The organism is Streptomyces sp. ATCC 21386 (assembly GCF_018728545.1).
In the GTDB taxonomy this organism is placed as follows: domain Bacteria; phylum Actinomycetota; class Actinomycetes; order Streptomycetales; family Streptomycetaceae; genus Streptomyces.
On record NZ_JAAVVL010000001.1, the window covers coordinates 7,899,236 to 8,014,578 of the forward strand.

General features: G+C 71.1%; 90 protein-coding genes and 2 tRNA genes (2 of these 92 running past the window's edge). 31 read left to right on the forward strand and 61 right to left on the reverse strand.

What is annotated here, in order from left to right; genetic code table 11:
- On the forward strand, positions 1–714 hold the 3' portion of the coding sequence (locus tag GWK25_RS33880; RefSeq protein WP_215455361.1) for a dihydrodipicolinate synthase family protein. It extends 222 nt beyond the left edge of the window; 714 of the gene's 936 nt are visible here — the last part of the coding sequence; the start codon falls outside the window, past its left edge; the stop codon is at positions 712–714.
- Between the two features lie 127 nt (positions 715–841).
- Here GWK25_RS33880 and GWK25_RS33885 read toward each other — a convergent pair whose 3' ends face one another.
- Both GWK25_RS33885 and leuA read right to left on the reverse strand, forming a co-directional pair.
- On the reverse strand, positions 842–1,573 hold the full coding sequence (locus GWK25_RS33885; RefSeq protein ID WP_374200658.1) for a TerB family tellurite resistance protein: 732 nt from the start codon (positions 1,571–1,573) through the stop codon (positions 842–844).
- A gap of 210 nt (positions 1,574–1,783) precedes the next feature.
- Positions 1,784–3,514 carry a 2-isopropylmalate synthase gene (gene leuA, locus GWK25_RS33890; RefSeq protein WP_215455362.1) on the reverse strand — a complete coding sequence of 577 codons (1,731 nt, stop codon included), beginning with the start codon at positions 3,512–3,514 and terminating at the stop codon, positions 1,784–1,786.
- 410 nt (positions 3,515–3,924) lie between these two features.
- Between leuA and GWK25_RS33895 the strand changes: the two genes are divergently transcribed.
- The 5 genes from GWK25_RS33895 (at position 3,925) to GWK25_RS33915 (ending at position 10,200) form a co-directional block, all read left to right on the forward strand.
- Complete coding sequence (locus tag GWK25_RS33895) at positions 3,925–4,995, forward strand: M4 family metallopeptidase (RefSeq protein ID WP_215455363.1); 1,071 nt, start codon at positions 3,925–3,927, stop codon at positions 4,993–4,995.
- 58 nt (positions 4,996–5,053) lie between these two features.
- The gene (locus GWK25_RS33900) at positions 5,054–5,320 is read left to right on the forward strand and encodes a protealysin inhibitor emfourin (protein ID WP_215455364.1); all 267 of its coding nucleotides are present in this window, start codon (positions 5,054–5,056) and stop codon (positions 5,318–5,320) included.
- Positions 5,321–5,408: 88 nt separating this feature from the next.
- A complete protein-coding gene (locus tag GWK25_RS33905; RefSeq protein WP_215455365.1) occupies positions 5,409–6,743 on the forward strand; it encodes a GH1 family beta-glucosidase in 1,335 nt (444 codons plus the stop codon).
- Positions 6,740–7,993 carry an MFS transporter gene (locus tag GWK25_RS33910; RefSeq protein ID WP_215455366.1) on the forward strand — a complete coding sequence of 418 codons (1,254 nt, stop codon included), beginning with the start codon at positions 6,740–6,742 and terminating at the stop codon, positions 7,991–7,993. The genes GWK25_RS33905 and GWK25_RS33910 overlap by 4 nt, the downstream gene beginning before the upstream one ends.
- Before the next feature lie 269 nt (positions 7,994–8,262).
- Complete coding sequence (locus tag GWK25_RS33915; RefSeq protein ID WP_215457795.1) at positions 8,263–10,200, forward strand: protein-arginine deiminase domain-containing protein; 1,938 nt, start codon at positions 8,263–8,265, stop codon at positions 10,198–10,200.
- Positions 10,201–10,269: 69 nt separating this feature from the next.
- On the opposite strand, the gene GWK25_RS33920 is transcribed toward GWK25_RS33915, so the two are convergent.
- Complete coding sequence (locus tag GWK25_RS33920) at positions 10,270–10,506, reverse strand: hypothetical protein (RefSeq protein WP_215455367.1); 237 nt, start codon at positions 10,504–10,506, stop codon at positions 10,270–10,272.
- 61 nt (positions 10,507–10,567) lie between these two features.
- Complete coding sequence (gene era / locus GWK25_RS33925; RefSeq protein ID WP_177261760.1) at positions 10,568–11,530, reverse strand: GTPase Era; 963 nt, start codon at positions 11,528–11,530, stop codon at positions 10,568–10,570.
- 142 nt (positions 11,531–11,672) lie between these two features.
- On the opposite strand from era, the gene GWK25_RS33930 reads away from it, so the two are divergent.
- Positions 11,673–12,986, forward strand: a complete 1,314-nt coding sequence (locus GWK25_RS33930) for an ammonium transporter (protein ID WP_215455368.1) — start codon at positions 11,673–11,675, stop codon at positions 12,984–12,986.
- Complete coding sequence (locus GWK25_RS33935) at positions 12,983–13,321, forward strand: P-II family nitrogen regulator (RefSeq protein ID WP_215455369.1); 339 nt, start codon at positions 12,983–12,985, stop codon at positions 13,319–13,321. The genes GWK25_RS33930 and GWK25_RS33935 overlap by 4 nt, the downstream gene beginning before the upstream one ends.
- A gap of 75 nt (positions 13,322–13,396) precedes the next feature.
- On the opposite strand, the gene GWK25_RS33940 is transcribed toward GWK25_RS33935, so the two are convergent.
- A complete protein-coding gene (locus GWK25_RS33940) occupies positions 13,397–13,873 on the reverse strand; it encodes a hypothetical protein (RefSeq protein WP_215455370.1) in 477 nt (158 codons plus the stop codon).
- A gap of 428 nt (positions 13,874–14,301) precedes the next feature.
- Between GWK25_RS33940 and GWK25_RS33945 the strand changes: the two genes are divergently transcribed.
- Positions 14,302–15,876, forward strand: a complete 1,575-nt coding sequence (locus tag GWK25_RS33945) for an oxidoreductase (protein ID WP_215455371.1) — start codon at positions 14,302–14,304, stop codon at positions 15,874–15,876.
- 69 nt (positions 15,877–15,945) lie between these two features.
- Here the strand turns inward: GWK25_RS33945 and GWK25_RS33950 are convergent, their stop codons facing one another.
- Genes GWK25_RS33950 through GWK25_RS33970 form a run of 5 tightly spaced genes read right to left on the reverse strand, consistent with a single transcriptional unit; the run spans position 15,946 to position 19,564 of the window.
- Positions 15,946–16,305 carry a cytidine deaminase gene (locus tag GWK25_RS33950; protein WP_215455372.1) on the reverse strand — a complete coding sequence of 120 codons (360 nt, stop codon included), beginning with the start codon at positions 16,303–16,305 and terminating at the stop codon, positions 15,946–15,948.
- Positions 16,306–16,321: 16 nt separating this feature from the next.
- Entirely contained in the window at positions 16,322–16,681 is a 360-nt protein-coding gene (locus GWK25_RS33955; RefSeq protein WP_215455373.1) for an MmcQ/YjbR family DNA-binding protein, read from the reverse strand.
- Complete coding sequence (locus tag GWK25_RS33960) at positions 16,678–17,985, reverse strand: hemolysin family protein (RefSeq protein ID WP_215455374.1); 1,308 nt, start codon at positions 17,983–17,985, stop codon at positions 16,678–16,680. Before GWK25_RS33960 ends, GWK25_RS33955 begins: the two co-directional genes overlap by 4 nt.
- Positions 17,982–18,479: an rRNA maturation RNase YbeY gene (gene ybeY, locus GWK25_RS33965; protein WP_184894224.1), complete on the reverse strand. Its 498-nt coding sequence runs from the start codon at positions 18,477–18,479 to the stop codon at positions 17,982–17,984. Before ybeY ends, GWK25_RS33960 begins: the two co-directional genes overlap by 4 nt.
- A gap of 14 nt (positions 18,480–18,493) precedes the next feature.
- Positions 18,494–19,564, reverse strand: coding sequence for a PhoH family protein (locus tag GWK25_RS33970; RefSeq protein ID WP_215455375.1), 1,071 nt, complete (start codon positions 19,562–19,564; stop codon positions 18,494–18,496).
- 407 nt (positions 19,565–19,971) lie between these two features.
- Here GWK25_RS33970 and GWK25_RS33975 point away from each other — a divergent pair, with 407 nt between their 5' ends.
- From GWK25_RS33975 to GWK25_RS33985, 3 genes are all read left to right on the forward strand, one after another.
- The gene (locus GWK25_RS33975) at positions 19,972–21,273 is read left to right on the forward strand and encodes a glucarate dehydratase family protein (RefSeq protein WP_215455376.1); all 1,302 of its coding nucleotides are present in this window, start codon (positions 19,972–19,974) and stop codon (positions 21,271–21,273) included.
- Positions 21,274–21,458: 185 nt separating this feature from the next.
- Complete coding sequence (locus GWK25_RS33980) at positions 21,459–22,568, forward strand: PfkB family carbohydrate kinase (RefSeq protein ID WP_215455377.1); 1,110 nt, start codon at positions 21,459–21,461, stop codon at positions 22,566–22,568.
- A 454-nt stretch (positions 22,569–23,022) separates the two neighbouring features.
- Positions 23,023–24,216: an MFS transporter gene (locus GWK25_RS33985; RefSeq protein ID WP_215455378.1), complete on the forward strand. Its 1,194-nt coding sequence runs from the start codon at positions 23,023–23,025 to the stop codon at positions 24,214–24,216.
- A gap of 34 nt (positions 24,217–24,250) precedes the next feature.
- Here the strand turns inward: GWK25_RS33985 and GWK25_RS33990 are convergent, their stop codons facing one another.
- From GWK25_RS33990 to hrcA, 11 genes are all read right to left on the reverse strand, one after another.
- Positions 24,251–25,243 carry an adenosine deaminase gene (locus tag GWK25_RS33990; protein ID WP_215455379.1) on the reverse strand — a complete coding sequence of 331 codons (993 nt, stop codon included), beginning with the start codon at positions 25,241–25,243 and terminating at the stop codon, positions 24,251–24,253.
- Between the two features lie 20 nt (positions 25,244–25,263).
- On the reverse strand, positions 25,264–26,172 hold the full coding sequence (locus GWK25_RS33995) for a ribonuclease Z (RefSeq protein ID WP_215455380.1): 909 nt from the start codon (positions 26,170–26,172) through the stop codon (positions 25,264–25,266).
- A 6-nt stretch (positions 26,173–26,178) separates the two neighbouring features.
- Positions 26,179–26,532 carry an HIT domain-containing protein gene (locus GWK25_RS34000; RefSeq protein WP_215455381.1) on the reverse strand — a complete coding sequence of 118 codons (354 nt, stop codon included), beginning with the start codon at positions 26,530–26,532 and terminating at the stop codon, positions 26,179–26,181.
- 330 nt (positions 26,533–26,862) lie between these two features.
- Positions 26,863–30,108, reverse strand: a complete 3,246-nt coding sequence (locus tag GWK25_RS34005; RefSeq protein ID WP_215455382.1) for a S41 family peptidase — start codon at positions 30,106–30,108, stop codon at positions 26,863–26,865.
- A 130-nt stretch (positions 30,109–30,238) separates the two neighbouring features.
- Positions 30,239–31,885, reverse strand: a complete 1,647-nt coding sequence (locus GWK25_RS34010; RefSeq protein ID WP_215448706.1) for an IS1182 family transposase — start codon at positions 31,883–31,885, stop codon at positions 30,239–30,241.
- 110 nt (positions 31,886–31,995) lie between these two features.
- A complete protein-coding gene (locus tag GWK25_RS34015) occupies positions 31,996–32,556 on the reverse strand; it encodes a hypothetical protein (protein WP_251829156.1) in 561 nt (186 codons plus the stop codon).
- 84 nt (positions 32,557–32,640) lie between these two features.
- Positions 32,641–33,033: a VOC family protein gene (locus tag GWK25_RS34020; RefSeq protein ID WP_215455383.1), complete on the reverse strand. Its 393-nt coding sequence runs from the start codon at positions 33,031–33,033 to the stop codon at positions 32,641–32,643.
- Positions 33,034–33,079: 46 nt separating this feature from the next.
- A complete protein-coding gene (locus tag GWK25_RS34025; protein ID WP_215455384.1) occupies positions 33,080–33,829 on the reverse strand; it encodes a 16S rRNA (uracil(1498)-N(3))-methyltransferase in 750 nt (249 codons plus the stop codon).
- A complete protein-coding gene (locus GWK25_RS34030; RefSeq protein WP_215455385.1) occupies positions 33,826–34,956 on the reverse strand; it encodes a nitronate monooxygenase in 1,131 nt (376 codons plus the stop codon). The genes GWK25_RS34025 and GWK25_RS34030 overlap by 4 nt, the downstream gene beginning before the upstream one ends.
- Before the next feature lie 217 nt (positions 34,957–35,173).
- Entirely contained in the window at positions 35,174–36,310 is a 1,137-nt protein-coding gene (gene dnaJ / locus GWK25_RS34035) for a molecular chaperone DnaJ (protein ID WP_215455386.1), read from the reverse strand.
- The gene (gene hrcA / locus GWK25_RS34040; RefSeq protein ID WP_184894198.1) at positions 36,311–37,327 is read right to left on the reverse strand and encodes a heat-inducible transcriptional repressor HrcA; all 1,017 of its coding nucleotides are present in this window, start codon (positions 37,325–37,327) and stop codon (positions 36,311–36,313) included.
- A gap of 377 nt (positions 37,328–37,704) precedes the next feature.
- Between hrcA and GWK25_RS34045 the strand changes: the two genes are divergently transcribed.
- Complete coding sequence (locus tag GWK25_RS34045) at positions 37,705–38,436, forward strand: MBL fold metallo-hydrolase (RefSeq protein ID WP_215455387.1); 732 nt, start codon at positions 37,705–37,707, stop codon at positions 38,434–38,436.
- 42 nt (positions 38,437–38,478) lie between these two features.
- Entirely contained in the window at positions 38,479–39,294 is an 816-nt protein-coding gene (locus GWK25_RS34050) for a DUF3097 domain-containing protein (protein WP_215455388.1), read from the forward strand.
- Here the strand turns inward: GWK25_RS34050 and GWK25_RS34055 are convergent.
- The 3 genes from GWK25_RS34055 to GWK25_RS34065 form a co-directional block, all read right to left on the reverse strand.
- Positions 39,272–39,862, reverse strand: a complete 591-nt coding sequence (locus tag GWK25_RS34055) for a Uma2 family endonuclease (RefSeq protein ID WP_215455389.1) — start codon at positions 39,860–39,862, stop codon at positions 39,272–39,274. The genes GWK25_RS34050 and GWK25_RS34055 overlap by 23 nt on opposite strands.
- Positions 39,863–39,966: 104 nt before the next feature.
- Positions 39,967–41,199: a radical SAM family heme chaperone HemW gene (hemW, locus tag GWK25_RS34060; protein ID WP_215455390.1), complete on the reverse strand. Its 1,233-nt coding sequence runs from the start codon at positions 41,197–41,199 to the stop codon at positions 39,967–39,969.
- Positions 41,200–41,257: 58 nt separating this feature from the next.
- Positions 41,258–43,648 (reverse strand): ATP-binding SpoIIE family protein phosphatase, encoded by a 2,391-nt coding sequence (locus tag GWK25_RS34065; protein ID WP_215455391.1) that lies wholly within the window; start codon positions 43,646–43,648, stop codon positions 41,258–41,260.
- 104 nt (positions 43,649–43,752) lie between these two features.
- Between GWK25_RS34065 and GWK25_RS34070 the strand changes: the two genes are divergently transcribed.
- Positions 43,753–47,925, forward strand: coding sequence for a HAMP domain-containing protein (locus GWK25_RS34070; RefSeq protein ID WP_215455392.1), 4,173 nt, complete (start codon positions 43,753–43,755; stop codon positions 47,923–47,925).
- A complete protein-coding gene (locus GWK25_RS34075) occupies positions 47,922–48,539 on the forward strand; it encodes a two-component system response regulator (RefSeq protein WP_215455393.1) in 618 nt (205 codons plus the stop codon). Before GWK25_RS34070 ends, GWK25_RS34075 begins: the two co-directional genes overlap by 4 nt.
- A 55-nt stretch (positions 48,540–48,594) precedes the next feature.
- On the opposite strand, the gene GWK25_RS34080 is transcribed toward GWK25_RS34075, so the two are convergent.
- Positions 48,595–50,472: a long-chain fatty acid--CoA ligase gene (locus GWK25_RS34080; RefSeq protein ID WP_215455394.1), complete on the reverse strand. Its 1,878-nt coding sequence runs from the start codon at positions 50,470–50,472 to the stop codon at positions 48,595–48,597.
- Positions 50,473–50,772: 300 nt separating this feature from the next.
- Entirely contained in the window at positions 50,773–52,641 is a 1,869-nt protein-coding gene (gene lepA / locus GWK25_RS34085) for a translation elongation factor 4 (protein WP_215455395.1), read from the reverse strand.
- 214 nt (positions 52,642–52,855) lie between these two features.
- Between lepA and rpsT the strand changes: the two genes are divergently transcribed.
- Positions 52,856–53,122 (forward strand): 30S ribosomal protein S20, encoded by a 267-nt coding sequence (gene rpsT / locus GWK25_RS34090; protein WP_215455396.1) that lies wholly within the window; start codon positions 52,856–52,858, stop codon positions 53,120–53,122.
- Between the two features lie 401 nt (positions 53,123–53,523).
- On the opposite strand, the gene holA is transcribed toward rpsT, so the two are convergent.
- The 9 genes from holA to leuS form a co-directional block, all read right to left on the reverse strand.
- On the reverse strand, positions 53,524–54,510 hold the full coding sequence (gene holA, locus GWK25_RS34095; RefSeq protein WP_184894175.1) for a DNA polymerase III subunit delta: 987 nt from the start codon (positions 54,508–54,510) through the stop codon (positions 53,524–53,526).
- A gap of 87 nt (positions 54,511–54,597) precedes the next feature.
- The gene (locus GWK25_RS34100; protein WP_184894173.1) at positions 54,598–54,843 is read right to left on the reverse strand and encodes a hypothetical protein; all 246 of its coding nucleotides are present in this window, start codon (positions 54,841–54,843) and stop codon (positions 54,598–54,600) included.
- A 71-nt stretch (positions 54,844–54,914) separates the two neighbouring features.
- On the reverse strand, positions 54,915–55,331 hold the full coding sequence (locus tag GWK25_RS34105; protein WP_215455397.1) for a hypothetical protein: 417 nt from the start codon (positions 55,329–55,331) through the stop codon (positions 54,915–54,917).
- Positions 55,332–55,408: 77 nt separating this feature from the next.
- A complete protein-coding gene (locus GWK25_RS34110) occupies positions 55,409–56,218 on the reverse strand; it encodes an arylamine N-acetyltransferase (protein ID WP_215455398.1) in 810 nt (269 codons plus the stop codon).
- Positions 56,219–56,222: 4 nt separating this feature from the next.
- Complete coding sequence (locus tag GWK25_RS34115) at positions 56,223–58,775, reverse strand: ComEC/Rec2 family competence protein (protein ID WP_215457797.1); 2,553 nt, start codon at positions 58,773–58,775, stop codon at positions 56,223–56,225.
- 95 nt (positions 58,776–58,870) lie between these two features.
- Positions 58,871–59,920: a ComEA family DNA-binding protein gene (locus GWK25_RS34120; RefSeq protein WP_215455399.1), complete on the reverse strand. Its 1,050-nt coding sequence runs from the start codon at positions 59,918–59,920 to the stop codon at positions 58,871–58,873.
- Positions 59,921–60,182: 262 nt separating this feature from the next.
- Positions 60,183–61,028 carry a DegV family protein gene (locus GWK25_RS34125; protein ID WP_215455400.1) on the reverse strand — a complete coding sequence of 282 codons (846 nt, stop codon included), beginning with the start codon at positions 61,026–61,028 and terminating at the stop codon, positions 60,183–60,185.
- 90 nt (positions 61,029–61,118) lie between these two features.
- Positions 61,119–61,898 (reverse strand): hypothetical protein, encoded by a 780-nt coding sequence (locus tag GWK25_RS34130; protein WP_215455401.1) that lies wholly within the window; start codon positions 61,896–61,898, stop codon positions 61,119–61,121.
- A gap of 224 nt (positions 61,899–62,122) precedes the next feature.
- Positions 62,123–64,990: a leucine--tRNA ligase gene (leuS, locus tag GWK25_RS34135; RefSeq protein ID WP_215455402.1), complete on the reverse strand. Its 2,868-nt coding sequence runs from the start codon at positions 64,988–64,990 to the stop codon at positions 62,123–62,125.
- A 404-nt stretch (positions 64,991–65,394) separates the two neighbouring features.
- Here leuS and GWK25_RS34140 point away from each other — a divergent pair, with 404 nt between their 5' ends.
- Entirely contained in the window at positions 65,395–66,792 is a 1,398-nt protein-coding gene (locus GWK25_RS34140) for a cytochrome b/b6 domain-containing protein (RefSeq protein ID WP_251829158.1), read from the forward strand.
- Positions 66,789–68,405: an NADH-quinone oxidoreductase subunit NuoF family protein gene (locus GWK25_RS34145; protein WP_215455403.1), complete on the forward strand. Its 1,617-nt coding sequence runs from the start codon at positions 66,789–66,791 to the stop codon at positions 68,403–68,405. The genes GWK25_RS34140 and GWK25_RS34145 overlap by 4 nt, the downstream gene beginning before the upstream one ends.
- Positions 68,406–68,522: 117 nt before the next feature.
- Here GWK25_RS34145 and GWK25_RS34150 read toward each other — a convergent pair.
- The 9 genes from GWK25_RS34150 to GWK25_RS34190 all read right to left on the reverse strand — a co-directional run bounded on the left by GWK25_RS34150 (position 68,523) and on the right by GWK25_RS34190 (position 74,039).
- Positions 68,523–68,595, reverse strand: a tRNA-Ala gene (locus GWK25_RS34150).
- A gap of 243 nt (positions 68,596–68,838) precedes the next feature.
- A complete protein-coding gene (locus GWK25_RS34155; RefSeq protein WP_005479297.1) occupies positions 68,839–69,072 on the reverse strand; it encodes a hypothetical protein in 234 nt (77 codons plus the stop codon).
- A gap of 399 nt (positions 69,073–69,471) precedes the next feature.
- Positions 69,472–69,544, reverse strand: a tRNA-Ala gene (locus GWK25_RS34160).
- A gap of 132 nt (positions 69,545–69,676) precedes the next feature.
- The gene (locus tag GWK25_RS34165; protein ID WP_215455404.1) at positions 69,677–70,345 is read right to left on the reverse strand and encodes a histidine phosphatase family protein; all 669 of its coding nucleotides are present in this window, start codon (positions 70,343–70,345) and stop codon (positions 69,677–69,679) included.
- Positions 70,342–70,788: a ribosome silencing factor gene (rsfS, locus tag GWK25_RS34170; RefSeq protein ID WP_215455405.1), complete on the reverse strand. Its 447-nt coding sequence runs from the start codon at positions 70,786–70,788 to the stop codon at positions 70,342–70,344. The genes GWK25_RS34165 and rsfS overlap by 4 nt, the downstream gene beginning before the upstream one ends.
- Before the next feature lie 151 nt (positions 70,789–70,939).
- Complete coding sequence (locus GWK25_RS34175; protein ID WP_215455406.1) at positions 70,940–72,739, reverse strand: LCP family protein; 1,800 nt, start codon at positions 72,737–72,739, stop codon at positions 70,940–70,942.
- Positions 72,740–72,755: 16 nt separating this feature from the next.
- On the reverse strand, positions 72,756–73,466 hold the full coding sequence (gene nadD / locus GWK25_RS34180; RefSeq protein ID WP_251829159.1) for a nicotinate-nucleotide adenylyltransferase: 711 nt from the start codon (positions 73,464–73,466) through the stop codon (positions 72,756–72,758).
- Between the two features lie 58 nt (positions 73,467–73,524).
- On the reverse strand, positions 73,525–73,692 hold the full coding sequence (locus GWK25_RS34185) for a hypothetical protein (RefSeq protein WP_045557516.1): 168 nt from the start codon (positions 73,690–73,692) through the stop codon (positions 73,525–73,527).
- A gap of 176 nt (positions 73,693–73,868) precedes the next feature.
- On the reverse strand, positions 73,869–74,039 hold the full coding sequence (locus GWK25_RS34190; RefSeq protein ID WP_184894148.1) for a hypothetical protein: 171 nt from the start codon (positions 74,037–74,039) through the stop codon (positions 73,869–73,871).
- 98 nt (positions 74,040–74,137) lie between these two features.
- Here GWK25_RS34190 and GWK25_RS34195 point away from each other — a divergent pair, with 98 nt between their 5' ends.
- Positions 74,138–75,214: a M48 family metallopeptidase gene (locus tag GWK25_RS34195; RefSeq protein WP_215455407.1), complete on the forward strand. Its 1,077-nt coding sequence runs from the start codon at positions 74,138–74,140 to the stop codon at positions 75,212–75,214.
- 139 nt (positions 75,215–75,353) lie between these two features.
- Here GWK25_RS34195 and GWK25_RS34200 read toward each other — a convergent pair whose 3' ends face one another.
- The 4 genes from GWK25_RS34200 to GWK25_RS44375 form a co-directional block, all read right to left on the reverse strand.
- Entirely contained in the window at positions 75,354–76,424 is a 1,071-nt protein-coding gene (locus tag GWK25_RS34200) for a hypothetical protein (RefSeq protein WP_215455408.1), read from the reverse strand.
- A gap of 122 nt (positions 76,425–76,546) precedes the next feature.
- Complete coding sequence (locus GWK25_RS34205) at positions 76,547–77,149, reverse strand: hypothetical protein (RefSeq protein WP_215455409.1); 603 nt, start codon at positions 77,147–77,149, stop codon at positions 76,547–76,549.
- A gap of 120 nt (positions 77,150–77,269) precedes the next feature.
- Positions 77,270–78,556 (reverse strand): glutamate-5-semialdehyde dehydrogenase, encoded by a 1,287-nt coding sequence (locus tag GWK25_RS34210; protein ID WP_215455410.1) that lies wholly within the window; start codon positions 78,554–78,556, stop codon positions 77,270–77,272.
- A 331-nt stretch (positions 78,557–78,887) separates the two neighbouring features.
- Positions 78,888–79,019: a hypothetical protein gene (locus GWK25_RS44375; protein ID WP_286014568.1), complete on the reverse strand. Its 132-nt coding sequence runs from the start codon at positions 79,017–79,019 to the stop codon at positions 78,888–78,890.
- 646 nt (positions 79,020–79,665) lie between these two features.
- Here GWK25_RS44375 and GWK25_RS34215 point away from each other — a divergent pair.
- Together GWK25_RS34215 and GWK25_RS34220 are read left to right on the forward strand one after the other, a co-directional pair.
- Positions 79,666–79,839, forward strand: coding sequence for a hypothetical protein (locus GWK25_RS34215; protein WP_215455411.1), 174 nt, complete (start codon positions 79,666–79,668; stop codon positions 79,837–79,839).
- A 22-nt stretch (positions 79,840–79,861) separates the two neighbouring features.
- Positions 79,862–81,307 carry a family 43 glycosylhydrolase gene (locus tag GWK25_RS34220; RefSeq protein ID WP_215455412.1) on the forward strand — a complete coding sequence of 482 codons (1,446 nt, stop codon included), beginning with the start codon at positions 79,862–79,864 and terminating at the stop codon, positions 81,305–81,307.
- Positions 81,308–81,630: 323 nt separating this feature from the next.
- Here the strand turns inward: GWK25_RS34220 and GWK25_RS34225 are convergent, their stop codons facing one another.
- Together GWK25_RS34225 and GWK25_RS34230 are read right to left on the reverse strand one after the other, a co-directional pair.
- Positions 81,631–83,127: an alpha/beta hydrolase gene (locus tag GWK25_RS34225; RefSeq protein ID WP_215455413.1), complete on the reverse strand. Its 1,497-nt coding sequence runs from the start codon at positions 83,125–83,127 to the stop codon at positions 81,631–81,633.
- A gap of 612 nt (positions 83,128–83,739) precedes the next feature.
- Positions 83,740–85,020, reverse strand: a complete 1,281-nt coding sequence (locus tag GWK25_RS34230) for an MFS transporter (protein WP_308404382.1) — start codon at positions 85,018–85,020, stop codon at positions 83,740–83,742.
- Between the two features lie 646 nt (positions 85,021–85,666).
- Here GWK25_RS34230 and GWK25_RS34235 point away from each other — a divergent pair.
- The 5 genes from GWK25_RS34235 to GWK25_RS34255 all read left to right on the forward strand — a co-directional run bounded on the left by GWK25_RS34235 (position 85,667) and on the right by GWK25_RS34255 (position 91,471).
- Positions 85,667–87,013, forward strand: a complete 1,347-nt coding sequence (locus GWK25_RS34235) for an NAD(P)/FAD-dependent oxidoreductase (RefSeq protein WP_215455414.1) — start codon at positions 85,667–85,669, stop codon at positions 87,011–87,013.
- The gene (locus GWK25_RS34240) at positions 87,010–87,888 is read left to right on the forward strand and encodes an SDR family NAD(P)-dependent oxidoreductase (protein WP_215455415.1); all 879 of its coding nucleotides are present in this window, start codon (positions 87,010–87,012) and stop codon (positions 87,886–87,888) included. Before GWK25_RS34235 ends, GWK25_RS34240 begins: the two co-directional genes overlap by 4 nt.
- Before the next feature lie 2 nt (positions 87,889–87,890).
- Positions 87,891–89,312 (forward strand): aldehyde dehydrogenase family protein, encoded by a 1,422-nt coding sequence (locus GWK25_RS34245; RefSeq protein WP_215455416.1) that lies wholly within the window; start codon positions 87,891–87,893, stop codon positions 89,310–89,312.
- 61 nt (positions 89,313–89,373) lie between these two features.
- A complete protein-coding gene (locus GWK25_RS34250; protein WP_215455417.1) occupies positions 89,374–90,480 on the forward strand; it encodes an AraC family transcriptional regulator in 1,107 nt (368 codons plus the stop codon).
- A 127-nt stretch (positions 90,481–90,607) separates the two neighbouring features.
- On the forward strand, positions 90,608–91,471 hold the full coding sequence (locus GWK25_RS34255; RefSeq protein ID WP_215455418.1) for an LLM class flavin-dependent oxidoreductase: 864 nt from the start codon (positions 90,608–90,610) through the stop codon (positions 91,469–91,471).
- Positions 91,472–91,725: 254 nt separating this feature from the next.
- On the opposite strand, the gene GWK25_RS34260 is transcribed toward GWK25_RS34255, so the two are convergent.
- Positions 91,726–92,649: a hypothetical protein gene (locus tag GWK25_RS34260; protein ID WP_215455419.1), complete on the reverse strand. Its 924-nt coding sequence runs from the start codon at positions 92,647–92,649 to the stop codon at positions 91,726–91,728.
- 319 nt (positions 92,650–92,968) lie between these two features.
- Between GWK25_RS34260 and GWK25_RS34265 the strand changes: the two genes are divergently transcribed.
- The gene (locus GWK25_RS34265) at positions 92,969–95,881 is read left to right on the forward strand and encodes a LuxR family transcriptional regulator (protein ID WP_215455420.1); all 2,913 of its coding nucleotides are present in this window, start codon (positions 92,969–92,971) and stop codon (positions 95,879–95,881) included.
- On the opposite strand, the gene GWK25_RS34270 is transcribed toward GWK25_RS34265, so the two are convergent.
- A complete protein-coding gene (locus GWK25_RS34270) occupies positions 95,874–96,734 on the reverse strand; it encodes a hypothetical protein (RefSeq protein WP_215455421.1) in 861 nt (286 codons plus the stop codon). The genes GWK25_RS34265 and GWK25_RS34270 overlap by 8 nt on opposite strands.
- A 550-nt stretch (positions 96,735–97,284) precedes the next feature.
- Positions 97,285–97,941 carry a TetR/AcrR family transcriptional regulator gene (locus tag GWK25_RS34275; RefSeq protein ID WP_215455422.1) on the reverse strand — a complete coding sequence of 219 codons (657 nt, stop codon included), beginning with the start codon at positions 97,939–97,941 and terminating at the stop codon, positions 97,285–97,287.
- Positions 97,942–98,066: 125 nt separating this feature from the next.
- Between GWK25_RS34275 and GWK25_RS34280 the strand changes: the two genes are divergently transcribed.
- Positions 98,067–99,275: an NAD(P)/FAD-dependent oxidoreductase gene (locus GWK25_RS34280; RefSeq protein ID WP_308404383.1), complete on the forward strand. Its 1,209-nt coding sequence runs from the start codon at positions 98,067–98,069 to the stop codon at positions 99,273–99,275.
- A 124-nt stretch (positions 99,276–99,399) separates the two neighbouring features.
- Here GWK25_RS34280 and GWK25_RS34285 read toward each other — a convergent pair whose 3' ends face one another.
- From GWK25_RS34285 to GWK25_RS34300, 4 genes are all read right to left on the reverse strand, one after another.
- Positions 99,400–100,188 carry a peptidoglycan-binding protein gene (locus tag GWK25_RS34285; RefSeq protein WP_215455423.1) on the reverse strand — a complete coding sequence of 263 codons (789 nt, stop codon included), beginning with the start codon at positions 100,186–100,188 and terminating at the stop codon, positions 99,400–99,402.
- Positions 100,185–100,364, reverse strand: a complete 180-nt coding sequence (locus GWK25_RS34290; RefSeq protein ID WP_215455424.1) for a hypothetical protein — start codon at positions 100,362–100,364, stop codon at positions 100,185–100,187. The genes GWK25_RS34285 and GWK25_RS34290 overlap by 4 nt, the downstream gene beginning before the upstream one ends.
- Before the next feature lie 94 nt (positions 100,365–100,458).
- Positions 100,459–101,076: a peptidoglycan-binding protein gene (locus tag GWK25_RS34295; protein WP_251829162.1), complete on the reverse strand. Its 618-nt coding sequence runs from the start codon at positions 101,074–101,076 to the stop codon at positions 100,459–100,461.
- Positions 101,077–101,614: 538 nt separating this feature from the next.
- Positions 101,615–102,025: a hypothetical protein gene (locus GWK25_RS34300; protein ID WP_215455425.1), complete on the reverse strand. Its 411-nt coding sequence runs from the start codon at positions 102,023–102,025 to the stop codon at positions 101,615–101,617.
- Positions 102,026–102,364: 339 nt separating this feature from the next.
- On the opposite strand from GWK25_RS34300, the gene GWK25_RS34305 reads away from it, so the two are divergent.
- The gene (locus tag GWK25_RS34305; RefSeq protein WP_215455426.1) at positions 102,365–103,591 is read left to right on the forward strand and encodes an IS256 family transposase; all 1,227 of its coding nucleotides are present in this window, start codon (positions 102,365–102,367) and stop codon (positions 103,589–103,591) included.
- A gap of 168 nt (positions 103,592–103,759) precedes the next feature.
- Here the strand turns inward: GWK25_RS34305 and GWK25_RS34310 are convergent, their stop codons facing one another.
- From GWK25_RS34310 to GWK25_RS34325, 4 genes are all read right to left on the reverse strand, one after another.
- The gene (locus GWK25_RS34310; RefSeq protein WP_215455427.1) at positions 103,760–107,299 is read right to left on the reverse strand and encodes a tetratricopeptide repeat-containing serine protease family protein; all 3,540 of its coding nucleotides are present in this window, start codon (positions 107,297–107,299) and stop codon (positions 103,760–103,762) included.
- Positions 107,296–107,496 (reverse strand): hypothetical protein, encoded by a 201-nt coding sequence (locus GWK25_RS34315; RefSeq protein WP_215455428.1) that lies wholly within the window; start codon positions 107,494–107,496, stop codon positions 107,296–107,298. Before GWK25_RS34315 ends, GWK25_RS34310 begins: the two co-directional genes overlap by 4 nt.
- Before the next feature lie 187 nt (positions 107,497–107,683).
- Complete coding sequence (locus GWK25_RS34320) at positions 107,684–110,935, reverse strand: tetratricopeptide repeat protein (RefSeq protein WP_215455429.1); 3,252 nt, start codon at positions 110,933–110,935, stop codon at positions 107,684–107,686.
- Positions 110,932–111,258, reverse strand: coding sequence for a trypco2 family protein (locus GWK25_RS34325; protein WP_215455430.1), 327 nt, complete (start codon positions 111,256–111,258; stop codon positions 110,932–110,934). Before GWK25_RS34325 ends, GWK25_RS34320 begins: the two co-directional genes overlap by 4 nt.
- A gap of 154 nt (positions 111,259–111,412) precedes the next feature.
- On the opposite strand from GWK25_RS34325, the gene GWK25_RS34330 reads away from it, so the two are divergent.
- Positions 111,413–115,343: the 5' portion of a serine protease gene (locus GWK25_RS34330; RefSeq protein WP_215455431.1), read on the forward strand. The gene runs 872 nt beyond the window's last position; the window shows 3,931 of its 4,803 coding nt (coding positions 1–3,931); it begins with the start codon at positions 111,413–111,415; the stop codon falls past the right edge of the window.

A 115,343-nucleotide genomic window follows, 5' to 3' on the forward strand; every position in this document is an offset into this window, starting at 1 on the left:
CAACTCCCGGTCCTCGCGGGGGCGATCGACATGACCACACCGCGCGTCCTGGACCACGTCCGCGCCGTGACCGCCGCCGGGGCGGAGGCCGTCGTGGCGACCGCCCCGTTCTACGCGCGCACCCACCCGGCGGAGATCTCCCGCCACTACCGGCTGCTCGCCGCCGGTTCCCCCGTCCCGGTCTTCGCCTACGACATCCCGGTCGCCGTCCACTGCACGCTGCCCGCCGAGGTGGTCCTGGAGCTGGCGGCGGACGGGGTCCTCGCCGGCCTGAAGGACTCCAGCGGAGACCTGGCCGCGTTCCGCAGGGTGGTCACGGGCGCCCGCACCGATCCCGCCCGCACCGGTTTCAGCTGCCTCACCGGCTCCGAACTCCTCGTGGACTCCGCGCTCGCCCTGGGCGCCGACGGCGCGGTGCCGGGGCTGGCAAATGTCGATCCCGTCGGGTACGTCCGCCTCCACCGCCTCTTCCGGGCCGGCGACCTGGACCGGGCCCGCGCCGAGCAGGAGCGCCTGTGCGCCCTCTTCGGCATGGTCGGCGCCGGGGACCCGGCCCGCATGGGCGGCTCGTCCTCCGCCCTCGGCGCCTTCAAGGCCGCCCTGCACCTGCGCGGCGTCATCGCCTGCCCCGCCACGGCGGAACCCCAGGTCCCCCTGTCGGAGGCGGAGACCGAGCGGGTCGGCAAGTACCTGGCGGCGGCGGGCCTGCTCTGAAGAGCCCTCGGGAGCCAGGACCAGGAGCCGGGGGGTGCTCAGATCGCTCCCGGGGTCACCCTCCCCGACCGGCCCGGGCGGGTGTCCTGCTGGTACGGGGTCCCGCTGAGACGCGGCCCGGGTCCGGTCAGGACGGGGTCCGGGCCGCCGTGAGGAGGCGGGTCACGTCGTCGGCGCAGATCGTGAGCGCCGCCCCCACCGTGGCCAGCGCGTCCCGTTCCGCCGGGGTGTACGGCCCGTCCGCCAGCGCGATCCGCGCGCCCTGGAGCAGGATCGCCTCGCGCCCGGTCGGGGCGAGGTGGGGCGCCAGCGGGTCGAGGGCCTCGTGGAGCTCTATGGCCAGACCGGGGCCGCACGGTTCGCCGTGGACGCGGCCCGTGTCCGCAGCCAGGGCCTCGACCAGGGCGCCGAGTTGGTCCTCCGTGCAGTCGTCGAACCCGGCGGAGCGGACGGCGCCCGCGGCGACGGTCAGCGAGGTGCGCGAGCAGGTGCCGCCGGCCGCGAGCACGGCGAGGGCGACGGTGTGGACGGCGTCGCGGAGCATCGCGGAGAAGCGGGTGGTGGTGGGGTGGTCGAGGACGTCGAGGGTGTAGTGGTGGCGGCAGGCCGCGCATTCGACGACGGGCCCGGTCTCGCCGCGGGGCAGGACGGGGACGCCGAGGAGGGTGAAGCGGCGGCGGCCGGTGAGGCGCTGGTAGTTGCGGTCGCCTCCGCAGCAGGGGCAGAAGAACTCGCCGTCACCGACGCCCGTCCACGCGATCCGGGTCCCCAGCACACGCGAGAACCCGGTGGCACGGCTGGTCCGCCCGTCGCGGGCGAGCGCGGCGGCACGGCCGATCGGGTCCCGTCCTGGCAGCACGTCGCACCTCCGTAACTCCCCCACACACGGCCCCTCGGGCGCGGGAAGTGCCCCCTCGGCAACATTGCCGCGCTTGCGTGATGTTAGCCACATCGATGAGGCGCAGTCAGTACTCCGGACGAGGCCTTCCCGCGACCTGCACACGGTTTGGCCGGTTAACGACGGGCCCCGTCCGCCGGAATCCGGCGAACGGGACCTTCAAACCGCCGGTCAGGCTGGTCGGCGGGCCGCTCGGTTGACGGCGGAGACGACCGCCTTCAGCGAGGCACGCGTCGTGTTCGCGTCGATCCCGATGCCCCACAGGACCTTGTCCTCGATGGCGACCTCGATGTACGAGGCGGCCTGCGCGGAGGCGCCCTCGCTCATCGTGTGCTCCTGGTAGTCCAGCAGCCGCGCGTCGATGCCGATGCCCTGCAGCGCGTGGAAGAACGCCGAGATCGGGCCGTTGCCGGTGCCGACCAGGGTGGTCTCCACACCGTCGACCTCGGCCTCCACGGTCAGCGTGTCCACGCCGTCCTTGTCGGTGGTCGACTGGTTGTTGCGGACCTGGACGCGGCCCCACGGGTTGTCGGGGTTGGGCAGGTACTCGTCCTGGAAGACGGCCCAGATGTCGGCGCCGGTGACCTCGCCGCCCTCGGCGTCCGTCTTCGCCTGGATCAGCTTGGAGAACTCGATCTGCATCCGGCGCGGCAGGTCCAGCTTGTGGTCGTTCTTCAGGACGTACGCGATACCGCCCTTGCCGGACTGCGAGTTGACCCGGATGACGGCCTCGTAGGACCGGCCGACGTCCTTGGGGTCGATCGGCAGGTACGGGACGGCCCACTCGATGTCGTCGACCGTCTTGCCCTGTTCCTTCGCGGACGCCTCCATGGCGTCGAAGCCCTTCTTGATGGCGTCCTGGTGGGAGCCGGAGAAGGACGTGTAGACCAGGTCGCCCACGTAGGGGTGGCGCGGGTGGACCTCCATCTGGTTGCAGTACTCCCACGTGCGACGGATCTCGTCGATGTCGGAGAAGTCGATCTGCGGGTCGACGCCCTGCGAGAACAGGTTCATGCCCAGGGTGACCAGGTCGACGTTGCCGGTGCGCTCGCCCTGCCCGAACAGACAGCCCTCGACGCGGTCGGCGCCGGCCATCAGCGCCAGCTCGGCCGCCGCGACGGCGGTGCCGCGGTCGTTGTGCGGGTGGACGGAGATGCAGACGTGCTCGCGGCGGGAGATGTTGCGCCCCATCCACTCGAAGCGGTCCGCGTGCGTCGACGGCGTCGAACGCTCCACCGTGGCGGGCAGGTTGAGGATGATCTCGCGGCCCGGACCGGGCTGCCAGACGTCCATGACCGCCTCGCAGACCTCCAGGGCGAAGTCCAGCTCGGTGTCGGTGAAGATCTCCGGGCTGTACTGGTACCCGAACTCCGTCTCCGGGCCCAGCAGCTTCTCCGCGTACTCCATCACCAGCCGCGTACCGTCCACGGCGATCTGCTTGATGTCGTCCTTGGAGCCGCGGAAGACGACCCGGCGGAAGACGGGCGCGGTGGCGTTGTACAGATGGACGGTGGCCCGCTTGGCGCCCTTCAGGGACTCCACGGTCCGCTCGATCAGGTCCTCACGGGCCTGGGTCAGTACGGAGATGGTGACGTCGTCCGGGATGACGCCCGGCTCCTCGATGATCGACCGTACGAAGTCGAAGTCCGTCTGTCCGGACGCGGGGAAGCCGACCTCGATCTCCTTGTAGCCCATCTTGACCAGCTGGTCGAACATCCGGCGCTTGCGCTCGGGCGACATCGGGTCGATCAGGGACTGGTTGCCGTCGCGCAGGTCGGTGGAGAGCCAGCGGGGGGCGACGGTGATCCGGTTGTCGGGCCACGTGCGGTCGGGGATGTCGACCTGCTCGTACTGCCCGTACTTGTGGATCGGCATGGACGTGGGCTGCTGGCGGTTCGCCATGGTGCGTGGGCTCCTCGATGGTCCGGAAAGGACGGCCGACGACGCAACGCCAAAGCACCGCGGGGAGGGGGTCGGCCTCGACTACAGGCCCTCGCCGCGGCAGCTAAGGAGAAGCAGCCCGAAACGCATGATGCGGAGCAGCCTAGCCGAGCCGTTTCTGCCGTGCGGGGTCGTATCAGTATGCGGGACCGAGGCCGAATAGGGGGCAAAAGGTGCGCAAGCCCACATGGGGCGCGACAACGCACCCTTCCAGGGGCGCGGGGAGCTGCGCGAGAACCCCCCACCCACTGCAAGTCCGACCTCAACCCTCAGTAACACGACGGTGACGAATCGCAACCCATACAGCCACATTTCACCAATCATGGTTGCCCCCAGTGACAGTCCCCGAACGGAGTGCAATCGTGCGGGACATGACCACCAACGGGGGCCACGAGCCCGTCTTCTGCACAGTCGTCCCACCCCACGTCCTCGACAAGCTCTCCCAGGCCGAGGACCCGGTGCTCGCCGGCGCCGCGCGCAAGACCCTGGAGCGCGACGCCCTCGAACGCACCCACCGCCGCCTGACCACGGTCATCGGCGCCCCGTCCGTCACCGCGCCCGTCGGCGCCGAGGCCGGCACCCCGCACCGCACGATCCACGACGCCCGCCACGGCACGGACCTGCCCGGCAGGAAGGTGCGCGGCGAGGGGGACGTGCCCGGCAAGGACGCCACGGTCAACCGCGCGTACGCGGGCCTGGGGGCGACCTACGAACTGTTCTGGAAGTCCTTCGCCCGCGACTCCATCGACGGAGGCGGGCTGCCGCTGGACGCGACCGTGCACTACGAGCGCGACTACAACAACGCCTTCTGGAACGGCGAGCAGATGGTGTTCGGCGACGGGGACGGGGAGATCTTCCTCGACTTCACCATCCCGATCGACGTCATCGGCCACGAACTCAGCCACGGCGTCACCCAGTACACGGCGAACCTCACGTACTTCGGCCAGCCGGGCGCGCTCAACGAGTCGATGTCGGACGTCTTCGGCGCCCTCATCAAGCAGTACACGCTCGGCCAGACCGCCGCCGAGGCGGACTGGCTGATCGGCGCCGGCCTGCTGGCACCCCGCGTCACCGGGGTCGCGCTCCGGTCGATGAAGGCCCCGGGCACGGCGTACGACGACGACGTCCTCGGCAAGGACCCGCAGCCGGCGACCATGGACGACTTCGTCCGCACGGGCCGCGACAACGGCGGCGTGCACATCAACTCCGGGATCCCCAACCACGCGTTCTACCTCGTGGCCACCGCGCTCGGCGGCCACGCCTGGGAGCGGGCCGGACAGATCTGGTACGACGTCCTGACCGGCGGCGCACTGGACAAGCAGGCCCTCTTCGTCGACTTCGCCACGCTCACGGTCAAGGCGGCGAAGGACCGCTACGGACAGGGCGACGAACTGACGGCGGTGCTGAAGGCCTGGGAGCAGGTGGGTGTGCGCACCCTGTAGGGCGCGGCGGGCGGCGGCGGTGCTGCGCCGCGGCCCCGATCCGTACTAGACAGGACCCATGCGGATTGAAGTGCGGCGCACGGGCGGTTTCGCGGGCATCGAGCGGCACGCGGTGGTGGACACCGCCGGGCGGCCCGATGCCCCCGACTGGCACGCCCTCGCCGAACGGGCCCTCACCACCGGCCGGGCTTCGCCGGGGCTCGGGGTGCCGGACGGTTTCTCGTACGAGATCACGGTGGACGGCAGGGTCGTGCGCTGCGCGGACCCCACGCTGTCGGAGGAGCAGCGGGAGCTGATCAGAAGGGTGCTCAAGGAGGGTGCGTGAGCGCCCCGTCGGCGGTGCTCCGGGTGCGTAACGGGCACTTCACCCGCGGGCGTTGACTTCCGTTACCCGTGGTACGGATGATCCGCCCATGGCGACGAACGCGACCAACCCGATACCCCAGTTCCCGGCAGGCTTCCTGTGGGGCGTCTCGACCTCCGCGCATCAGATCGAGGGGGCCGCGGGCGAGCGCGAGCCATCCGTGTGGGACACCTTCTCGGCCGAGCCGGGCCGGATCAAGGACGGCTCGACGGCGGCGGTGGCCTGCGACCACTTCCACCGCTACCCGGAGGACGTGGCCCTCCTGCGCGACCTGGGCGTCGGCGCGTACCGCTTCTCCGTCTCCTGGCCCCGGGTGAACACCCCGAAGGGCCTGGACTTCTACGACCGGCTGGTGGACGAGCTGGTGGGCGCCGGCGTACGCCCCGTGCCGACCCTCTTCCACTGGGACCTGCCGTCGTCGCTGGCGGAGACCGGCGGCTGGCTGAACCGGGACACGGCCGAGCGGTTCGCCGAGTACGTCGCCGTCGTGGCCGCCCGGCTCGGCGACCGCGTCGGCAAGTGGATCACTCTCAACGAGCCCGCCGAGCACACGCTGCTGGGCCACGCCCTCGGCACCCACGCGCCCGGCAAGCAGCTGATGTTCGACGCGCTCCCGGCCGCCCACCACCAGCTGCTGGGCCACGGTCTGGCCGTACGGGCGCTGCGCGCGGCCGGTGCCACGGACATCGGCATCGCCAACTCGCACGGACCGACCTGGCCCGCGTCGCAGGAGCAGGCGGACGTCGAGGCCGCCGGCTTCTACGACCTGCTTCTCAACCGCCTGTTCGCGGAGCCGGTCCTGCTGGGCGAATACCCGGAGGGGATCGGTGAGTTGATGCCGGGCACGGACATCGACTCCGACCTGAAGACCATCTCCGAGCCGATCGACTGGTACGGCGTCAACTACTACGCCCCGACCCGTGTCGGCGCCCCCGAGGGTGAGGACATCGAGTTCGGCGGCATCTCCATCCCGGCCGAGCTGCCCTTCACCGTCAAGCAGATCGATAACGTCCCCACCACCGACTTCGGCTGGCCGGTCGTCCCCGAGGGCCTCACCGAGCTCCTCACCGGCTTCCGCGACCGCTACGGCGACCGGCTGCCGCCCGTCGTCATCACCGAGAACGGCTGCTCCTACGAGGGCGTCGACGACCAGGAGCGCATCGCTTACCTGGACGGCCATGTGCGCGCGCTGCACGCGGCGTCCGAGGCGGGCGTCGACCTCCGCGGCTACTTCGTGTGGTCCCTACTCGACAACTTCGAGTGGGCCGAGGGGTACGCGCGGCGGTTCGGCCTGGTCCACGTGGACTTCGACACGCAGGAGCGGACCCCGAAGGCGTCGTACGCCTGGTACCGGGACCTGCTGCGGGCCCAGAGCAGAGCATGACGACCACACGGCCGACGGAGGCCCTCGCCGAGCCCGTCGAGCGGGTCGGCGGGGGCTGGACCTCGGCCCTGGCGCTGGCCAACGCGGCGATCTGGGTGGGCTGGTACGGCCCGCTGCAGATCCTGCTGGCCTCCCAGGCGGAGGACTTCGCCCCCGGCGCGAGCATGTCGAAGGAGTCGGTGCTGGCGTGGGTCACCGGGGCCGGGGCGGTCGTCTCGCTGCTGGCCACGCCGCTGTTCGGGGCGCTGTCGGACCGTACGACGTCCCGCCGGGGCCGCCGTACGCCGTGGATCGTGGCGGGTTCGGCGGGCGGGGCGGTCGCGCTGCTGCTGCTCGCGGGCGCGGGCGGGCTGTGGACCATGGTGGCCGGCTGGTGTCTGGTGCAGCTCACGCTGAACGCGTCCTGGGCGGCGGTCACCGCGGCGGTCCCGGATCAGGTACCGCGGCTCCAACGGGGCTCCGTGGGAGGCTGGTTGGGGGCGGCACAGATCCTGGGCGTGGTCGGCGGCACCGGGCTGGCGACACTGGGCGGCGGCGTGGGCGCGGGCTATGCGGCGTGTGCGGTGTTCACGCTGGTGGGCGTGTTGCCGTACGTGCTGGCACACCGGGATGCCCCGTTGCCGGCGGTGGCCCGCCCGGAGTGGTCGTGGCGGGGGTTCCTGGCGGGCTTCTGGCTGAGCCCGCGGCGCCACCCGGACTTCGCGTGGGCCTGGCTGACGCGCTTCCTCATCAATCTGAGCAACGCGGTCGGCCTGCTCTACCTGCTGTTCTACCTGCGGGACCGGGTCGGGTACCCGGATCCCGAGGAGGGCGTGCTGATCCTCACGGTGGTGAACGCCGCGACGCTGCTGGCGACCGTGGTGGTGTCCGGGGTGTGGTCGGACCGGGTGGGGCGGCGCAAGCCGTTCGTGTACTGGTCGGGGCTGCTGATGGCGGCTGCAACCGGACTCATCGCCCTCTGGCCGACCTGGACCGGCGCGCTCGTCGCCTCGGCCCTGCTGGGCCTCGGCTTCGGTGTGTTCACCTCGGTCGACTTCGCCCTCATGACCGACGTCCTGCCGAAGGCCCTCGACCGGGGCAAGGACCTGGGCGTCATCAACGTGGCCAACTCCCTGCCCCAGGTGGCCGCTCCGGTGCTGGCGGCGCCGATCGTGTCGCATCTCGGCGGCTACCGGACGCTGTACCTGGTGGCGGCGGTGATCGGACTGGCGGGGGCGGTGCTCGTGGGACGGATTCGCGGCGTGGAGTAGGTGGGGGTGGAGCGCGCCCTACCGTGACGTGCGGTCGGGCCCGCCTCTGACGCACGGGACGCGCCCGAGCGTGGCGTACAGATCGCGCCCGGCCGTCGCCGTTCACAGCCGGAGTGCGGCAGATCACTGTTTCACAGGCGCCGCACAGACAACGGAATCGCGCTCTCGTCCGTCTTCACTGCTGACCACGCTCGCCGCCGAAGGGACGCTCTGTGCCTACGCGTTCAACCAGACCCACCCGAACCCGCCCCGCACGGCAGGCGATAGCCGTGCTGGCGGTGTCCGGGACGCTCCTCGCGACGCCCTCGCTGGCGGTGCCCTCGGCGTTCGCCGCCGGGGCGCCCCCGACCGATCTGCGCGTGGACACCAACCGCGACGGCACGGTCGACGTCACCGGCACCACCGACACCTCCGGCGAGAACGGCTGGACCGTCGCCCGCGGCGCCCTGATGCTGCCCAACATCGACGACGACACCCGCCGCTGCCCGGCGACCGGCCCGAAGGGCAAGCCCCTCTCGGACGCCAAACTGGCCGCCTGCAACGACGCCTCCGACACCAAGGTGAACGGCACCGCCGACACCGCCGACCTGGCCCGCGTCCGGTCCGTGCCGATGCGCGGCGTGCCGGCCGGGGCACAGGGCACCGTGAAGGTGACGGCGGGCGCCACGCAGACCCGGGTGTTCGTCAAGCGGGGCAAGAAGTGGGAGCCGGTCACGGCCAAGACCCGCCTTTCGCGGGCCGAGTTGAAGGCCGGCGTGGAGTTCGGCGTCGAGGCCAGGGACGTCATCCGGGACACCGCCAAGTGGGACGGCCTCGCCCGGATCCGGCTGACGGTGAAGTCCTCGGCCGGCACCTCCGCCGACTCGGTCACCCTGCGTGTGGCCCCGCTCCTCACCCACCACCACCTGCAGAACGCCCAGCGGTTGCTGGTCACCAAGATCTCCGGCGGCAACTACGGCAAGCTCAACGCCGCCTTCCGCAAGGGCCTGGACAAGGCGGCCAAGGACGCCGGCATCACCCAGCCGACGGTGAACTTCACCGAGTACGGGGACATCTGGGCGCAGGACTTCGTCGAGCCCGCGTACGTCAGCATGACCGGCCCGGACGGCAAGCGGCAGTCGATGCGCGTGATGCTGCGCTCCGCCCAGTTGGACCGCGAGTCCGGCCGGGAGCTGTTCGAGAAGATGCGCGGCCCGAACATCGGTGCCGTACAGGTGACGGGCGCCAAGGACTCGGAGGAGTGGACGCTCAACTCCATGGGCAACCTGGAGACCATTCCGCCGTACGCCCACGGCGACCGTTCCTTCCCGGCCGGCCGGATCATCATGGGCCAGCGCCCGGACGTCGGCTCCAAGCCGGCGAAGGTGATGCGGACCTTCCTGAAGTCCCAGGGCATGCAGGACCCGCTGTTCCTCGACACGTCATGGCTGCACGTGGGCCATGTCGACGAGTTCGTGCAGTTCCTGCCCGCCGACACCCCGCGCGGCTGGAAGATCGCGGTCGCCGACCCCGAGGCGGGGCTCAAGCTGCTGCGCGACGCGAAGGCCGCCGGTCACGGCTCGACGAAGATGTTCTCCCTGAAGCTCGGCCCCACGGAGACCATCGACAAGGCCCTCGCCTCGAAGCACCTGGTCTCCGACAACAACCTCGCCACCCGCAAGATCGAGGCCAACCTCGCGGTGCTCAAGCGCGAGACGGGCGTCACGGACGCCGAGGTCGTCCGTGTCCCGGCCCTCTACACCCAGGGCACGGAGATGGTGGGCGAGACGCAGTCGGGCGACGCCAAGACCCGTCTGCCCCGGCTGACCCGCCTCGGCGCCGGCGCCGAACTCCCGGACGTGGCACGGGACTACGGCCAGCAGCGCCGTCTCGACGAGACGACGGCGGACCAGGGCGCGAAGGGCCGGGAAGGCTTCGGTGCCGCCTCCCCCGCGGCGCCCGCGCCGTCGGTGATGACCAGCGCGTATGTTCCCGGCGCGGTCAACGGCATCGTCCTCAGCCGCACGAACTACCTGGCGCCGCGCCAGTGGGGCCCGGTCATCGGCGGCAAGGACATCTTCACCGAGGCGGTGACGGCCGCGTACACGAGCGCCGGCATGAAGGTGTCGTACCTGGACGACTGGGAGACGTACCACCTCGGCATGGGCGAGATCCACTGCGGCACGAACACCCTGCGGAGCACCTCCGCCGCCTGGTGGACGCGCTGACACCGGCCACCGCCGGACCTCGCACGACCTGACGGCCGCCGCCCCGGAGAACCGGGGCGGCGGCTCTTTTCACGTCTGCTCCCGCTCCCGCAGGTCCTCCAGCCGCACCAGGGCGTCGTGCGCCGTGTGCCGTTCCTCGTCGGTGAGTTCGACGTCCGCCGCCCGCGCCGGCGCGCCCGTCGCCGTCTCCTCGTCGCCGAGCCGGAGGGCCACGTCCGCACGCAGCACGAGGAGGTGCAGCAGCTCCGCCCCGGACGGCCGCACGGCGCCCTCCCGCAGCGCCCGGTCGACGGGCTCCTCACCCAAGTCAAACTTGACCAGAGAGCGCGACGGAACAGACACCGCCCTCAGCGAGTCACGCCGCCCCTCAGAACCCCAGCTTCCGCAGCTGTCGGGGGTCGCGCTGCCAGTCCTTGGCCACCTTCACATGGAGGTCGAGGAAGACCGGCGTGCCCAGCAGGGCCTCGATCTGCTTCCTCGACTTGATGCCGACCTCCTTCAGGCGCTTGCCCTTGGGGCCGATGATGATGCCCTTCTGGCTGGGGCGCTCGATGTAGACGAAGGCGTGGATGTCGAGGAGGGGCTTGTCGGCGGGGCGGTCCTCGCGGGGGAGCATCTCCTCCACGACGACGGCGATGGAGTGCGGGAGCTCGTCCCGGACGCCCTCCAGGGCCGCCTCACGGATCAGCTCGGCGATCATGACCTGCTCGGGCTCGTCGGTGAGGTCGCCCTCGGGGTAGAGGGCGGGGCCCTCCGGGAGGAGGGGGACGAGCAGGTCGGCGAGCAGGTCCACCTGCTTGTCGGCGACCGCCGAGACGGGCACGATCTCGGCCCACTCGAAGCCCAGCTCCTTGCCGAGCTGGTCGATGGCGATGAGCTGCTCGGCGAGCGCCTTGCTGTCCACCAGGTCGGTCTTGGTGACGATCGCGATCTTCGGCGTCTTCTTGATGGACGCCAGTTCCTTCGCGATGAACCGGTCACCCGGACCGAGCTTCTCGTTCGCGGGCAGACAGAAGCCGATCACGTCGACCTCGGCCCAGGTCGTGCGGACCACGTCGTTGAGGCGCTCCCCGAGCAGGGTGCGCGGCTTGTGCAGCCCCGGGGTGTCGACCAGGATCAGCTGCGCGTCAGGCCGGTGCACGATGCCCCGGACCGTGTGCCGCGTGGTCTGGGGCTGGTTCGCCGTGATCGCCACCTTCTGGCCGACCAGAGCGTTCGTGAGAGTGGACTTGCCCGCGTTGGGGCGGCCCACGAAGCAGGCGAAGCCGGCGCGGTGGGCGGCCTCGGCCGGCTGCTCGGATGACTGGGTACGGACGCTCATGGCGCCCATTCTCCCTGATCCCCGGAGCCCCGCCGCACCCACCACGGACCGTGAGCTTTCCGAAACCCCCACGCAACGAAACGTCACGGAAACACACCCGTACGCGTCCGGAAACCCACGCCGATCACCCTCTGACGAGCCCCCGTACCCGTTGGAGACCACCGTGCCCCTCGCCTCCCAGGCCATCGACACCGGCGACACCGCCTGGCTGCTCGCCGCCACCGCCCTGGTCCTGCTGATGACCCCGGGCCTCGCGCTCTTCTACGGCGGCATGGTCAGGACCAAGAGCGTCCTCAACATGCTGATGATGAGCTTCGTCTCGATCGCGCTGGTCACCGTGGTGTGGCTGACCGCCGGATACTCGCTCGCCTTCGGCGACGACGCCTTCGGCGGGCTGATCGGCGGCCTGGAGCACCTCGCCATGAGCGGTGTCGGTCCCGCGAGCGTCCACGGCACCGTGCCCACCGTCCTCTTCGCCACCTTCCAGCTGACCTTCGCGATCATCACGGCCGCGCTGATCAGCGGCGCCATCGCCGACCGGGCGAAGTTCGGGGCATGGCTGGTCTTCGTGCCGGTGTGGGCGCTGCTCGTATACGTTCCGGTCGCCCACTGGGTGTGGGGTCCGGGCGGCTGGATCCTCGACGACCTCGGCGCCCTGGACTTCGCGGGCGGCCTGCCGGTCGAGGTGACCTCGGGCGCCTCCGGACTGGCCCTCTGCCTGGTCCTCGGACCCCGGCTGGGCTTCAAGAAGGAGGCCATGCGCCCGCACAACCTCCCCATGGTCATGCTGGGCGCGGGTCTGCTCTGGTTCGGCTGGTTCGGCTTCAACGCCGGCTCCGCGCTCGGCGCCAACGGTCTGGCCGCCGCCGCGTTCCTCAACACCCTGGCCGCCGGCTGCACCGGGCTGCTCGGCTGGCTCTTCGTCGAGCAGAAGCGCGACGGCCACCCCACGACGCTGGGCGCGGCCTCCGGCGCGGTCGCCGGCCTGGTGGCCATCACCCCGTCCTGCGGCTCGGTCTCACTGCTGGGCGCGCTGGTCATCGGCCTCGCCGCGGGTGTCGTCTGCTCCTACGCGGTGGGCTGGAAGTTCAGGCTGAACTACGACGACTCGCTCGACGTCGTCGGTGTCCACCTGGTCGGCGGGATCATCGGCACGGTCCTGATCGGCGTCTTCGCCGCCCGGTCGATGACCGGCGGGGCCGAGGGGCTGCTGTACGGCGGCGGGCTCGCGCAGCTCGGCAAGCAGGTGGTGGCCGTGGTCGCCGTCGGGGCGTACGCGTTCCTGGTGACGTACGGCATCGGCAAGCTGATCGACAAGGTGCTGGGCTTCCGCGCGGAGGAGGAGCACGAGCACACCGGTCTCGACCTTACGGTGCACGCCGAGACGGCATACGATCACGGCGTCCTGGGCCACGGCGCCCCGGTCACCTCGTCCGCTCCCTCCCCCCAGAAGGCCAAGGCATGAGACTCATCACCGCGATCGTCAAGCCGTACCGCCTCGACGCGGTCAAGACCGCACTCCAGGAGATGGGTGTGCACGGTCTGACCGTCAGCGAGGCCAGCGGTTACGGTCGGCAGCGCGGCCACACCGAGGTGTACCGGGGCGCCGAGTACCAGGTGGACCTCGTCCGCAAGGTCCGGATCGAGATCGTCGTCGAGGACGCCGTGTCCGACGACGTCATCGACGCGATCGTGAAGGCGGCCCAGACCGGGAAGATCGGCGACGGCAAGGTGTGGGCGCTGCCGGTCGAGACGGTCGTACGGGTGCGGACGGGCGAGCGGGGTCCCGACGCGCTGTAGACGGGAGCGGGGGGAGGGGTGGTACCGCCGGGTGCGGTACCACCCCTCCCCCGTTCACTCAGGCGCGGCGAGGGGTCACTCGAAGACGAACGGGCCCGGCGACTGCGGTCCGCTCGCCGTGCAGGTCACGGGGAAGCCGAAGACCACCATCTGCAGGGAGCCGCCGAACGCCTCCAGGCTGTCGCCGGGGGCGACGGTGCCGGTGAGCGGGCCCACCACCATGCCGTCGCCGGCGGCCAGGGCCGGGTTCTCGGTGCCGGTGAAGGCCGTCGTGCCGCCGCCCGCCTTGACGAAGGTGAGCGTGGACTGGATGGAGTCCTCGGCGAGGGCGATCGGTGCGGTGATCCCCTCGGAGGAGAGGGTGACCGTGGCGGACGTACCGCTCTGGGTGGCCGTGAGCGTGGCCTCGCCGGAGCCGCCGATCGTGCAACTGGCGTTGATGGTCGCGGTCTGCGGGGTGACCGCGAGGGCGGTCGGCGCGAACGCGAGTCCGGTGACGGCCAGCGTCCCTGCCGCGAGCGCCGAGCCGACTCCGAGTCGTATGCGTCTCATCGTGCGAATTCCCTTCCCTGGTACGGGAGGCGCACGGGGCCTGGGGGAGCCCTGTGCGTCCCGGTACGGGCGTTGCCATGTGGGGGCGGTGCAATGCGCGGCCGCGCGGCGGAATGTGACGGTCCGCCAAGAGAACGGCTCCATTGAGACGTGCGCGGGCCGAGATTGCAAGAGATGCTCCGGCGGCTGCGCCAAGGGTCGGCGAAAGTGGCCGAAGCCGTTCGCCGACCCCCCGGCGAACTCCCCGGCACGGCCGGGGCGGTGAGCCGATCTGTCCCGCGCCGCACGGTTTCGCCGGTGGCACGGCCCGGGTGTCCACTCGCCGACGCAAGATTCTCACGCAGCTCGGAGGACTGTTACCGGCCGTAACACTACGCCGTGAGCGCCCACCGGTCCCCCGGGAATCCGAAGATCACTACCCTGTACCGGTGCTCACCTACGAGGAGTTGACGGGGCCGGAACGTGAGCTGTGGGACGCGTTCCCGGAGGGGCGACGGGTCGATCTGCGGACGGGGGTGGCGGAGGAGGACCTGGTCACCGAGGGCGCGGGCTGGGGGCCCGAGCGCACGGTGCGGGCGGCGGTGATCGCGGCGCTGTTGCTGGGCGCCAACGCCGCCCAGCGGCCGGGCGCCGTCGGCTCGCTCTCCCTCGCCGGGGCCCGGATCTCGGGCCATGTCGACCTGGCCGGCGCCCGGATCGAGCATCCCCTGTGGCTGGAGGGGTGCTGGTTCGAGCAGGAGGTGAACCTGTACGGAGCGGAGACCCGGACCGTCGCGATCATGGGCAGCCGGGTGCCCCGCCTGGAGGCCGGGGCGAGCCGGATCGGCGGACGCCTCGACCTGCACGGCACCCAGGTGGAGGCGGGGCCGCCCTCCTCGCCCTTCCACCGCAGGAGCACGGCCCTGTCGCTCGTCAACGCCCATGTGGCGGGCGGCATCATGCTGAACAGGGCCCGGCTGATCGCCCCCGGCGGATGGGCGATGGCCGCCGGTGGCCTGGTGGCCGAAGGTGGCCTCTTCTGCCGGCGCGGCTTCGTCGCCGAGGGCGAGATCCGGCTGCTGGGTGCCCAGTTGCCCGGCGGCCTGTTCCTCCAGGGGGCCCGCCTGGAGCGGCCCGGGCCGCACGGGGTGACCCTCGCCCTGGACAACGCGGTCGCCCAGATCGTCGACTGCTCCGACGGGTTCGTCTCCCACGGCACCGTCCGCATGCGGGGTACCCAGATCATGGACAACCTGTCCTTCGAGGGCGCCGTCCTGAACGGAGCACCCGCCGACGGCGAGAGCACCGGACCGGCCCTGGTGGCCATGCTCATGCAGGCCGCCGACTTCGACTTCGCCCTGGCCCGGAGACCGGCGGGAGCGGTGGACCTGCGGGGCGCCCAGGTGTCCTACCTCCACGAGAGCGCGCACAGCTGGCCGGAGATCGTGGAACTGGACGGCTTCGTCTACGGCTCGATCAAGTCCGCCGAAGCGGACGGCGGGCGACGGGAGGCGGTGAGCGGTCCGGCGGCCGTGGCCCGCCGCGTGGAGTGGATACGCCGCAGCCCGGGCTACAGCCCGCAGCCGTACGAGCAACTGGCGGCCTGGTACCGCAAGGTGGGGCACGACGACGACGCCCGCCGGGTGCTGCTGGCCAAGCAGCGCCACCGGCGGCGCACCCTCTCACCGGCGGCCCGCGCCTGGGGCCACCTCCTCGACGCGACGGTCGGCTACGGCTACCGCCCCTGGCTGGCCGGCGTCTGGCTCCTCGCCCTGGTCCTGCTGGGGACGACGGCGTTCGACGCGGGCTCCCCCACTCCGGTGAAACGCGGCGAGGGCGCACCGTTCCAACCGCTCGTCTACACCCTGGACCTGCTGATCCCCATCGGCGGTCTGGGCCAGCGAACGGCCTGGTACTGGACGAACGACATCCTCCAGTGGCTGGCCTACGCCCTGATCGCCGTCGGCTGGATCCTCACGACGGCCGTCATCGCGGGGGTGACCCGCACTCTGCAGAAGAACTAGGGGCTCGACAACTGCGGCCGGGCGGACGTGCGTCCGTCGCGGTCTCGGTCCGGACGGACCGCCGTGCCCTCAGCCCGCCGTCACCGTCGTGCGCACCGATCCGTCCGGCCCCGCCAGCAGGACCGGGGTCTGCGGGCCGCCGAGGTCCCGCACGGCCGCCCGGTCCTCGTCGGAGACGGTCTCGGCGGCGGTCACCACGGCCGCCGCCTCCAGGGACTTCGCGCCGGAGGCCACCGCCATGGCGACGGCCGTGCGCAGCGCGCTGAGCCGCAGGGATTCCAGGGCCACGGTCCCGGCGACATACGTACGGCCGGTCTCGTCACGTACGGCCGCCCCCTCGGGCACACCGTTGCGGGCCCGCGCGGAACGGGCGAGGGTGACGATCTTCCGGTCCTCGGGATCGAGGTCGAGCGCGCTGCTGTCGGTCATGAGCCGAGCATACGTTTCACGCCCGGTCGAGCCGGAGCCGGTCCCCGCGCGGCAGACCGGCCACCACCAGGTCGTACGAGTCCTCGATCAGCTCCTCGACCAGCCGGTCCGGAAGGCCGGCGTCGAGGGTCACCGTGTTCCAGTGGCGCTTGTTCATGTGATAGCCGGGGGCGATGAGACCGGGGTGCTCGGTGCGCAGCCGGACCGCGTCCTCGGGGTCGCACTTGAGGTTGACCTTCAGGGGCTGCCGCTCCGCCCAGCTCAGGGCGAACATCTTGCCGAGGACCTTGTAGACGGAGATCTCGGGACTGAAGGGGAAGTCCTCGACGGCCTCGTCGAACGAGAGGCAGAAGGCACGCAACTCCTGTGGCGTCACTCGGACTTCTTCTCCTCCTCCGGCACCTCGGCGGGGCCGATCGGCTCCACCAGCACCGTGACGATCTTGTTCCGGCGGCCGGCGGCGGCCTCCGCCGTGAGCCGCAGTTCGCGCTCGTCGGGGAGGGCGACGACCGACGAGGCACCGGCGATGGGGACGCGCCCCAGCGCCTTGGCGAGGAGGCCGCCCACGGTCTCCACGTCCTCGTCGTCGTAGGCGTCGAGCCCGTACAGCTCGCCGAGGTCGGTGATGTCGAGGCGGGCGGTGACGCGGTAGCGGTCGTCGCCGAGCTCCTCCACCGGCGGCAGCTCCCGGTCGTACTCGTCGGTGATCTCGCCGACGATCTCCTCCAGGATGTCCTCGATGGTGACGATGCCCGCGGTGCCGCCGTACTCGTCGATGACGACGGCGACGTGGTTGCGCTCCTGCTGCATCTCGCGCAGCAGGTCACCGGCGTTCTTGGTGTCGGGGACGAAGACGGCCGGGCGCATGGCCGTGGACACCAGTTCGCTCTCGGCGTCCCGGTTGATGTGCGTCTTGCGGGCCAGGTCCTTCAGGTACACGATCCCGACGATGTCGTCCTCGTTCTCCCCCGTGACCGGTATGCGAGAGAAACCGGAGCGCAGGGCGAGGGTGAGGGCCTGGCGGATGGTCTTGTACCGCTCGATGGCGACCAGGTCGGTGCGCGGGACCATCACCTCGCGGACGAGGGTGTCGCCCAGCTCGAAGACCGAGTGCACCATCCGGCGCTCCTCGGCCTCGATCAGGGACTCCTTCTCCGCGAGGTCGACCAGCGCGCGCAGCTCGGCCTCGGAGGCGAACGGGCCCCGCCGGAAGCCCTTGCCGGGGGTCAGCGCGTTGCCGATGAGGATCAGCAGGTTCGGGATCGGGCCCATGATCCGGGCCAGCGGCAGCAGGACGTACGCCGCCGCCGTGGCCGTGTTCAGGGGGTGCTGACGGCCGATGGTGCGCGGGGAGACTCCGACGGCCACGTACGACACGAGGACCATCACGCCGATGGCGACGACCAGGGCCTCCCAGGTCGCGTCGAACTCCTTCAGGCAGGCATAGGTGACGAGCGTGGCAGCGGCCATCTCGCAGGCCACACGCACCAGGAGTGCGACGTTCAGGTACCGGGTCGGATCGGCCGCGATCTGGGCGAGCTTCGCGCCGCCGCGCCGCCCGGCCCGTACGGCCTCCTCGGCGCGGAAGCTGGAGACGCGCGCGAGGCCCGCCTCCGCGCAGGCGGCGAGCCAGGCGACGACGACCAGGGCGACGGCACCGCCGATGAGAGTCGCGCTCATGACACGGTCGGCGCCGGCGAGGGGCCGGTGAGGCCCTTCTCCGCGCGCCAGCCGTCCACGATGGCGGCCTGGAGGCCGAACATCTCGGCCTTCTCGTCCGGCTCCTCGTGGTCGTAGCCCAGCAGGTGCAGCACCCCGTGGACGGTGAGGAGCTGGAGCTCCTCGTCCATGGAGTGCTGCGTGTCGGCTTCCTTGCCCTGCTTCTCGGCGACCTCGGGGCACAGCACGATGTCGCCGAGCAGGCCCTGCGGCGGCTCGTCGTCGTCCTTCGACGGCGGACGCAGCTCGTCCATCGGGAAGGACATGACATCCGTCGGACCGGGGAGGTCCATCCACTGGATGTGCAGCTGCTCCATGGCGTCGGCGTCCACCACGATCACCGAGAGCTCGGAGAGGGGGTGGATGCGCATCCGCGTCAGCGCGTAGCGGGCGATGTCGAGGATCGCCTGCTCGTCGACCTCGGTTCCGGACTCGTTGTTGACGTCGATCGACATGGTGCTGTGCTTGTCTACTTCCCCTTGTGCCCGGCCTTGCCCCGGCCGCCCTTGTGCGTGCCGTTCTCCGTGCCGTGCGTGGTGTCGTACTTCTCGTACGCGTCGACGATACGGCCGACGAGCTTGTGCCGTACGACATCCTGGGACGACAGCCGGGAGAAGTGCACGTCGTCCAGGCCCTCCAGGATGTCCTGCACCTGGCGCAGACCCGACTTCGTGCCGTTCGGCAGGTCGACCTGCGTCACGTCACCCGTGATCACGATCTTCGAGTCGAAGCCGAGGCGGGTGAGGAACATCTTCATCTGCTCGGGCGAGGTGTTCTGGGCCTCGTCGAGGATGATGAAGGCGTCGTTGAGCGTGCGCCCGCGCATGTACGCCAGGGGCGCGACCTCGATGGTCCCGGCGGCCATCAGCCGGGGGATCGAGTCGGGGTCGAGCATGTCGTGCAGCGCGTCGTAGAGCGGGCGCAGATAGGGGTCGATCTTCTCGTAGAGGGTGCCGGGCAGGAAGCCCAGGCGCTCTCCGGCCTCGACCGCCGGGCGGGTCAGGATGATGCGGTTGACCTGCTTGGACTGCAGGGCCTGGACGGCCTTGGCCATGGCGAGATAGGTCTTGCCGGTGCCGGCCGGGCCGATGCCGAAGACGATCGTGTGCTTGTCGATGGCGTCGACGTACCGCTTCTGGTTGAGCGTCTTGGGGCGGATCGTGCGGCCACGCGAGGACAGGATGTTCTGTGTGAGCACCTCGGCCGGGGTCTCCTGGCCTTCGCTCTTCCCGTTCTCGCTCGCCCTCAGCATGGCGATCGAGCGTTCCACCGCGTCCTCCGTCATCGGCTGTCCGGTGCGGAGCACCAGCATCATCTCGTCGAACAGGCGCTGGACGAGAGCGACTTCGGGGGCGTCGCCGACCGCGCTGATCTCATTGCCCCGGACATGGATGTCGACCGCCGGGAAGGCCTTCTCGATCACGCGCAGGAGGGAGTCGCCGGAACCCAGCACGGTCACCATGGGGTGCGCCGCGGGGACGGTGAACTGCGCTCTCGCCTTGCCCTGCGCGGGGGTGTGAGCTGTGCGTGTCTGAGTCATGGGCCGGCTCTGTAGGCCGCGGTTCCTCCTCTTGGCCGTGGGGCTCGTGTCGCCCTTTTCCAGAGTACGACGCGGCGGTGACAGTGCCGTAGGGCTTTTACCCGGGGAGAGCTCGGGGGGTGCCTGCGAGCGCGGGGGCGGCTGCCGTGCGGGCCGGTCGCCGCGCGCGGCCGGCAGTTCCAGCAGGTCGACCGTGCGCGCCGCCGACCTCACCTCACGGACGCCGCACTCCGTCTCCGCCGTGCGCGTTTCCGGCAGCGTTTACGACATGCGCCGATCGCCGGAGACGACGCGGCGCCGTTGACCCGCCTTGTTCGCCTATCTAACCTCCATCTCTATACGTAGATGACCTGATCCGTGGATGACATAGGACACGACCTCGCGTCGACGACCGTAGGAGCCGCCCCGTGAGCGCGACCCGTGACCTGACCATCGCCGAGGTCCGGCTGACACCGATCCTGGTCGCCGACCCGCCGCTGCTGAACACGCAGGGGGTGCACCAGCCGTACACACCGCGGCTGATCGTGGAGGTGGTGACCGCCGACGGGATCACGGGGGCGGGCGAGACGTACGGCGACACCAAGTACCTGGAACTGGCGAGGCCTTTCGCAGCGAAGCTCGTGGGCCGCCGGGTCAGCGATCTGAACGGGCTGTCCGTACTCGCCGACGAGGTGGCCGTCGACGGGGCGCGGATCTCCGGGCAGGTCGACGTGGGCGGGCTGCGCGGTGTCCAGACGGCCGACAAGCTGCGGCTGTCGGTCGTGTCGGGGTTCGAGGTCGCCTGTCTCGACGCGCTCGGCAAGGCGCTGGGGCTGCCCGTGCACGCGTTGCTCGGCGGGAAGGTGCGGGACACCGTGGAGTACAGCGCGTACCTCTTCTACAAGTGGGCCGATCACCCCGAGGGCGTGGTGGGCGAGCGGGACGACTGGGGGGCCGCCGTGGACCCGGCCGGGATCGTGGCGCAGGCCAGGCGCTTCAAGGAGCGGTACGGGTTCACGTCGTTCAAGCTCAAGGGGGGCGTCTTCCCGCCGGACGAGGAGATCGCGGCGATCCGCGCGCTGGCCGAGGCGTTCCCCGGGCATCCGCTGCGGCTGGACCCGAACGGGGCCTGGTCCGTGGAGACCTCGCTGAAGGTCGCGGACGCGCTCGGGGACGTGCTCGAATACCTGGAGGACCCGGCGCTCGGGACGCCCGCGATGGCCGAGGTGGCGTCGCGGACGTCCGTACCGCTGGCCACCAACATGTGTGTGACGACCTTCGCGGAGATCGAGGAGGCGTTCACGAAGGGAGCCGTGCAGGTCGTCCTCTCCGACCACCACTACTGGGGCGGGCTGCGCGCCACGCGTGAACTGGCCGCGATCTGCCGGACGTTCGGGGTCGGGGTGTCCATGCACTCCAACACGCACCTGGGGATCAGCCTCGCCGCGATGACGCAGGTGGCGGCCACGGTGCCCGGGCTCCACCACGCCTGCGACTCCCACTACCCCTGGCAGTCCGAGGACGTCCTCACCTCGCGGCTCACCTTCGAGAACGGGGCGGTACGGGTGTCGGACGCACCGGGCCTCGGGGTCGAACTGGACCGGGACAGGCTGGAGTTCCTGCACCGCCGGTGGCTGGACGACGACGGCTCCTCGAGGGACCGAGACGACGCGGCGGCGATGAGGGTGGCGGAGCCGGGGTGGGTGACACCGGTCGTGCCTCGCTGGTAGCGGTGGGGGGTGAAAAGCAGGGGGCGCAGTCCCTGCTTTTCAGGGGCGCGGGGAACTGTGCGAGAAGCCCCACCGGGCCGCACCCGACAACGCACCCTCACGCCCCCACAACGACGTGACCGGCACCCCCAAGCGGTGCGCGTGGTGCAAACTGGCTGGATCCGCACCACGCCAGGGAGCACATCGTGACCGCGTTCAAGGGAGAGCGACCGCACCGGCCCCAGGTAGACCCGCTGAGGGCCCTGCGCGCACCGGATGACCCGCCCTGGGACGTCTATCTGACCGGCACCGTCTTCCTCGACATCATCTTCACCGGCCTGGACTCCGCCCCGGTGCGCGGGACGGAGTCCTGGGCACGCGGCATGGGGTCCAGCCCCGGCGGCGTGGCGAACATGGCCACGGCCCTGGCCCGGCTCGGCCTGAAGACCTCCCTCGCGGCGGCCTTCGGCGACGACCACTACGGCGAGTACTGCTGGGACGCCCTGGAGCAGGGCGAGGGCATCGACCTCTCCTCCTCCCGCACGGTCCTCGGCTGGCACTCCCCGGTCACGGTCTCCATGGCGTACGAGGGCGAGCGCACGATGGTCTCCCACGGCCACGAGGCACCCCCGGAGGAGTCCGCGCCCGAGTGCCCGCCCCACGCGCGCGCCGCCGTCGCCTCGCTCACGCCCGGCGTACGCGCCCCCTGGATCGCGCAGGCCGCGAGCAAGGGCACCCGGATCTTCGCGGACGTCGGCTGGGACGACACCGGCTCGTGGGACCTGGCGGGGCTCGCCGACCTCGCCCATTGCGAGGCGTTCCTGCCCAACGCGGCGGAGGCGATGCGGTACACCGGCGCCGAGTGCCCCCGGGCAGCCGCCCGCGCCCTCACCGAGCATGTCCCGGTGGCCGTGGTGACGCTGGGCGCGGAGGGCGCGTACGCCGTGGACGGGCGGACCGGTGAGACGGCGGAGGTACCGGCCATCGCGGTGGAGGCGTTGGACCCCACGGGCGCGGGAGACGTGTTCGTCGCCGGGTTCGTCACCGGCACGCTGGCGGACTGGCCGCTGGCGGACCGGCTGGCCTTCGCGGGGCTGACGGCGGCGCTGTCGGTGCAGGAGTTCGGCGGGTCGCTGTCCGCGCCCGGGTGGTCGGAGATCGCGGCGTGGTGGCGTCGGGTGCAGTCGGTGGACCGCCAGGAGCCTGCGGCGCTGCGGCGGTACGCGTTCCTGGAGGAGTTCCTGCCGAAGGACCACGTCAGCCCGTGGCCGCTGCGGCGGGCGGTCCCGACGATCGGCTTCCGCCGGTCGGCGTGAGGCCGGGCGCCTGATGACTCGGGGGTGCGGGTAGTTCGGCGACCGCGGGCTCGGTGGGGCTTCTCGCGCAGTTCCCCGCGCCCCTGAAAAGCACGGGCTGCGCCCCGTGCTTTTCATCCGCCGCAACCACGTCGCCTTCCAGACCCGCAGGCCCGTGGTCTTCATGCCCGCAGGGCCGTGATCTTCAGACCGGCAGGGCCTGGTCTTCAGATTGGCAGGGCCTGGTCTTTCAGAGGCGCGGGGAACTGCGCGAGAAGCCCCACCGGAGCCGCACCCGACGACGCACCCGACCACGCACCCGACCACGCACCCGCACCCCCAAAGCCTCCTCTGTTACCCACTAATCCCCACCCCAAACGCGCCGTGATACAAATTCTCCGCGCGTCCCTGTCCGTCGACAGCCAGCCGCCCAATCCCCTCATCGAGCCGCACCTTCGCACGTCCAGGAACGCCCGTGTCCCCCCGCACCACCACCCCGCCCTGGCCCCTCGTCGCCCTTTTCACGGCCGGGTATCTCGCCGCGTACCTCCTGCCCACCACCGTGGGCAGACTGGACGCCGCGCTCCCCCTCACCACCACCGAGGCCGGCGCCGTCGGCAGCGCGCTGCTGCTGGGCTCGGCCACGGCCGGCTTCACGCTCGCCGCCCACGTGGAACGCCTCGGCCCCCGCCGCGTCGCCCGCGTGGGCCTGCTGCTGGCCGCCGCCGGCTACGGCACCGCCGCGCTGACCACCGCCCTCCCCGCCGTGGTCGTGGGCGCGGTCCTCGGCGGCTTCGGTTCCGGTACGGCGACCGCCGTGGCCGCGACCGGCATCGCCGCGCAGCGCGACCCGCACCGGGTGTCCACGACGGGCCTGTTGAGCGTCTCGGCGCTGGCCGGCGCGCTGTATCTGACGATCCCCCGCCTGGGGCCGGGCCACGGCCTGCCGCTCGCCGCCCTCGCCCTCACCGCCCTGCTCACCCTCCCGGCCACCACCCGGCTCGCCACCCCGGCGGCCACCGCCCAGATCCCCCGGGAACGGGGCCCGCTCCCCCACCCGCGCCACGGTCTGACCCTCGCCGTCACCCTCCTGCTGTGGTCCCTGGCGCAGAATTCCCTGTGGGGCGTCAGCGGCCGGATCGGCACCACGCAGGCCGGGCTCTCCGAGGTCACCGTCGGCGCCGTCTTCGCGACGGCGCTCGGCGCGGGCCTGCTCGGGGTCATCGGGGCGGGCGCGCTCGGCGTGCGCTTCGGCCGCGCGCTCCCGATCGGCGCCGGCACGGCGGTCATCGCCGGCTGTATCGCGCTCAGCGCCACCGCGACCGACCTGCCGACCTTCGCCACGGGCGAGATCGCCTGGAACGCGCTCTACCCGGTCGTCCTGTCGTACCTCATCGGCCTCGCCGCGTCCCTCGACCCGCGTGGCCGCTGGGCGGTCCTGATCGGCTCGGCGTCCTCGCTCGGCACGGCCGCCGGTCCCCTCGTCGGCAGCCTGCTCTCCGCCCACGCCGGCTACCCGGCGATGGGCGCGATCCTGGCCGTCGGCCTGCTCCTGATCACGGCCCCCATGACCTGGGTGGCCCTGCGCACCACCGCGCCCACGACGGAACACGCCCGCTACCAGGAGCAGACGACCGCTGGGCAGCCGGAGTACCGCCCGGCGGCCTGACCCCGCTCACCCGCCCACACCAGGCACAGCCGCCTCACCCGAAGTCGTACGCCTCCACCTCGGCGAGATACCGGGCCCGCCGCTCCTCGTCGTGCTCCAGGAAGGACGCGGTGAAGGAGTTGCGGGCCAGCTCCCGCAGCCGGTCCTCGCTCAGGCCGAACGTCCGACGCACGGCGTCGAAGTTGTCGCCGGCGTACCCGCCGAAGTAGGCCGGGTCGTCGGAGTTGACCGTGCAGAGCAGCCCCGCGTCGAGCATGGCGGGCAGGGGGTGGTCGGCGAGGGTGTCGACGGTGCGCAGCCGGACGTTGGAGAGCGGGCAGAGCGTCAGCGGGATGCGCTCGCGCACCAGCCGTTCGACGAGCGCCGGGTCCTCCATGCAGCGCAGCCCGTGGTCGACCCGCTCGACCCCGAGGACGTCGAGGGCCTCGGTGATGTACTCCGGCGGGCCCTCCTCGCCGGCGTGCGCGACGCGCCGCAGCCCGAGCGCGGCGGCCGCCTCGTACACCTCACGGAACTTGACCGGCGGGTGCCCGACCTCGGCGGAGTCCAGCCCGATCCCGACGATCCGGTCGAGGTACGGCTGCGCGGCCTCCAGGGTGGAGAGGGCGGACTCGGCGGACTCGTCCCTCAGGAAGCACATGATCAACTGGGTGGAGACGCCGTGCGTCTCCTCGCTCCTGCCCAGCGCCCGCCACAGTCCCTCGACGACCGTCCCCATCCCGACGCCCCGCGCGATGTGGGCCTGCGGGTCGAAGAAGATCTCGGCGTGGCGTACGCCCTGGGCGGCGGCGCGGGCGAGATAGGCGTCGGCCAGGTCGGCGAAGTCCTGCTCGGTGCGCAGGACCGCCATCAGCTCGTAGTACAGGTTCAGGAAGGACTGGAGGTCCTCGAACTCGTAGGCCTTGCGGAGCGCTTCCGTGTCCGCGTACGGCAGCGCGACCCCGTTCCGGGCGGCCAGCGCGAAAGCCAGCTCCGGCTCCAGGGCGCCTTCGATGTGCAGGTGCAGTTCAGCTTTGGGGAGGGACATCAAAGCATCGTACGGCCGCTCTAGCGCCGTTTCGGAAGCGCCACCCGCAGCAGGTCGTGCGCCACCGTCAGCTCTCCCTCGAACCCGGCGGCCCGCGCCTGCCGTTCGAACTCCTCGGGTTCGGTGTACCGCTGGCTGAAGTGGGTGAGGACGAGATGCCGTACCCCGCAGTCCCGGGCGACGGAGGCGGCCTGACCAGCCGTCAGATGACCGTGCTCGACGGCTAGTTCGATGTCCTCATTGAGGAAGGTGGACTCGATGACGAGCATGTCGGCCGCGTCGGCGAGGGCGTAGACCCCGTCGCACAACCGGGTGTCCATGACGAACGCGAACCGCTGTCCGCGCCGCAGTTCGCTGACGTCCTCCAGGCGGACGCCGCCGATCTCGCCCTCCCGCTGGATCCGTCCGATGTCCGGCCCCTTGATGCCGTGCGCGGCGAGCCGCTCGGGCAGCATCCGGCGCCCGTCGGGTTCGACGAGGCGGTACCCGTAGGACTCGACGGGGTGCGAGAGCTTGTGCGCGTCGAGGGTGTAGCCGGGGGTGACGGCCAGCACTCCGCCCTCGCCCTCGACCGGCGCCTCGGTCAGCTGGACCGTCTCCCGGTACGCGGTGGCGTACCGCAGCCGGTCGAAGAACCGCTGCCCGGAGCGCGGGTAGTGGGCGGTGATGTCGTGCGGGACCCGGTCGAGGTTGATCCGCTGGATCACCCCGGCCAGCCCCAGCGAGTGATCGCCGTGGAAGTGGGTGACGCAGATGCGGTTGAGGTCGTGGGCGGCGACCCCGGCGCGCAGCATCTGCCGCTGGGTGCCCTCGCCGGGGTCGAAGAGGAGCCCCTCGGCGTCCCAGCGGAGCAGATAACCGTTGTGGTTGCGGTGCCGGGTCGGGACCTGGCTGGCGGTGCCGAGGACCACCAGTTCACGTACGGACACGGCTCGTCACCCGGGGGGCCACTGCAGGCCGCGACCGCCGACGACGTGCGCGTGCGCGTGGAAGACGGTCTGGCCGGCGCCGGTGCCGGTGTTGAAGACGATGCGGTAGCTCTCCAGCTTGTCCTCGTCCGCGACGGCCCGGGTCTCGCGCAGGACGTCCGCGGCGAGGTCGGGGGCGGCGGCGGCGAGTGTCGCGGCGTCCGCGTAGTGCGCCTTCGGGATGACCAGGACGTGGGTCGGTGCCTGGGGGTTGATGTCCCTGAACGCGACCGTCGTGTCCGTCTCCCTCACGATCGTCGCGGGGACGTGGCCCGCGACGATCTTGCAGAACAGACAGTCGTCCTGCGGCTCCCCAGCCATACGTTCCCTCCAGCCACCGGTGATCTTCTTCTACCCGGGCATGCTATCGAGCGAATTCCGCCCCCGCCGCCCTTACCCGTTCCCGTCCCAGGGGCTGCGCCCCTTCGACCCCGCTCGCAGGTGGTTCGTCCGCGGCCCGGTGGGGCTTCTCGCGCAGTTCCCCCGCGCCCCTGAAAGACCAGGCCCCGTGGCCTGCGAGGCGCCCGACGGCGCCCCTGAAAAGCAGCGGGCGCAGCCCCTGCTTTTCAGGGGCGCGGGGAACTGCGCGACCAGCCCCCACGCACCCGCACCCGCACCCGCACCCGCACCCGGCAGCGCACCCCCGCGGCCTCACGCCTCCGGCAGCGCGGGCGGCGTCTTCGCCGGCGTCGACTCCAACCCCTCCAACGCGATCCGGATCGCCTCGTCGAGCTGGGGGTCTCGGCCGGCCGCGTGGTCCTGGGGCGCCTGCACGACCTCGACGTCGGGATCGACGCCGTGGTTCTCGACCCCCCACCCGTACCCCTCCAGCCAGAACGCGTACTTCGGCTGGGTCACCAACGTCCCGTCGACCAGCCGGTACCGGCTGTCGATCCCGACGACCCCGCCCCACGTCCGCGTACCGACCACCGGACCGATCCCGAGCGCCTTGATCGCCGCGTTGACGATGTCCCCGTCCGACCCGGAGAACTCGTTGGCGACGGCGACGACGGGCCCCCGGGGCGCGTCGTCGGGGTAGCTGCTCGCCCGCATCCCCCGCGGCAGGTCCCACCCGACGATCCGCCGGGCCAGCTTCTCCACCACGAGCTGGGAGGTGTGCCCGCCCCGGTTCTCCCGGACGTCCACGACCAGCCCCTCCCGCGCGACCTCGATCCGCAGGTCGCGGTGGAGCTGGGCCCAGCCGGAGCCGACCATGTCGGGGACGTGCAGGTACCCGAGGCGGCCGCCGGACTTCTCGTGGACGTAGGCCCGCCGGTCCGCCACCCACGCGTGGTAGCGCAACGGCTCCTCGTCGGAGATCGGCACCACCACCGGATGCCGGAGATCGCCGCCCCCGGCCGGCAGCACGGTCAGCTCCACCGCCTTGCCCGCCGTGCCGACGAGCAGTGGCCCGGGCCCGGTCAGCGGGTCGACCGGCTGCCCGCCGACCGCGATGATCGCGTCCCCGGCCCGTACGGCGACCCCGGGCGCGGCGAGCGGCGAGTGCGCGTCCGGGTCGGAGGTCTCCGACGGCAGCACCCGGTCGATGCGCCACAGCGGAGTCCCCTGGGGCCCGTCCTCGTGCCGGGAGATGTCCGCCCCGAGCAGCCCCTGCCGCCGGTCGCCGGAGCCGCCCCGGCCGCGCGGGGTGACGTACGCGTGGGAGGTGCCCAACTCGCCCTGTACCTCCCAGAGCAGGTCCACGAGGTCGTCGTGGGTGGCCACCCGCTCCAGGACGGGCCGGTACCGGTCGAGGACGCCGGACCAGTCGACGCCGCCCAGGTCGGGCCGCCAGAAGTTGTCCCGCATCAGCCGGCCGGTCTCGTCGAACATCTGGCGCCACTCGGCGGCCGGGTCGACGGTCCGCCGGACCCGGGACAGGTCGACCGTGATGTTGCTGTCGCTGTCGTCGTCGCCCGAGGCGCGCCGGTCGCTGGGGACGACCTTGAGCTTGCCGTCGGTCCACAGCAGGACCCGCTTGCCGTCGCCGCTGACGGCGAAGTGGTCGGCGTCGGAGGCCAGGTACTCCAGGCGCCGCTGGGCGAGGTCGTACCGCTCCAGGGAGGTCTTCGGGTCCGGGTCGTCGGGAGTGGCCCGCAGATGGCCGAGGACGCCGGTGACGGGGTGGCGCAGCCACAGCACGCCGTCCTTGGCGGCGCGCAGCGTGGAGTAGCGGGCGGCCTCGACCGGGAAGGGGACGATCCGGTCGGCGAGCCCTTCGAGGTCGATCCGGGTGGCGGGGGCGCCCTCGCTGTCCGGTGTCTCGTCCTTGTCGGGCGCATCGAACGGCCGGCCGTGGCGCTGCGGTCCGAAGGGGGACGGGGTGGTCGCCGCGAGCGTGATGAGGTGCGGGCGGGCGCCGCTGACGAAGTGCAGGTCGAAGACGTGTTCGTCGTAGACCGGGTCGAAGGCGCGTGCGGAGAGGAAGGCGAGGTGCTTGCCGTCGAGCGTGAACGTCGGCGAGAAGTCCTGGAAGCGCAGCGGGGTCGCCTCGGTGACGGACAGGTCGGCGGTGTTGGCGAGCTTGAGCTGGCGCAACGGGCGCGGACCCGGGTGCGACCAGGCCAGCCAGGCCGAGTCGGGCGAGAAGACGAGCCCGGTCACCTCGCCGTCCTCGCTGCGGTCGACCTCCCGTACCTCGCCGGTCTCCCGTTCGACGAGCAGCACCCGGCCGTCGTCCGCGGAGACGGCGACCCGGCTGCCGTCGGGGGCGACGGCGAGCCCGAGGACGCGGCCCAGCTGTCCGGCGGCGAGCCGGCGCGGGGTGGCGCCGGGGCCGACGCCGGTCGACGGGGCGAACTCCAGGGCGTCGTCGCCCTCCGCGTCCGTCACCCACACCACCCATTCCTCGCCCTCCACGCGGAAGGTGCGGGGCAGCCGGGCCCGTACGCCGTCCTCGGCGGCGAGCGCGCGGGCGGGGCCGGAGCGGTGGGTGATCCAGTGGATCGAGCCGCGCACGGAGACGGCGCTGCCGCGGGCGGTGTGGTCGGGCGAGGCGGAGCCGAACCAGCGGGAGGCGTTCACCGGGAAGGGCTGGAGGTCGACGCGCTGCCCGCCCAGCCGGATGTCGAGCTTGCGCGGCTCGGCGCCGTCCAGGTCGTCCAGCAGCCACAGTTCACCGGCGGACGAGTACACGACACGGGTGCCGTCGGTGGCCGCGTGCCGGGCGTAGAACCCGTCGACGGGGGTGTGACGGCGCAGGTCGGAGCCGTCGGCGAGGGAGGAGTAGAGCGCTCCGACGCCCTCGTGGTCGGAGAGGAACGCGATCCGCTCACCGACCCACATCGGGTATTCGAGGTTGCCGTCCAGCTCGCTGTGGAGGCGTTCGAACTCCCCGGCCGCCCCGGCGCCGTCACCGCCGTCACCGCCGTCCTCGGACCGGTCGATCCACAGCTTGCCCGCGGTGCCGCCCCGGTACCGCTTCCACCATGCGGCCTCGCGGCCCATCGGCGCGGACAGCAGCACGGTGGCGGGCCCGTGGGCGACATCGCCGACGGGCCCGTAGGGGAGGGTGGTGGCCGGTCCGCCGTCGAGCGGCACGGCGCGCGCCCAGCTCCGCCGGAGGCTGGCCTGGCCGTGGGTGGTGAGCGCGAGAACCTGACCGTCGGGTGTCCAGCCGCGCACCTGGGTGCGCCAACTCCCCCAGTACGTCAGGCGCTTGGCGGACCCTCCGTCGACGGGCGCGATGTGCACCTCGGGCGCCCCGTCCCGGGTGGAGGTCCACGCGACGGTGGTGCCGTCCGGAGAGATCCGCGGATGGTTGACGGGTACGTTGTCCGCGCTGACCCGCCAGGCACGGCCGCCGTCCAGAGGCGCGACCCACACGTCGTCCTCGGCGGTGAAGGCGACCAGGTCGCCGTGCAGGTGCGGATACCGGAAATACGCGAGCTGAGTCACCCAGTCACTTTAAGCAGCGTCCGGTCTGATGGGGAGGGGTTTGGATCATGTCCCTCGCACCGGGCCCCAGTTGCCGGCGGGCGGGCCCGGTCCGCTCCGGACGCTGTTGGTAAATCCGCCCCGCTGGATCTCATTCAGCGGGGCGGAGTGCTGCGAAGGGTGAGGTGCGGGTGCGGGCGAGCGGTCTGCCGGTGAGCCAGGCATCGATGCGGGCGAGGTTGATGGCGGCGCCGGTGAAGTGGTGTTGCAGCCGGGTTTTGGCGAGGCCGCGGTAGCGGGATCTGCGCAGGCCGAATGCCTGGACGCCTTGGGAGATGGTGCCCTCGACGCCGGCGCGGTGTCCGTAGCGGCGGCGCCAGTGGTGGGTGTCCTGCTCGGTGCGGGCCTGCTGGAGGATCTCGTGTTCGGCTTTGGGGCGCAGGGTCAGATTGCGGCCGGTTTCGGCGGTGGTGCAGGAAGTCCGCAGTTCACAGGGGGTGCAGTGGCGTTCGGCGAAGCGGACGCGGGTGACCGGGGTGCCGCGGTGGCTCTGGGCGTCTCTCCACTGGACGCTGGTGTGGCCGCCGGGGCAGACGGCCTGGCGTTGCTCCCAGTCGACGGTGAAGCGCGTGCTGTCGAAGACGTCGCCGGTTGCCTGTTGCCGGATGGTGTTCTTCCCGACCGGTCCGACGAGGGTGATGCTGTGATCGCGGCGGGCGTGGTGGATCTGCTCGGCGTCGACGTATCCGGCGTCCAGCAGGTGTTCGTCCGGCACCAGTTGGCGGTCGGCAAGGGCGGTGTGGATGTCCTCCAGCACGGCGTTGTCGGTCACCGGTGCCGGGGTGGTGTGGATGTGGGTGATCAGGTGCGGGGCGTCGGGCTCGCAGGTCTCGCTGAGGTGGACCTTGTATCCGGACCAGGCCAGATCGCGCTTCGCTCCGGTCCTGGCCCCGGGCTCGTGCGGGGTGCGTAAGCGGATCAGGCCGGGCGGGGTGTTCTTCGGCTCCCGCCAGCGCACGGTGCCGTCGACGCGGTGAAACTGCTGCACCCAGGTCTGGCGGAGGAACTCCACCGCGGGAAGACGCTGCAGGCCGGGCGGTGCCGATGTCGACCAGACCGCTTCCAGCAGCACCGTGCCGTCGGCCCCGCACTGGTCGCCGTGCTCGATCCGGGCGGCCCACCGGGACGGGAAACGGCTGTCCTCCGGACGCGCCGAGTACCGGTCGAACCACTCCGGCGCAGCCAACCCCATCAGCCAGTCCCCGGCCGCCTCGGCGATCTGGTTCAAAGCCGCCCGCAGTGTCTCGACCACGAACTCCAGCCGGCTCAGATCCCTGGTCACGGCCAGTACATGGGTGGCGTCCGTGCGCTGCCGGTTACCCGCCTTGACCAGCCCGGCCTCCCCGGCGGCCGTCAGCACCGCGTCGAACACCGCCCGGCCCGCATCCGACTCGGTCAGCCGGGCCCGGAACTCGCTGAGCACGGAGAAGTCGAACCCCACGTCGGCCAGCTCCAGCGACAGGGCGTACTTCCAGTCCAGACGCGAACGGACCGCGTGCGCAGCCTGCCGGTCGGTCAGACCCTCGGCGAACTGCAACACCGACACCAGCGCCAGCCGCGCCGGCGAGACCACCGGCCGCCCCCGCGCCGAGAACAACTCCTCGAAGTCGGCATCGGCGAAGACCGGCCCGAGCGCATCCCGAACCCGCATCACCAGACACCCCTTCGGAAACACCGCACGCGCCAGCCGCGCGGTCTCCTCCGGAATCTCCGCCAGATCCACCCCACGCAACGACACGAACCCACCCCACGAACATGACGACGGCCTGCACAACCCCAACGGGGTCGTGCAGGCCGTCGTCACGCAGGCCCCCGGATTTACCAACAGCGTCCGCTCCGGGCGTGGCCTCACTTGCCCTCGGGCACGCACGCCGGGTCCTTCTGGCACCAGATGGTCTGGGTGACGGTGACCGTCGCGGTCGGTCCCGGCTGACCGGGTCGGCCGGGCCGGTCGGACTCCGGGGCGTCGCAGTTGCCGAGCCCCTCGACGTGGAACCACTCCTTGCCGCCGAGCTTCGCGGTCAGATCGCCGCGTACGCACCTGCCGTTGACCTCTTTGGTCACCTTCCCGGTGACGGTGATCTCCCGGCCTTCCTTGTCCTCGCCGGTGCAGTCGACCTTCGCGACGGTGGCGACCGAGGAGGACGGCGACGCGGATTTCCCGCCGCCCTCCCCGCCCTTGCCGTCACTGTCGTACGACGCCGTGCAGGTGAGCCACCGGACGTCGAGGCCCTCCCGCTCCAGCTCCTCGGTGGCGAGCTGGTCCGTGGTGAACGCGACCGCGCCGGTGTTGAGCCCGCCGCCCTCGCAGGCCACCAGACCCACGACCGCGCAGACACCGAGGCCGGCTCCCAGCAGGAGCCGACGCCCGCCCGACCGGTACGCCCTGACACGCCTCCATGCCCCCATGTCCGGCAGCCTGCCACCGCCCGCGGCGGTGCGGAAGACCGCATGCGGACAAGCCGCCGGGACCTGGGGCGCGGGCGAGGCGTGTCAGCCGCTCATCAGCAGCCATTCCTGCAGCTCGACCAAGTTCCCCTCGGGGTCCTTGAGATGGGCCACCCGCATACGGTCGGTCATACGTGCGGGACCGGGCAGGAGCCGTACGCCGAACGAGGTGATCCGTTCGCAGTAGGCGTCGAGGTCGTCGACCCGTAGGACGACCAGCGACCGGTGGCCGTTCGCCTCGTCGGCCAGCTCCCCGAGCACCTCGGCCATCATCGCCCGGTCCTGCAGGGCGATCCCCGCGGACCCGACGGCCGGACTGAACCTCTCGTACGGCCCGTCGACCGCCCCGGACTGGGGCTTCAACCCGAGCACATCGGCGTAGAAGCGGTAACACACGGCGAAGTCGGTGACGAGCAGCCTTACTTGGGCGAGTTCCACGATGCTCCCAGAGGGTTCGGGGACACCGGTCGGGACCGGGTGGCGGTCAGGACCAGCGTCCGGTTCGGCCCAGCAGCAACGCCCCGGCCGCCGTCCCGGCGGTCGACGTGCGCAGCACACTGGGCCCGAGTCGGTACGCCCCCGCGCCCGCCTCGCCGAAGAGTGCCAGCTCCTCCGGCGACACGCCCCCCTCGGGCCCCACGACGAGCACGATCTCCCCGGCCGTCGGCAGCTCGGCCGTGGCCAGTGTCTCGTCGCCGCTCTCGTGCAGGACCGCGGCGAAGTCGGCCTTCGCCAGCAGCTCCGCGACCTGCTTGCCCGTGGCCGCGTCCGCGACCTCGGGGAACCGTGTCCGGCGGGACTGCTTGCCCGCCTCCCGGGCGGTGGCCCGCCACTTGGCGAGGGCTTTCAGCCCCCGGTCGCCCCTCCACTGGGTGATGCAGCGGGCGGCCGCCCAGGGCACGATCGCGTCGATCCCGACCTCGGTCATGGTCTCGACGGCCAGTTCGCCCCGGTCGCCCTTGGGCAGCGCCTGGACGACGGTGATCCGGGGCTGCGCCGGGGGCTCCTCGTGCACGGTCTCCAGGTCCATGACCACGAGCCGGTCCTTGCCCTCGGCGGCCTTGACGATCCCCTCCGCCCAGCGTCCGCGCCCGTCCGTGAGGACGACGTCCTCACCGGCCCGCAGCCGCTTCACGGAGACGGCGTGCCGCCCCTCGGGGCCGTCGAGGACGAGCTCGCCGCCACTGCCGTCCGGCAGGTCCAGCGAGTCGACCACGAACACCGGTGCGGTCATCGTCCCTCGTTCCCGACCTGGGCGGAAGCCTGCGCCGCCTGCGCGGCGGCGATCTCGGCGGCCAGCACCTGGACCAGTTCACCGGCCGGCAGTTCCCGGGCCATCCGGTGCCCCTGCCCGGCCCAGAGCGCCATGCCCTGCGCGTCCCCGGCCTTGGCGGCGGCCTTGCGCAGCGGCGAGGTCAGGTGGTGGACCTCCGGGTAGGCGGCGGGAGCGTAGGGGCCGTGCTCGCGCAGGAACCGGTTGACCAGGCCGCGGGCCGGACGGCCGGAGAAGGCCCGGGTCAGCTCGGTGCGGACGAAGAGGGGGTCGGTCAGGGCCTGCTTGTGCACGGCGTGCGCGCCGGACTCGGCGGTCGCGAGGAAGGCCGTGCCGAGCTGGGCCGCGCTCACGCCCGCCGTCAGGAGGGCGGCGATCTGACTGCCGCGCATGATGCCGCCGGCCGCGACCATCGGCAGCGCCACGGCCTCGCGGACCTGGGCGACGAGCGACAGCAGCCCGATGCCCGCCCGGTCCCGCTCGGGGTCGTCGCGGTGGGTGCCCTGGTGGCCGCCGGCCTCGACGCCCTGCACGATCACGGCGTGGGCCCCGGACCGCTCCACGGCCTGCGCCTCCTCCGCCGAGGTCGCGGTGACCAGGGTGAGGGTGCCCTTGCGGGCGAACGACTCGATGACCTCGGGCGTCGGGCAGCCGAAGTGGAACGACACCACGGGCACCGGATTGTCGAGCAGCACGGCGAGCTTGGCCTCGTAGCCGTCGTCGCGTCCGCTGTCCGGGTCGCCCAGCTCTGCGTCGTACCAGGTGGCCTCACCGGCGAGCTGCTCCGCGTAGACCTCGACGGCGGCCGCAGCAGGGGGCGCGGCGTCAGCCGCTCCGGTGGAGCCGGTGCTTGCACCGGGGTACTCCGGCTGCGGCATGAACAGGTTCACGCCGAAGGGGCGGGAGGTGAGCGCCCGGAGCGCCTTGATCTCCTGGTACATCCCGTCGGCCGTCTTGTACCCGGCGGCGAGGAACCCCAGCCCGCCGGCCTCGGACACGGCGGCGGCCAACCGCGGCACGGACACACCGCCCGCCATCGGGGCCTGCACGATCGGGAGCGGGACGAGATCGGTCAGTGCGGAGGACATGACGGCATGGTGCCATGCGCTCTGGGCGCAGCCGAATCGGGGGCGGGGGGGGTGTTCGTCGGGTGCGGGTAGGTGGGGGCTGGTCGCGCAGTTCCCCGCGCCCCTAAAGGACCAGGCCCTGCGGGCCTGAAAAGCACGGGGCGCAGCCCGTGCTTTTCAGGGGCGCGGGGAACTGCGCGAGAAGTCCCACCGGGCCGCGCCCGACAACGCACCCCGCTCAGCGCCCGTTGAACGCGTCCTTCAGCCGGGAGAACAGTCCCTGCTGACCGGGCTGGAACTGCCCCGTCGGCCGCTCCTCACCCCGCAGCGCGGCCAGCTGCCGCAGCAACGCCTCCTGCTCGGGATCCAGCTTCGTCGGCGTCTGCACCTCGACGTGGACGATCAGGTCGCCCCGCCCACCACCGCGCAGATGCGTGACACCACGGCCGTGCAGCGGGATCGACTGCCCGGACTGCGTGCCGGGGCGGATGTCGACCTCCTCCAGCCCGTCCAGCGTCTCCAGCGGCACCTTCGTACCGAGGGACGCCGCCGTCATCGGGATCGTCACCGTGCAGTGCAGGTCGTCGCCGCGCCGCTGGAACGTCGGGTGCGGCAGCTCGTGGATCTCGACGTAGAGGTCACCGGCGGGACCGCCACCGGGCCCGACCTCGCCCTCACCGGCCAGCTGGATGCGCGTGCCGTTGTCGACACCGGCCGGGATCTTGACCGTCAGCGTCCGACGCGACCGCACCCGCCCGTCGCCCGCGCACTCGGGGCACGGGTTCGGGACGATCGTGCCGAAGCCCTGGCACTGCGGGCACGGCCGGGAGGTCATGACCTGGCCGAGGAAGGACCGCGTGACCTGCGAGACCTCACCGCGCCCACGGCACATGTCACAGGTCTGGGCGGTGGTGCCGGGAGCGGCCCCCTCGCCACTGCACGTCGTACAGACGACGGCCGTGTCGACCTGGATGTCCTTCGTCGTGCCGAAGGCCGCCTCGTCGAGGTCGACCTCCAGCCGGATCATCGCGTCTTGGCCCCGGCGCGTACGCGACCGCGGACCCCGCTGGGACGCCGTGCCGAAGAACGCGTCCATGATGTCCGAGAAGTTCCCGAAGCCACCGGCGCCGAAGCCGCCCGCGCCTCCGCCGCCCGCCTGGGACAGCGGGTCGCCGCCGAGGTCGTAGACCTGCTTCTTCTGCGGGTCCGACAACACCTCGTAGGCGGCGTTGATCTCCTTGAACCGCTCCTGGGTCTTCGGATCGGGATTGACGTCCGGGTGCAGCTCGCGCGCGAGCCTCCGGAACGCCTTCTTGATCTCGTCCTGGGACGCGTCGCGGCGCACGCCGAGCACGGCGTAGTAGTCCGTGGCCACTTAAGACTCCGCCAGGATCTGTCCGACGTACCGTGCCACCGCTCGTACCGCTCCCATCGTTCCCGGATAGTCCATGCGCGTAGGTCCGACCACGCCCAGCTTCGCTACTGCCTCGCCGCCCGAACCGTAGCCGACGGAGACGACGGACGTGGAGTTGAGTCCCTCATACGCGTTCTCATGACCGATGCGTACGGTCATGCCCGAATCCCCGGCCTCGCCAAGCAACTTGAGGAGGACGACCTGCTCCTCCAAGGCTTCCAGAACGGGCCGGATGGTGAGGGGGAAGTCATGTCCGAAGCGGGTGAGATTGGCGGTTCCGCCGATCATCAGCCGCTCCTCGCTCTCCTCGACGAGTGCTTCGAGGAGGGTGGAGAGCACGGTCGCGACCGTCCCCCGGTCCTCGACGTCGAACGCCTCCGGCAGGTCCTCGACCAGCCGGGGCACGTCGGTGAACCGGCGGCCCGCGACCTTGCTGTTCAGCCGGGCGCGAAGATCCGCGAGTGACGTTTCTCCGAACGGCGCCGGGCAGTCCACCAGCCGCTGTTCCACCCGTCCGGTGTCCGTGATCAGCACGAGCATCAGCCGGGCGGGGGCCAGCGACAGCAGCTCCACGTGCCGCACCGTCGACCGTGTGAGCGACGGATACTGCACGACGGCGACCTGCCGCGTCAGCTGCGCCAGCAGCCGCACGGTCCGCGCCACCACGTCGTCGAGGTCGACCGCGCCGTCCAGGAAGTTCTGGATGGCGCGCCGTTCGGGCGGGGTCATCGGCTTGACGCCGGCCAGCTTGTCGACGAAGAGCCGGTACCCCTTGTCCGTGGGGATGCGGCCCGCGCTGGTGTGGGGTTGGGCGATGAAGCCCTCGTCCTCCAGCGCCGCCATGTCGTTGCGGACGGTCGCCGGGGAGACCCCCAGGTTGTGCCGCTCCGTGAGCGCCTTGGAACCGACCGGCTCCTCGGTGCCCACGTAGTCCTGGACGATGGCGCGCAGCACCTGGAGCCTGCGTTCACTGAGCATCGCGCACACCTCCAGCTCGCTCTTGTGTGACTCCCCTTTGGCACTCACCCCGGGCGAGTGCCAACACTCCCCGCCCAGTGTACGGCGGTGGGGTACGCCCCCGGCAAGGCCGGTCCAGCCATGTGATGCCGACGTGTACCGACCTGTCCTGCGATGTCGGGCCCCGGTCCGGCCACCACCGGGGCGCGTGTCGGCGCACTTCCTACCGACGGGTACGACCACCCGTGGTCGACTCCGAACCGCCCACGGCGATCAACCTCGGTGGCCCTTGCCACAGCCCGTCGCCCCGTCTGTGCGACGGCTCACGACCGCTGCTCGACGACCTCCCCGGCACCCTCCTTCACCGGTCCGTGCGGTGCTACAGCTAGCGTCGGCGCATGACGGTGACTTGGGAAGAGTGCGGGTGGCAGGGATTGACGCCACGGGTCGGACGGTGCCGCCTTCCCGGCTGGGACTGCACGGTCGGACTGGTGGCCGGGGACGGTGCGGCCCTCATGATCGACGCGGGTTCCAGCGTGCGGGAGGGCGCACGGCTGCGTACCGAGGCGTGCCGACTGCTCGGTGGCGCCCGTGTGACACATCTCGCGCTCACCCACCCCCATTTCGACCATGTCTTCGGGGCGGCCGCGTTCGCCGGGGTGGAGGTCTTCGGCGCGGTGGGCATCGACGGCGTCCTGACCCGTGACCGCGACGCCCTCCGCGCGGACGCCGTGCACCACGGTCTGCCCCCGTCGGACGCCACCGAGGCCGCCGACCTCCTCGTCCTCCCCCGCCACGTGGTCTCCGGCGAGTGGACGCTCGACCTGGGCGGCGGCGTCCGGGTGCTGCTGGCGAACGTGGGCCCCGGCCATACCGGCCACGACCTCGCGGTCCTGGTGTCGGAGGGCGCTCGGGAGGTGGTGTTCTGCGGGGACCTGGTCGAGGAGTCCGGCGAACCGCAGGCGGGCCCGGACGCGATCCCGTCCCGCTGGCCGGCCGCCCTGGACCGGCTCCTGGCCCTCGGCGGCGAGGACGCGCTGTACGTCCCCGGGCACGGGGCGGTGGTGGACGCGGCGTTCGTCCGGGCCCAACGCGACGCGCTGGCACGTCGCTTCGGCGTGTCGGACTGAGTGCGGGGGCATCCGGGCGCGGCTTCTCCTATCGTCACTCGAATGCGCCAGTACTCACCCGACCTGACCCCGCCCTGGAAGAAGCCGAAGCCGGCCCCCGAGGTCCCGGCCGATCCGGGTCTGGTCGTCGAGGAGCCCACCACCGGGTTCTGCGGGGCGGTCATCCGCTGCGAGGCGGGCACGGTGACGCTGGAGGACCGCTTCGGCAAGCACCGGGTGTTCCCGCTGGAGCCGCGGGGGTTCCTGCTGGAGGGCCGGGTGGTGACCCTGGTCCGCCCCGCCGCCTCGGCCCCGGCGCGGCCGAGTCGTACGGCATCCGGCTCGGTGGCCGTCCCGGGCGCCCGCGCGCGTGTCGCCCGCGCCGGGCGCATCTACGTCGAGGGCCGCCACGACGCCGAGCTCGTCGAGAAGGTGTGGGGCGACGATCTGCGCATCGAGGGCGTGGTGGTGGAGTACCTGGAGGGCGTCGACGACCTCCCCGCGATCGTCGAGGAGTTCGCACCGGGGCCGGACGCGCGGCTCGGCGTCCTGGTCGACCACCTGGTCCCGGGGAGCAAGGAGTCACGCATCGCCGCGTCGGTGACCAGCGAGCACGCGCTCGTCGTGGGCCACCCGTACATCGACATCTGGGAGGCCGTGAAGCCGTCCTCGGTGGGCATCGAGGCATGGCCGCGCGTGCCGCGGGGGCAGGACTGGAAGACGGGGGTGTGCCGGGCGCTGGGGTGGCCGTCGGACAACACGGGAGCGGTGTGGCAGGCGATTCTGGGGCGGGTGGGGTCCTACAAGGACCTGGAGCCGGAGCTGCTGGGCCGGGTGGAGGAACTGATCGACTTCGTCACGGGTAGCGGTGAGGCCTGACGTTCTCGTAAACGGCGAACTCGCTCGTGTCCAGCTCGATGCCGATGGGCTCCAGCGGAGTGAGATCGCCGAACTTGGTGATGCGCTGGCACCTGTAGTCCGCGTCCTCGCCCTGGCCAGTCGGTTCAGTAAGCAGTACGCACTGGGCCATGACGGGATCGATGATGAAATAGGCGGGCACCCCTGCCGCCGCGTAGATCGACCGTTTGACGCCATAGTCGCGAGCCACGCTCGTCTTGGAGACGACCTCCAGGAGCAAGGTGATGACCTCGGACGGCATCAGCCTCCCGTGGCCTGGTCCAGCGCCGCGTTCAATCACCACCAGGTCCGGCTGCGGCTCGCTGGTCTCTTCGAGCATCGCGATGTCCTGGGTTTGCAGTCGCCGCCACTGCTGGCGGGGGATCTGGTCCACAACCGCCTCCAGGATGTCGTTGTGGGCCACGTCCGGCCCCGCCATCATCACAATTTCCCCCCGGAGGAGCTCGACCTTGAATCCTTCGGGAAACTCAAAGCTCTCGAAGAACTTCACGATGTCGGTGGTCATCGGTCGGTCGTCCACAGCGGTCATCTCCGCAGCCCTCCGGTTTCCGCCACCGTGCAATTACGGCGGCAGCCTACGAACCAGGTTAGGTACCGAACCCCCGTTCCGCACCGATTCACCCACGCGAGTGATCAGTCCACCAGGTCCCGCACCACCGCGTCCGCCAGCAAGCGCCCCCGCAGCGTGAGCACCGCGCGCCCCTCCTCGTACGGCCCCGCCTCCAGCAATCCGTCGGCGAGTGCCCGCCCCGCCGCGGCCAGCCCCTCCTCCCGCAGCAGCGACAACGGGCACCCCTCCCGCAGCCGCAGTTCCAGCAGGATGCGCTCGACCCGGCGGTCCTCGTCCGACAGCAGCTCACGCCCCGCGCCAGGGGAGCGCCCGGCCGCCAGCGCGCCCGCGTACGCGCCGGGGTGCTTGACGTTCCACCAGCGGACGCCGCCGACGTGGCTGTGGGCGCCCGGTCCCGCGCCCCACCAGTCGGCGCCCCGCCAGTACAGCTCGTTGTGGAGGCATCGCCCGGCCTCGGACGTGGCCCAGTTGGAGACCTCGTACCAGTCGAACCCGGCGGCCGAGAGCGTCTCCTCGGCGATCAGATACCGGTCGGCGTGCACGTCGTCGTCCGTCATCGGGACCTCGCCCCGGCGGATGCGCCGAGCGAGCTGCGTGCCCTCCTCCACGATCAGGGCGTACGCCGAGATGTGGTCCGGCCCGGCACCGAGCGCGGCGTCCAGGGAGGCCCGCCAGTCGTCGTCGGACTCGCCGGGCGTGCCGTAGATCAGGTCGAGGTTGACGTGGTCGAAGCCAGCGGCGCGCGCCTCCGCCACGCACGCCTCGGGGCGCCCCGGTGTGTGCGTACGGTCGAGGATCTTCAGCACGTGCTGGCGCGCGCTCTGCATCCCGAACGAGAGCCGGTTGAAGCCGCCCGCGCGCAGGGTCTCCAGATACGCCGGGTCGACCGACTCCGGGTTCGCCTCCGTCGTCACCTCCGCGTCTTCCGCGAGCCCGAACTCCTCCCGGATCGCCCCCAGCATCCGTACGAGGTCGTCGGCGGCCAGCAGCGTGGGCGTGCCTCCGCCGACGAAGACCGTACGGACGGGACGCGGGTCGTCGCCGAGGACCTTGCGGGCGAGGCGGATCTCGTCGACGACCGTGTCCGCGTAGTTGTCGCGGGAGGCGAGGACGCCGCCGGTGCCGCGCAGCTCGGTGGCGGTGTAGGTGTTGAAGTCGCAGTAGCCGCAGCGGGTCGCGCAGTACGGGACGTGGAGATAGAACCCGAGGGGCCGCTCGGCCGCGTCGGCCAGGGCGTGCGCGGGCAGCGCCCCGTCGTCGGGGACGGGCTCACCGTCGGGGAGTGCGGAAGGCATGTCCTCCATTGTCCAGCACGGCCCGGCCGACGGTTCCCGTCGCCGGCTGCGGCGGTCGTCACTCCGCCCGCAGCACCAGGAGCGCCAGGTCGTCGTCCGGTGGCCGTTCGCCGAACTCGTGCACGAGGCGGCGGATGCGTTCGGCGATCAGCTGGGCGTCGAGGCCGGCGCAGCCGGAGAGCGCCGTGGCGAGGCCGTCGCCGTCGTCGAACATGCGCGGGCCGCTGCGCCGCTCGGTGACCCCGTCGGTCACACAGAGCAGCGTGTCGCCGCAGCGCAGCTCGAACGTCTCGGAGACGTACTCGGTGTCCTCGATCACGCCCAGCAGCGTCTGTGGCTCGGCCACGGTGCGGACGTCGCCGTCCGGGCCGAGGAGCAGCGGCAGCGGGTGCCCGGCGGAGGCGAGGGTGCAGCGGACGCCGCCGGGGACGGGGACCAGCTCGCCGTAGAGGAGGGAGAGGAATCGGGTCTGGGAGGCGTCGGGGTCGACGAGGCCGGGGTCGCCTGCGGTGACCAGGGCGCGGGCGGCGGCGTCGGCGGCCTCGGTCGCGTCGTCGAGGAGGAGCTGGTTGAGGCGGTCGAGCACGTCGGCCACGCCGTAGCCCTCGCGGGCGAGCAGCCGCAGCCAGGGCCGGGCGAGACCGATGACCACGGCGGCCTCCGGGCCCTTGCCCTGGACGTCGCCGATCGCGAAGCACCAGCGGCCCCGGCCGGCGGGGAACAGGTCGTAGAAGTCGCCGCTGGGTCCGCCCTTGTCGCACGGCTCGTACACCAGGGCGCTCGACACCCCGGGGATCTCGGCGACCGCGCCCGGCAGCAGGCCGCGCTGGAGCACCCGGCTGATGGTCACCTGGCGTGCGTACTGGCGGGCCGCGCCGATGGACAGCGCGATGCGTCGGCTGAGGTCCTCGACCAGCCCGGTCACCTCGTCGGGGAACCGGAGCAGCCCGGCCCGCCCGATGACGAGCGTCCCGAGCGGCCGCCCTCCGGCGATCAGCCGATAGGCAAGCGCGGCCCCACCTTCGCACTCCCGCACGGGCCCGTCGTCGCACTCCCGCACGGGCCCGTCGTCGCACTCCCGCACGTGCCCGTCGTCACGCACCCGCACGTGCCCGCCTTCACGCTCCCGCGCGGGTCCGGCGTCACGCTCCCGCAAGGCGCCGCCGTCACGCTCTCTCTCCGCCCCGCAGTCAGGCTCCTGCACCGGCCCGCCCGTACCCGCCCCCGACGCCCCTTCGGCACCAGCCCTGGACGCCCCGCCCGCACTCGCCCCCACCGGCCGATCCTCCCCGTCCGGCTCCGGCCACGGGACGGGGACCGCCCTCGACCGCACGGAATCGGGCAGTCTCGGCGGGTTCCTCTCCAGGGCCCGGCGCAGTTCCTCGATGCGGTTCTCGCTGCCGTGCCAGACGCGGGCGAGCCGCGGCGCGGGGCCCAGCGACCCGTCGCCGCCGCGCCAGCCCAGCCCCTCGTCCTCCAGCCACACCGCGCACCAGTCGGCCAGCCTCGGCACCAGCAGCTGCCCGGCGAGCGCGGCGACCAGATCCTCGTCGAGCTGCCCGGCGAGCAGGTCGGACGCCTCGGCCAGGAAGGAGAGCGCGCCCCGGTTCAACCACTCCCGGTCGCGCTCCCCACCACCCGGGGGTGCGGGCGCGATCAGATCGACCGGGTCCGGGCCCTGCTCACCGGCGCCCTCGACGCCGTCTCCGACGCGACCGGAGTACGCCCGCGCACCGCCGGGCTCTCGCGCGTCTTCCGCGCCGGCGTACGCCGGCGCATCGTCGATCCGCCGCACATCCGCGGCACCGGCGTACGCCTGCGCGGCCTCTGCCCCCATCCCGGACCCGTCACCGGCGTACGCCTCGAACGCGTCCTCCACCGCCATCGCCCCGTCGACCGACAGCCGGGCCCAGACGGTCTTCGTGCCGGTCCGGTAGGTGATCCCCCAGGCTTCGGAGAGCGCCGCGACGAGGCGCAGGCCGCGTCCGTACTCGGCGGCCCCGTAAGGCCGTTCGACGAGGTAGGGGCGTTCGGCGCCCTCGTCCCGTACCGCCCGGGAGGGATGGTGGTCCGAGACCTCGACGAGCAGCCACCCGGCGGAGGCCGGGTCGTCACGCCCCAGACGGCAGAACAGCTCGACATCCGTGCCCGCGTGGACGACCGCGTTGGTGACCAGCTCACTGACCACGACGAGGGCGTCCTCGACGAGGCGGGCGGAGAGGGCCGCGGCGCCCGGCAGGTCGAGTTCGGCCCACTCCGCGAACGTGCTGCCGACGAAGCGCCGGGCGGCTCCCGGCGCGAGCGGTCCGCCGGGCAGAGACACGTGCACCACCGTGCGCCGGTCCGCGCCCGCGTACGCGGATCCGGCAGACAGCGCCTCCGCCCCGACGCGCGCGGGCGCATCGGGCGCGCAGGACGCGGTCTCCCGTTGCGTCGGAATGGCCCCCACTGAGCGGCTCCCTGAGAAAGTTCGGACGAATAGGCCTCAGGCGGCACGGACAGAGTGACAGACTGACCACGCCCATAAGCGCCGAGTTACCGAAGTGGGCCACCATGAGTGAGAACAGTGCTACGCGGGTGCTCCGAGACGGTCAAAAAGACATCCAAACGGACGTTCTGATCCGGGCATCCGATCTCCGCGCGCTGACCGCGGCCATGACCGCCGCCCGCGACGGCAGCTTCACGAAAGTCGCGGAGGCGGGCCCCGCCCCGGTGGCGGAGCTGTGCGCCCTCTTCAACCAGATCATCGACCGCAGCACCCACTTCGGCACCGAAGTGCAGCGTGTGCGGCGGGAGTTGGTCCGGCACGGGCGTCTGGACGAGCGGCTGTCGGCCAGCCCGGGCCAGGGCGCCTGGGCGACCCGCGTCGACGACGTGAACCAGACGCTCGACGCCCTGGTCGCCCCCGCCGCCAACGCCACCCGCGTACTGGACGCGGTGGCCGGCGGCGACCTCACCCAGCGGGTCGACCTGCACGACGGCAACCGTCAACTCAGGGGTGACCTGCGGCGGTTGGGTCGGGCCGTGAACAAGATGGTCGACCAGCTGTCCCTGTTCACCGGTGAGGTGACCCGGGTCGCCCGCGAGGTCGGTACGGAGGGCCGGCTCGGCGGCCGGGCCAAGGTGCGCGGCCTGTCCGGGAGTTGGCGGGACGTGACCGAGGCGGTCAACACCATGGCCGCCAGACTGACCGCGCAGGTGCGGGACATCGCCCTGGTGACCACCTCGGTGGCGCGCGGCGACCTCACCCGTACGGTGACGGTCGAGGCGACCGGCGAGTTGCTCGAACTGAAGCTCACCGTGAACACGATGGTCGATCAGCTGTCCGCCTTCGCCGACGAGGTCACCCGCGTGGCCCGCGAGGTCGGCACCGAGGGGCAGCTCGGCGGCCGCGCGCAGGTCCGGGGCGTCTCCGGCGTCTGGAAGGACCTCACCGACAACGTCAACTTCATGGCGGACAACCTGACCTCCCAGGTCCGCAACATCGCCCTCGTCTCCACGGCCGTCGCACAGGGCGACCTCGGCAAGAAGATCACCGTCGAGGCCAAGGGCGAGATCCTGGAGCTGAAGTCGACCATCAACACCATGGTCGACCAGCTCTCCGCCTTCGCCGACGAGGTCACCCGCGTCGCCCGCGAGGTCGGCACCGAGGGCAACCTCGGCGGCCGCGCGCAGGTCCGGGGCGTCTCCGGCGTCTGGAAGGACCTCACCGACAACGTCAACTTCATGGCGGACAACCTGACCTCCCAGGTCCGCAACATCGCCCTCGTCTCCACGGCCGTCGCACAGGGCGACCTCGGCAAGAAGATCACCGTCGAGGCCAAGGGCGAGATCCTGGAGCTGAAGTCGACCATCAACACCATGGTCGACCAGCTCTCCGCCTTCGCCGACGAGGTCACCCGCGTCGCCCGCGAGGTCGGCACCGAGGGCAACCTCGGCGGTCAGGCGCAGGTGCGGGGCGTGTCGGGCGTCTGGAAGGACCTCACCGACAACGTCAACTTCATGGCGCTGAACCTGACCTCCCAGGTCCGCAACATCGCCCAGGTCACCACAGCCGTCGCCAACGGCGACCTCTCCAAGAAGATCACCGTCGACGCGCGCGGCGAGATCCTGGAACTGAAGGACACCGTCAACACGATGGTGGAACAGCTGCGGGCCTTCGCCGACGAGGTGACGAGGGTGGCCCGCGAGGTCGGCACCGACGGCGCGCTCGGCGGCCGGGCCCAGGTGCTGGGCGTGTCCGGTGTCTGGCGGGACCTCACCGACAACGTCAACTACATGGCGGACAACCTGACCTCCCAGGTCCGCAACATCGCCCAGGTCACCACAGCCGTCGCCAACGGCGACCTCTCCAAGAAGATCGACGTGGACGCGCGCGGCGAGATCCTGGAGCTGAAGACCGCCATCAACACGATGGTCGACACCCTCTCCTCCTTCTCCTCCGAGGTCACCCGGGTCGCCCGCGAGGTCGGCTCGGAGGGGCAACTCGGCGGTCAGGCACGGGTGGAGGGCGTCTACGGCACCTGGAAGCGGCTGACGACGAACGTCAACGAGCTCGCCCTGAACCTGACCACCCAGGTGCGCGCGATCGCCGAGGTCGCCTCGGCCGTGGCCCAGGGCGACATGTCCCGCTCCATCACGGTGGAGGCGCGCGGCGAGGTCGCCGAGCTCAAGGACAACATCAACCTGATGGTGGCGAACCTCCGCGAGACCACCCGCGCGAAGGACTGGCTGGAGTCCAACCTCGCCCGGCTCGCCGCCCTGATGCAGGGCCACCGCGACCTGATGGAGGTCGCCGACCTGATCCTGCGCGAGCTGACCCCGTTGGTGAACGCCCAGTACGGCGCCTTCTACCTGGCCGACCCCGACGAGGACGGCGCGGCCCCGCTCCCGGTGGCGCCCACCAAGGGCCTCGCCTTCATCGCGGGCTACGGCGCGGCGCAGGGCGCGACCGTCGAGACCGGTGGTCTGCCCGTGCACGGTCTGGTCGCGCAGGCGGCCCGCGAGAAGAAGCGGATCCTGGTGGACGAGGCCCCGCCGGGGTACATCAAGATCAACAGCGGCCTCGGCGAGGCCTCCCCGTCCAGCGTCGTCATCATCCCGATCCTCTTCGAGGACAAGCTCCTCGGCGTGATCGAGCTGGCGTCCTTCTCCCGCTTCTCCGACGTCCACCTGGCGTTCTTCGACCAGTTCGTGAACACCATCGGTGTCGCCATCAACACCATCATCGCCAACTCCCGTACGGAGTCCCTCCTCGGCGAGTCCCAGCGCCTGGCCATGCAACTCCAGGAACGCTCGGACGAACTGCAGATGCAGCAGGCGGAGTTGCAGCGCTCCAACGCCGAACTGGAGGAGAAGGCCGCGCTGCTGGCGACCTCCTCGCAGTACAAGTCCGAGTTCCTGGCGAACATGTCGCACGAGCTGCGCACCCCGCTGAACTCCCTGCTGATCCTGGCGCGACTGCTCTCCGACAACCCGGACGGCCATCTCACCGACCAGGAGGTCCAGTTCGCCACCACGATCCACCGCTCCGGCTCGGACCTCCTCCAGCTGATCAACGACATCCTCGACCTGTCGAAGATCGAGGCGGGCCGGATGGACGTACGCCCGAAGCGCCTGCCGCTGATCAAGCTCCTGGACTACGTCCACGCGACGTTCCGGCCGCTCACCCTCGACCGGGGCCTGGCCTTCGAGGTGACGGTCGGCGAGGACGTCCCCCGCGAGATGTACTCGGACGAGCAGCGCCTCCAGCAGATCCTGCGCAACCTCCTCTCCAACGCGATCAAGTTCACCGCGTCCGGCCGGGTCGAGCTGACCGTCAGCCGCGTCAAGGACCCCGACCACCGCTACACCCGCGAGGACCACGACGAGGTGATCGCCTTCGCCGTATCGGACACCGGCATCGGCATCGCGGCAGAGAAACTCCCGGTGATCTTCGAGGCGTTCCAGCAGGCCGACGGCACCACCAACCGCAAGTACGGCGGCACGGGCCTCGGTCTGTCCATCAGCCGCGAGATCGCCGGCCTGCTCGGCGGTCGCATCATCGCGGAGAGCGTCCCCGGCAGGGGCTCGACCTTCACCCTGTACGTCCCGGTCTTCAGCCCGGGGCACGGGGTGACGGGCCCGGTGGTCGAGGAGCACGGCAGCCTCGTCCCCGAGCAGCTGGCCGCAGATCCCTTCCTGGCCGCGCACGACGGGGAGGTGCACGACGGCGACGACTCCTGGCCGGCCCCCACCAAGCTGGAGGCGTGGAAAGTGGGGCGCGCGGGCCAGGTGCTGCCCGGCCGCCGGGTGCTGATCGTCGACGACGACATCCGCAACGTCTTCGCGCTCACCCATGTCCTGGGCCGGGTCGGCATGCCCGTCCTGTACGCGGAGAACGGACGCGAGGGCATCGAGACCCTGGAACGCAACCCGGACGTCGAACTCGTCCTGATGGACATCATGATGCCGGAGATGGACGGCTACGAGACGATCTCCGCCATCCGTCGCACCCCGCGCTGGGCGGGTCTGCCCATCGTCGCCCTCACCGCCAAGGCGATGCCCGGCGACCGCGAGAAGTCCATCGCCCGTGGCGCCAACGACTACGTACCGAAGCCGGTGGACGTCGACCAGCTGCTCACGGTCGTCTGCGCGGTCCTCGACCCGGAGACCCCCCAGGGTCCGCAGAGCGCCGAGCCGTCCCCCGGGAAACGCACCGAAGAGAACGAGGCACCTTCACCATGACCCCTCAGGACCGGACCGACCAAAGCGCGGGCATCCTCCTCGTCGACGACATGGAGGACAACCTGCTCGCCCTGGAGGCCGTCCTGGCATCCCTCAACGAGCCGCTCGTCCGCGCCCGTTCGGGCGAGGAGGCGATGAAGGCCCTCCTGCGGCACCGGTTCGCCGTCGTCCTCCTCGACATCCGGATGCCCGGCATGGACGGCTTCGAGACCGCCGCCCACATCAAGCGCCTCGACCAGACGAAGGACGTCCCGATCATCTTCCTCACCGGCACGGACGCCGACACCGGCTACGCCTTCCGCGGCTACGCCACCGGCGCCGCCGACTACCTCACCAAACCCTTCGACCCCTGGGTGTTACGGGCGAAGGTCAGCGTCTTCCTGGACCTGCATCGCAAGACCCGGGAACTGGAGACCCTGCGGGCGATCCGACGGGAGGAGGCGGAGGAACTCGACACCCGCCTGGCGACACTGGAAAAACAACTGGCCACACCCACACCGGACGTGACCGAGATACGAGCACAGATACGCGACCTGCGAACCCTGGTGAAGACCGACAGCGCCCCTTGGGGGCGCGGGGAACCGCGCGACCAGCCACCACGAACGCGCAGCTGAAGGACGGCCCGCAGTTCCCCGGCTTTCCCGGCTTTCCCGGCTTTCCCGGAGAGCGCTACGCCTCGCGCGCCCCCGCGTACATGTCCTCGATCAGGTGCCGGTACTCCTTCTCCACCACCGGCCGCTTCAGCTTCAGGCTCGGCGTCAGCTCACCGTGCTCCACATCGAGATCCCGCGGCAGCAGGCGGAACTTCTTGATCGTCTGCCACCGCTGCAAGCCCTCGTTGAGCTGCTTGACGTACCCGTCGACCATCTCGACCGTGGCCGGCGCCGCGATGATCTCCTCGTACGACTTCCCGGCCAGCCCGTTCTCCGCGGCCCACCCCTGGAGGGACGGCTCGTCGAGGGCGATGAGGGCCGTGCAGAAGTTCCGGTCCGCGCCGATCACCATCACGTTGGAGGTGAAGGGGCACAGCGACTTGAACTGCCCCTCGATCTCGGTCGGCGCGATGTACTTGCCGCCGGAGGTCTTGAACAGGTCCTTCTTCCGGTCGGTGATGCGCAGGTAGCCGTCGGGCGAGAGCTCCCCGATGTCGCCGGTGTGGAACCACCCGTCGGCCTCCAGCACCTCCGCCGTCTTCTCCGGCAGGCCGTGGTAGCCCTCCATCACACCGGGGCCGCGCAGCAGGATCTCGCCGTCGTCGGCGATCCGCACCTCGCAGCCGGGCAGCGGCTTGCCGACCGTACCGGTGCGGTACGCCTCGCCGGGGTTGACGAAGGACGCCGCCGAGGTCTCGGTCAGGCCGTAGCCCTCCAGGATGTGGATGCCGGCGCCGGCGAAGAAGAAGCCGATGTCGGGCGCGAGCGCGACCGAACCGGAGACACAGGCCCGCAGCCGGCCGCCGAACGCCTCGCGGAGCTTGGCGTACACCAGCGTGTCGGCGATCTTGTGCTTCGCGCCGAGCGCGAACGGCACCGAGGCGGTGCCGGTACGGCGGAAGTTGTCCTGGCTGACCTTGGCGTACTCGCGGGAGACCCCGGCCGCCCACTGGAAGATCTTGTACTTGGCCGGGCCGCCCGCGCGGGCCTTGGCGACGACGCCGTTGTAGACCTTCTCGAAGATGCGGGGCACGGCCGCCATGTACGTCGGCTGCACCACCGGAAGGTTCTCAATGATCTTGTCGATCCGGCCGTCCACGGCGGTGACGTGCCCGACCTCGATCTGACCGCTGGTGAGCACCTTGCCGAACACGTGCGCGAGCGGCAGCCACAGGTACTGCACGTCCTCGGCGCTGACCAACCCGGTCGCGGCGATCGCCTTCGCCATGTACGACCAGTTGTCGTGCGGCAGCCGGACACCCTTGGGGCGCCCGGTGGTACCGGAGGTGTAGATGAGGGTGGCGAGCTGGTCCTTGGTGATCGCGCCGACCTTCTCCTTGATCAGGTCGGGATTCTTCTCCAGGTACGCGGCGCCGCGCTTCTCCAGCTCGGCCAGGGAGAGGACCCAGTCCTCCGAAAGGTCCGCCCCCTCGATGTCGATGACGACGACATGCGTCAGGTCGGGCAGCTCGGCCTTCTTCTCCCGGGCCTTGGCGAGCTGAGCCGCGTCCTCGGCGATGAGGACCCGACTGGCGGAGTCCGCGAGGATGTACGCCGACTCCTCGGCGTTGGTCTGCGGATAGACGGTCGTGGTGGCGGCGCCGGCGCACATGATGCCGAGGTCGGCGAGGATCCACTCGATGCGCGTCGACGAGGCGAGGGCTACGCGCTGCTCCGGCTGCACGCCCAGCTCGATCAGTCCGGCCGCGACGGCGTACACCCGTTCGGCCGACTGCGCCCAGCTCAGCGACTTCCAGTCGGAGGGCCCCTCCCCGGAGGCCGGTGGCACCGGGTAGCGGTAGGCCTCGCCGTCGGGCGTGGCCGCCACGCGCTCGAGGAAGAGGGCCGCCACCGAGGGCGGACGGTTCTCGATCAGGGTCTGTGTGTCGCTCACGACATCCTCCGGGGCACGCGACAGTACAGCTGACTCACGGACTGTGCGGCTGGCTCAAAGCGGCTGTTGTTTAACTCGCGAGTAACCATCGAGTGGTGATCAGGGTAGAGCGAGGTCGGCCGGTTGGTAAGGGGCGGCGGGCAGTCACTTTCCACCGAGAACTACCGTACGAACACGCCCCGACGCCTCTGGGAAGACCTACGGGCCCGCCGCGCCGAAACGCGACGGGCCCGCATTGTGCCCGAGTTTCCGGGGGTAACAGTGGTCACCCCGCGGTCGGCGACCACCGGTCGCCGTTGGCTACTTCTTGCCCTTGCCGCCGCCGGCGCTGTCATCGCTGGACAGAACGGCGATGAAGGCCTCCTGCGGAACCTCCACGGAGCCCACCATCTTCATCCGCTTCTTGCCTTCCTTCTGCTTCTCCAGCAGCTTCCGCTTCCGGGAGATGTCACCGCCGTAGCACTTGGCGAGGACGTCCTTGCGGATGGCGCGGATGGTCTCGCGGGCGATGACACGCGAGCCGATGGCCGCCTGGATGGGCACCTCGAAGGCCTGCCGCGGGATGAGCTCGCGCAGCTTGGCGACGAGCCGCACCCCGTAGGCGTACGCCGCGTCCTTGTGCGTGATCGCGGAGAAGGCGTCGACCTTGTCACCGTGCAGCAGGATGTCGACCTTGACGAGGCTGGAGGTCTGCTCGCCCGTGGGCTCGTAGTCCAGCGACGCGTACCCGCGCGTCTTCGACTTCAGCTGGTCGAAGAAGTCGAAGACGATCTCCGCGAGCGGCAGCGTGTACCGGATCTCGACCCGGTCCTCCGACAGGTAGTCCATGCCGAGCAGGGTGCCGCGCCGGGTCTGGCACAGCTCCATGATCGAGCCGATGAACTCGGTCGGCGCGAGGATCGTGGCCCGCACGACGGGCTCGTACACCTCGTTGATCTTGCCTTCGGGGAACTCGCTCGGGTTGGTGACCGTGTGCTCGGTGCCGTCCTCCATGACGACGCGGTACACGACGTTCGGCGCGGTGGCGATGAGGTCGAGCCCGAACTCGCGCTCCAGCCGCTCCCGGATCACGTCGAGGTGCAGCAGCCCGAGGAAACCGACGCGGAAACCGAAGCCCAGCGCGGCGGACGTCTCCGGCTCGTACACGAGCGCGGCGTCGTTGAGCTGGAGCTTGTCGAGCGCGTCACGCAGCTCGGGGTAGTCGGACCCGTCCAGCGGATACAGGCCGGAGAAGACCATCGGCTTGGGGTCCTTGTACCCCCCGAGCGCCTCGGTCGCCCCCTTCGCCTGGCTGGTGATCGTGTCACCGACCTTGGACTGCCGGACGTCCTTCACGCCGGTGATGAGGTAGCCCACCTCACCGACGGCCAGCCCGTCGGCGGGCAGCATCTCGGGCGAGTTGGTCCCGATCTCCAGCAGCTCGTGCGTGGCGCCGGTGGACATCATCCGGATCCGCTCGCGCTTGTTGAGCTGCCCGTCGATCACACGGACGTACGTGACCACGCCCCGGTACGAGTCATATACCGAGTCGAAGATCATCGCGCGGGCGGGCGCGTCCTTGACGCCGACCGGCGCCGGAACCTCGGCCACGACCCGGTCGAGCAGCGCGTCGACCCCCACACCCGTCTTCGCGGAGACCTTCAGCACGTCCTCGGGATCGCACCCGATGAGGTTCGCCAGTTCCTCGGAGAACTTCTCCGGCTGCGCGGCCGGCAGGTCGATCTTGTTCAGCACGGGGATGATCTTGAGGTCGTTCTCCATCGCCAGGTAGAGGTTGGCGAGGGTCTGGGCCTCGATCCCCTGGGCCGCGTCGACGAGGAGGACGGTCCCCTCACAGGCCGCCAGCGACCGCGACACCTCGTACGTGAAGTCGACGTGCCCGGGGGTGTCGATCATGTTGAGGATGTGCGTGTTGCCCGGATCGCCGGTCGGCGCCCAGGGCAGACGGACCGCCTGGGACTTGATCGTGATTCCGCGCTCACGCTCGATGTCCATGCGGTCGAGGTACTGAGCACGCATCTGCCGCTGCTCGACCACGCCGGTCAGCTGGAGCATCCGGTCGGCGAGCGTGGACTTGCCGTGGTCGATGTGCGCGATGATGCAGAAATTGCGGATCAGAGCCGGGTCGGTACGGCTCGGCTCGGGCACATGGCTAGGGATCGCGGGCACGCAGGGTCCTGATTCTTGAGGCGTCCGCAGCCGTCTGCGGTCTCGGGTCGGATCGGGTCTGGCGGGGCTGTACGTAGGCACCATGGTCCCACGGGTGGAGGGCTGGGACCGGTTTGGGCCGACGCGAGAGCTGCTGGTAACGTGGGCGGCTGTGTCTCATGCCCTCTCTGCAGGAGGCACATCCCAAGGAAAACCAAGCTGAAAAGGCTCTTTCGTGGCGAACATCAAGTCCCAGATCAAGCGGAACAAGACCAACGAGAAGGCGCGCCTTCGCAACAAGGCCGTCAAGTCGTCGCTCAAGACCGCGATCCGCAAGGCCCGTGAGGCCGCTGCCGCGGGTGACGTCGAGAAGGCCACCGAGTACCAGCGCGCTGCCGCGCGTCAGCTCGACAAGGCCGTCTCGAAGGGCGTCATCCACAAGAACCAGGCCGCCAACAAGAAGTCGGCGCTTGCTTCCAAGGTCGCCACCCTCCAGGGCTGAGCTTCACCTTTGATCTGATCGTCGGCTGGTCCCAAGGGCGGGCCCTCTCTCATCCGCTCCCACCCGACACCCCGGATCCGCACGCGGCCTGCGTTCGCCACGCGGGTGCGGATCCACCGTCTTGAACCGAAGGCCCCGTCGCCGCCCCTTCCCCGGGAGGGCCGACGGTGCCTTCGGCATGCCACAGGTGAGCACGCCGGAGGCCGAAGTCGCTCACGGGCGCCGGGCGATCGCGGGCTTCTCAGGGCCGCAGGGAACCGCAGCCGTTCAAGGGGCGCGGGGAACTGCGCGAGAACCCCCACGCACCCGCACCTACCCACTCACCGCCCCTCCCCCTCGGCCCGGCGTCGAAGGGGCGGCGCCCCTGGGACGGGACGGGTAGGGGCGCCGGGGGCGGAAAGTCACCCCCGACGCGACCGCGCCGCCCGCGCGATCACCACAACCGCCTTCTCCAACGCGTACTCGGGATCATCTCCGCCACCCTTGACCCCCGCATCCGCCTCAGCCACCGCCCGCAAGGCGACAGCCACCCCGTCCGGCGTCCACCCGCGCATCTGCTGCCGCACCCGATCGATCTTCCACGGCGGCATCCCCAACTCCCGCGCGAGATCCGCGGGCCGCCCACCCCGCGCCGACGACAGCTTCCCGATCGCCCGCACGCCCTGGGCCAGCGCACTGGTGATCAACACCGGCGCCACCCCCGTCGCCAGCGACCACCGCAGCGCCTCCAAGGCTTCCGCCGCCCGTCCCTCGACGGCCCGGTCGGCCACCTCGAAACTCGACGCCTCGGCCCGCCCTGTGTAGTACCGCCCGACCACCGCCTCGTCGATGGTCCCCTCGACGTCCGCCACCAACTGCGACGCCGCCGACGCCAACTCCCGCAGATCGCTCCCGATCGCGTCGACGAGCGCCTGGCACGCCTCGGGCGTCGCGGACCGCCCGAGCGTCCGGAACTCCCCCCGCACGAACGCCAGCCGATCCCCCGGCTTCGTCATCTTGGGGCACGCCACCTCCCGCGCCCCCGCCTTGCGCGCCGCGTCCAGCAGCCCCTTGCCCTTGGCGCCGCCCGCGTGCAGCAGCACCAGGGTGATCTCCTCGGCGGGAGCCCCCAGGTACGCCTTCACGTCCTTGACCGTGTCGGCCGACAGATCCTGCGCGTTGCGCACGACCACGACCTTGCGCTCCGCGAAGAGCGACGGACTCGTCAGCTCGGCGAGAGTGCCGGGCTGCAACTGGTCCGAGGTCAGATCCCGCACGTCCGTGTCGGCGTCCGAGGCCTTCGCGGCGGCCACCACCACCTGCACAGCCCGGTCGAGCAGCAGCTCCTCCTGCCCCACGGCCAACGTCACGGGGGCGAGAGGATCATCGTTCACAGTCTTCTTGGCCATCCCGGACAGCATCCCACGGCCCACTGACAACCCGACCGCCCCAAGCCCTGGCCTCCCCCTCAGCGCACGGACCGCCGCGCGGAACGACTACGGCTCCTCTCGCCATCCCTCCCACTCCCCCGCGAACTCGTCCAACGCCACCGGATCGAGCCGCTCCCGCTCGTCCCGCAGCACCACCAGCCACTGCGCGTCCTCGGCGTCGTCCTCCCCGGCCAACGCGTCCCGCACCAGCTGCGGCTCCTCATCCAGCCCGAACCGCTCCCTCAGCGCCTCGACCACTTCCTCCGCGGCATCCCGATCCGGCAACACCAACACATGCCTCACATCACTCACACCCCCATCTTCCGCCACCCCACCCCGCCCCCTCCCCTCCCCTCCCCTCCCCTCCCCTCCGGCCAAAGGCTCTACGACCCGGCGATCTCCTGTCGGAGCCGGTGGGTGAAGCGGCGCAGGAGATCCAACGTCTCCCGGAACTCGGCCCGGCGGTCGTCCCTGCCGTCGGTGGGCCGCGTGCTCCAGACCCTGACCGCGAGAGCGTCGGCGAGATCGACGGTGTCGCTGGAACAGAGCAGGTAGAGGGCCGAGCGTGCCTCCTGCATCCGGTTCACCAACTCGTCGGCCCCGGGGCCGTCGTCACTCAGCCGCGTCTCCTTCAGGTGGTCCAGAAGCTGCACGACGGCCGTGTTGAAGCCGATCCCGGCTTTGAGCTTCTGCTCGCGGAGCCACATACGGTCCTGCCGGCGCGCGGTGAACCACGATCCGAACACCACCCCCATGAGGCCGATGGCGGCCCCTATGGCCACGGGCAGGACGTTCTCCACGGTCAGCTCCCCCCTCGTAAGGTGCCGTCAGGCTACAAGCCCTCCGTACCCCCTCGACGAGCTCGCCCTCACGCGCCTCACGTCACCTTCCCCACCTCCGGCACCCGGTTCAACTCCAGCCCGAAGCGGTTCCTGTACGTCGCCAGCACCTCCGTGTCCGTGCCCAGCTCGGTCACCTCACGGGCGCCCTCCGCCGAGGTGACGGTGAGCGTACGGCCGCTGAGGGTGATGCGGCCGCCGTCCTCCGTGAGCAGGGAGCAGACGAGCGAGCGGGTGAAGTGGGAGGCCGGCGAGGTGCTGTGCCACCACGCCCCCGCCACGAAGTCCCCGAGCACCCTCGGTCGCGTCTCCAGCCGGTACTGCGGCTCGCCGTTGCGGAACACGTCCAGGTCTCCGTACTCCCGGCCCCCGCTCTCCCGGTCCACCTCCGCCACCCGGAACATGCCGCCCGGATCCTCCTGCTCCGTCCGGCTCCCGAACTCCAGCGGATAGTGGCTGTTCGCCCCGAACCCGACATCGGCCAGCCAATCTCCCCCGTCCACCGTCCGCACCCGCAGCACGAGATGGTCGTACGGGATGCCGACCTGCCCCTCATCCCCGTACACCCGCGCCGCGAGCAGTGTCACGTCGAACCCGAGCTTCGAGAGCAACGCCCCGAACGAGCCGTTCAGTTCGTAGCAGAACCCGCCCCTGCGCCGCCCGACCACCTTGTCCAGCAGCCGCCTCTCCTCCAGGACGATCTCCTCACCGAGGTGGATCGACAGGTTCTCGAACGGCACCGCCCGCAGATGGCGCAGGTGCAGTTCGCGCAGTACGTCGACGGTGGGCCAGGCCTGCTGCTCGGCCCCGAGGCGGCGCAGGTAGGCGTCAAGCTCTGCGGTGTCCATGCCCTCAGTCTCGCGCCACGAGCAACTCCTTCGCCGTACCCGCGACGGCGACCGCGCCGTCCTCGTCCGTACGCAGCACCGTGGCACCCCCGGCCTGCAGCGCCGCGACCGTACTGGGCGCCGGATGGCCGTACGGGTTGTCCGCGCCCACGGAGATGAGCGCCAGTCTGGGGGCCATGGCCCGTATCAGTCCCGGATCCTGGTAGGCCGAGCCGTGGTGGGCGACCTTCACCACGTCCACGGCTCCCAGCGCGGCCGCCTCCGGAGACCTCGCCAGCTCACGCTGGCCGGGCGGTTCCAGATCGCCGAGGAGCAGCAGGGTCAGCCCTCCCGAGCGGACGAGCATGGTCACACTGGCGTCGTTCGGGCCGTCCGGCGTGACCGCGTCCCCCGGCGGCCATAGCACCCGCCAGGCGAGACCACCCGTGCGCCGCTCCTCCCCGGCCACTGCCCGTGTCAACGGGATCCCCCGAGCCGCCGCCTCCCCGCGCACGAACGCGGCCTGCTCCACGGGCTCCTCGAACCCCGTCGTCGCGATCGCCCCCACCGAGCGCCCCCGCAGCACCCCCGGCAGCCCCACGACATGGTCGGCGTGGAAGTGGGTGAGGACCACGAGCGGGACCTCGGTGACGCCCAGCGAGGTCAGACAGCGGTCGACCAGCACCGGATCGGGACCCGCGTCCACGACCACCCCGGCTCCGTCTCCCGCCGCGAGGACAGTCGCGTCCCCCTGGCCCACGTCGCACATCACGAAGCGCCAGCCCGGCGGCGGCCACCCCGTGATCACCCTGGTCAGCGGCGGTGGCTGCACCACGACCAGCAGGAACGCCATCAGGCAGGCTCCCACCAGCCACGGATGGCTCACCAGCCGCCGGCCGACGAGGACGACGACCACGGTGACCAGGGCGAGCAGCAGCGCGCCGGTCCAGCTGCCCGGCCAGTCCACGCCCGCGCCCGGCATCGAGGCCCCGGTACGGGCGATGTCCGCGATCCAACCGGCCGGCCAACTCGCGCACCAGGCAAGGCCCTCGGCCACGGGCATCGCCACCGGCGCCGTCGCCAGGGTGGCGAACCCGAGCACCGTCGCCGGGGCCACCGCGAACTCCGCCAGCAGATTGCACGGCACCGCCACCAGGCTCACCTTCGCCGACAGCACGGCCACGACCGGCGCGCACACCGCCTGCGCGGCTCCCGCCGCCGCCAGTGCCTCGGCCGGACGCGGTGGCACCCGGCGCCGCTGGAGCGCCGCACTCCAGCGCGGAGCGAGGGTGAGCAGGGCACCGGTAGCGAGGACGGAGAGCAGAAAGCCGTAACTGCGGGCCAGCCAAGGGTCGTAGAGCACCAGCAGCAGTACCGCCGTCGCCAGGGCCGGGATCAGGGATCTGCGGCGCCCGGTCGCGAGGGCCAGCAGCGCGATCGAACCGCAGGCCGCCGCCCGCACCACGCTCGGGTCCGGTCGGCACACGATCACGAAGCCCAGGGTCAGCGCCCCACCGGCCAGCGCGGTCGCCCGCAACGGGATCCCGAGCCGGGGAGCCAGCCCCCTCCGCTCGGCCCGTTGCGCCAGCCCCGGCGGGCCGATGAACAGGGCCAGCAGGATCGTGAAGTTCGCACCGCTGACAGCCAGGAGATGGGTGAGATCGGTCGCCTTGAACGCCTCGTCCAACTCCGCCGGAACCCGTGAGGTGTCCCCGACGACGAACCCGGGCAGCAAGGCCCGCGCGTCCGGGTCCAGGCCGTCGGTCGCCTCCCGCAGCCCCGCGCGCAACCGCCCCGCGGCCCGCTGCACGGCGCTCGCCTCCTCCACCACGATCGGCGCCCCACCGCCCCGCACCCGCAGCACGCCCGCCACCCGGTCTCCCCCGGCCATGGCCGGCACGGCCTGCGCCACCACCCGCACCCGCGTGGACGGCAACAGCGAGAGCCAGGCCGCCCGACCGGCCCCCGCCTCCACGTCGACGACGACCAGCACCGGGGTCCTCGTGTCGGCGACCGACCCGTCCGGGCTCCGCACACGCCGCACCTCGGCCTGGAGGAGCACCCCTGCGGGGGCCGCGCGATGGCCCTGGATCCGGGGGCGGGTGAGGCGCGGGTCGGAGGTGAGCTCCACCTCCGCCGTCACACGGGCGTACCCCTCGGCCAGGCCGGGCACCGGCCCCCGCCGTAGATCCGCCCCGTGCAGCCCGGCCGAGGCGGCAGCCGCGCCCGCACAGAGCAGCACGGCGGCGACGGACACCTTCGTCCACGCAACGCCCCCACACCCCCGGCGATACCGGAGCCCCTGCCCCCGCACCCGCCCTTGCCCTTGCCCTTGCCCTTGCCCTTGCCCTTGCCCTTGCCCTTGCCCTTGCCCTTGCCCTTGCCCTTGCCAGGCGAGCAGAGCCGCGCCCGCCACCGCACAGACCACAGCCACTCCTGTGACCCACCCCGGCGAGGCGTGCACCGTCAGCGCCGCCGTCACCCACGCGGCCAGCGCCGGTGGCACGAGGCGCAGGTCCGTGGGCCCCTCCTGCCTGGGATGCGGGTCACCGAGCCGACTGCCGGAGGCCACGTGCACGGCGGGGCGCGGCGGACCACCCTGGGCCCCGGCCCCCGCCGGCGCCCTCTCCTCCTCGTCCCCCGCCGGCACCCTCTCCTCCTCTCCCGTCACCCTCATGGCCGTACGAGATTCCGTAGGTCGGCGAAGCGGCGGTCGCCGATGCCGTTCACCTCGCGGAGCTCGTCCACCGAGCGGAAGCCGCCGTGCTGAGTGCGGTAGTCGATGATGTGCTGGGCGAGGACCGGGCCCACTCCGGGCAGGGTGTCCAGTTGGTCGGCGGTGGCCGTATTGAGCGACACGGGGGTCGTGGGCGCCGATCCGGCGACGCCTCCGCCTAACCCGCCCGCACCACCGCCACCCGCGCCCGCTCCCGTCCCCGGCGGCGCACCCGGTGCGGCCACCGGCGCCGGAGTGCCCACCAGGACCTGTTCGCCGTCCACGAGGAGCCGGGCGCGGTTGAGCCCGTCGGTGTCGGCCCCCGGCCGCACCCCGCCCGCCGCCCGAAGCGCGTCGGCGACCCGCGAACCGGCCGGCAACTGCTGGACGCCCGGTCTGCGCACCTTGCCACTGACGTCGACCACGATCGTGGGTACGGCCGACGGAGCCCCCAGCCCGGGCGAGGCGCCCGACGCGGCCGCAGCGCCGTGCCCGGGCTCACCGAACGGTGCTTCCCCAGCCCCTGGCATCGGCGAGGCACCCGGAGCTCCCGCCCGCACCACCTCGGGCGCGGTCACCGGCCGGGGCCGGCCCGCCCAGAAGTGCTGTGCCGCGAACACCGCCGCGACGACCAGCACCACGCTCAGCGCGATCACGCTCTTCCGCTCGATGCCGCACCGCGCCTGCAACCACAGCGGCAGCCGCTCCCGGACGGCCGGTCCCACCCGCTCACGCCACGCTGGACGCACGTCACGACCACGGGACCCGTCCTCGTCCTCGGAAGGCTCCGGCGGCGGCCCATGCCCCAACTCACGGGGCTCCTTGGTCCTTTCGGGAAAGAGCGCCTCCGCGCGCAGACGGAGCGTCTCCGCCGACGCCTGGTGGCGGCGGCCGACCCTGCCCCTCCGCCGCCGAGGACGAGGGTGACGGGCGCGCCCGTCGGAGGAGGGACCCCTGCCGGGGCCGCTGGTGACCGTCGCTGTGCGTGAACGTGATCGAAGTGCCATGCGACGAGGATCAGGCAGACACATCCACTCGCGATGATCTTGCTCAATTCCCGTGGATTACTACCCAGTTGTGGATAACTCCGTCACCCGCACGAGCGAACAAACCGAGCCGCCCACAGCCGAGCTGAGCCGTGCCGCGCGGCGCCCGCCGCAACAAGCCGAGCCGACCCAGCCGCCAAGCCGAGCCAACCCCGGCCGCCAAACCGGGCCAGACCGAGCCGAGGCAAACCCGCCTCGCCTCCTCACCGAAGCGACGCACGCCTCACCGAGGCGACACGATCACGCCCAGCAACCCGGGCCCCGTGTGCGCCCCGATCACCGCCCCGACCTCGCTCACATGCAGATCGGCCAGCCCGGACACCCGGCCCCGCAGCCGCTCCGCGAGCGCGGAGGCCCGCTCGGGCGCCGCGAGATGGTGGACGGCGATGTCGACCGGGGCGCCGCCCGCCCGCTCGGCGACGATCTCCTCCAGGCGGGCGATCGCCCTGGAGGCCGTGCGGACCTTCTCCAGCATCTCGATACGGCCGCCGTCCAGCCGCAGCAGCGGCTTGACCGCCAGCGCGGACCCGAACAGCGCCTGTGCCGCACCGATCCGTCCGCCCCGGCGGAGGTAGTCCAGGGTGTCGACGTAGAAGAACGCGGACGTCCCGGCGGCCCGCTTCTCGGCGGCTGTGACGGCTTCGTCCACTGTGCCGCCCGCCTCCGCGGACTCGGCGGCGGCCAGCGCGCAGAACCCGAGCGCCATCGCGACCATCCCGGTGTCCACGACGCGCACCGGCACGGGTGCCTCGCGGGCCGCGAGCACGGCCGCGTCGTACGTGCCCGAGAACTCGGCGGAGAGGTGGAGCGAGACGATGCCGGTGGCGCCCGACTCCGCGACCCTGCGGTAGGTCTCGGCGAACAGCTCGGGGCTGGGGCGGGAGGTGGTGACGGACCGTCGTTTCTGCAGCGCCTGGGCCAGGGAGCGGGCCGAGATCTCGGTCCCTTCCTCGAGCGCCTGGTCGCCGAGAACCACGGTCAACGGCACCGAGGTGATGTGGTGACGCTCCATCGCCGGCGGCGGCAGGTAGGCCGTGGAATCGGTGACGATCGCGACATGGCGGGACATGAGCTGGAGGTTACCCGCCGAGCCGCTCCGACGGCAGCCCGGCCCCTGTCACCCGCGACCGCGCGGAGCGGTCCGACCGGGCCGAGTGGCTCAAGTGGTGCTCTCCGGGCGGTGCTTCTTCTGCCACGGGTAGGTCGGCCGCGCACTCGGCGGCGTGATCGCGGGCCTGGGCGGCTCCTGACCCCGGGACTCCCCGTCACGGGACGTGCCCGCACCGGACTCGGCACCGCGCGACGCGCCCCCGCCCGAGTCAGGAGCCTGCCAGGTCTGCCCCGTGGAGGCGGTCGGCTCGGGCTTGGGCGCCTCGGGCCACACCGCGGCGGGTTCCGTCGTCCAGTGCCGCAGCGCGCCCGCCTCGACGTCGATCTGCGCGCTGAGCGTGTCCAGGTCGTCCTCCGCGAACTTGCGGGCCCGGTCGTGCGCCGCCCAGCGCAGCGAGTCGGAGGACTCGATGATCCGCTCCGCGCGCTCGCGCAGCGCGGGCAGCCGCTGGGCCAGCTTGGCGCGGTCGGGCTCGGGCTCCAGGCGCCGCAGCTCGTCGTCCAGCTCACGGCCGTGCTTGCTCAGCTGCTCGAAGAGGGCCAGGGACTCCTTGAGCGACTCGTCCTCGCCCACGCCCGCGTGCAACGCCTCCTGGGTGGCCCGCATGGAGGTGCGCAACTTGAGCCGCAGGTCGGCCAGTTGCCCGGCCGGGCCCGGCTGGGCCAGGCTTCTGGCGCGCAGGGTGGTGTCCTCGACGGTCCGCTTGGCCTGCGTGATCGTGCGGTCCACGCCGCGCTTGGCCGCGCCGACCGCCTTCACCGTGGCGTACGCGCCCAGCACCACGAACAGCACGAAGAACAGGGCGACGACTGCGATGACGGCTTCCACGACGCGCTCCTTCTCCGACCGGCACGGGCATGTGCTGCGGCGCTCTTCCACGGTAAACGCAACAGGCAGGTCCCAGGTTCCATCGGAACCCGGAACCTGCCCGTAGGGGACGCCCCCGAACCACGACAGCGACAGCGACAGCGGTGCGCCTACCGGCGGCTACCCCAGGTCACCGCAGAGCCCACCGCGCTCCGCCACATTCACGACGCGGCACGCCGCCGCACTCACGTGACGATGTTCACCAGCTTCGGCGCCCGCACGATCACCTTCCGGATCGGCGCCCCGGCCAGCGCCGCGACCACCTTCTCGTCGCCCAGGGCCACCTTCTCCAGCTCCTCCTCGGAGATGGTCGGCGGCACCTCCAGCCGGGCCTTGACCTTGCCCTTGATCTGGACGACACAGGTGACGGCCTCGTCGACGACGTACGCGGGGTCGGCGTCGGGGAAGTCCTGGTGCACGACCGAGTCGCCGTGCCCCAGCTTGCGCCACAGTTCCTCGGCGATGTGCGGGGCCAGCGGCGCGACCAGCAGGACCAGGGACTCGGCGACGGAGCGGGAGACCGGGCCGCCCACCTTGGTCAGATGGTTGTTCAGCTCGGTGACCTTGGCGATCGCGGTGTTGAACCGCAGACCCTCCAGGTCCTGGCGGACACCGTCGATGGCCTTGTGCAGCACCCGCAGGGTGTCCTCGCCGGGCTCGGTGTCGACGACCGTCACCTCGCCGGTGGCCTCGTCGACGACGTTGCGCCACAGCCGCTGCAGCAGCCGGAACTGGCCCACCACCGCGCGCGTGTCCCACGGCCGGGAGACGTCCAGCGGGCCCATCGCCATCTCGTACAGGCGCAGCGTGTCGGCGCCGTACTCCGCGCAGATGGACTCGGGAGTGACCGCGTTCTTCAGGGACTTGCCCATCTTGCCCAGCAGGCGGCTGACCTTCTCGCCCTGGTAGTAGTAGGCGCCGTCGCGCTCCTCCACCTCGGCGGCCGGCACCGCGAAGCCACGGCTGTCGCGGTAGACGAAGGCCTGGATCATGCCCTGGTTGAACAGCTTGTGGAACGGCTCGGCCGACGAGACGTGCCCCAGGTCGAACAGGACCTTGGACCAGAAGCGCGCGTACAGCAGGTGCAGCACGGCGTGCTCGGCGCCGCCGACGTACAGGTCGACACCGCCGTGCGGCTGGCCCTCGCGCGGACCCATCCAGTACCGCTCGATCTCCGGGTCGACCAGCTTCTCGGAGTTGTGCGGGTCCAGATAGCGCAGCTCGTACCAGCAGGAACCGGCCCAGTTGGGCATGGTGTTGGTCTCACGGCGGTACGGGCGCGGGCCCCGGCCGTCGCCCAGGTCCAGTGTGACGTTCACCCAGTCGGCGTTGCGCGACAGCGGTGTCTCGGGCTGGGTGTCGGCGTCGTCCGGGTCGAAGGTGCGCGGGCTGTAGTCCTCGACCTCGGGCAGCTCCAGCGGCAGCATCGACTCGGGCAGCGAGTGGGCGACGCCGTCCTCGTCGTAGACGATCGGGAAGGGCTCGCCCCAGTACCGCTGGCGGCTGAACAGCCAGTCGCGCAGCCGGAAGTTGACGGTGCCCTCACCGATGCCGGTCCGCTCCAGCCACTCGGTGATGCGCGCCTTCGCCTCGACGACGCCCAGGCCGTCCAGCGAGACGCCCTCACCGGCCGAGTTGACGATCTTCGCGTCGTACGAGACGAAGGCCTCGTCCCACGTCGAGGTGTCGGTGCCCCGGCCGTCCGTGGGCTCGACCACGCAGACGATCGGCAGTTCGAAGGCGCGGGCGAAGTCGAAGTCGCGCGTGTCGTGCGCCGGGACGGCCATGATCGCGCCGGTGCCGTAGCCCATCAGGACGTAGTCGGCGATGAAGACCGGGATCCGCTTCCCGTTGACCGGGTTGGTGGCGAACGAGCCGGTGAAGACGCCTGTCTTGTCCTTCGCCTCGGCCTGCCGCTCGACGTCGGACTTGGAGGCGGCCTGCGCGCGGTAGGCGGCGACGGCCTCGGCGGGGGTCGCGTGCCCGCCGGTCCACACGTCGTGGGTGCCCTCGGGCCAGGCGTCCGGGGTGAACTTGTCGACCAGCGGGTGCTCGGGGGCCAGCACCATGTAGGTCGCGCCGAACAGGGTGTCGGGGCGGGTGGTGAAGACGGTGATGCGCTCCCCGTCGATCGGGAAGTCGACGCGGGCGCCCTCGGAGCGGCCGATCCAGTTGCGCTGCTGCAGCTTGATGGCCTCGGGCCAGTCCAGCTCGTTCAGGTCGTCCAGCAGACGGTCGGCGTACGCCGTGATCCGCATGTTCCACTGGCGCAGCTTGGCCTTGAAGACGGGGAAGTTGCCCCGCTCGGAGCGGCCGTCGGCGGTGACCTCCTCGTTGGCCAGCACGGTGCCCAGGCCGGGGCACCAGTTGACCGGCGCGTCGGAGGCGTACGCCAGGCGGTACTCGCCCAGGACGTCGGCGCGTTCGACGGCGCTCAGCGCGCTCCAGGAGCCGCCGCCGGGCAGCGCGCGCTCACCGGACTCGAACTGGGCGACCAGCTCGGCGATCGGGCGGGCCTTCCTCGCCTCGTCGTCGTACCAGGAGTTGAAGATCTGCAGGAAGATCCACTGGGTCCACTTGTAGTAGTCCGGGTCGATCGTGGCGAACGACCGGCGCTTGTCGTGGCCCAGACCCAGCCTGCGCAGCTGGGACTTCATGTTGTTGATGGCGGCCTCGGTGGTGACCCTGGGGTGCTCGCCGGTGGCCACGGCGTGCTGCTCGGCGGGCAGGCCGAAGGCGTCGAAGCCCAGGGTGTGCAGGACGTTGTGGCCGGTCATCCGCTGGTAGCGGGCGAAGACGTCGGTGGCGATGTAACCCAGGGGGTGGCCGACGTGCAGGCCCGCACCGGACGGGTACGGGAACATGTCCATGATGAACTTCTTGGGACGGGCGGCCAGTTCCGCGTCGCCCGCCAGGTCGCCCGTGGGGTTGGGCGCCGCGTACGTGCCGTCGGCGTCCCAGAAGTCCTGCCAGCGTGCCTCGATCTCGGCCGCGACGGCTGCCGTGTAGCGGTGCGCGGCCACTTCGGCGGCAGCGGGGTTCGTCTCGCTCATGATCCTCAAAGCTCCATCGATCGTCTCTGCCAGCGGGCTGTTCGTCCAGGAAACGAAAAATCCCCTCGCACAGGAGGGGACGCCGCGCTGATGCCGACCACGCCGTCAACGGCGGTCGGGACTGATCAGCGCGGCTCGCTAAGCAGAAGGCGTACGGCACGCATGCGATCAGGGTACCGCAGCCCCGATGGACAGGGACCCGCCGTGTGTCGGCCACAAGATCCGGCCAAAAAAGTTGAACTTTATTCAAATCTTACTTCGCGTAACAGCCGCTAAGGGACATCAGCGATGTGAGATTGGCCCTTGATAACAGCGCAATAACTCAAACCTCGTACCGCCCGGTATTGGCACCACTTACAGTTCGACGACGGGACCGCTTTCCCGAACTGTTCGGAGTTGCCCCCATGAACCCTCGTCGCAGTAACAGCTCGCTGCCCCAGACAGGCCGCTCGGCCTATGGGATAGCCACGGCTGCCGCTCTGCTGCTGATACCCGTAAGTGTGCTGGTCGGAGGTGACGCGTATCGGGAGTTCCTCGACTTCGGCGCGGGCGTTCTCTCACTCGTCTCGCTGACGTGCTCGGTGCTCTGGGGGCTCGTCGCCCAGGACCGGACCCTGCTCACGGTCCGTCAGCGGATCATCGGCCAAGCCGTCCACCGGACGACCGCCATCGCGTCGGTCGCGTTCCTCGTGCTGCATGTGTCGGTCAAGCTGGCGCTGAACCACGTCTCCGCGTTCGCCCTGTTCCCCTTCGCCCTCGGCGTGACGGGATCGGGAGCGCTGATCGGCTTCGGCGCGACCGCAGGCTCCCTGATGATCTTCGTCGCGATCACCGGCGCGCTCCGCAGCAACTTCGCCTCCCCGGCGCCGGTCGCGGCACGCTGGCGCGCGATGCACATGATGGCCTACCCAGCCTGGTGTTTCGCGCTCGTGCACGGACTCTACGCGGGTCGCGAAGCCAAGCCGATCTTCGTGATCCTCTACTCCGCGGGCCTCATCGCCGTCGCCGCCGCCCTGCTGCTGCGCGCCGCGCCGCGCGAGGTCAAGCGCCAGGTGGTCGAGCGTGTCGCCGCCCTCCTGGGCACCGACGGCCAGCGGCCCCCCGAGGTCGACGAACTCGTGAAGTCCCGTTCGGCGCTGCAGGGCATGGACGAGACCGGCGGACGCCGGGAGGGCGGCCGGCGCGAGCAGATGCGGGACACCGGCCAGTTCCCGCTCCCCGGCTTCGGCGGCGGACAGGGCAACCCCCCGCTCGGCGACCCGCTGGTGCCCCCGCAGCGCGGGGCGGCCGCTTCCGCCGACAGCGGCCCCGGTTTCGCGGCCGCGTACCGCGCGGTGTCGATGACCCCGCGCGCCCAGGAGCCCACGGCCCCCTATCTCACCCAGCAGCAGCCGCCGCTGGACATGCAGCCCACGCAGGCCATGCCCCGCATGGACGACGGTTCGACCACGGGCAGCACCCGCTGGCCGGCCCCGTCCCCGCCGCCGGTCGGCGAGGCGCCCCCGTCCTCGTACGACCCGATGCAGGACACCTTCGCCGGGCAGCCGCTGGGCGGGCAGTCGTACCAGGGCCAGGCGTACCCGGGCCAGACCTACCAGGGCGAGACGTACAACACGGGGGCCAATCCCGTGGTCTCCGAAACTTCCTACGGAACGGCTGAGACGAACGCCCCCTACGGCACGTACAACCCGAACGACACGTACAACAGCGGTCCCGCCACTGAAACGCTGTCCGGCTACGACGACTACAACCAGCCGGGCTCCGGCGAACCCTGGAACGCGCCTTCCGGAGGCTTTAAGTGAACGAGGCCCTTCCCGACGTCCCCGAAGTCCGAGTGGTGGGTCTCCCCCAGCTCACCTCGGGCTTCGACCTCGTCGAGAGACTCGACCTCCCCATGCACCTGAAGGTGCACGGTCCGCTCGAACCGATGGGCGGCGAGCAACTCGCCCAGCTGTCCGAGCGGATCAACCTGAAGGGCAGGGGCGGCGCGGGCTTCCCGTTCCACAAGAAACTGCGCTCGGTCGCCGAGTCGGCGATCAAGCGTGGCATCCGGCCCGTCGTGGTCGTCAACGGCAGCGAGGACGAACCCGCCTGCCGCAAGGACACGGTGCTGATCAACCGTGCCCCGCACCTCATCCTCGACGGCGCCCTGCTGGTCGCGGAGGCCCTCGGCGCCCGCCAGCTCGTCATCGGGGTGACACGTGAATCCACTCAGCGTTCGATGGAGGCCGCCCTCTCCGAGCGCGGGCTGAGCAACCGCCGCGGCGCCGCCATCCGCGCGAGCGTGCAGCGCAACCCGGTCCGCATGGTCACCGGCGCCGCCGGCTCGCTGATCCGCTCCATCGACGGTGGGCCGCCCATCCCGCCCGGCCGCAAGACCAGCGCGTCCAAGAGCGGTGTCGGCGGCGCGCCGACACTGCTCTCCAACGCCGAGACGTTCGCCCAGCTCGCCATCGGCGCCCGCATCGGCTCCGAGCGGTACGGCAACACCGGCCTGTACGACGAGCCGGGCACCGTCATGCTCACCGTCTCCGGCGCGGTCGCCCGCCCCATGGTGATCGAGGCGCCCACCGGTGTGCCGCTGCGCTACATCCTTCAGCTCGCCGGCGCGCCGCCCGTCCCGCAGGGCGTGCTGACCGGCGGCTACCACGGCAAGTGGATCGACGCGGCGACGGTCAACGAGGCGGTCGTCTCGCGCAACTCGCTGGACGCGGTGGGCGGTGCGCTCGGCGCGGGCGCGATCCTGCCCATCAGCCAGGAGACCTGCCCGCTCGGCGAGTCGCTGCAGGTCGCCAAGTGGCTCGCCGAGGAGAGCGCCGGCCAGTGCGGCCCCTGCTACCTCGGACTGCCGGCCGCGGCGCGCGGTATGGAGGACATCCTCAACGGCGGCGGTCCGGCCGCCCTGGAGGCCCTCAAGCAGGTCGCGAAGAACGTCAAGCGGCGTGGCGCCTGCTCGCACCCGGACGGCTCCGCGATGTTCCTGGAATCGACCATCAAGGCGTTCACGGACGACCTCGCCGCGCATGTTCTCGGCAACGGCTGCGGTCGTCCCGTCGAGGGCGTGCTGCCCCTCTTCGAGGGCGGCAGGATGCCCACCGGCATCCCGGGCGGCTCCGGCGAGGAGGAGAGCGGCGCGAGCCGCCAGAAGATCTTCGTCGACTGGACGCTCTGCCGGGGCCACGGCCTGTGCGCCGACATCCTCCCGGAGGTCTTCCAGCTCGGTGCCGACGGCTTCCCCACCGTCGCCCAGGCCAAGGTCCCGCAGTACGCCGAGGCGAAGGCGCTGCGCGCGGTGCGCCGCTGCCCCGCGCTCGCCCTGCGCATCGAGGAGGACAACCGTCCTTCCGCCCCCTCCCGCAACCTCCCGGTCCTCTCCCAGGGCCGCGGCCGCCGGGCCCTGGGCAGCGGTCGCTGACGCACGGACGCACATGTGGAAGGGCGGGCCACACCCGAGTGGGGTGGCCCGCCCTTCCACATGTGCGTCGTCGCCAACAACGCGAAGACCCCGTCCACTTGGACGGGGTCTTTTCTGTGGAGCTAAGGAGAATTGAACTCCTGACCTCCTGCATGCCATGCAGGCGCTCTACCAACTGAGCTATAGCCCCTTGCGGTGTTGTCCGCCGGGTTTCCCTGGCGACGACGCCAACATTACCGGTCTCCCACGCACACCACCAAATCGTTTCCGTCGGCCGCGAACCATGGGTGGATCAGCACCCATTTGTCGGATTTCCAAGAGGTCGCCGTCCAGCCGCTGTTCACTCACTCCCCCGACGGCCGTCACGAGGCCGCTGGGGCGTCCGTGGCGGCCCGGGACGGACGACGGTCAGGGAGGGGCGCCGAGTTGACGCTCAGGCCGTCACGAACGAGTAGAAGCGTTTGAGCGTGCAGTGCTCTTCGAGGAGCCGGCCGTAGATCGGCTCGCCCTCCAGCTCGCGGTACGTCTCGATCGGGTCGCCTTTTATGATCAGCGCCCGGGCGCATTCCTCGCACCAGTACTGGTAGTCGGCGTTGACGGGCTCCATGTCGCGGACGATGGGGGTGCCGCTGCCGCACCAGTCGCACTTCCTCCTGTGTGCACCCATCGATCAGCTCCAGCTGTGGCCGCAGGCCGTGCACACGTAGGAGATCCCTCCGTTGTCACCGAGGACTTGGGCAACGTGGAGCGAGCCGCAGGAAGGGCAGAGGAGGGTGGTCTTGCTCCGCATCACCACCGCTGCGGGAAGGTCGTGGACCCTCCCGCGGATGCTCGCAGGCATCGCTTCTCCCTCCCGTCGGGCCGCGCCCCCTTCCGGCCGTTTGATTCTGCCACGGCCGGACCAATACGGTCAGCGACGCCTTCGTACCAGTCCCAGCACGGAGCGGGAAAGAAGGCCGTCCGCAGAGGTATACGCCTCCGGGGCCGCACCTGCTCAAGAAGGGACGCAGGTCACACACGAAAAATCCCGCTCCCTCGCGGGAACGGGATCTTCTGTACCAATCTGTGGAGCTAAGGAGAATTGAACTCCTGACCTCCTGCATGCCATGCAGGCGCTCTACCAACTGAGCTATAGCCCCTCGCACCACACGGACGGTGGTCGCTCGGTGTTTCGCCCCGCTCGGCGGGGCGAACAAGAAGAACTCTAGCCTGCGACCAGCCGGAAAGTGAAATCCGGGTCCCGAGCGGTGTGACCAGGCCTCTTACGGGGCTCAGTCGTCGTCGCCGAGCACCGGCTCGGGGAGCGTGCCGGCGTTGTGCTCCAGCAGCCGCCAGCCGCGGGCGCCCTCGCCGAGGACGGACCAGCAGCAGTTGGAGAGGCCGCCGAGGCTCTCCCAGTGACGGGGCTCCAGACCGAGCAGGCGTCCGATGGTGGTGCGGATGGTGCCGCCGTGGCTGACCACCACCAGGGTGCCGTTCTCCGGGAGCTTGTCGGCGTGCCGGAGCACCACGGGGGCCGCGCGGTCGGCGACCTCGGTCTCCAGCTCGCCGCCGCCCCTGCGGACCGGCTCGCCCCGCTTCCACGCGGCGTACTCCTCACCGTGCCGGGCGATGATCTCGTCGTGCGTGAGGCCCTGCCAGACACCGGCGTAGGTCTCGCGCAGGCTCTCGTCGTGGCTGACCTCCAGCCCGGTGAGCGCGGCCAGCTCGGCGGCCGTGTTCGCGGCGCGCATGAGATCGGAGGCGACGATCGCGTCGGGCTTGAGGGAGGCCAGCAGCCTGGCGGCGCGACGGGCCTGGCCGAGGCCGGTCTCGGTCAGCTCGACGTCCGTGGTGCCCTGGAAGCGGCGCTCCACGTTCCACGAGGTCTGGCCGTGCCGCCACAGGATGATGCGGCGGCCCCGGCCCTTGCGATCCGCGGAGTCGATGCCGGCCGTCACCGCAGGTCCCCGCCCAGCTCGGCCTCTTCCTCCGCGGCCCGCAGCTTGGCGTGCTCCTCGCCCTTGCCGCGGGTGGCCTTGGCGTCGGCGGGCAGCTCCAGCTCGGGGCAGTCCTTCCAGAGCCGCTCCAGGGCGTAGAAGACCCGCTCCTCGCTGTGCTGGACGTGCACGACGATGTCGACGTAGTCGAGCAGCACCCAGCGGGCCTCGCGGTCCCCCTCGCGGCGGACGGGCTTGGCGCCCAGCTCCTTGTTCAGCCGCTCCTCGATCTCGTCGACGATGGACTTGACCTGACGGTCGTTGGGCGCGGAGGCGAGCAGGAAGGCGTCCGTGATGGACAGCACGTCGCTGACGTCGTACGCGATGACGTCGTGCGCGAGCTTGTCGGCGGCCGCCTGCGCGGCGGTGTGGAGGAGCTCCAGGGAACGGTCGGTGGCGGTCACTGCACGGCTTTCGGTCGTCGGTCAGGAACCCTCGCGGGCTACTGCAAGGATCTCACGCCCCACCGACACCGCCCCACGGGTTGACGGATCAGGCCCCGGAGCAGCGCCGGCACGGCGGCTCCGGGGCCTGCTGACGGCCGCGCGCGGTCGGTCAGCCGGTGGTGCCGGTCGTCCCCGTGCCGGTGGCCCCGGTCGCGCCGGTCGTTCCCGTCGTCCCTGTCGTGCCGGTCGTGTCGGTCGTCTCGTAGTCCTGGCCGAGGACGACGGAGACATCGGCGTTGGACGTGGTCTCGCCCTTCTTGACGGCGCCGGTCGGCAGGCCGAGGGTCTTGGCGACCTCGATGGCGTCCTGCTTGCGTGCCGCGTCGGAGTAGGTGACCCGGGAGGTCGCCTGGGCGGTGGCGGTGGCGCCGGCGTCGAGGAACGTGAAGCCGCCGTTGAGGACGACCACGCGGGCCTGCTCGGTGGCGTCCTTCTCACCGGTGGCGTTGCGGATGCCGACCCGGACCGCGTCCCCGGCGTCGGGGCTCTTCGCGGCGCCGCCGAGCAGGTTCTTGACCACGCTGTCGGAGTCCTCGGCGCTGAGCGTGCCGTCCTGCTGGACGGGCAGCAGCTCGGTCTCGTAGTCGCCGCCCTTGGCGTGGTCGGCGAGCTTGGCCAGGAAGGTGCCGAGGTCCTTGTCGCTGAGCGAGGGGTCGAGGATCTGGGCCAGCGTCTGCACGGTGACGGTGGCGGCCTGGGCGTCGGAGGACAGCTTGCGCAGCACGCCCTGCATCACCTGGCCGAACCGCTTCAGCTGCGCGTCCTGCGACTCGCCGGAGGCCCGGTAGGCGGCGTAGGCGACGGCCATCTTGCCGCTGAGGGTCTGCGCCTTGCCCTTGGTGACGAGGGGGGCGGTGCCCTTCTTCTTCGCCTCGGGGTCGGGCACGGCCGTGTTCGTGTCGACGTCGATGTTGCCGACGAGGCCGACGAGGTTGTTCAGATAGGGGGTGTCGAGCCGCCAGGTGCCCTCGATGTCGGTGCCGAGGACGGTGTCGAGGGCGTCGCGGGTGCCGGAGGAGCCGTCGTCGTCGACGGACTTGGCAAGGGTGGTCGTGGTGCCGTCGTCGCCGGTGAGCGCGAGGGCGTTGGGGATCAGGACGGTGGCGCCCCGCTCGGTGGTGGTGTTGTTCACGAGCAGCGCCGTGGAGGTGCCGCCGCCCTTGGTGTCGTGCAGGTGGACGACGATCACGTCCCGCTTCTGGGCGGCCGCCGAGGTGGTGGTGCCGGTCCGCTCGTCCGAGGACGCGCCGGGCAGCATGCCCGCCCACCAGAGGTAGCCGACGCCGCCGACCGCGACCAGGGCGAGGACCACCACCAGGGCGACCATCCGGCTCTTGGCCCGCCGTTTGGCCTCCTCGCGGCGTTCGGTGCGGTTCTCGGTGAAGTTCAGCCAGTCGATGACGTCCTCGGAGTCACCGTCGGGTTCCTCGACGAAGGCGAACTGCTCGGTGCGGTACTCCCGTTCCCCGGAGCCGCTCTCCGGGGGGCCCTCGTCGGCGAGGTGCCCGCTCTCCCCGGCGGCCGTCGACGGTGCCGACTGCTGCGGGATGTAGGCGGTCTGCTCCGTGACGGGGGTCTGCAGGCCGGTGGCGGCCGTCTGCCCGTAGGGGTCGTACGGGTCGTAGCCGGGCACCGTCGCCTGGTGACCCGGGTCGTAGCCCGCGCCGCCCGTGCCGTACCCCTGCGGGTACTGCTGCTGGGTCTGGCCGTTCGCATACGGGTCGTAGCCGTAGCCCTGGCCATAGTCCTGCCCCTGGGGCTGCTGCGTCCCGTAGGGGTCGTACGCCTGTTGCTGAGGCACCTGCTGGGCGGGCGGCTGTCGGTACACCGGCTGCCCGTACTCGTCGTAGCCGACGAGTTCGTAACTCTGGTCGCCGCCCCCGTAGCCGGCGTCGTATCGGTCGTTCACCGGTGCCCCTCTCGGCTCACTCGCCGCGGTACAGCTGCCGCTTGTCGATGTAGCGCACGACGCCGTCCGGCACCAGGTACCAGACGGGGTCGCCCTTGGCGACTCTCGCACGACAGTCCGTGGAGGAGATGGCGAGCGCCGGGACCTCGACCAGGGAGACCCCGCCCGCGGGCAGGCCCGGGTCGGCCAGGGTGTGCCCCGGACGGGTGACCCCGATGAAGTGCGCGAGGGAGAACAGCTCCTCCGCGTCGCGCCAGGTGAGGATCTGGCCGAGCGCGTCGGCGCCGGTGATGAAGAACAGGTCCGACTCGGGGTTGAGCTCGTGCAGTTCGCGCAGCGTGTCGATCGTGTAGGTGAGACCCTTGCGATCGATGTCGATGCGGCTCACCGAGAAATGGGGGTTCTCGGCCGTGGCGATGACCGTCATCAGATAGCGGTCCTCGGCCGCCGAGACCGAGCGGTGGGACTTCTGCCAGGGCTGCCCGGTCGGCACGAAGACGACCTCGTCGAGACCGAACTGGGCGGCGACCTCCTGGGCCGCCACGAGGTGCCCGTGGTGGATGGGGTCGAACGTGCCGCCCATCACGCCGAGGCGGCGCCTACCGGGCTCCGACGGGCGGTTTCCCGGTGCGCCGGTGGCGCTGTCGGCCCGGCCGTCCGTCGTGTCGTTCGCCTGGTCCGCCGCCTTGTCGGGCTCCGGACCGGTAGGCATTTCCTGCTCTCCCATGCGTGGAGAGCCTACCGGCCCGGCAGGCGCACACCGTTCGAACGTCCTTTTGCGCGGATTAGCGATCGCGGTTGAAGCGGGTGGTGATCCACAGCAGCAGCATCAGGGCGACGAAGGCTCCGCCGCCGGTCAGGTAGGGGCTCAGGCTCTCGTGGTTGCCGCCGTGCTCCCCGCCGCCCTCGGCGGCGAGAGTGACCAAGTCGGCAGCGGTGCTGTGGAAGCTCATCGTCGGCGTGACCTATCCGGGTGTGGGATCGGGATGAAGACCCGCCCATCGTAAGCGGGGGGTCTGTCGGCGATCACGCCGACTCCGCCCAGGAGTGAACGGGGGCGCCGCCCGGCGCGTACTTCACCGACGAGCAACCGTTCACGCGCGCCGCACGTCCTTCCCGTCGGCGGGCGTCAGTCGTCCCGCTTGTAGCCACGCAGCAGGAACCACGCCATCAGGACGGAGCCCAGGACCATCACGATCAGCACCACACGCAGCAGATTGCCCGCTCCCTGTTCCTTCGCGGCGACGTCCGCGGCCTCGGTGAGCCAGGCGGACGCGGGCGGGTGCGGGAGATGTCCCATGGAGATCGCTCCTTACGGTTGATGCCCTGCCACGGTAACTCCGCCTAGGCTGGACCCCGCTTCGGGGGCAACATGGGCAAACAGAGCATGGGGGAAACATGCCGGACGACAGCCACGAGCAGAACGGGCACGAGAACGTGCCGAGCAGGCAGCGCAGGCGCTTCGAGGGGATCTCCTCCCGGGCGTACGAACACCCCGCGGACCGCTCGGCGCTGGTGGCGCTGCGCAAGCTCAGCGGCTTCGACACGGTGTTCAAGGCGCTCAGCGGTCTGCTGCCGGAGCGCAGCCTCAGGCTGCTGTTCCTGTCCGACTCCGTACGGGTCTCGGACCAGCAGTTCGCCCACCTCAACGACATGCTGCGGGACGCGTGCTACATCCTGGACCTGGAGAAGGTCCCGCCGATGTACGTGAACCAGGACCCGCAGCCGAACGCGATGTGCATCGGTCTGGACGAGCCGATCATCGTCGTCACCACCGGGCTCGTCGAGCTGCTCGACGAGGAGGAGATGCGGGCCGTCATCGGTCACGAGGTGGGCCACGCGCTCTCCGGCCACTCGGTGTACCGGACGATACTGCTGTTCCTGACGAGCCTCGCCCTGAAGGTCGCGTGGATCCCGCTGGGGAACCTCGCGATCATGGCGATCGTGACCGCACTGCGCGAGTGGTTCCGCAAGTCGGAGCTGTCCGCCGACCGCGCGGGCCTCCTGGTCGGCCAGGACGTCCAGGCCTCGATGCGCGGCCTGATGAAGATCGCGGGCGGCAACCACCTGCACGAGATGAACGTGGACGCGTTCCTCGCGCAGGCCGAGGAGTACGAGGCCGGGGGCGACCTGCGCGACTCCGTCCTGAAGATCCTCAACGTGCTGCCGCGCTCGCACCCCTTCACCACGGTCCGCGCGGCCGAGCTGAAGAAGTGGGCCGAGTCCCGTGACTTCCAGCGGATCATGGACGGGCACTACCCGCGGCGCAGCGAGGACAAGGACGCCTCGGTGACCGACTCCTTCCGCGAGTCCGCCTCGCACTACACGAGCAACGTGAAGAACTCCAAGGACCCGCTGATGAAGCTGGTCACCGACATCGCGGGCGGCGCGGGCGACCTCGGCAGCCGGGTCCGCCGCGGCTTCGGCGGCGGTGCGGCCACCGCGCAGGAGGACCGGCCGCGCGACGACGAGTAGTCCTTCGGCTGCGGGTGCGTGGGGCGTGGGCCGAAAAGCACGGGGCGCAGCCCCTGCTTTTCAGGGGCGCGGGGAACTGCGCGAGAAGCCCCACCCACCCGCACCCGACGCAGGCCGCGCGCCCCACGCACCCCCGGCCTCACACCTTCGGCTGCGCACTCCCCGCCAGGGTCCCGCACAGCGCCGTCGCGGCGCCCGTGCCGTACGGGTCGGTCCCTGCGGCCGGCCCGCCCGCCTTCGCCGTCTGCCCGGCCAGCAGCGGCCGCAGATGGTTGCTGGCGTCGTCGGCGCAGGCCAGCGGTCCGGCCTGGACGTAGGAGACGACGACCTCGACCTGGTGGGTGCGCAGGTCGTCCTGGTCGAAGCGGAAGTGCAGCTCCCGCCGGACGGTGAACAGCGAGGCCTCGGCGTCGGTCTCCCCGCCGGCCGGCCGCAGCGCGTACACGAGGGTGTGGGCGGCGACGACCTCCAGCGTGCCGGAGTCGAATTCGGCGGCCTGGAGAGTGCCCTGGACGCGGATCCGGCGGTCGGCGAGTTCCGCCCGGGAGGGGTCGAAGCGGACCAGCCAGCCCGTGGGAGCGTGACGCCCGTCCGCCGTCGGCTGATCGAAACTCTGCTCGAACTGGTCGAGCTGCTCGGAGTCGATCAGCCGACGCACGGGCTGGACGGTGCCGCCGCCGAGGACCTCCGGGTCGAGCGCGGAGGCCACCAGGTACTCCTTGGCGATGGTCAGCGCGGACACGACCTGACTGTCGGTGAAGTGCGCGGTACGTCGCGTGGCCGGCATCGTGATGCCCTCGGCGCCGATCCGGAACTGCGCGGCGGGACTGTGCGCGTACAGCGTCTCCGCGTTCTCCGCGCCGGGCACCGCGGACTGCGGGGACAGCGGGATCACGGTCATCCTGAGCGGTTCGGTGGGCTTGGCCGTCGGGGAGCGGGACGGGTGGCGGAGGCCCATGTAGATCGCGGTGCCGAAGGCGAGGGCGATCAGCAGGACGAGGACCAGCGCCTGCCGGGAGAGGCCGCGGCGCACGGGCGGGCGGCGGCGTACGGCCGGGGCGTGGTCGGAGAGGCGCTCGTGGGCGGAGAATTCCTGGAGGCGGGCAGCGCGGACGAACGATTCGTCGAAGACGACGGATCGGTATTCGTCCTCTCCACCGCCGGGGGCACCCTCGGGAGTCCCCTCAGGTGGGTTTCCTGGCCCGCCCATACTTGGAGAGTAGGTCTTACGGAGCCTCGATAAACGCCGTGGTACACGACAAGTTCTGACAGGTCCTCACCAGGTTCGCGCGGCGTCGCCCAGCGGCCGGGCCGGGACCGTACGGGGCCCGGTCAGGGCATGCGGGGGTCGGCGGAGACCGCCGGCCGGGAGTAGTCCGCGGAGGCGGAGGGCCCGGTCGGGGGGTTCTGTTCGACGCCGCTGGTGGCGGGCGGCAGGGTGTCGCCCCGGCCGGAGGAGGCGCCCCGGTAGACCGCGGTGAAGGCCAGCGCGACCATGCCGATGCCCATCACGAGGGCGAGGATCCAGGCGACGGGCCGGTGCCAGCGGGTCTGTTTGCCGTACGGCCGGCCGTAGGGCCCGCCGGGGCCGTAGCGGCCCTCCAGGATCTCGGTGTCGTCGTAGTCGTCCAGGTCGTCGTCGCGACCGTGGCCGAAACGGGGGCCGTCGGGGCCGAAGCCGTCGTCGTAACGGTCGTCGTCGCCGCGTACGCCTCTGCGGTGGGCCCGGCGGGCCTCGGCCTCCTGGGCGGCGGCCCGGGCCTCCGCCGCTGCGAGCAGACGTTCGACCGCGGTCGGCTCGTGGACCACGGCCGCCCGGATGAAGTCCTCGTCGAAGACCACGGAGGCGAACTCTTCGTCCATACCCCCGCGGTCGCGGTCGTCGTCGGGCTCCCAGCCGTCAGGGAACGGCGTGCCCCCCACGTCCTCCGGCACGGATCCAGAGTAGACCGGGGTGGTCAATTTGGGCAGACGGTAAGGAAATTCATCCGTTGGGCCGACCGGGCGCCAGGCTGTTCACAGGAACGGACCGGCGCCCCACGGGCCCGCCCGCGTCTAGCGTCGGACGTGTCCGTCACCAGTGACGATGTACTTCGTGCTGGTCAGCTCGGGCAGGCCCATCGGGCCGCGGGCGTGCAGCTTCTGCGTGGAGATGCCGATCTCGGCGCCGAATCCGAACTGACCGCCGTCGGTGAAGCGCGTCGAGGCGTTGACGGCGACCGTCGTGGAGTCGACCAGCTGGGTGAAGCGGCGGGCGGCCTGCTGGGAGGTCGTCACGATGGCCTCGGTGTGGCCGGAGCTCCACAGCCGGATGTGCTCCACGGCCCGGTCGAGCGAGTCGACCACGGCGGCGGCGATGTCGTACGACAGGTACTCGGTCTCCCAGTCCTCCGTGGTGGCCTCGACGACCGTGGCCTTGGAGTCCTTGGCGTAGGCCAGGACGCGGTCGTCGGCGTGGACGGTGACCCCGGCGTCGGCGAGCGCGTCGAGGGCGCGGGGCAGGAACTCGGGGGCGATGTCCTGGTGGACGAGGAGGGTCTCGGCGGCGTTGCAGACGCTGACGCGGTGGGCCTTGGAGTTGATCAGGATCTCGATCGCGGTGTCGAGGTCGGCGTTGGCGTCGACGTAGACGTGGCAGTTGCCGGTGCCGGTCTCGATCACCGGGACGGTGGACTCCTCGACGACCGTGCGGATCAGGGAGGCGCCGCCGCGCGGGATGAGCACGTCGACCAGGCCGCGGGCGCGCATCAGTTCCCGTACCGACTCGCGGCTCTCGCCGGGGACGAGCTGGACGGCGTCGGCGGGCAGCCCCGCGCCGCCGACGGCGTCCCGCAGGACCCGTACGAGGGCGGTGTTGGACTCGAAGGCGGAGGAGGAGCCGCGCAGCAGGACCGCGTTGCCGGACTTCAGGCACAGTGCCGCCGCGTCCACGGTCACGTTCGGGCGGGCCTCGTAGATGATGCCGACGACGCCGAGCGGGACACGGACCTGACGCAGGTCGATGCCGTTGGGGAGGGTGGAGCCGCGCACGACCTCGCCGACCGGGTCGGGCAGCGCGGCGACGTCGCGGACATCGGCGGCGATGGCTCGGATCCGCTCCGGGGTGAGCGTCAGCCGGTCGATGATCGCCTCGCTGGTGCCGGCCTGCCGGGCCTTGTCGATGTCCTTGGCATTGGCCTCGACGACGTCACTCGTACGGACTTCCAGCGCGTCGGCGACGGCGAGCAGCGCGTCGTCCTTGTCGGCGCGCGGGAGCGGCGCGAGGTCTGCGGCGGCGGCCTTGGCACGGTAGGCGGCCCGGGTGACCGGCGTCATGGAGTCGTACGGCGAGAGCGAGGTCATACAGGAAGGGTAGTCCGCCCGGCGGAGGCGCCCTTCGCATGTTCCACAGCGCGAGACACCCGCGCGGGGGACGCGCTCGCCGAGGGACGGGCCGGGCGGGACGGTCGGTGGACGGTCAGTACCAACAACCACCGACACATACAGCACCCCACAACAACCCACACAACACTGAACCCAGCACAACAACACGAACGAAAACACCCACAACCACCCCCAAACGCCACCGCCACCCAGACAATCAACACCACAACCCCGACCCAAACCCACAACCCCCCGAACAACCCAAGCCAGGAGCCCAGATGCTGGTGACGATCAGAAATCACCCTTGCCGCTACGAGACGAGTTCATAGAAGCCGCCGACGTGGGCGGCGAACAGCAAGCACACGGCGAAGCCGTCGAGGACGAGCACGTCGGGCCACAGGCTTTCGGCGGGGTCGAGGCAACGGTGACCTGGGCGGTCCACGACCCGGGTTCTCGGAGCGGATCCCAGGTCACGTCGACGCGTACTTCGTGGAAGTCGTGTGCAAGTCCCACCACCATGGCCGCCGCGGCGGCCCGTGCCTCGGCTGGGTCGGCGTTGACCGGGACGTCGGCGAGGCGCCCGCAGAGCATTCCGCCTTCCACGGTGAGGACACTGTGGTGCCAGCCTTCCGGCGTCGCGAGCAGGACGATGCCCTTCGGCATGCCGAAGGGAGGTCGCCTCTTCTTCTCCCGCTCTCGTCTCACCATGGAGCCATCCAACTTCGTCGGCTTCCGGACGGTTCAGGCGGGCGGAGCTTCAGGTGCCACGGCGGGGCTTGGTGCCGACTTTGTGGTGCGCGGAACGGCTGGACGCCTCGCCGGTGGCGAGGACCCGCCCGACGTCGTACGGCGGGATTCCCCTCGAAATACAACAGCAAGTGGTACATGCTGACCGCGGGCCACTGCACCACCGGCAACGGGGCCATTCACCGAGTCGCTCCTCGATAGGCGTGCGGCTTGTCGCGGCGCGTGGCTTGGGCGTGTGTGTGGCAGTAGCGGGTGTTCGGCGGCGTTCGGGATATCGGTTTCGTTCCGCCCATTGACGACGTCCCTGAGCCGCCTTTACGTTTCGTCCGCAGTTCCGCACATTGTTCGTAGTATCGAACGCGGTCGGCGTGATCCACCTCGGCGGTGACTACCCCCGTACCGTCAACGCCTCCACCGGCGAGGTCGTGGACGTCGCCAACCGTGTCCGACGCACGTCGGTGGAGCTGGCTCAGCACCAACTGTCGGCCGTGGCAGCTCGTCCCACGGCCGTCTGATCCCGAAGGGCCGCAACCGAACATGAGACATCTCGCCAGACGGGTTCTGGTGGCTGCGGCGGCCGCGCTCGCCGTGCTCACCTCCGTGACGACCCCCGCCCAGGCCGCCGCGCCCGCCTCCCCCGCCGTGGCCTTCACCAACCCGATCGCGCTCCAGCGGGCCGACCCGCACATCTTCAAGCACACGGACGGCTACTACTACTTCACCGCCACCGTCCCCGCCTACGACAAGATCGTGATGCGCCGGGCCACCACCCTCCAGGGCCTCGCCACGGCCCCGGAGACGACGATCTGGACCAAGCACGCCACCGGGGAGATGGGCGCCCACATCTGGGCCCCGGAGATCCACTTCATCGACGGCAAGTGGTACATCTACTTCACGGCCGGCTGGTCCAATGACATCTGGCGGATCCGCCCGTACGTCCTGGAGACCAGCGCCGCCAACCCGATCACCGGCACCTGGACCGAGAAGGGCAGGATCAGCCTGCCCATGGACACCTTCTCGCTGGACGCCACCACGTTCACGCACAACGGCACCCGTTACCTGAGCTGGGCCCAGGAGGACCCGGCGCTCGGCAAGGGCACGCAGATCTACCTGGCGAAGATGGCCAACCCGTGGACCATCGAGGGCACCCCGGCCATGATCTCCAAGCCCCAGTACGCCTGGGAGACCGTCGGCGCCCGCGTCAACGAGGGCCCGGCCTTCATCCAGAAGAACGGCAAGGTCTTCATGACCTTCTCGGCCAGCCGCACCGACGCCAACTACTGCCTCGGCCTGCTGACCGCCGACGCCACCGCCGACCTGATGAACCCGGCCTCCTGGAGCAAGACGCCCACGCCGGTCCTCAAGAGCAACGACAAGACCAGCCAGTACGGCCCCGGCCACAACACCTTCACGGTCTCCGAGGACGGCAAGTCGGACATCCTCGTCTACCACTCCCGTAACTACAGGGACATCGTCGGCGACCCGCTCAAGGACCCCAACCGCCGCACCCGCTTCCAGAAGATCTACTGGAACGCCGACGGCACGCCCAACTTCGGCATCCCTGTCGCCGACGGTGTCACCCCCGTCCGCTTCTCCTCGTACAACTACCCGGACAAGTACATCCGGCACTGGGAGTTCCGGGCCAGGACCGAGGCCAACGTCACCGAACTCGCCGACTCGCAGTTCCGCATCGTCCCCGGCCTGGCCGGCGACGGCACCGTCTCCCTCGAATCGGCCAACTTCCCCGGCTACTACCTGCGCCACAAGTTCAACGAGGTGTGGGTGGAGAAGGACGACGGCACCACCCTGTTCGACAAGGACGCCTCGTTCCACGAGCGGCCCGGCCTCGCCGACCCCGCGGCGGTGTCGTACGAGTCGTTCAACTTCCCCGGCCGGTACATCCGGCACTACAACCATCTGCTCTACACCCAGCCGGTGACCACCACGCTGGGCCAACAGGACGCCACCTTCTACAAGGAGTAGGACCGGCCGGACGCGACCCGGAAGGCCGCGACAGCGGACGAAAGCGGGACTGGACGCCCCCTCCAGTCCCGCTTCTCCCGTTCTCCCCCGTCGTGACCCCCTGTCCCCCGTGACCCCGTCGGTTCCCCCGTTTGTCGCGGCGGCGAACGACAGCGCGTCGAAGTGGCCCGAGCGCCTGATCTGAGCCTCCTGGTCTCGGCGTTCAGCGATCTGGTGGACTCGTCGGCGAGGAGAAGCTCGGACGGTCGGCGGAGGCCGCTGGGCGCGCACCTCCCCGGGACACCCTGCCCAGCAGGGACCAGCAGCGCATTGACGTCGCCGCCCTACGGTGTGGGGGCCTTGCAGGTCACGTCCTTCGCCGGCAGCTTGCCGGTGGTCAGGTAGGCCGTGGCCGTCTTGTCGGCGCACGTGAAGGAGCCGAAGACACCGTGTCCGACACCGCCGGCAACCGTGACCATCTTCGCCCCCTTCATGACACGGCGCAGGCCCCGGGCGCCGGCAAGCGGCGTCTGGGGATCCCACTCGTACTGCAGGATCAGCGCGCCGACCTTGTTGTCGACCCTGGTGGCGGGCTCACTGCCTTCCGTCTTCCAGAAGGCGCACGGCTTGATGCTGGACGTGAAGTCGCCGTACAGCGGGTAGGTGGCCTTGTCCCGGATCGCGTCACGGCGGTACTGCTCCGGATCACGCGCCCAGTCGCGCGTGTCGGCACAGGCGATGGACCAGAATGCAGCCCCATCGTTGTCCGAGGGAACGGCACGGCCGAACGACGGCGAAGCCTGCGGGGATGATGTCCTGAGGTCCTGGCCGGCGGACGGAGCGCTGCTCCCGGCTGTCTTCCTCACCTTGGCGATCCACTCGGCGGCGTCGCGCAGGTAGAAGAACCTCATGCGGCTCTCGGAGCGGATGTCGGCGCCGGTCAGTGAGGTGCCGTCGAAGTCGATCGGCTCGCGGTCGGCCCGGGCGACCAGGTCGTAGAACGTCTTGCGGACCGCCTCGGGCGTCTCACCCAGCTCGTACGTGGAGTTCCGCTCGGCGGTCCACTTCGTCCACCTGGTGAAGGCGGGCTCAGCGCCCTCCGCCCAGCCCTGCATGATGCCGCGCCAGACCCGGCCCGGGTCGGCGGCGCTGTCCAGCACGAAGCGGTCGGACCGCCTGGGGAACATCTGCGTGTAGACCGCACCGAGGTAGGTGCCGTACGAGATCCCGAGATAGGAGATCTTCTTCTCACCGAGCACGGCCCGGATCACGTCCATGTCCCGAGCCGTGTTGCGGGTGGTGATGTGCCGCAACTTGTCGCCCTGCTCGGCGTAGCACTTCTCGGCGACGGTCCGGGCCCACTTGACGTCCTTGGCGAACGTCTCGGCCTTGTAGGGCCGCTCCCGGTTCTGCTCCTTGGACGTCAGGCCGCAGCCGACGGGGGAGCTCTCAGCGACGCCCCGCGGGTCGAAGCTCACGAGATCGTACTTCCTCGTCACGGACTTCGGCATGATCTTCGCCATCTCCGCCGACAGGTCGAGGCCCTCAGTGCCCGGGCCGCCCGGGTTGAACAGGAGCACACCGCGGCGCTCCTTCTTGGTGCTCGTCTTCATCCTCGATATCGCGAGGTCGAGCTTCTTGCCGCCCGGGCGGCTGTAGTCGAGCGGAACCTTGATCCTGGCACACTGGTAGGCGGCAGGCAGCGTCTTGGCGCAACGGTGCCAGGACGGCTTCTGCCGGTGGTACTGGCCGAGGGGATCGTTGCCCGTGGCGGGCGCCGTGGTGGGGGCGAGCACGGGAACCAAGGTGCCGACGACACCGGCAGCCAGGAGGATGGCCATTCGACTTCTTCGCACAGGGACGGTCCTCGGGGTCAGGGTTCTCGTAAGCGCTGACCCTGCCGTGAAAAGGAGTTGAGCGCGTCCATCACATGGCCAGAGCTGCTCCGCCTTTGGATGGAGGGAGCTTCTCCACCCGTGGATGGAGGGGCCGGTGTGGCAGATGGGCCTTTCCTTGCGTCGCACAACCGCGACCCTTCTCACCACGTATTCCTCAACTGGTCCTGATGAGCTCGTGCACGGTAAGCGGCGAGACGTCGCAGTCATCAGGCTCGGCTGACAGCTCGGCCGCGGCGGCGGGCTGCAGGAGCCGGAGCAAAGCACAAGTTCGTCTTCGTCGACCGCCTGCCGGCCACCTTGGTGGGCCTGCGCCATGGTGCCGGGCATCCGCCTGTGCACTCTCGCCCAAGTCATCGAGCACCTGGGTGCTGGTAGCCCTCGTCGTCGGTGTTGTGCCTGGGCATGAGTCGGTATCCGCGGCGGGCAGCGGTGAGCCGGGCCCATGTCTCGCCCGTATCAGCAGTCACATGACGATCACCACATGGTCGATCGACAGAACCGAGTCGAGGCGCGGAGCGTCCGGGAACGGCCGGGAGGGCGGGCGAGAAAACGCGGTCAGGGCCTGCGACCTCCGTCCTCGGCCATGGGAGGACGTGGGCCGAGCCCGGGCGGCGGGTAGTCCACGCATGCAGCCGGCGGTGCCGTCGGGCGGAAGAAGCGCGCCGTGGCCACCAGGGCCACGGCGAGGGCAGCGGGTATCGCGTAGGCGATGCGGAAGTGGCCGGTAGCCCCCAGACCCCCGCTCGCGCCGGCTCCGACGAGCACGCCGACGTAGTTGAAGACGTTGAGTCGGGCCAGCACCGTCTCGGGGGCACCGGGGCGCAGCCGGCCGGCCGCGGCGACGCACAACGGGATCAGGGCGGCGACTCCGAGGCCCGCGCAGCATGCCGCGACAACCGCGTACGGCCAGCTCGGGGCCACCGCCAGACCGGCCAGGGCGACGGCTGTGAGCAGGGCCGCCGCGCGGACCACCGCCACCGGCCCGACCCTGCGCACCATGGCGTCGGCGCCCGCCCGGCCGGTCACCGTGCCCGCCTGGTAGGCCGCGTACGCGAGCGGCGCGGTGGCCATGGACGCGGCGAGCGTCTGGTGAAGGTAGGCCGTCGACCAGGCCGAGACCGCGGAGTCGACGACGTAGGCGACGAGCAGAACGACACCGAAGGGGACGAGCCGCGCCCACACCCGCCGCCCCGGGATCTCGTCGTCCGGCGCCGGTCGGTCGCTGGGCGAGGAGGGCACGGGCGTGAGGGCGTGGGGCCGGACGGTCAGCGCCAGGAGGGCCACGAGTACGGCGTGCGCGGTCAGGACGTACTGGACAGGCCAGCCCAGCCGGGAGGCGCCCGCCGTCAGCAGCGCGGCTGCCACGCCCGCGGCGCTCCAGGCGGCGTAGAAGGAGGAGAGGATGCTGCGCCCGTAGTGGCGTTCGACAGTGGCCGCGCGGGTGTTGACGGACACGTCGATGGCGCCCAGCGCCAGCCCGAAGAGGACGTAGGCCGCCGAGGCCGTGGCCGGGCCGGGTGCCCACGCCACGGACAGCAGGGTCGCGGCCGCGGTCAGCACCGCCGCGCGCATGACGGTGACCGGACCCGAGCGGCGTACGGCGGCCAGACCCGCGAAGCTGCCGGCGCCCGCAGCCAGGGTCAGGGCGATCGTGAGGGCGGTCATCGCCAGGGACGACAGCCCCAGACGGCTCGCCACGGCGGGCACGGTGGTGGACACGGCGGCCACCGCCACGCCCTGGGCGGCGAACACGGTGGCCGTGACCCGACGGGCTCCCGCGAGCGAGCCGCCGCTCGCGGACCGGGGCGGAGCCGTCGCTCCGACGGATACGTTCACGGGGAACCCTCTTCCTGTCACGGACCATGGATGGGCCGACGTGCGCGAATGGGAGCAACCGTAGAAATCCGGACCGACCCGCCGGAGGACACCGGCGGCCACATAGGGGGCCCTGGCGGCCGCAGTGGTCGGCCCGGGCCGGTAGTCGATGACTTCGGGGTCGAGAGCCCACGTCGGCTGGTGCCGAGGAGCCGACGGTTCGGGTGGCCGGGAGCCGATGGCACGGGTGCCGGGAGCCGATGGCACGGGTGCCGGAAGTCGACAGCCCAGGAGCCAGAGCGAAGGGCCCGGCCAAGGAACCGACGGCCGGGCGACCAGGAGCCAACAGCAACAGCCCAATTGCCAAGAGCGAGAGGCCCAGGTCAGGGACCAAGGGCGCGCGGCCGGAAACGGACGACCAGAGGCTGGGGCCGACAGCCCGGCACTCCGGCACCCCGGCAGTCACAAAGCGGACGGGCTGGGGGTGTCTCACCGGGCGGGTTCGCCGTCCGCCGGGGTGGCAGGGGCATCGGTCTGTGGCGCGCCGGGGCGGTCAGTGGGCTGGCCGCTGCGGCCCCCTTTGTGGCCGCACGGGCCAGTCCGCCGGTGCTTGCGTGCTGCCTAAGTTCCTCCCACGCCAATAGTGGCGACGAGAGGAGGTGGACTCGTGAAGGAGTCCGAATTCGACACGTGTGTCATCGGTGCCGGACCCGCGGGGCTGGCGGTTGCACGGGCGCTCGGTGAGCGAGGGCTTCCCTACACGCACATCGAGCGGCACACCGGTCCGGGCGGCCTGTGGGACATCGACAATCCGGGCAGTCCGATGTACGAGTCGGCCCATTTCGTCTCCAGCAAGACCCTCTCGGGCTACGGCGGCTGGCCGATGCCCGACCACTTCGCCGACTACCCGCCGCGGCGGCAGATCCTGTCGTATCTGACGTCGTTCGCCGACGCGTACGGGCTCTCGGAACGCATCGAGTTCGGCACCGCGGTGCGCAACGTGGCGAAGAACGCGGACGGCACCTGGACGGTCACCCGTGCCGACGGGCGCTCCAGTCGGCACGCGCAGGTGGTGGTCTGCACCGGCTCGCAGTGGCACCCCAACATCCCCGAGATCCCGGGTGACTTCAGCGGCGAGATCCGGCACACGGTCGGCTACCGCAGCAGCGACGAACTGCGCGGCAAGCGGGTTCTGGTGGTCGGCGCGGGCAACTCCGGCTGCGACATCGCCTGCGACGCGGCCCGTGCCGCCGACCATGCGGAGATCAGCATGCGCCGCGGTTACTGGTTCATCCCCAAGCACCTGTTCGGCAGGCCCGTGGACACCATAGAAGGTGTCGGTCCCCGGATGCCGAAGTGGCTGGAGCAGAGGCTGTTCGGCGCGCTCCTGCGGATCGTCAACGGCGATCCGACCCGCCTCGGCCTGCAGAAGCCGGACCACAAGCTCTTCGAGGCCCACCCCACGGTCAACTCGATGCTCCTGCACCACCTGCAGCACGGCGACATCACCGCGCGGCCGGGCGTCCTCCGCGCCGAGGGCCGCACCGTCCACTTCACCGACGGCAGCAGCAACGACTTCGACCTGATCCTGCTGGCGACCGGCTATGTGCACAAAGTGCCTGTCGCGCAGGCCTATTTCGGCGACGAGCAGCACCCCGACCTGTACTTGTCGTCGTTCTCCCGCGAGCACAAGGGGCTGTTCGGCGTCGGCTTCATCGAGACCAACTCCGGCGCCTACCAACTCTTCGACGCCCAGGCCCAGTTGATCGCCGGCTTCATCCAGGACACCCGCCGGGACCGGCCGAACGCCGCGCGGTTCGCCCGCATGATCCGCAGCGACCGCCCGGACCTGACCGGCGGTCTGCGGTTCGTGGACTCCCCGCGCCACACCGGCTACGTCGACAGCGCCGCGTACACCAAGTACCTGACCAAGGTCGCCGCGGCCATGGGCTGGCCCACCGAGGGACGCGCTCCGGCGGTGCCGGTGGTCCGCAGCAAGGAGACGGTGGTATGAGCGGCTACGACTACACCGGCAAGGTGATGCTGGTGACCGGCGGCGCGGGTGGCATCGGCAGCGCGCTGTGCCGGCGGTTCGCGAGCGGCGGCGCGGTGTGCGTCGTCGTCGACATCGACGGTGAGCGTGCGCGGCGGGTCGCGGACAGCCTGCCCGGCGCCGGTCACCTGGGCCTCGGCTGCGATCTGCTGGACCGGGCCGGGGTCGCGGACCTCTTCGAACAGGTCGTCGCCGCCTTCGGCCGCCTCGATGTGCTGGTCAACAACGTCGGTATGACCAGCACCGAGCGGTTCGACGTGCGCGCGGTGGAGACCATCGAGCGGGAGATCGACCTCAACATGACCTCCCCGCTGGTGGCCACCCGGCTGGCCGTTCCCCTGCTGAAGGCCTCCGCCGACCCCCGCGTCGTCACCACAGTGTCCCTCGCCGGCATCTTCCCTCAGGGGGAGACTCCGATCTACGCAGCGTCGAAGTTCGGGCTGCGCGGCGCGATGCTGTCCATCGCCCTCGATCTGGGTGCCAAGGGCATTCGCGTCGGCTCGGTGCTGCCGTCGGCCACCGACACCCCGATGCTGCGCCGGGAGGCCGTCGACGGCGGCAACTCCCTGCAGTTCCAGGACCCGCCCCAGCAACCGTCCGATGTCGTCGCCGCGGTGGTGAGCCTGCTCGACCGGCCGCGGCTCGAGGCGTATCCACGCGTCGGTGAATCGCTCCTGGTCCGCTTCTCCATGCTGGTGCCGAACCTTCTCCCCAGCCTTCTTCCGCTCTTCCGCAAGCGCGGTGAACGCGGCCTGGCCCGGTACTTGGAGGACCTGCGCCGCAGAGGACTGGCCCGGCAGGTCGACGGGCGCTGGGAACTCGTGAAGGAGGCATGATCATGACCACGGAAGCGAACGACCGCCTGCTCCGGGTCGTCAACCCGGCCACCGGGGAGACCCTCGACACCCTGCACGCCGCCTCCGCGGGCGAGGTGGACACGGCCGTGGACCAGGCGCACCGCGTCTTCGACAGCGGCGTGTGGGCGGCTCGGCCGCCCCGGGAGCGGGCCGCGGTCCTGTTGCGCCTCGCCGAGCTGATGGAGCGCGACGCCGAGATCCTGGCTCGCCTGGACTGCGAGGACGCGGGCAAACCCATCACCGAGTGCCGTACCGGTGATGTGCCGGGCGCGATCGAGTCGATCCGCTGGTTCGCGGAGGCGGCCGACAAGGTCTTCGGCCGCACCGCCCCCACCAGCCACGACCACCTGGGGCTGATGAGCCGGGAACCCGTCGGAGCGGTCGCCGCCGTCCTCCCCTGGAACTACCCGCTCGCCATGGCCGCCTGGAAGATCGGGCCCGCCCTCGCCGCGGGCAACAGCCTGCTGCTCAAGCCTGCCGAGGCGACCCCGCGCTCGGCCCTCCACGTGGCCCGGCTCGCGGCGGAGGCGGGACTGCCGGACGGCACCCTCGCCGTGCTGCCCGGCTACGGCGCGGAAGCCGGCCGGGCGCTCGCCCGCCACCCCGGGATCGGCGCGCTCTCGTTCACCGGCTCGACGGCGACGGGACGGCGGATCCTGGCCGACGCCGCGGAGACCAACTTCAAGCGGGTCTCCCTGGAGATGGGCGGCAAGAGCCCCCAGGTGCTGATGCCGGACGCGCTCGACTTCGGCGTCGACCTCATCGACGACATGATCGAGGCCGCGTTCCTGACGATGGGACAGAACTGCACGGCCGGCTCCCGGATCCTGGTCCACGAGGACATCGCCGCCCAGGTCGTCGCACGGTTCACAGCCGCCGCCGGGGCCCTGGTGATCGGCGACCCGGCGAAGCCGGACACCCGCATCGGACCGCTGATCAGCAGCGCGGCGCGAGACCGGGTCGCCCGCGCCGTGGACGAGGCGGTCGCCGCCGGAGCCGTGGCCCACACCGCCGGGTTGCCGACGGGCCTGCACCCGTACGGGGCCTACTACCCGCCCACCGTCGTCGTCGGCGCCCCCGACGACAGTCGGGTCCTCACCGAGGAACTGTTCGGCCCCGTGGTCACCGTCCAGACCTTCACCTCCGAGCAGGAGGCGATCCGGACGGCGAACGCCACCCCATACGGCCTCGCCGCCTCACTGTGGACCCAGGACCTCGACACCGCCTTCCGCCTCGCTCGCGGCATCCAGGCCGGAGTGGTCTCCGTCAACTCCTACAGCGAGGGCGACATCACCGCCCCCTTCGGCGGCTGGAAACAGTCCGGATTCGGCGGGGCGGAGCGGTCCACCGACGCCTTCGCGCAGTGGACCAGGGAGAAGACGGTCTGGATCCGTACCCGCTGACGCGGCCGAAACCGGACGCAGATGCCTAAAGTGGTCGCGAGTACGGCCCTGGAGAGAAGCCATGACCGAGGCAACCCGTCCGGAGAACGGCACCACCCGCAGCACGTCGGCGACGATCTCCCCGAACATCCTGCGCTACCTGGACCAGATCACCGAGGAGTACGGAGTCGACCTGGAGCCGGAACTGGCCCAGGTCGGTCTCACCGAGACCCTGATGCGCTCGGCGGCCCTGCGCGTCTCCTACCGCCAGGGCAGTGCCGTCATCCGGCGTGCTGTCGAACTCACCGGGGACGAGAACCTGGGCCTGCGGGTCGGAGCGGCGCAGCACCTCACCGCCTGGGGGCTGGTGGGCTTCGCCATGCTCGCCAGCGACACCCTCCAGGTCGCCATCGAGGCGGGGGTCCGCTTCCAGAACGTGTCCGGGGCGATGACGGTCTGGTCGGCGGGCCGGGAGGGCTCCGACTACGTGATCCGAGCCGACCTCCCGGACCCGATGATCGACCCGAACGTCGCCGTCTTCCTTGTCGAGGAGGCGTTCTCCAGCGTCGTCACCCTGGGCCGCCTCGCCGCCGACCCCGGCCTCACACCCCAGGAGGTGCACTTCGCCTTCGCCGCCCCGCGCGACGTCCAGCCCTTCCGCGACCTCTTCCGCTGCCCCCTGCACTTCAGCGCCTCCGGCAACCGGCTGGTGGTACCGCAGACATGGATCAACCGGACGATGCCGGGCCGCGATCCGGTCACCTACGCCGCCACCCTCGAACTCCTCGAAGGGCAGATGGCCTCCCGCCGTCGTCAGCAGGACCTGCTGGAGATCCTGGAGATCTCCGTCGCGCAGAGCCTCCCGGTCGTCCCCTCCTTCTCCGAGCAGGCCCGCAGACACGCGTCGAGCGAGCGGACACTGCGGCGCCGTCTGGCCGACTGCGGCACCTCCTACGAGGCGATCGTCGAGGGCGTACGCCGTGAGCGCGTCGAACTGCTCCTGCACCGCCCTCACCTCACCCTCCGTGAGGTGGCCCGCCAGGCGGGCTTCTCCGACGAACGCGCCCTGCGCCGAGCTGTCCGCCGCTGGCACGGCATGGCACCGTTGCAGCTGCGCGAGGGCTTCTCTTCGGAGACGGCGGGAACAACCCCGAGTCAGGGGCCCGGGGAACCACGCGACCAGGCGTAACCGGGTCCCTGGCCGCCACCACACCAGCGCCCCCCGTGCTTGACGGCGGTCTCGGCCGTGGCCGACCAGAGTCGTGCTGGCTTCGAATCCGGTTGATCCTTCGCGGCCTGTCAAACATCCTGCTGGGATGCGCTTCTCCATCAACATCCCCAACTTCGGTGACTTCGCCGACCCCCGCAACGTCGCGACTGTCGCGGCCGCCGCCGAACAGGCCGGCTGGGACGGACTCTTCGTCTGGGACCACGTACTGCACCGACAACACCAAGGGCGTCCCTTCGCGGATCCCTGGATGCTGCTGACCGCGGCCGCGCTCGCGACCTCACGGATCCGGCTGGGCACCTTACTGACACCGGTCCCCCGTTATCGCCCGCAGCAACTTGCCCGACAAGTGGCCACCCTGGACAACCTCAGCGGCGGCCGGGTGATCTTCGCAGCCGGCCTGGGCGGTCCGGTCGAGGACGAGTACCGCAGTTTCGGCGACACCGCTGAGCCGCAGGTCCTCGCCGAGCGGCTGGACGAGGGGCTGGAGCTGCTGAGGCGCTGGTGGTCCGGCGAGACGGTGGACCACAACGGCCGCCACTACGAAGCGCGGGACGTGACGCTGCTGCCCGCAACCGTGCAACGGCCCGGTCCGCCGGTGTGGATCGGCGGGTTCTGGCCTCATCGTCCGCCGATGCGGCGGGCAGCGCGGTGGGACGGAGCGGTGCCACTCTTCGAGACGGCCCGGCACGGGCATGTGCCCGATGTGGCAGAGGTTCGCGATCTCGCCGGTTATGTGCGCAAGCACCGCACAGGCGGTGCCGAGCGGCCATTCGAGCTCGTGCTCGGCGGTGCCACGCCCTCGAACGCCGCGAAGGCGAAGGACGTCATCGGTCCGCTGCGTGACGCCGGCGCGACGTGGTGGGACGAACGGCAGGTTCAGACCGGCCCCGATCTGGACCGCCTGCCCCCGGTGATGCACCGGATCGAGACGGGGCCACCGGAGATCTGATCACCCTTTCGAGGGCGTACGGGGCTTGCCTTTTGTCGGGGGCGCCGGTACCGGTGACCTTGACGCCGCGGACGGTGACGGAGGTGCCGCCGCCGAAAGCCGAAGCTGCCGTGGCGGCGGATCCGGTCTCCGGTGAGCGTGCGGCTGTCGACCGCAGACACGCCACGGCGGCGGCCTGGGCTCCGAGCGCTGGGGTGCCGCCGCGCCGACGGTTCGTAGGGGAGTCACGGCCCCGCACTCGACAGGCCGCGTGCTCAGAATCCCTCGGCGATCGTCTTCTCTCGCATCATCTTTTCCAACTCGTCGTCGGACAGCGGATGCAGTGTGTCGAGGAGGTGACGAAGACCCGGCTCGTCGAGGACCTGGCTGGAGACTTCGACCTCCGCGCCGTGGTGGCGACGGATCAGTCTGATGTCGCTGCGACCGCCGGGGAGATCGCTGACGATCCGCATCTCTCCCCGCTCGTCCACAGTGCAGGCCACGCCCTTCTGTACATACAGAGAGCAGCGCGCTTTCGGCGAGAGCGGCGAGCGGACCGTCAGGCCCACGTGCCCGAGCTCGTCCGGCCGGGCAGGGCCGTAGTCGACCTGGAACTGGCCGGGCCCGACCACAGCGCGGGAGACCTGCATCCCCGGCGGGGTGTCCCCCAGATACAGCAGTTCCGGCCTTTCCCGGTACCGCGCGATCTCGGCGGTGTACCGACGCTGCTGCGCCTGCTCGGGGCCGACGAAGCCCCCGTAGACCACGCCTGCGCCCAGCACGGCCATCCCCCCGAGCCGCACCCACCGGCTCGGTACGAAGAACGCCGCGGCGACGGCGTACGGCACCCCGGTCAGCGCGACCCGTGTGCCGGCGCTCCCCAGGGCGACTTCACTGCCGTAGGCGACCAGGCCGGCAAGGACGCCTAGCGTGCCGAGGACGAACACCAGGGTCGCCCAGCCGTACCGACGCGACGTGGAGGCGCACAACGGCACCACCGACCCCGCGGGTAAGCCCGCCGTGGCCAGCAGGACCACCGTCAGCGGCACCCCCAGCACGAAGAACCACGCGGCCGCACCGGTGCCGCCGCCCCAGCCCGACATCACCAGCCCGAAGCCGAGTATCGGCACCGCGGCCGTCATCGTCGCCCAGACCAGCAGAAGATGAAATGCCGTCAGTGCCCCTCTGCCACACGTCATGCACGCAGGCTGCCAGCCCGGGTTCCGGCGGACATGAGTATGCGTACTCAGTACGTCGCCCTCGTTCAGCGGCGCGGGCTCTCTGGGCCGGGAGTTGGAGACGTCGTTGCGGCCTCGCACGGCAGTGCCGGGTGACCACCGTCGCGAACGCCATCGCCGTGACCGAGCCGCTCGCCCTGTTGCGTCCGTCCGTTCCGGACTCCCCCGCGCGGCGGTTGCGACGATCAACAGGAGAGAATGACATGTGAGGGGGATGTGAAGAGAAAGGGCAACTGTGAGAGCTGACACGGCAGTTGGGGCGGGCGGGAACGGAACTCCCTTGCTGGGCCGTTCCTCCGAGCTCGCCCGGTTCGACGTGCTGCTCGACCGTGCGGCGGCGGGGGTGCGCCGAGCGGCGAAGGGCGAGGAGTTCTGCGACGACGCGCGTTCCCGGATCGTCGACATCACCGGCGAGGCGGGGATCGGCAAGAGCCGACTGCTGGGCGAGGTCTGCGCACGGGCGCGCCGGCGCGGGATGACGGTCCTGCGCGGCAGGGCCACGGAGTACGAACGGCGGGTGCCCTTCCAGGTGTTCGCCGACGCACTGGCCCACCTCGACCTGCGCGCCCCGGACGGCCTCCGGGAGACCGAAGAGGTGGCGCCCCTCCTCGGGCGGAGCGGCGCGGTCGACCGTTTCGGACTGCACCGTTCCACGGCCGCCCTGCTCGCCCGGCTCGCCGCCCCGTCCGGGCTGCTGCTGGCTCTCGACGACCTGCACTGGGCGGACCCTGCGTCACTGGAGCTGCTGGATCATCTCGTACGGCATCCTCCGCACGCCCCCGTCGTCCTGGCCCTGACACGCCGGGACCGGCAAGGGCCCGAGTCCCTCGCCGCAGGGCTCACCCGGGGAGTCGACACCGGCACGGTCGTCAGGCTCGGCCTGCGACCGCTGAGTGCGGGCGACTGTGCCGAACTGGCCGGTCCCGGTCTGCCGCCGGCCGAGACCGCCGCGCTGCACGCCGCGAGCGAAGGCAATCCGTTCTACTTTCTGACCCTCCTCCAGGCCCGCCGGGACGGCACGACGACCGAGTCCTCGGCACCGCCGGGGCTCGGCACCCTGCTCCTGGACGAGCTGACCGTGCTAGTCCCCGCCCGGCGCGACATCGTCGAGGCCGTGGCGGTCCTGGGCGAGCACGCCACCCCCACGATGGTGAGCCATGTGACGGGCCGGCCCGGCACCGCGTTCGCCGACGACGTCCACGCGCTCACCCGCCGCGACCTGCTGCGCACCACCCCACAGGGCCTGCTGACCCTGCGGCATCCGGTCGTACGCACCCTCGTCCACGAGAACACGCCCTTCCTGAGGCGCGCCGAGATCCACCGGCTCGCCGCGCGGGAACTGGCCCGCGTCGGCGCCTCGGCCGCCGAGCGGGCCCATCACGTGGAACGGTCGCTGACCGCCTGGGACCCGGCTGCGGTGGCCGTACTCGACGAGGCCGCCGCGCAGACGGCCCGGACGGCCCCGGCGAGCTCGGCCCACTGGCTCGACGTGGCACTCCGCCACCTTCCGCACACCCCCGAACACACACTCCAACGACGGGAGTTGATCCTGAGACGGGCCCGCGCGCTGGCGGCGTGCGGTGGCCTGCGCGAGAGCCGCGACCTGCTCCAGGAGCTGATCGCCACCCCACGGCGGTCCCCCGACGGGCCGACGGCCGACGAGGACCAGGGCCTCAGAGTGCGCGCGGTCGTCCTGTGCGCGGTGGTGGAGCGTCATCTGGGGCGTTCCACCGAGGCTGTCGCGGTGTTGCGCCGCGAGCTGGCCCGCAACCCCGCGCCGTCCCACGTCGTACGGCTCGGCCTGGAGCTGGGCTCGGCCGCGCCGCTGGACAGCGAGACCTCCTACGCCCGGGTGCGCACCGAGGTCGAGGCGGCCCTAGCGGCGGCCAGGTCCACAGGGGACGAGGTGGGGGAGGCCGGCGTCCTCGCCGTCGCGGCCCTGGGAGAGGCGTACGAGGGCAGCATGACCGCGGCGCACCAACTCGCCCGGGAGGCCGCCGCCCTGGTCGACTCGCTGCCGGACAACGACCTCACCGCGCTGTGCGAACCGCTGGCCCGGCTCGGCTGGGCGGAGGCGTTTCTGGAGCACTACCCGGACGCGGAGCGGCACGCCGAGCGCGGCCTGGACATCGCCCGCCGCAGCGGCCAGCTCTATGTCGTGCCCCATCTGCTGCTGTGCCTGTCCCATGTCCGGGTCCAGACCTGCCGGATCCCCGCCGCGCTGGAACTCGCCGACCGGGCCGAGGACATCGCGCGTGGGATCGGCAGCGACCAGTTGCTCGCGTTCGTCCTGGCGAGCAGGGCCGCGGCGCTGGTCGCCGGCTGTCCGCCGGGCGATCCACGCCCCCTCGCCGTCGCCGAGGAGGCGGTGGCCGCGGCCGGCAGCGGGGTGGACTGGTGGGCCTCCACGGCCTGGTGCATCTTCGGCTGGGCAGCGCTCATGGCCGGCGATCCGGTCCGGGCCCGGGACGCGATGCTCCAGGCGGGCGGTCCCGAACTGCAGCGGATCCAGCCCTCGATGCGGCCTCTCTACCTGGAGATCCTGGTCACGGCGGCCCTGTTGACGGGGATGCCGGAGGAGGCCCGCACCTGGGCCGAGCGGGCCCGGAAGGAGGCGGAACAGCTGGGGCTGCCGATGCAGCGGGCGTCCGCGCTGCGCAGCGCCGCCCATCTGCCGCTGGCGCAGGGGGACACCGCTGCGGCGGCGGACCTGTTCGCGGAGGCCGCGGCGGAGAGCGCCCGCTGCGGCGCGGTCTTCTGGGAGGCCCACTCCCTGCTGCTCGGCGCCCCGCTGGACGCGGCGGCGGGCCGCGGCCGGGCCCGCACGCACGCCTGGCTCAGAGGGCGCCGGCTCGCCGAGGCGGGCGGCAGCGGCATGCTCGTCGGCCTCGCCGACGCCACCCGCCCGCCCGAGGGCGGCCCGGAGACGCCGTACGGCTCCCCGGACCGCGCCGGACTCACCGAGCGGCTGGCCACCCTGACCGTCCGGGAGCTGGAGGTAGCCGAACTGGTGGCGCAGGGGCTCACCAGTCAGGCCATCGCGGACCGGCTGTTCGTCAGCCGGCGTACCGTGGAGACGCATGTCTCCCGCACGTTCCGCAAGACCGGGGTCTCCTCCCGTACGGCCCTGGCCGCGCTGATGGCCCGCCGCCGCGCCGGGGGCCGGTTCGGGGACGCCGGGCCGGCTACCTGACGTCGACGTAGTCGCCGGGGGCGGTCGCGGAGCCGGTCGTGGTGGTGCCGGCGAAGACGAAGCGGAAGTAGCCGTCGGAGCGGGCCCGGGTGGTGGTGCTCAGGGTGCCGCTGCTGCTGGTCCTGACCGTCTTGAGGGTGGTGTAGTTGCTGGTGCCCCGCTTGCGGAACTGCAGCTGCACCGGCTGGTCCGTGTATCCCGCGTTCTTGCCCGTGGCCCAGTTGGCGCGGCTCAGCTTGCCGGTGACCTTGATGTTCCTGCCTGCCGTCACCGGCTCCGGGGAGGCGTCCGTGGTCAGTTTCGCCGCACGCTTGATCCTGCCGCGGGCGACGTCGTCGTCGACGCTGACGTTCGCGTAGAGGTCGTAGGCGCCCAGGAAGAGCTTCCAGGTACCGGCGGTGCCGTTGCCGTCCTTGAAGTCGACGGCCGGGTCGATGGTGAAGACCGTCCGACAGCTGTAGCGGTAGCCGCCCTGGACCGTTGTCTCGGTGCAGGCGGGGTCGTCGTCCGACCCCAGGGCGCCGGTGATGGTGTCCGTGTCCGAACTGTCCGTGCCCTGCCACAGGAAAGCCTGAGTGAGGGCCAGTCCCTCCTCGTCGAAGGCGGTGAAGGTGACGGGAACAGCCTTCTTGCCGGTGACGCCGAGCACGACGTCCTTGCCCTTGTTGACGACACCGTTGGTGAAGGTGGTGCCGCCGACCGCGTCCTGCGGCCGGACGTGCTCGGAGGTGAGGCCTCTGAGACCCTTCGCCGCCCCGGAGTGTCCCGCCGCCTGGGCGGTGCCCGGAAGAACAAGGGTCGAGAGGACGGCCGCGCCGGAAAGGACAGACGCCGCGATGCTGTGTACGCGCATGTGATTCCCCCAGGATGAGGTCGGGCGCCCCGCCGGACTGCCTTGGTGGCGGGGCATGTTGATGTGACGCGCGGGTGATGGTGATTTGACGCGTGGACCGGTACGCAGCCGGGGCGCTGTCGAGGGCGATGGCCGGGCGCCGGGTGGAGGTCCGTGGGCCGGGGCCCGGTGCGGGTTCACCGCCTCACCGGTCGAACGGGTCCACCGCCCTCAAGGCCGGCAGGCCCACCCCCTGTGCCCGCCACCGCCCGCCCGCTCCCGCCGCTCCCGCCGCTCCCGGCACCTGCGCTTCCCCGCCCGCTGTCGTCATGCACGCAAGGAAACGGCACGGCTGTCAGGGACGCGTCGGTAGGAGTACGTATTCCATATACGTACCTGTTGTCGACGATCCCGTGGGCGGGCGTGCCGTATGGCGATGGCGCCATCGCGTGGACGACGACTTGACCGCCCTCGTCCGGAGCCTCCTGGCAAAGGACATCGAGACCGCGCGCCTCCGCGAACAACTCCTGCCGATGGAGGCGGCCTTGTGCCGCCTTGATGTCACACGCAGTCAGGTAGCCAGCAGATAACGCACCGCCGCCTCAGCCAGATCGGCGACGAAGGCGTCGTCCTCCACCGGTACCGCCCTGCCGAATCCCGGACCGTAGGCGACACGGACAACCGACGCGGCGAAGACGGTGTGGAAGCAGTGCCGAACCGCGGCCTCGGTGTCCGGGAGCGTGATGGCGTCCGCCGTCCTCAGGACCACACCGGCGAACCCGTCCCCCAACTCCTGGCTGTAGCGGGAACCTCGGCGCCGGACTTCCGCATGTGACGCGGAGAGCAGGACGACGGCCCGCAAGAACCGCTCGTGGCGAAAGAACATGCCGACCGTTTCGGCCACTGCCGCGCGCACGAGTTCGGCCGGGGCCAGGTCTGCCCACCGGCTGGTGTCGGCGAAGACCCGCTGCTCCGCGCGCAGGCGCTGGATGCCGTGCTCGTAGACGGCAAGGAAGAGGGCGTCCTTGTTGGTGGTGCGTGCGTAGATGGCCGGCGGCGCGACCTCGGCCCGCTCGCACACGGCCGCGATGGTGAACGCCTCGTACCCGCCGTCCTCCAGGATCGACACACCGGCATCGAGCACCCGGTTCCATGCCTCGCGACTGCGCCGCTGCTTGGGCGGCCGGATCTCCAGGTCGGCCGTCGGCAGCCTCTCGGCCTCGCCCATGATCTTCAGTCTCCCGTTCCGCCCGACGTACGTGCACAGGTCTTGACCGAACCGTAAGACACACTACAGTCTGACGCTAATAGTAGCGCTCGCTACTGTTTCCCTCCGGTACCTGAGGTGATCCCGTGCCCGAAGCACTCTCGAACACCCCCGTCAGCCGCGTCGCCGTCCTCGGCGCCGGGCCGGCGGGCATGGCCGCGGCGTTGTCCATCGCCCAGGCGGGTCACGACGTCACCGTCTACGAGCGCTACCGCGAGGCCCGGCCGGCCGGCAACATCCTCAACCTGTGGCCGCCGCCGGTGAAGGCGCTGCGCGCTCTCGGCGTGGACACCGACGACCTCGGGGCACCCACGGACCCGGAGTTCCGCAATCTCTCCGGTCACGTGCGCGCACGCGTCAAGCAGGATCCCGAAACCAAGCGCGCCTACGGCGGAGGGTTCATCGGACTGCTGCGCCCGCAACTCTACGAGCGGATGCTCGCCGCCATCCCGCCGGACACTCTGCGGTTCAACCAGCACGTCACACGTATCGAGCAGGACGATCTGGCAGTCACTCTGCACTTCGCCGACGGCACCACCGCTCAGCACGAGGTGCTCGTCGGCGCTGACGGCATCGACTCGCTGGTCCGACGCACGCTGTGGGGAGATGCCCCCAAGCGGGAGCATCGGCTGCACATCTTCGGTGGCTTCACCTTCACCGATGTCCCGGGCACCGAACCGAACATGAGTGTTCTGACACACAGCAGAACGGTGCAAGGAAGCTGGACGTCGATCCGGCACAAGGGCCACGACGGCTTCCAGTGGTGGGTGCTCACCGCCACCGACCCCGACGCCCCGGCGCCGGCAGACCTCAAGGCCGCGGCCGCCGCTTTGGCCGTGGAGTTCCCGCCACCGCTAGCCGGTCTGATCGCCCGGACGGAGCCCGAGAACGTACAACGGTGGGTGCTGCGCGACCGGCCCCGTCTGAAGCAGTGGTCCAAGGGGCGCGCCACCCTCGTGGGCGACGCGGCCCACCCGACCTCGCCCTACGCCGCGTACGGAGCCGGCATGTCCATCGAGGACGGCTACTTCCTCGGCCGGGCACTGCGCGGCGTCGACCTCACCGACCTCACCGCCCTGCAGCGAGCCCTGGGAATCTACGAGGGCCCACGCAAGCCCCACACCGCCCGGCAAGTCCAACAGGCCTACATCCTCGGAAAAGTGTTCCACCACGCTCCGGCACCACTGCAGCCGGTCCGGGACTTCATCCTCGACCACACCCCGCTCCTGCAGAAGGTCGCCGGCGACAGCAATCCCCGAGAGATCAATAAGCAGTTGAAGCTCATCAAGGACTGACGACACTGCCACGGGCGACGAAGCGCCCCGGCAGGCCGGGACTCCGGTCAACGGGCCGAACTGGTCTCGCCGCCGCTGACGTGCAAGGTGGTGCCCAGCACGAAGCTGCCAAGGCGACGGCCGGTCAGACGTTGGGGACCCGCAGCTTGTCCCAACTGGTCCTGCCAGGGATGCCGTTGGCGTCGTCACCCACGAAGCCGAGCTTCCGCTGCCAGGCCGCATAGGACCTCACGTCGCCCGGACCCCATGTGTCGGCGTCGGCACTCGACTGGTACCGGTTGCAGTCCTCCGCGACGAGCCGCTGGTGCGATGCGGCGACGATCGGCGATTTCCGCCCGGAGTGGAAGAACGAGGCACCAGGGAACGGCTCCGTGTCCGGCCGAGGGCTGGGGCGGGAATCCTTGAAATGGTCGTACGCCGCCTGAGCCTCCGCCAGCACCTTGTCGTAGATGTCGTCCATGTGCGGGCCGGCGCAGACGGTCGAGGACCAGCGGTGATGGTAGAAGAGGTTGCTCTTGCTGGGACGCTCGCCGATCACCTTGGCGAAGTTCCAGCCGGCGAGACGTGCGGCGCTCCTCCAGGTGGCCTCGCCGACCGTCCAACTCGGCGCGAGCGTCTCGTTCGCCATTTCGATGCTGATCGAGCGCTGGTTGCCGGTTACGTTGCCGACAGCCCAGGCGTACTCGTTCACCTTGACGTACTGCGCGACCTCACCTGCGGCGTCGACGTCGAAGTGGGCCGAGGCGGGACGCGTCCTCCAGACCTCGAGCAGACCCTGGTGCGAGAACCGGCCGGCGTTGTGGTGCAGCGTGACCGACGTCTTCCTGTAGGACTTGTGGGTGACGTGGCCTGTCGCGCTCAGCTTGTCGATGAAGTTCGAGACGTCACGGTCGTAGGCGATGGTGGCAGTCACTTGGAGGCCTCCGTGTCGTTCTCGACGCCGTCCTCGGCGAAAGCGACGAAGTCGCTCGCGGGAAGGTCGTCGAGGTTGTCGGTTCCGGGTCCATCGCTGAGGTCTGTTCTCGCGAGAGCCGTCTTCAGATCCTCGTCGTCGAAGTTCTTCTCGGGCTTGACGCCGTTCTCGGGCATGACGCCATCCTTTCCGGCCGGGACGTGAGATGCGGATGTGGATGTGGGTACGTTGGCCGAAGCTCCGCTCGCTTCCGGTGCGTGGCCTCAGCCTTCAGACGTTGGGGACCCGCAGCTTGTCCCAACTGGTCCTGCCGGGGATGCCGTCGGCGTCGTCGCCTGAGAAGCCGAGCTTGCGCTGCCAGGCGGCAAAGGACTTCACATCGCCCGGGCCCCATGTGTCGGCTCCGGCACTCGACTCGTACCGGTTGCAGTCCTCGGCGACGAGCCGCTGGTGCATCGCGGCGACGATCGGTGATTTCCGTCCGGCTTTGAAGAACGACGCACCAGGGAACGGCTCGAAGCGGGACGGGGCCGCAGGCCCGCCGTCCATGTACTGCTTGTAGGCCCCGTTCACGAACGTGGACCATTGCTTCCAGTTGTGCGCGTGCTTGATGGCCTTCGCCGTCTTGGCGTTGTAGAGCGGGTTCTTGAGCTTTCCCTCGATCCTCAGCGTGTCCGGCGGGGAGAACTGCGCCGGGTGCTTGAGGGAGCGAATCTGGAAGAGACCGATGGAGGGCCCCCACTTGTTGTCGACCAGGTGCTGGTCGCCGACGGCGCCCGTGTCGCCTTTGGATTCTGCCATGGCGACGGCGGCCGCGATGTTGATGTCATTGCCGGTGAACCCTGCCTCTGCGGCAAGGGCACGCAGCTGGGTCAGACTCATTCTCATGCGCGACGCCTCCGATTTGTTGACCGGGCGACATTCTCAATCCAGGTAATGGGAGACGATGTCGCCGATGCCGATGACGAAAGGCGGATTCGCGAGGCGTGAAATTGCTTATTGCCACTCTATGACGGTGCCAGGCAACAGGCAAACAGAGCGCCAAGGGCCAGGGGAACGCCATCGTTCGGGGTCCAGGATCTGAACTTCGCCGGCTTGGACGCAAATCTGGAAAGTGGCGCCGGCCTCCCGCCCGAACAGGCCGGCCCGGCACAGCTCGCCGAACTCATCCAGAGTCACTGGCCAGTTGAGGCCCTGCACCACATCAGAGACGAAACCTTCGGCGAGGACGCCTCGCGAGTACGCGCACCGGCGCCGCACCCCGCGCCATGGCCACCCTGCGTAGCCTCGCCATCGGACATGCGCCAAGCAGGCTGGACCAACATCGGCGCCGCAACCGATCACTACCGGTCATGCCCCAGCACGCAACCGCCATGCTCCGGCGACAGCCTGAGAACGCATCGCTACTGTTCCACCCGGTCCCGCGTTACCAGAGCTCAAGATCCCAGAATTCGCAGTCAGATTTTTCTACTGCGGAGAGCGTGCTCCCGTCGGGCTGGTAGACGACGAGTCGCCCACAAGCAGATCCGCAGTCATGCGTGCAGTCGCCGATCGCAACGCTCGTCGAGAACTCCATGGCCAGCGCTGCTGCGAGCAAGCCGAGCTTCTCGCCATGAACAATCAGCGGGGAAGCGCCTTCGACGAGCGTCCGGTACCCACCTTCCTGCCGGATGATGTTCAGGCTCGTCGTTTCGCCCTGCCTCTTCGGCGGTAGATCCAGCCAATCGCCCAACATAACCACGTTTTCGATCGGCGTCCGCAAATGCCTCGACAGCGCCGTGCGCAGTTCATCCCACGACAGGCTGTCCATGAAAGAGATCTCGAAGCTCTCAAGCATCTGGTGCCGCCACGATCTTCCCCGGGTCGGCGTTCAACAGCCATTCCGAATCAGCCGATCGCCCTCCCACCGCCGCACCTGCACGGCACGGGCCACCGCCTTGGGAATCACCAGACATGACCAGGAAGGTACCCGCTCCCACCCACTCGCCCCACACCAGCCCCAGGCAAGAGCACCGAAATACGTACTTTCACGCACACCCGGAACCCGGCCTCTCGGTAGTGATCGATGGTGTCCCACTACGTGGTGTAGCAGCGATCTCTGCATAGCCCCTGGTCATGAAGCGGCCATCGCGCAACTCTCCGAGTAGCGAAGCTCGTTGAAGCGAGAGGTGACGCGATGGCCTTGTCCCAGCATGACTTACTCCGCCTGATGGAGTCACTGCGTACGGCAGACGGAATCGAGATGATCAGGGTCCTGGCCCAGCGGATCCTGCAGGAACTCATCGAGGCCGAGGCCACCGCCCACATCGGAGCCGAGCCCGGCGAGCACAGCGAGACCCGCACGACGATGCGCAACGGGCACCGGGAGAAGGTGCTGACCACGCAGGCCGGGGACCTGGACCTGGCGATCCCCAAGGTCCGCACCGGCAGCTTCTTCCCCAGCCTGCTGGAACGCCGGCGACGCATCGACCGGGCTCTCTACGCGGTCATCATGGAGGCATACGTGCAGGGTGTGTCCACCCGCAGCGTGGACGACCTGGTCAAGGCCCTCGGCGGAGACACCGGGATCTCCAAGAGCGAGGTCTCCAGGATCTGCGGCGACCTCGACGCGGAACTGAGCGTGTTCCGCACCCGGCCCCTGGACCACACCCGCTTCCCCTACATCTACCTCGACGCCACCTACTGCAAGGCCCGGGTGAACCACAGAATCGTCTCCCAGGCCGTGGTCGTCGCCACCGGCATCACCGAGGACGGCGGACGCGAAGTCCTCGGGCTGATGGTCGGCGACAGCGAGACCGAAGTCTTCTGGAGCGAGTTCCTGCGTTCCCTGCGCGAGCGCGGTCTGACCGGGGTCCGCCTGGTCATCGCCGACCACCACTCCGGCCTGGTCAAGGCCGTCCGCAAGGTTATGCTCGGCGCCGCCTACCAGCGCTGTCGCGTTCATTTCCTGCGCAACGTCTTCGCGGTGATCCCGAAGGACTCCGCAGAGATGGTGGCGGCGACCATCCGCACGGTCTTCGCCCAGCACACCGCCGAGGCCGTCCGCGCTCAGCTCGACACCGTCGCCGACATGCTCGGACGCCAGTTCCCCAAGGTGAAGACGATGCTCCTGGAGGCCAAGGTCGACCTGACCGCCTTCGCTGACTTCCCCGAGCGACATTGGAAGAAGATCCAGTCGACCAACCCCCTGGAACGGGTCAACCGGGAGATCAAGCGCCGTGTCGACGTCGTCCAGATCTTCCCCAACCCCGACGCCCTCGAACGCCTCACCACCGCCGTCCTCATCGAAATGCACGATGAATGGATCGCTTTCCCCCGCCGCTACCTCCCCGAAGGCAGCATGGACAAGATCTATCCCCCCGACGATCAACCCGGCACGGTTACACCACTTCAGGGGGCATGACCTAGTGATCGGCTGCCGTGGTGATGTCGATCCAGGGCTGGCCATCTCGCTACCTGAGAACGCATCGGCCCTGGCGGCCTGGTGTTCCGGTGGCAACGATTGCACCGAATGCACCCACGGCACCCACCGCCGACGATTCACGAGACTTGGGCGCGGTGCTGACCGTGCTCACCCTTGCTGATCGCGCAGCCAGTCGGGTACGCCGCCGGTGAGTTCGCGGACCAGATCGGCCACAGTGGGATCAGCCCGGTGCGCGTCGACCAGGGCCGCCGCCAGTCGTAGACCCGTCTCCCGGTCCTCGGCCTGCTGGGCTCTGCCCAGTCCCTCCAGCAGCGGCCGTACGCTCTCCCGTGGGCGCAGTGTGGCCAGCACCATGCCGTGGAGCAGCAGGGCCTCCACCTCCTCGTAGGCGAAGGCTCCGTCGTCGGTGGCGAGTTCCCGGCACAGTGCGAGGGATCGCGCCGCGAACGGTTCGGCTTCGGCCGCCCGCCCCTGCTCCAGGAGTACCGCCGCGTGGTTGCGGGACGCGTCGGCCAGCGCGCTCCGCGTTCCGGGGTCGCCGTGGGTGTGCAGTTCCTCCAGTGCTTCGACGGCGCCGCGGCCCACCTCCACGGCCTGCCGGTCGTGACCGCACTCCGAGAGGGCGACGGCCCAGCCGTCGGCGGCCCGGGCCCAGGCGAAGGCATGAGTGCGCGGCGCGGCCAGCCGCAGCGCGCCGTAGAGTTCGACGGCTTCCCGGGAGCGCTGCTCCGCCTCCTCCCAGCGGCCGAGAGGTCCCAGACAGCGGGCGAGGCAGTGCAGTGTGGCGGCACGTTCACCGGCGTAGGGGTCGGCCGGCCCCGCGGCCAGGCTCTGGTATGCCTTGTGCGCCTCCCCCGCGTCGTCGAGGGCGCGCTCGTAGGAGCCGGTGTCCACCAGGAGATCGGCGCGGGTCGCCAACGCGGCGGCGAGCGGGCGTAGATGGGCATCGGGGTACCGGCCGGCCAGTCGGCGGTAGTGGTCGACCGCCCGGTCGACCACGTCGATGGCGGCGTCGTATTCGGCGAGTTCCGCGAGGCACCCGGCGTGGGCCAGCAGAGCCGCGGCGTACTCGTCCTCATGGGCCGACACCGTCTGCGGGGGGAGTTCCGCGTAGAGGGCCACGGATTCGGCGCTCGCCTCGGCCGCGTCCACGGCCTGTCCGAGGCTGGACAGATGGTGGGCGTATCCGGTGAGGGCCACCGCGAGCGCGGCGCGGGCGACGGGCCCGTCGGCGAGTTCGCGCCGCAGGTCGACCGCGCGCTCGGCGGATGCCAAGGCGTCCTCCCGACGGCTCTGCAGATGGAGCTGGTGAGCGTATCCCTCGTGCGCGGTGGCCAGATCGCGCGCGTAGCGGCCGGGTTCCTGACCGGCGATGCCCTCGTAGAGCCGGACCGCCATCGCGCCGCGTTCCAGTGCCTCGTCGTGCATGTGGACGGCGGTCAGCCAGTGGGCGTGGTCGTTGAAGGCGGCCGCCAGCCGCGCCCAGGCGGTGTGGTCCGGCTGTTCGCCGAGTGCCTCTCCGGCCAGGGTGACCAACGCCCCGGCGAGTTCGGCGCCCCACTGTGACAGGTTGCGGGAGTGGGCGGGCAGCCTGGTGAACATGCTCCGCAGGAGCGTGCCGTCGTCGGGGTGGTCGCGCACGACCTCGGCAAGGGCGGTGTGCAGGGGGCCCGGTTCGGGCCCGCTGCTGGTCGCCGCCGTGACGGCCGGTCCGGCAAGCCGCTGAGGGTGGCGGACCACGACGGAGTGCAGGGAGCCGCCGAGCCGGTCGTGCCGGGGAGCGGCCCGGGCGGCCACCCGTAGGGCGTCGGTGGCCTGGGCGGTCGGCGCCGTGGCGAGCAGCTCGTCCAGCAGTGCCGGGCGGTGTCCGACGGCGAGTCCTACGAGGTGCTCCCCGATGCGGTCCGGGCGCAGTGGCCCCCAGAAGGTGTGCGGGTCGGCATAGAGAGTGGCGAGCCAGTCCGCGGCGGGGTCGAGGTCGGATGGCGTGCTCGGGTCGGGGACGTCCGGTGTCCCGGTCGTGACGGCGGACAGGCGCCCGAGGATGTCCCGGGCCTCGTCCCGGTCGGCGGGTGAGCCGCAGAGGGTGGCCGCGGCGACCAGCTCTCGCCTGGCGCTCAGGGTCAGGGCCCCCAGCCCGTGGCTGTGTGCGGTGTGCCGCCAGATCTTCTGCTCATGGCGCAGCAGTACACCCTCGTACGGTTCGTCCGCCGGTGCGTCCTCGGGGTCGAGTGCCTGCAACAGCGCGACCAGGGCCGCCATCTGCAGGTCCAGGGCCCGATGGTGACGGGGGTCGCTCAGGTCGGGCACCGGCAGGGTGCGCAGGACGGCGGGGTCCACGGGCGCGGTGACGCCGGGCAGTCCGGTCAGCGCCGCGGCGAGGTTCTCACCGATCTCGCGGAAGGCGGTGTCGTCCAGGGGCTCTTCGCCGTCGCCGTAGAGGTCGGGCAGCTCGAGCTCCGTCCCGGGCGGTGGGTCGCGCAGGGGCAGGGCCTCGCTGCACAGTTTCTCCCACCAGTCGCCGGATTCCTTGTCACGGGCGAGCAGCAGCAGCCGCAGGGGTGTGGTGCCGGTGTGTTCGTACCGGTCGACGAGGTCGAGGAGGGTCTGGAGTTGCTCGACCCTCGCGTCGGCGTAGTCGACGACGAGCAGCAGCGGGGTGCGGGTCCCGGTGGCCAGGTGCAGGAGGTCCGGGGGCGCTCCGGCGGCCAGGAAGCCCGCGCTCCAGTTCCGCGGCCGCAGACGGCGGACGAGTTCCGCGGCGAGTCGGGTCTTGCCCTGGCCGCCGGGTCCGGTGACCAGCCGTACGGAGAACCGGCCGGGCTGTTCGCACCAGGCGCCGAGCCTGGCCAGGACGTCCTCGCGTCCGGTGAACGGCACGACGGTCGCGTCCGGCCTGAGCAGGGAGACGGGGGTGTTGGCCGGCCGGGACGACTCCCGTTCCAGCAGCGGCTGGAGTTCGGCCGGTTCGGTGACGGCGTTCGGGAACAGCGCACGGAAACCGGGGTCGGCCAGGAGTTCTTCGGCCGGGATGGCACGGGCCCTGCCATGTCCGGGTTCGTCCTTCGCCGTGACGACGACGCCGCACAACAGGTCGTGGCTGAGCAGCGCCGCTCCGGAGGCCCCCTCCCAGCGGGACACGGCGGCGGCCGGCGAGTGGGGGATCGGCTGCCCGAGGACGATGTGGTAGCGCCTGGCCTTGACGGCTGTTCCCGAGTTCACGGTTCCCCGGACCCTGACGGTGTCGCGCAGCACGAGCCTTCCCGTGGCGTCGTCGCGTCGGACGCCCATGCCGGACGGGTAGCCGACGAGGTCGGCCGGAACCTCCGGCAGCCCGGTGACCAGCCGGCCCCAGCGCAGCGGCGGCAGACCGTCCGGAGACGGCACCGCCGTCGGCGAGGAGAGCCGCAGGACGGCTGCGTCCATGCGGGTGTCGGCGGGCTCATGTGCCTCGTAGCGGAACCACTCCACGTCGCACGGCAGGTAGTCCCGCGAGCCGGGCAGCCGCACCGTGACCTCGGCCTGTGCGGGGTCGCCGCGGCTGACGACGTGACCGGCGGTCAGCACGAGGCCGCCGTCGAGGAGATACCCGGTGCCGCTGCCCCGGCCTTCGGGTCTGCTGCTGTAGACCTCGACGACGCGGGGGTCCGTACGGTGGTCGACGGGTGCCGGGCCGGGTCGTGTCACCGCTCGGGCAGCTCGTCTTCCTCGTCGCCCACTTCGGAGAAGGTGGACCATGTCTCGCCGTTCAGCTCGTCGAGATCCACGTCCTGGAGGGTGGGGCCGGCGGCATTCTGTGCGGGCGCGGCGGGCGTGGCCGTCGACGGCTGCGATGCGGGAGCGGCTTGGGCGGCCTGCTCCGAAGTCTTGGGCTTCTTGGGCACGTTCGAACTCCCTTGGCGGGGTGGCCGTCCACCGGGGATGCGTTTCACCGGGGGTGCGTCGGCCTCAGCCTAGCGGCGGTATGCCGGAATGGTCTCCGCCCGGAAGACGCGGTGATCGCCTCTTTACCCGGGTGATCCGACAGTGACGATTTCAGTCCCCACTCGATCCCACAAAGGCAGTTGACGGTCAGGAACGCGCGCGTAGCTTGTCGATTTCCGTCAGACACCATCGGAGCAGCGTGGCGTGCCGCCCGGTCCTGGCCGCGTCCGCGGCCTCCTCCAGGACCTTCACAGCTCGCGCGGGGTCCCTGGGACCGAGTGCCAGACCGTGGACGCACAGGATGCGGGCCCATTCGTCGTCTCCCGGCGAAGCACCACGTCCGGTCGAGCCGCGCAGGGCCTGGACCGCTTCCTCCGAGGCCGCCGTCGCCGACTCGTCGTCGCCCACGCGCCGCGACGCCAGCGCCAGATCGGCGAGTGCGCGAGCCAACTCGCCCACGGCACGGGGATCTTGGCCCCGGGCCAGCTCACGCCGCAGGCGCACCGATTCCTGCGCGACCTCCCATGCGTCGGACAGGCGACGCACCGCGGTCATCCGCATGCTCAGCCCGCCCAACAGTCTTGCCAGAAGGGCCAGTTGGGCGGGGGCGGGGTCGTCGTCAAGCAGGCCCCGCTGGATGGCTACGGCCTCCTCGGCCAGGTCCAGCGCCGCCCCGTGCTCGCGCAGCAGCGCGCTCAGGCGGGCCTGGTTGTGCAGAGCTTCCGCCAGCCGTCTCAGGTAGGCGTCGGGGTGATCCTCCGCCAGCCCGCGCAGGATCGCCACAGCTCGCGCGGTCTCCTCGGCCGCCTCCGTGGTACGACCGTCGTGCTGGAGGTAGAGCGCGAGCTGCAGGCGTGCGTCCGCCATCTCCACCTGGGGCCGCCGCGGGTCCCGGTGAAGCAGCCGTTCCCGCAACCCTACGCATGCGGCGCCCAGGGCCAGAGCCTCGTCGTGCCGGCCCGCGCGGTGCAGCCACAGGGCCTGTTGGTGCAGCACGGTCGCCCGGCGCCCCTGAGCCTCGGGGGTCTCCGACGGGTGGCCCGGGCCGAGCGCGGCCAGCAGGCGCTCGCCGACATCGACCGCCTCGCGCGGGCGGCCGACCTCGTCCAACCGGGCGCCGTACCCCAGCAGGGCGTCCATGAGCTCCGGGTCCGCCGCCGCGCCGAGGGTGTCGCCTCCCCGTACGCGGATGCCCTCCTCGCAGGCCTGAAGTGCCTCGGCGTCCCGTCCCGCCCGGGCGAGCCGATAGGCCAGGGCGTGGAGCGCCAAGGCCAGTTCACGGGGTGCGTCGGTCGCGGTGCGGGCGTCCGCCACGACCTGTTCGGCCATCCGCACCGCCCGGCCGGCGAGCACCACGGTGTGGTGAGGTACCGCCGCGAGCAGTTCGGCGCAGAGCGGGCCATGCCCGTGCGGCCCGTCCAGCACCGCGTCCAACGCGCGGCCGAGGGCGTCGTACCCCTCCCGGGCGAGCACGTCGACCGCGGCGGGTGCCAGCGGCCGGGGCCGGCCGACGACCAGGCCGACGATCCGCTCGTCGAGTTCCGGGAAGCTCCGTCCGGTTCTGCACAGGACGCGCAGCAGGTGGCCCGCGTGCTCGGCGTCGGGCAGTTCGGCGAGAGCGGGCAGCAGTTCGGGGACGTCCCGCGCGGTCGTGCCGACCAGGTGCTCGCCCAGCAGGTCCGGGACCAGCCCCACCCAGTGGCCGTCGCGGCCGCCGTAGAGTTCGTTCAGCCACATCGCCGCGCCGAGGACCGTGTTGGATGTCTCCCCGCGCAGGATCCCGCTTCTCTCCAGCAGTCTTCTTGCCTCGTCCGAGGTGCGGGCCCGGCACAGTGTCGCGGTGACGACCAGCTGCCGCAGGGTCTGCGTGTGCAGATGCCCGATCTGATGTGCGGGCGTGGTGCGGGTCCAGTACGCCTCCTCGTGCCGCATGAGCAGTTCCATGCCCGGCGTGCGAGAGGCGTCGGGTACCGGGAACAGGTGTTGCAACAGGGCGGCCAGCGCGGTGCTGTGCAGTTCCAGGGCCCTGCCGAACCGCGCGTCCGACAGCTGCGGAGGTACGACCGCCTCGGGACGGAAGCCGGGTGGCGTCGCGGGGAGGCCGGGCAGCCGGGCCAGAGCGTGCGCCAGGCCCTCGACCGCGTGGCGGAACGCCTCGGGCCGTGTCGCGGGATCGTCGGCGAGCGGACCCAGCTCCGCCACGGTTCCCGGTGGCGGTTCCCGCAGCTGGCGGCTCTTGCGCCGCAGGTCCTGCCACCATTCCCCGGCACTTCTGGCGAGCATCAGCAGACGCACCGGCGGTCCCGTCCCCCTGGCGGCCGACGTCTCGAACAGCCGGAGCAGTTCGATCAGTTGGTCGTGCCGAGCCTCCGCGTAGTCCACGACCAGCAGCAGGGGCGCGGACAGCTCACCGAGTGCGGCCAGGTCGGTGTCGGGGGCGAAGTCCAGGAAGCCGGCGTTCCAGTTCAGGCCGGACATCCTGTCCACCAGCTCGGCCGCCAGCCGCGTCTTGCCCTGGCCCCCCGGCCCGGTCAGCAGCTTGGGCGACCACGGGGACGGATCCAGGCACCACCGGACGAACTCCTCCATCAGCGGTTCCCGGCCGTGGAAACCGACCGGGCTGACCTCGGCCCGCAGCAGGCCGACAGGTGACCGGGCAGGCGACGGCGGGGGCTCCAGGACGGACGGCAGTCCGACGTCGTAGGCACGCGGCCTCCCCAGCAGCTCCATCACCCGCTCGTCCGCCAGCAACGACACCGACGGAACGGCGGTCAGCGCTCCTCCGGGCCCGCCCCGGTCGGGGTCGACCGCCACCACCCCCACGACCAGCCCCCCGGAGGTCACCGCGGCGCCCGACATCCCGCGCCAGCGGGACACGTTGTCGGTGCCCTGCCCGGTGTGACCCGTGCGGACGACGGCGGGTACGGGGTTGTCCACCTTGATCTCGTGACGCCCGGCCTTGAGCCTGCTGCCCGGCGCGATGGAGCCGGTGATGTGCGCGGTGTCCCTGAAGGCCGGCGCGCCCTCTTCTCGTATCCGCATGGCGGCCGGGAATCCCACCGCCTCGACGGGGCAGCGGGATTGCGTACCCAACCGTCCCCAGAGCAGCGGTGGCAGCCCCTCGGGCTCCCGGAAGGAGTCGTCGTCGATCCGGAGCAACGCCGCGTCGATCCCGGTCCCGGCCGCGCTGTCGTAGCGCCACCAGACCACCGAGCAGCCCCACACCGAGCCGTCGTCGAGCAACCGGACGCTGACCGTGGCCGCTCCGCCGACGGCATGACCGGCCGTCAACACCAGCCGGTCGTCGAGCAGATAGCCCGTGGCGATCCGGTGCCGACCGTCACGGCTCCGGTAGACCTCCACCACGCGCCGGGCGACCGGTGGGATCCTCGGGCTCACCTCTCCGGCAACTCCTCGGCCGCATCCGAGACTTCGAGCGGTCCGCCGTCCGGTCCCCGGGGTGTCAGGGTGAGCCGGATGGTGTGGGTGGACGTCCGCTCCCGGCGCTTGGACCCTCCGCCCGACAGGACGTAGAAGCGGGCACCCCCGGTGACCTCGCTGCCGCTCAGCAGGGCCACCTGGAACTCCAGTTCCACCGGGCCGACCTCGAAGGAGAGACCCCCCTCCGGTGCCAGCCGCCGGGCCGTGTCCAGTTGGTCGCGCAACGACCCGATGGCCTGTGCGAGTTCGACGACGTTCTCCGCGGAGTCCTGGTCGGACATGTGATCCCCCTGTCGTACGGCGTCGGTCAAGCCATCGTTACCCACCGGAAGTACCCCGTCACCCTGTCCCGTACGGTCTGCCACCCTGCCGCACACACTGTCTGTCAGGATGGGACGCCGTAGCGTGCGCGGAACCGGCGGGGCGGGAGAGCGGATGAGCGAGCGTGCCGCGGGGGCGGACCCGCGTGTGGTCGAGCTGGCGTCACTGAGAGCCGGTGCGAAAGCCCACACCGCCGGGTCCGGTTACCTGCTGCACGACGGGCTGGTGATCACGGCCGCGCACACCGTGCCTCCGCCCGGAACCGGTGGGGTGCGGGTCCGCCCCGGTGGGACCGGCCCGTGGCTACCCGCCCGGGTCCTGCTGCGCCGCTACCGGGAGCCGGCCGCGCCCGAGGGTCAAGAACCCCGCGGAGCACAGGACTTCGCCGTACTGCGCGTCGAGGACGAGTCCGGGTTGCCCACCGAGCTGCCGCCGGTCCGCTGGGGGCGGTTGGCCGGCCGGCCGTGTTCGGCCCGGATCGAAGCCACGGGCTTTCCCGCGGGTCTCAAGGTCTACGAGGACCGGGGCGGCCCCCGACTGTCCACCGTGCTGCGGGACACGGCTCACATCAGCGGCACCATCGTCTCCTCGGACGGACACAGCTCACGGCATGTCGTCCATGTCGTCCATCCCGTCCCGTCACCGCCCGACGGGGCCGCCGGGACGAGCGGGAAGCGGAGAACGCGCTGGGACGGCATGTCCGGCTCCGCCGTCTTGTGCGAGGGGATGCTCGTCGGTGTCGTGGTGCGCGCCGACACGCTCGCCGGTGTGGAGATCGAGGAGACGGCAGCGCTGTGGGACGACCCCGAGGCCCGCGCCCTGCTGGGTCTCCGGGGGCTGCGCCCCCGACCGGCCGAACTCTCGCGGGTGCTGCACCGGCCCACCGCGCGCCCGGCCCTCTCCCCCATCTCGCTGCTCAGGCCGGAAGCGGCCGCCGTCCGCTTCCACGGCCGCGAGACCACCCTCCGCGATCTCGCCGACTGGCGGAACAGCGCTGCCGACGCCTCGGTGCGCCTGCTCACCGGTCCTGGCGGCCAGGGCAAGACGAGGGTGGGCCTGGAAGCGGTGCGCGAGGCGGAGAGGGCAGGCTGGACGGCCGGTTTCCTCGCCGACCGCGCTGATCCCCGGGCATTGTCCGGCCTGTCCGCGCTCGACACACCGTTGCTCCTCGTCGTGGACTACGCCGAGACCCGCCGCTCACAACTCGACGAACTGCTGGATGTGTTGGGACCGTCCGGCCCGGCGCACCAGCGCCATCCGGTCAGGCTCCTCTTCCTGGCCCGCAAGGCCGGCCCATGGTGGAGCCGTCTCCAGGCGCACGAGCACTTCCCTCGTGACGCCGGCGTGAGTCCGCTGCCTCCCCTGGAGCCGACCGCCGCACTGCGTGCTGTCGCCGTCAGCGACGCCATGGCCGGCCTCGGGGAAAGACTGGCCGCCCTGTATCCGGGGCAGTCGGCACGGAAGGCGATGCGGGCGGCGGTGCCGCCGTCCGTCGCCGAGGACCGCTACTCCGGTGCCCTCAACCTCCAGATGGCCGTCCTCGTCGCCCTGTTGCAGGCCGTCGACCCGGTGCGTGTCACGAGCGGCGAACGCGATGAGGCGGTTCTCCTCCGTCACGAGCAGAAGGTCTGGTGGCGCACGGCGGGCAGCCATGGCATCGGCGGCCTGTCCTTGTTCGAGTACCGGCGGATGGTCGCCGCGGCCACCCTGTGCCCGGCCGACGACGAACAGCAGGCGCTGGACATCCTCAGCCGACTCCGGCCGAAGGGTCCCACCCGGGAACCTGCGGCACCCCCGCCGGACTCGGCCGCTTGCGGACGGTGGCTGTCCGGTCTCTATCCGTCCGAGGACGACTACTGGGGCCCGCTCCAGCCCGACCGGCTGGGCGAGTACCTCCTCGGAGACGTCCTCGCGGAGGACCCGGAGTTGCTGGGACGCCTCCTGCCCACCACCACCGAACGCCAGACCTCGGCCGCGTTCCATCTGCTGTCCCGGGCCCAGCCCCACCAGCCGCACATCTCCGAACCTCTCCGCATCGTCGTCACCGCCCATCCCGATCCGCTCGCCCTGCGGGCCGTCGACGCCGTGGTGGCGGTGGAGAACCCGGCCGCGCTCCGACAGGCCCTGGCCGCAGTCCTGGAGAAGATCAGAGGCGCGGCGGGCCGGTACGCGTCACTCGCGGAGCGGTTGTACGAGGCCGTGCCCCTGCCCTCACTGGCGCTCGACGAGTGGGCGGCCGATCTCGCGGGCCTGCTGGCCCGGCAACCACCGAACGCGACGACAACAGACCCTCACGAGGCGTCGGCCGAACACGCCCGGCGGCTGCACCGGCACGCCGTCCGGCTGGTCGAGATCGGACAGCTCACGGCGGCCCGCACCGCTGCCGAGAAGTCCGTCGCCCTGTGGCACGTCCTCGCCGCACACGGCTGGCCAGGTGCCGAGAGCGGTCTCGGCCTGGCCCTCAACACCCTGGCGCTGGCGAGCGACCACGGCCGTTCCCGCCCGAAGGCGCTGTCGCTCTCCCAGGACGTACTGCGCCATTACCAGGAGCTGGCGGAACGGGATCCCGACACCTACACCGCCGATCTCGCGATGGCCTGGTACAACCACGCGAACCGGCTCGCCGACGCGGACCGGCTCGACGATGCCTTGCGAGGGGCTCTGACCGCCCGTGATCTCTACCGCGATCTCGCCCACGACGATCCGGAACACCTGCCCGATGTGGCCCTGGCCGAGTACGGCCTCACCCGGATCCACAGCGCGCTCGGGCAGTTCGGAGCCGCGACAGCCGACGCCCGCAGGGCAGCGGACCTCTACCGGGATCTCGCCGCCCGGTGGCCGGACCGGTACCGTCCGCGCGTGCCGGAGGTCGTCGGCTCCCTCGCCGAACTCCTCCGTACGGCGGGCCTGTTCACGGAGGCCCTGGAGGTGGCCGAGGAAAGCCTGACCGAGTTCCGGCGCCTCGCCGCACTCGACCCGAAACGCTTCGCGCAGGACCTCGCCGAGGGGCTCTCCGACGCCACGGCCGTCTTCGACGACCACGGGGACGAGGAACGGGCCCGAGCGGCGGCCGAGGAGGCCGTGGAACTACTGCGGCCCCTGGCCGAAGCCGACGCGAACGTGGCGCCGTCGTTCGCCAACGCCCTGATCGCGCTCTCCCACCATGTCCCGGAGCAGAGCATCGACCTACGACGTGAGGCGGTCGCGATCTACGAACGGGCGGAGGCGGCCGCACCGGGCGTCCACGGCTCCGCCCCGGCCGTCGTTCGTAGCGCACTCGGCGAGGCACTCACCGATGCCGGCCACTACCCCGAAGGTCTACGCGCCTTCGACGAATCGATCGCCGCCCTGCGCCCCTACGCGGACCGGCTGCCCGCCGCGCACGGCCCGGAGCTCGCCAATGCGCTCGATCTCCAGTCCTACGCCCTGTTCGACGCGGGGGACCCCGAGGGCGCCCTGCGCACGGCGACCGAGGCATTCGAAGTGTTCGCGGTCGCGGTCGCCGAGGAACCCGGGGCCTTCCTGGACGAGTTCGCCCGTGTCTCGGGGAACTTGGTGTTCCACCTGGCACGGCGGGACCGCTGGTCGGAGATCCTCACCCTAACCGGGCGGGCACTGGCCCTGTGCGGCCTGCCTGCCGCCGAAGGGCTCCCCCGGCGATTCGACGCCGTGCTGGAGCTCCTGAACCATCGAAGCCTGGCGCTCGGGGAACTCGGCCGTCACGAGGAGGCCGCGGACTGCGTACGGGACATGGTCGCCCTGCGCCGCCGGATCGTGGACGCCGATCCCGACGACGTCGGCCACCGCCTCGCCCTGGCCGGTGATCTGTCGCGCCTCTCCGACACGCTGGCCGAGGCGGGGCGACCGTGCGATGCCGTCGCCCCCGTACGCGAGGCCCTCGCCCTGAGACGGGGCGTGTCCGCGGACGTGGACGCGTACGCGGACAGTGAGGAGGACGCAGACGCGGACAGCGAGGAGGACGGCGACGAAGGGGCCGACGGAGACGACGAATCCGAAGACGGTGCGGCCGAAGGAGGTACGGCCG

Coding starts and splice junctions, on each gene's coding strand:
- GWK25_RS34070 (WP_215455392.1), top strand. CDS start 43,753: ATGAGTGAGAACAGTGCTACGCGGGTGCTCCGAGACGGTCAAAAAGAC.
- GWK25_RS34185 (WP_045557516.1), bottom strand. CDS start 73,692: ATGAGCTTCCACAGCACCGCTGCCGACTTGGTCACTCTCGCCGCCGAG.
- GWK25_RS34075 (WP_215455393.1), top strand. CDS start 47,922: ATGACCCCTCAGGACCGGACCGACCAAAGCGCGGGCATCCTCCTCGTC.
- leuS (WP_215455402.1), bottom strand. CDS start 64,990: ATGAGCGAGACGAACCCCGCTGCCGCCGAAGTGGCCGCGCACCGCTAC.
- GWK25_RS34260 (WP_215455419.1), bottom strand. CDS start 92,649: ATGACGTGTGGCAGAGGGGCACTGACGGCATTTCATCTTCTGCTGGTC.
- GWK25_RS34295 (WP_251829162.1), bottom strand. CDS start 101,076: ATGAGAATGAGTCTGACCCAGCTGCGTGCCCTTGCCGCAGAGGCAGGG.
- GWK25_RS34200 (WP_215455408.1), bottom strand. CDS start 76,424: ATGGGCGGGCCAGGAAACCCACCTGAGGGGACTCCCGAGGGTGCCCCC.
- GWK25_RS34300 (WP_215455425.1), bottom strand. CDS start 102,025: ATGCTTGAGAGCTTCGAGATCTCTTTCATGGACAGCCTGTCGTGGGAT.
- GWK25_RS34025 (WP_215455384.1), bottom strand. CDS start 33,829: ATGACCGCACCGGTGTTCGTGGTCGACTCGCTGGACCTGCCGGACGGC.
- holA (WP_184894175.1), bottom strand. CDS start 54,510: ATGGCCAAGAAGACTGTGAACGATGATCCTCTCGCCCCCGTGACGTTG.
- GWK25_RS34255 (WP_215455418.1), top strand. CDS start 90,608: ATGCGCTTCTCCATCAACATCCCCAACTTCGGTGACTTCGCCGACCCC.
- GWK25_RS34110 (WP_215455398.1), bottom strand. CDS start 56,218: ATGGACACCGCAGAGCTTGACGCCTACCTGCGCCGCCTCGGGGCCGAG.
- hemW (WP_215455390.1), bottom strand. CDS start 41,199: ATGCCTTCCGCACTCCCCGACGGTGAGCCCGTCCCCGACGACGGGGCG.
- GWK25_RS34250 (WP_215455417.1), top strand. CDS start 89,374: ATGACCGAGGCAACCCGTCCGGAGAACGGCACCACCCGCAGCACGTCG.
- GWK25_RS34305 (WP_215455426.1), top strand. CDS start 102,365: ATGGCCTTGTCCCAGCATGACTTACTCCGCCTGATGGAGTCACTGCGT.
- leuA (WP_215455362.1), bottom strand. CDS start 3,514: ATGGCGAACCGCCAGCAGCCCACGTCCATGCCGATCCACAAGTACGGG.
- GWK25_RS34275 (WP_215455422.1), bottom strand. CDS start 97,941: ATGGGCGAGGCCGAGAGGCTGCCGACGGCCGACCTGGAGATCCGGCCG.
- era (WP_177261760.1), bottom strand. CDS start 11,530: ATGGGCGCCATGAGCGTCCGTACCCAGTCATCCGAGCAGCCGGCCGAG.
- GWK25_RS34000 (WP_215455381.1), bottom strand. CDS start 26,532: ATGGCTGGGGAGCCGCAGGACGACTGTCTGTTCTGCAAGATCGTCGCG.
- GWK25_RS33950 (WP_215455372.1), bottom strand. CDS start 16,305: ATGACCGACAGCAGCGCGCTCGACCTCGATCCCGAGGACCGGAAGATC.
- GWK25_RS34045 (WP_215455387.1), top strand. CDS start 37,705: ATGACGGTGACTTGGGAAGAGTGCGGGTGGCAGGGATTGACGCCACGG.
- GWK25_RS34270 (WP_215455421.1), bottom strand. CDS start 96,734: ATGCGCGTACACAGCATCGCGGCGTCTGTCCTTTCCGGCGCGGCCGTC.
- GWK25_RS33895 (WP_215455363.1), top strand. CDS start 3,925: ATGACCACCAACGGGGGCCACGAGCCCGTCTTCTGCACAGTCGTCCCA.
- GWK25_RS34240 (WP_215455415.1), top strand. CDS start 87,010: ATGAGCGGCTACGACTACACCGGCAAGGTGATGCTGGTGACCGGCGGC.
- GWK25_RS34120 (WP_215455399.1), bottom strand. CDS start 59,920: ATGGCACTTCGATCACGTTCACGCACAGCGACGGTCACCAGCGGCCCC.
- GWK25_RS33905 (WP_215455365.1), top strand. CDS start 5,409: ATGGCGACGAACGCGACCAACCCGATACCCCAGTTCCCGGCAGGCTTC.
- GWK25_RS34220 (WP_215455412.1), top strand. CDS start 79,862: ATGAGACATCTCGCCAGACGGGTTCTGGTGGCTGCGGCGGCCGCGCTC.
- GWK25_RS34210 (WP_215455410.1), bottom strand. CDS start 78,556: ATGACCTCGCTCTCGCCGTACGACTCCATGACGCCGGTCACCCGGGCC.
- GWK25_RS33960 (WP_215455374.1), bottom strand. CDS start 17,985: ATGAGCGCGACTCTCATCGGCGGTGCCGTCGCCCTGGTCGTCGTCGCC.
- GWK25_RS34225 (WP_215455413.1), bottom strand. CDS start 83,127: ATGGCCATCCTCCTGGCTGCCGGTGTCGTCGGCACCTTGGTTCCCGTG.
- hrcA (WP_184894198.1), bottom strand. CDS start 37,327: ATGCTCAGTGAACGCAGGCTCCAGGTGCTGCGCGCCATCGTCCAGGAC.
- GWK25_RS34140 (WP_251829158.1), top strand. CDS start 65,395: ATGAACCCTCGTCGCAGTAACAGCTCGCTGCCCCAGACAGGCCGCTCG.
- GWK25_RS34015 (WP_251829156.1), bottom strand. CDS start 32,556: ATGGGGGCATGGAGGCGTGTCAGGGCGTACCGGTCGGGCGGGCGTCGG.
- GWK25_RS34290 (WP_215455424.1), bottom strand. CDS start 100,364: ATGCCCGAGAACGGCGTCAAGCCCGAGAAGAACTTCGACGACGAGGAT.
- GWK25_RS34155 (WP_005479297.1), bottom strand. CDS start 69,072: ATGGGTGCACACAGGAGGAAGTGCGACTGGTGCGGCAGCGGCACCCCC.
- GWK25_RS34030 (WP_215455385.1), bottom strand. CDS start 34,956: ATGTCCTCCGCACTGACCGATCTCGTCCCGCTCCCGATCGTGCAGGCC.
- GWK25_RS34125 (WP_215455400.1), bottom strand. CDS start 61,028: ATGTCCCGCCATGTCGCGATCGTCACCGATTCCACGGCCTACCTGCCG.
- GWK25_RS34190 (WP_184894148.1), bottom strand. CDS start 74,039: ATGGGACATCTCCCGCACCCGCCCGCGTCCGCCTGGCTCACCGAGGCC.
- GWK25_RS34050 (WP_215455388.1), top strand. CDS start 38,479: ATGCGCCAGTACTCACCCGACCTGACCCCGCCCTGGAAGAAGCCGAAG.
- GWK25_RS34245 (WP_215455416.1), top strand. CDS start 87,891: ATGACCACGGAAGCGAACGACCGCCTGCTCCGGGTCGTCAACCCGGCC.
- GWK25_RS33970 (WP_215455375.1), bottom strand. CDS start 19,564: ATGACTCAGACACGCACAGCTCACACCCCCGCGCAGGGCAAGGCGAGA.
- GWK25_RS34195 (WP_215455407.1), top strand. CDS start 74,138: ATGCCGGACGACAGCCACGAGCAGAACGGGCACGAGAACGTGCCGAGC.
- GWK25_RS34055 (WP_215455389.1), bottom strand. CDS start 39,862: ATGACCGCTGTGGACGACCGACCGATGACCACCGACATCGTGAAGTTC.
- GWK25_RS33900 (WP_215455364.1), top strand. CDS start 5,054: ATGCGGATTGAAGTGCGGCGCACGGGCGGTTTCGCGGGCATCGAGCGG.
- GWK25_RS33910 (WP_215455366.1), top strand. CDS start 6,740: ATGACGACCACACGGCCGACGGAGGCCCTCGCCGAGCCCGTCGAGCGG.
- GWK25_RS34325 (WP_215455430.1), bottom strand. CDS start 111,258: ATGTCCGACCAGGACTCCGCGGAGAACGTCGTCGAACTCGCACAGGCC.
- GWK25_RS33940 (WP_215455370.1), bottom strand. CDS start 13,873: ATGAGACGCATACGACTCGGAGTCGGCTCGGCGCTCGCGGCAGGGACG.
- GWK25_RS33990 (WP_215455379.1), bottom strand. CDS start 25,243: ATGTCCCTCCCCAAAGCTGAACTGCACCTGCACATCGAAGGCGCCCTG.
- nadD (WP_251829159.1), bottom strand. CDS start 73,466: ATGGGAGAGCAGGAAATGCCTACCGGTCCGGAGCCCGACAAGGCGGCG.
- GWK25_RS33935 (WP_215455369.1), top strand. CDS start 12,983: ATGAGACTCATCACCGCGATCGTCAAGCCGTACCGCCTCGACGCGGTC.
- ybeY (WP_184894224.1), bottom strand. CDS start 18,479: ATGTCGATCGACGTCAACAACGAGTCCGGAACCGAGGTCGACGAGCAG.